This window comes from Streptomyces megasporus, assembly GCF_000718985.1.
GTDB classification, from domain to species: domain Bacteria; phylum Actinomycetota; class Actinomycetes; order Streptomycetales; family Streptomycetaceae; genus Streptomyces; species Streptomyces megasporus.
Genome location: NZ_JODL01000001.1, coordinates 1 through 115,343, shown reverse-complemented (window position 1 = coordinate 115,343; position 115,343 = coordinate 1). Strand labels below are relative to the sequence as shown.

86 protein-coding genes, 1 pseudogene and 1 riboswitch (1 of these 88 running past the window's edge) are annotated in these 115,343 nt (G+C 71.9%); of the genes and pseudogenes, 52 read left to right on the top strand and 35 right to left on the bottom strand.

Annotation, left to right across the window (positions count from 1 at the left end; translation table 11 throughout):
- The 3 genes from glgX to IF47_RS0100435 form a co-directional block, all read left to right on the top strand.
- On the top strand, positions 1-51 hold the end of the coding sequence (glgX, locus tag IF47_RS0100445) for a glycogen debranching protein GlgX (protein ID WP_031505781.1). The gene continues 2,211 nt to the left of window position 1, outside the view; only the last 51 of its 2,262 coding nucleotides appear in the window; its start codon lies beyond the left edge, outside the window; the stop codon is at positions 49-51.
- 84 nt (positions 52-135) lie between these two features.
- Positions 136-363, top strand: coding sequence for an EF-hand domain-containing protein (locus IF47_RS0100440; protein WP_031505780.1), 228 nt, complete (start codon positions 136-138; stop codon positions 361-363).
- 195 nt (positions 364-558) lie between these two features.
- Entirely contained in the window at positions 559-1,650 is a 1,092-nt protein-coding gene (locus IF47_RS0100435) for a hypothetical protein (RefSeq protein ID WP_051716719.1), read from the top strand.
- Positions 1,651-1,668: 18 nt separating this feature from the next.
- Here the strand turns inward: IF47_RS0100435 and IF47_RS0100430 are convergent, their stop codons facing one another.
- Positions 1,669-2,433 (bottom strand): vWA domain-containing protein, encoded by a 765-nt coding sequence (locus tag IF47_RS0100430; protein ID WP_051716716.1) that lies wholly within the window; start codon positions 2,431-2,433, stop codon positions 1,669-1,671.
- A gap of 179 nt (positions 2,434-2,612) precedes the next feature.
- Here IF47_RS0100430 and IF47_RS0100425 point away from each other — a divergent pair, with 179 nt between their 5' ends.
- Complete coding sequence (locus IF47_RS0100425) at positions 2,613-2,930, top strand: DUF2795 domain-containing protein (RefSeq protein WP_031505774.1); 318 nt, start codon at positions 2,613-2,615, stop codon at positions 2,928-2,930.
- A gap of 283 nt (positions 2,931-3,213) precedes the next feature.
- A complete protein-coding gene (locus IF47_RS0100420) occupies positions 3,214-3,891 on the top strand; it encodes a GntR family transcriptional regulator (RefSeq protein ID WP_031505773.1) in 678 nt (225 codons plus the stop codon).
- An 89-nt stretch (positions 3,892-3,980) separates the two neighbouring features.
- On the opposite strand, the gene IF47_RS0100415 is transcribed toward IF47_RS0100420, so the two are convergent.
- The 7 genes from IF47_RS0100415 to lat all read right to left on the bottom strand — a co-directional run bounded on the left by IF47_RS0100415 (position 3,981) and on the right by lat (position 23,146).
- The gene (locus IF47_RS0100415) at positions 3,981-5,306 is read right to left on the bottom strand and encodes an ATP-grasp domain-containing protein (RefSeq protein WP_051716714.1); all 1,326 of its coding nucleotides are present in this window, start codon (positions 5,304-5,306) and stop codon (positions 3,981-3,983) included.
- A gap of 307 nt (positions 5,307-5,613) precedes the next feature.
- Positions 5,614-6,282, bottom strand: a complete 669-nt coding sequence (locus IF47_RS0100410; RefSeq protein WP_031505771.1) for a M15 family metallopeptidase — start codon at positions 6,280-6,282, stop codon at positions 5,614-5,616.
- Positions 6,269-6,727 carry a hypothetical protein gene (locus IF47_RS0100405; protein ID WP_157839900.1) on the bottom strand — a complete coding sequence of 153 codons (459 nt, stop codon included), beginning with the start codon at positions 6,725-6,727 and terminating at the stop codon, positions 6,269-6,271. The genes IF47_RS0100410 and IF47_RS0100405 overlap by 14 nt, the downstream gene beginning before the upstream one ends.
- A gap of 11 nt (positions 6,728-6,738) precedes the next feature.
- Positions 6,739-9,177, bottom strand: a complete 2,439-nt coding sequence (locus IF47_RS0100400; protein ID WP_031505767.1) for a glycoside hydrolase domain-containing protein — start codon at positions 9,175-9,177, stop codon at positions 6,739-6,741.
- A gap of 232 nt (positions 9,178-9,409) precedes the next feature.
- Positions 9,410-10,399: a 2OG-Fe(II) oxygenase family protein gene (locus IF47_RS0100395; RefSeq protein ID WP_031505766.1), complete on the bottom strand. Its 990-nt coding sequence runs from the start codon at positions 10,397-10,399 to the stop codon at positions 9,410-9,412.
- A 43-nt stretch (positions 10,400-10,442) separates the two neighbouring features.
- Entirely contained in the window at positions 10,443-21,659 is an 11,217-nt protein-coding gene (locus IF47_RS0100390) for a non-ribosomal peptide synthetase (protein ID WP_031505765.1), read from the bottom strand.
- 119 nt (positions 21,660-21,778) lie between these two features.
- Positions 21,779-23,146, bottom strand: a complete 1,368-nt coding sequence (gene lat / locus IF47_RS0100385; protein WP_031505764.1) for an L-lysine 6-transaminase — start codon at positions 23,144-23,146, stop codon at positions 21,779-21,781.
- A gap of 276 nt (positions 23,147-23,422) precedes the next feature.
- Here lat and IF47_RS0100380 point away from each other — a divergent pair, with 276 nt between their 5' ends.
- From IF47_RS0100380 to IF47_RS29065, 4 genes are all read left to right on the top strand, one after another.
- Entirely contained in the window at positions 23,423-24,655 is a 1,233-nt protein-coding gene (locus IF47_RS0100380; RefSeq protein ID WP_031505763.1) for an aminotransferase class V-fold PLP-dependent enzyme, read from the top strand.
- The gene (locus IF47_RS0100375) at positions 24,655-25,590 is read left to right on the top strand and encodes a 2OG-Fe(II) oxygenase family protein (RefSeq protein ID WP_031505762.1); all 936 of its coding nucleotides are present in this window, start codon (positions 24,655-24,657) and stop codon (positions 25,588-25,590) included. The genes IF47_RS0100380 and IF47_RS0100375 overlap by 1 nt, the downstream gene beginning before the upstream one ends.
- A gap of 21 nt (positions 25,591-25,611) precedes the next feature.
- A complete protein-coding gene (gene amaB / locus IF47_RS0100370; protein ID WP_031505761.1) occupies positions 25,612-27,150 on the top strand; it encodes an L-piperidine-6-carboxylate dehydrogenase in 1,539 nt (512 codons plus the stop codon).
- Positions 27,151-27,415: 265 nt separating this feature from the next.
- Positions 27,416-29,308, top strand: coding sequence for a serine hydrolase (locus tag IF47_RS29065; protein ID WP_078591453.1), 1,893 nt, complete (start codon positions 27,416-27,418; stop codon positions 29,306-29,308).
- 24 nt (positions 29,309-29,332) lie between these two features.
- Here the strand turns inward: IF47_RS29065 and bla are convergent, their stop codons facing one another.
- The 10 genes from bla to IF47_RS0100315 form a co-directional block, all read right to left on the bottom strand.
- Positions 29,333-30,271 (bottom strand): class A beta-lactamase, encoded by a 939-nt coding sequence (bla, locus tag IF47_RS0100360; RefSeq protein ID WP_031505759.1) that lies wholly within the window; start codon positions 30,269-30,271, stop codon positions 29,333-29,335.
- 196 nt (positions 30,272-30,467) lie between these two features.
- The gene (locus IF47_RS0100355; RefSeq protein WP_051716710.1) at positions 30,468-31,904 is read right to left on the bottom strand and encodes an MFS transporter; all 1,437 of its coding nucleotides are present in this window, start codon (positions 31,902-31,904) and stop codon (positions 30,468-30,470) included.
- 9 nt (positions 31,905-31,913) lie between these two features.
- Positions 31,914-33,035: a homoserine O-acetyltransferase MetX gene (gene metX, locus IF47_RS0100350; RefSeq protein ID WP_031505757.1), complete on the bottom strand. Its 1,122-nt coding sequence runs from the start codon at positions 33,033-33,035 to the stop codon at positions 31,914-31,916.
- Positions 33,036-33,093: 58 nt separating this feature from the next.
- The gene (locus tag IF47_RS0100345; protein ID WP_051716708.1) at positions 33,094-34,698 is read right to left on the bottom strand and encodes a long-chain-fatty-acid--CoA ligase; all 1,605 of its coding nucleotides are present in this window, start codon (positions 34,696-34,698) and stop codon (positions 33,094-33,096) included.
- Positions 34,695-35,438, bottom strand: a complete 744-nt coding sequence (locus tag IF47_RS0100340) for an O-methyltransferase (protein ID WP_037731664.1) — start codon at positions 35,436-35,438, stop codon at positions 34,695-34,697. Before IF47_RS0100340 ends, IF47_RS0100345 begins: the two co-directional genes overlap by 4 nt.
- A 59-nt stretch (positions 35,439-35,497) precedes the next feature.
- Positions 35,498-36,457 (bottom strand): 2OG-Fe(II) oxygenase family protein, encoded by a 960-nt coding sequence (locus tag IF47_RS0100335; RefSeq protein WP_031505754.1) that lies wholly within the window; start codon positions 36,455-36,457, stop codon positions 35,498-35,500.
- A 21-nt stretch (positions 36,458-36,478) separates the two neighbouring features.
- The gene (locus tag IF47_RS0100330; RefSeq protein WP_031505753.1) at positions 36,479-37,351 is read right to left on the bottom strand and encodes a CmcJ/NvfI family oxidoreductase; all 873 of its coding nucleotides are present in this window, start codon (positions 37,349-37,351) and stop codon (positions 36,479-36,481) included.
- Positions 37,352-37,360: 9 nt separating this feature from the next.
- On the bottom strand, positions 37,361-38,074 hold the full coding sequence (locus IF47_RS0100325; protein WP_031505752.1) for a CmcI family methyltransferase: 714 nt from the start codon (positions 38,072-38,074) through the stop codon (positions 37,361-37,363).
- A gap of 241 nt (positions 38,075-38,315) precedes the next feature.
- Complete coding sequence (locus IF47_RS0100320) at positions 38,316-39,104, bottom strand: AfsR/SARP family transcriptional regulator (protein WP_031505751.1); 789 nt, start codon at positions 39,102-39,104, stop codon at positions 38,316-38,318.
- A 212-nt stretch (positions 39,105-39,316) separates the two neighbouring features.
- Positions 39,317-40,966: a penicillin-binding transpeptidase domain-containing protein gene (locus tag IF47_RS0100315; protein ID WP_031505750.1), complete on the bottom strand. Its 1,650-nt coding sequence runs from the start codon at positions 40,964-40,966 to the stop codon at positions 39,317-39,319.
- Between the two features lie 535 nt (positions 40,967-41,501).
- On the opposite strand from IF47_RS0100315, the pseudogene IF47_RS27340 reads away from it, so the two are divergent.
- A pseudogene (locus IF47_RS27340) lies at positions 41,502-43,153 on the top strand (penicillin-binding transpeptidase domain-containing protein); the annotation flags it as partial.
- Between the two features lie 426 nt (positions 43,154-43,579).
- Here IF47_RS27340 and IF47_RS0100305 read toward each other — a convergent pair.
- The 4 genes from IF47_RS0100305 to gcvT all read right to left on the bottom strand — a co-directional run bounded on the left by IF47_RS0100305 (position 43,580) and on the right by gcvT (position 48,068).
- The gene (locus tag IF47_RS0100305) at positions 43,580-44,962 is read right to left on the bottom strand and encodes an L-serine ammonia-lyase (protein ID WP_031505749.1); all 1,383 of its coding nucleotides are present in this window, start codon (positions 44,960-44,962) and stop codon (positions 43,580-43,582) included.
- A gap of 149 nt (positions 44,963-45,111) precedes the next feature.
- Positions 45,112-46,380 (bottom strand): serine hydroxymethyltransferase, encoded by a 1,269-nt coding sequence (gene glyA, locus IF47_RS0100300; protein WP_031505748.1) that lies wholly within the window; start codon positions 46,378-46,380, stop codon positions 45,112-45,114.
- A 70-nt stretch (positions 46,381-46,450) separates the two neighbouring features.
- Positions 46,451-46,828 (bottom strand): glycine cleavage system protein GcvH, encoded by a 378-nt coding sequence (gene gcvH, locus IF47_RS0100295; protein WP_031505747.1) that lies wholly within the window; start codon positions 46,826-46,828, stop codon positions 46,451-46,453.
- A 112-nt stretch (positions 46,829-46,940) separates the two neighbouring features.
- Positions 46,941-48,068 carry a glycine cleavage system aminomethyltransferase GcvT gene (gene gcvT / locus IF47_RS0100290; RefSeq protein ID WP_031505745.1) on the bottom strand — a complete coding sequence of 376 codons (1,128 nt, stop codon included), beginning with the start codon at positions 48,066-48,068 and terminating at the stop codon, positions 46,941-46,943.
- 176 nt (positions 48,069-48,244) lie between these two features.
- Positions 48,245-48,354: riboswitch (glycine riboswitch) on the bottom strand.
- A gap of 289 nt (positions 48,355-48,643) precedes the next feature.
- On the opposite strand from gcvT, the gene IF47_RS0100285 reads away from it, so the two are divergent.
- The 12 genes from IF47_RS0100285 to IF47_RS0100220 all read left to right on the top strand — a co-directional run bounded on the left by IF47_RS0100285 (position 48,644) and on the right by IF47_RS0100220 (position 61,006).
- On the top strand, positions 48,644-49,357 hold the full coding sequence (locus IF47_RS0100285; protein ID WP_078591451.1) for an AAA family ATPase: 714 nt from the start codon (positions 48,644-48,646) through the stop codon (positions 49,355-49,357).
- Between the two features lie 47 nt (positions 49,358-49,404).
- On the top strand, positions 49,405-50,175 hold the full coding sequence (locus tag IF47_RS0100280) for an enhanced serine sensitivity protein SseB (protein ID WP_031505741.1): 771 nt from the start codon (positions 49,405-49,407) through the stop codon (positions 50,173-50,175).
- A 245-nt stretch (positions 50,176-50,420) separates the two neighbouring features.
- On the top strand, positions 50,421-51,191 hold the full coding sequence (locus IF47_RS0100270; RefSeq protein ID WP_031505739.1) for an enhanced serine sensitivity protein SseB C-terminal domain-containing protein: 771 nt from the start codon (positions 50,421-50,423) through the stop codon (positions 51,189-51,191).
- A 214-nt stretch (positions 51,192-51,405) separates the two neighbouring features.
- Complete coding sequence (locus tag IF47_RS0100265; RefSeq protein ID WP_031505738.1) at positions 51,406-53,070, top strand: ABC transporter substrate-binding protein; 1,665 nt, start codon at positions 51,406-51,408, stop codon at positions 53,068-53,070.
- A gap of 84 nt (positions 53,071-53,154) precedes the next feature.
- Positions 53,155-54,159, top strand: coding sequence for an ABC transporter permease (locus IF47_RS0100260; protein ID WP_031505737.1), 1,005 nt, complete (start codon positions 53,155-53,157; stop codon positions 54,157-54,159).
- Entirely contained in the window at positions 54,159-55,112 is a 954-nt protein-coding gene (locus tag IF47_RS0100255) for an ABC transporter permease (protein WP_031505736.1), read from the top strand. The genes IF47_RS0100260 and IF47_RS0100255 overlap by 1 nt, the downstream gene beginning before the upstream one ends.
- 4 nt (positions 55,113-55,116) lie before the next feature.
- Positions 55,117-56,184: an ABC transporter ATP-binding protein gene (locus IF47_RS0100250; RefSeq protein WP_078591449.1), complete on the top strand. Its 1,068-nt coding sequence runs from the start codon at positions 55,117-55,119 to the stop codon at positions 56,182-56,184.
- Positions 56,181-57,257 carry an ABC transporter ATP-binding protein gene (locus IF47_RS0100240; protein WP_031505732.1) on the top strand — a complete coding sequence of 359 codons (1,077 nt, stop codon included), beginning with the start codon at positions 56,181-56,183 and terminating at the stop codon, positions 57,255-57,257. Before IF47_RS0100250 ends, IF47_RS0100240 begins: the two co-directional genes overlap by 4 nt.
- A gap of 97 nt (positions 57,258-57,354) precedes the next feature.
- Positions 57,355-58,020: a trimeric intracellular cation channel family protein gene (locus IF47_RS0100235; protein ID WP_425423538.1), complete on the top strand. Its 666-nt coding sequence runs from the start codon at positions 57,355-57,357 to the stop codon at positions 58,018-58,020.
- A gap of 56 nt (positions 58,021-58,076) precedes the next feature.
- The gene (locus IF47_RS0100230) at positions 58,077-58,910 is read left to right on the top strand and encodes a thioesterase family protein (RefSeq protein WP_031505729.1); all 834 of its coding nucleotides are present in this window, start codon (positions 58,077-58,079) and stop codon (positions 58,908-58,910) included.
- A gap of 318 nt (positions 58,911-59,228) precedes the next feature.
- Positions 59,229-59,705, top strand: a complete 477-nt coding sequence (locus tag IF47_RS0100225) for a Dps family protein (RefSeq protein WP_031505727.1) — start codon at positions 59,229-59,231, stop codon at positions 59,703-59,705.
- Between the two features lie 131 nt (positions 59,706-59,836).
- Complete coding sequence (locus tag IF47_RS0100220) at positions 59,837-61,006, top strand: cysteine desulfurase family protein (RefSeq protein WP_031505725.1); 1,170 nt, start codon at positions 59,837-59,839, stop codon at positions 61,004-61,006.
- Positions 61,007-61,059: 53 nt separating this feature from the next.
- On the opposite strand, the gene IF47_RS0100215 is transcribed toward IF47_RS0100220, so the two are convergent.
- On the bottom strand, positions 61,060-61,755 hold the full coding sequence (locus IF47_RS0100215) for an N-acetylmuramoyl-L-alanine amidase (RefSeq protein WP_037731706.1): 696 nt from the start codon (positions 61,753-61,755) through the stop codon (positions 61,060-61,062).
- A 72-nt stretch (positions 61,756-61,827) separates the two neighbouring features.
- Here IF47_RS0100215 and mnmA point away from each other — a divergent pair, with 72 nt between their 5' ends.
- A complete protein-coding gene (gene mnmA, locus IF47_RS0100210) occupies positions 61,828-62,982 on the top strand; it encodes a tRNA 2-thiouridine(34) synthase MnmA (RefSeq protein WP_031505723.1) in 1,155 nt (384 codons plus the stop codon).
- 158 nt (positions 62,983-63,140) lie between these two features.
- On the opposite strand, the gene IF47_RS0100205 is transcribed toward mnmA, so the two are convergent.
- Positions 63,141-63,740: a TetR/AcrR family transcriptional regulator gene (locus tag IF47_RS0100205; protein ID WP_031505721.1), complete on the bottom strand. Its 600-nt coding sequence runs from the start codon at positions 63,738-63,740 to the stop codon at positions 63,141-63,143.
- 115 nt (positions 63,741-63,855) lie between these two features.
- Between IF47_RS0100205 and IF47_RS0100200 the strand changes: the two genes are divergently transcribed.
- On the top strand, positions 63,856-64,677 hold the full coding sequence (locus tag IF47_RS0100200; protein ID WP_031505719.1) for an SDR family NAD(P)-dependent oxidoreductase: 822 nt from the start codon (positions 63,856-63,858) through the stop codon (positions 64,675-64,677).
- Positions 64,678-64,857: 180 nt separating this feature from the next.
- Here the strand turns inward: IF47_RS0100200 and IF47_RS0100195 are convergent, their stop codons facing one another.
- From IF47_RS0100195 to IF47_RS0100185, 3 genes are all read right to left on the bottom strand, one after another.
- The gene (locus tag IF47_RS0100195) at positions 64,858-65,802 is read right to left on the bottom strand and encodes an NADP-dependent oxidoreductase (RefSeq protein WP_031505718.1); all 945 of its coding nucleotides are present in this window, start codon (positions 65,800-65,802) and stop codon (positions 64,858-64,860) included.
- A gap of 146 nt (positions 65,803-65,948) precedes the next feature.
- Positions 65,949-66,146 (bottom strand): DUF397 domain-containing protein, encoded by a 198-nt coding sequence (locus IF47_RS0100190; RefSeq protein WP_031505717.1) that lies wholly within the window; start codon positions 66,144-66,146, stop codon positions 65,949-65,951.
- Between the two features lie 12 nt (positions 66,147-66,158).
- The gene (locus IF47_RS0100185; protein WP_031505716.1) at positions 66,159-67,010 is read right to left on the bottom strand and encodes a helix-turn-helix domain-containing protein; all 852 of its coding nucleotides are present in this window, start codon (positions 67,008-67,010) and stop codon (positions 66,159-66,161) included.
- A gap of 274 nt (positions 67,011-67,284) precedes the next feature.
- Here IF47_RS0100185 and IF47_RS0100180 point away from each other — a divergent pair, with 274 nt between their 5' ends.
- Positions 67,285-67,764: an ATP-binding protein gene (locus IF47_RS0100180; RefSeq protein ID WP_245640941.1), complete on the top strand. Its 480-nt coding sequence runs from the start codon at positions 67,285-67,287 to the stop codon at positions 67,762-67,764.
- A 12-nt stretch (positions 67,765-67,776) separates the two neighbouring features.
- Here the strand turns inward: IF47_RS0100180 and IF47_RS0100175 are convergent, their stop codons facing one another.
- A complete protein-coding gene (locus tag IF47_RS0100175; RefSeq protein ID WP_425423537.1) occupies positions 67,777-68,889 on the bottom strand; it encodes a polyprenyl synthetase family protein in 1,113 nt (370 codons plus the stop codon).
- 14 nt (positions 68,890-68,903) lie between these two features.
- Positions 68,904-69,959, bottom strand: a complete 1,056-nt coding sequence (locus IF47_RS0100170; protein WP_031505711.1) for a tetratricopeptide repeat protein — start codon at positions 69,957-69,959, stop codon at positions 68,904-68,906.
- A 334-nt stretch (positions 69,960-70,293) separates the two neighbouring features.
- Here IF47_RS0100170 and IF47_RS0100165 point away from each other — a divergent pair, with 334 nt between their 5' ends.
- Complete coding sequence (locus IF47_RS0100165; protein ID WP_051716704.1) at positions 70,294-71,139, top strand: class I SAM-dependent methyltransferase; 846 nt, start codon at positions 70,294-70,296, stop codon at positions 71,137-71,139.
- A 97-nt stretch (positions 71,140-71,236) separates the two neighbouring features.
- On the opposite strand, the gene IF47_RS0100160 is transcribed toward IF47_RS0100165, so the two are convergent.
- A complete protein-coding gene (locus tag IF47_RS0100160) occupies positions 71,237-73,102 on the bottom strand; it encodes an NAD-binding protein (protein ID WP_051716791.1) in 1,866 nt (621 codons plus the stop codon).
- Between the two features lie 163 nt (positions 73,103-73,265).
- On the opposite strand from IF47_RS0100160, the gene IF47_RS0100155 reads away from it, so the two are divergent.
- From IF47_RS0100155 to IF47_RS0100110, 10 genes are all read left to right on the top strand, one after another.
- The gene (locus IF47_RS0100155) at positions 73,266-73,955 is read left to right on the top strand and encodes an SDR family oxidoreductase (RefSeq protein WP_031505707.1); all 690 of its coding nucleotides are present in this window, start codon (positions 73,266-73,268) and stop codon (positions 73,953-73,955) included.
- Positions 73,952-74,977, top strand: a complete 1,026-nt coding sequence (locus tag IF47_RS0100150) for a methionine synthase (protein ID WP_031505705.1) — start codon at positions 73,952-73,954, stop codon at positions 74,975-74,977. Before IF47_RS0100155 ends, IF47_RS0100150 begins: the two co-directional genes overlap by 4 nt.
- Before the next feature lie 21 nt (positions 74,978-74,998).
- A complete protein-coding gene (ligA, locus tag IF47_RS0100145; RefSeq protein ID WP_031505704.1) occupies positions 74,999-77,185 on the top strand; it encodes an NAD-dependent DNA ligase LigA in 2,187 nt (728 codons plus the stop codon).
- Positions 77,186-77,414: 229 nt separating this feature from the next.
- Positions 77,415-79,598, top strand: coding sequence for a putative bifunctional diguanylate cyclase/phosphodiesterase (locus IF47_RS0100140; RefSeq protein ID WP_078591446.1), 2,184 nt, complete (start codon positions 77,415-77,417; stop codon positions 79,596-79,598).
- Between the two features lie 208 nt (positions 79,599-79,806).
- Positions 79,807-80,103, top strand: coding sequence for an Asp-tRNA(Asn)/Glu-tRNA(Gln) amidotransferase subunit GatC (gatC, locus tag IF47_RS0100135; protein ID WP_031505700.1), 297 nt, complete (start codon positions 79,807-79,809; stop codon positions 80,101-80,103).
- A gap of 5 nt (positions 80,104-80,108) precedes the next feature.
- Entirely contained in the window at positions 80,109-81,611 is a 1,503-nt protein-coding gene (gatA, locus tag IF47_RS0100130) for an Asp-tRNA(Asn)/Glu-tRNA(Gln) amidotransferase subunit GatA (RefSeq protein WP_031505699.1), read from the top strand.
- On the top strand, positions 81,608-81,850 hold the full coding sequence (locus IF47_RS0100125; RefSeq protein WP_031505698.1) for a hypothetical protein: 243 nt from the start codon (positions 81,608-81,610) through the stop codon (positions 81,848-81,850). The genes gatA and IF47_RS0100125 overlap by 4 nt, the downstream gene beginning before the upstream one ends.
- A 28-nt stretch (positions 81,851-81,878) precedes the next feature.
- Positions 81,879-83,387 (top strand): Asp-tRNA(Asn)/Glu-tRNA(Gln) amidotransferase subunit GatB, encoded by a 1,509-nt coding sequence (gatB, locus tag IF47_RS0100120; protein ID WP_031505697.1) that lies wholly within the window; start codon positions 81,879-81,881, stop codon positions 83,385-83,387.
- A 265-nt stretch (positions 83,388-83,652) separates the two neighbouring features.
- Positions 83,653-83,859 (top strand): hypothetical protein, encoded by a 207-nt coding sequence (locus IF47_RS27335; RefSeq protein ID WP_037731657.1) that lies wholly within the window; start codon positions 83,653-83,655, stop codon positions 83,857-83,859.
- A gap of 68 nt (positions 83,860-83,927) precedes the next feature.
- Positions 83,928-86,966 (top strand): helix-turn-helix transcriptional regulator, encoded by a 3,039-nt coding sequence (locus IF47_RS0100110; RefSeq protein ID WP_031505696.1) that lies wholly within the window; start codon positions 83,928-83,930, stop codon positions 86,964-86,966.
- A 115-nt stretch (positions 86,967-87,081) separates the two neighbouring features.
- Here IF47_RS0100110 and IF47_RS0100105 read toward each other — a convergent pair whose 3' ends face one another.
- From IF47_RS0100105 to IF47_RS0100095, 3 genes are all read right to left on the bottom strand, one after another.
- The gene (locus IF47_RS0100105) at positions 87,082-87,300 is read right to left on the bottom strand and encodes a DUF6191 domain-containing protein (protein ID WP_031505694.1); all 219 of its coding nucleotides are present in this window, start codon (positions 87,298-87,300) and stop codon (positions 87,082-87,084) included.
- A complete protein-coding gene (locus IF47_RS0100100; protein ID WP_031505692.1) occupies positions 87,300-88,484 on the bottom strand; it encodes a PQQ-dependent sugar dehydrogenase in 1,185 nt (394 codons plus the stop codon). The genes IF47_RS0100105 and IF47_RS0100100 overlap by 1 nt, the downstream gene beginning before the upstream one ends.
- 102 nt (positions 88,485-88,586) lie before the next feature.
- A complete protein-coding gene (locus IF47_RS0100095; protein WP_031505691.1) occupies positions 88,587-89,582 on the bottom strand; it encodes an aldo/keto reductase in 996 nt (331 codons plus the stop codon).
- 95 nt (positions 89,583-89,677) lie between these two features.
- Between IF47_RS0100095 and IF47_RS0100090 the strand changes: the two genes are divergently transcribed.
- The 6 genes from IF47_RS0100090 (at position 89,678) to serA (ending at position 99,500) form a co-directional block, all read left to right on the top strand.
- Positions 89,678-90,688 (top strand): 2-hydroxyacid dehydrogenase, encoded by a 1,011-nt coding sequence (locus IF47_RS0100090; RefSeq protein WP_051716701.1) that lies wholly within the window; start codon positions 89,678-89,680, stop codon positions 90,686-90,688.
- A 339-nt stretch (positions 90,689-91,027) separates the two neighbouring features.
- Positions 91,028-93,865, top strand: coding sequence for a putative bifunctional diguanylate cyclase/phosphodiesterase (locus IF47_RS0100085; RefSeq protein ID WP_051716700.1), 2,838 nt, complete (start codon positions 91,028-91,030; stop codon positions 93,863-93,865).
- A gap of 230 nt (positions 93,866-94,095) precedes the next feature.
- Complete coding sequence (locus IF47_RS0100080) at positions 94,096-95,952, top strand: acetolactate synthase large subunit (protein WP_031505687.1); 1,857 nt, start codon at positions 94,096-94,098, stop codon at positions 95,950-95,952.
- Between the two features lie 48 nt (positions 95,953-96,000).
- Positions 96,001-96,525, top strand: a complete 525-nt coding sequence (ilvN, locus tag IF47_RS0100075; protein WP_031505686.1) for an acetolactate synthase small subunit — start codon at positions 96,001-96,003, stop codon at positions 96,523-96,525.
- A 113-nt stretch (positions 96,526-96,638) separates the two neighbouring features.
- On the top strand, positions 96,639-97,637 hold the full coding sequence (gene ilvC, locus IF47_RS0100070; protein WP_031505684.1) for a ketol-acid reductoisomerase: 999 nt from the start codon (positions 96,639-96,641) through the stop codon (positions 97,635-97,637).
- 273 nt (positions 97,638-97,910) lie between these two features.
- On the top strand, positions 97,911-99,500 hold the full coding sequence (gene serA / locus IF47_RS0100065; RefSeq protein WP_031505683.1) for a phosphoglycerate dehydrogenase: 1,590 nt from the start codon (positions 97,911-97,913) through the stop codon (positions 99,498-99,500).
- A 100-nt stretch (positions 99,501-99,600) separates the two neighbouring features.
- Here serA and IF47_RS0100060 read toward each other — a convergent pair whose 3' ends face one another.
- The gene (locus IF47_RS0100060) at positions 99,601-100,896 is read right to left on the bottom strand and encodes a PucR family transcriptional regulator (RefSeq protein WP_031505680.1); all 1,296 of its coding nucleotides are present in this window, start codon (positions 100,894-100,896) and stop codon (positions 99,601-99,603) included.
- Positions 100,897-101,089: 193 nt separating this feature from the next.
- On the opposite strand from IF47_RS0100060, the gene IF47_RS0100055 reads away from it, so the two are divergent.
- The 8 genes from IF47_RS0100055 (at position 101,090) to IF47_RS0100020 (ending at position 110,918) form a co-directional block, all read left to right on the top strand.
- Positions 101,090-102,016 carry a proline dehydrogenase family protein gene (locus IF47_RS0100055; protein ID WP_031505679.1) on the top strand — a complete coding sequence of 309 codons (927 nt, stop codon included), beginning with the start codon at positions 101,090-101,092 and terminating at the stop codon, positions 102,014-102,016.
- Between the two features lie 179 nt (positions 102,017-102,195).
- Positions 102,196-103,827: an L-glutamate gamma-semialdehyde dehydrogenase gene (gene pruA / locus IF47_RS0100050; RefSeq protein WP_031505677.1), complete on the top strand. Its 1,632-nt coding sequence runs from the start codon at positions 102,196-102,198 to the stop codon at positions 103,825-103,827.
- A gap of 403 nt (positions 103,828-104,230) precedes the next feature.
- Positions 104,231-104,362 (top strand): hypothetical protein, encoded by a 132-nt coding sequence (locus IF47_RS31865; RefSeq protein ID WP_106982459.1) that lies wholly within the window; start codon positions 104,231-104,233, stop codon positions 104,360-104,362.
- Between the two features lie 85 nt (positions 104,363-104,447).
- Positions 104,448-105,485: a 3-isopropylmalate dehydrogenase gene (locus IF47_RS0100040; RefSeq protein WP_031505676.1), complete on the top strand. Its 1,038-nt coding sequence runs from the start codon at positions 104,448-104,450 to the stop codon at positions 105,483-105,485.
- 227 nt (positions 105,486-105,712) lie between these two features.
- Complete coding sequence (locus tag IF47_RS0100035; RefSeq protein ID WP_031505674.1) at positions 105,713-106,816, top strand: branched-chain amino acid aminotransferase; 1,104 nt, start codon at positions 105,713-105,715, stop codon at positions 106,814-106,816.
- Positions 106,817-107,255: 439 nt separating this feature from the next.
- Entirely contained in the window at positions 107,256-108,887 is a 1,632-nt protein-coding gene (gene cimA, locus IF47_RS0100030) for a citramalate synthase (RefSeq protein ID WP_031505673.1), read from the top strand.
- Between the two features lie 211 nt (positions 108,888-109,098).
- The gene (locus IF47_RS0100025) at positions 109,099-110,682 is read left to right on the top strand and encodes an acyl-CoA carboxylase subunit beta (RefSeq protein ID WP_031505672.1); all 1,584 of its coding nucleotides are present in this window, start codon (positions 109,099-109,101) and stop codon (positions 110,680-110,682) included.
- A gap of 29 nt (positions 110,683-110,711) precedes the next feature.
- Positions 110,712-110,918, top strand: a complete 207-nt coding sequence (locus tag IF47_RS0100020; protein ID WP_031505670.1) for an acyl-CoA carboxylase subunit epsilon — start codon at positions 110,712-110,714, stop codon at positions 110,916-110,918.
- A gap of 94 nt (positions 110,919-111,012) precedes the next feature.
- Here IF47_RS0100020 and IF47_RS0100015 read toward each other — a convergent pair whose 3' ends face one another.
- Positions 111,013-111,207 (bottom strand): hypothetical protein, encoded by a 195-nt coding sequence (locus tag IF47_RS0100015; RefSeq protein WP_031505668.1) that lies wholly within the window; start codon positions 111,205-111,207, stop codon positions 111,013-111,015.
- A 560-nt stretch (positions 111,208-111,767) separates the two neighbouring features.
- Between IF47_RS0100015 and IF47_RS0100010 the strand changes: the two genes are divergently transcribed.
- Together IF47_RS0100010 and IF47_RS0100005 are read left to right on the top strand one after the other, a co-directional pair.
- Positions 111,768-115,214 carry a sensor histidine kinase gene (locus IF47_RS0100010; RefSeq protein ID WP_031505667.1) on the top strand — a complete coding sequence of 1,149 codons (3,447 nt, stop codon included), beginning with the start codon at positions 111,768-111,770 and terminating at the stop codon, positions 115,212-115,214.
- A partial coding sequence (locus IF47_RS0100005) for a roadblock/LC7 domain-containing protein (protein ID WP_031511535.1) occupies positions 115,215-115,343 on the top strand: 129 nt, incomplete at its 3' end.

Sequence of the window (115,343 nt, the reverse complement as noted above, 5' to 3'; positions counted from 1 at the left end):
GGGGTCGAGATCCCCGCGCGCTCGGCACGGGTATGGCGTGTGTTGGCCTGAGTGGCGGTTGTTCCCCGTGTGAGGCGTGTGACGGGCGGTTAGTGTGTGCGCGTCACGACCGCACAACGGGAGGAACGTTTCTCGATGGCCGACATCGAAGCTGCGCGCAAGGTTTTCGACCGGTTCGACCTGAACAAGGACGGGCTGATCACCGCGGCCGAGTTCCATCAGGTGATGGCCGAGCTGGGCGACCACAACGTCACCGTGGGCCTGGCCCAGACGCTGATAGACCAGCACGACGGCAACGGTGACGGCCTGCTCTCCTTCGAGGAGTTCTGGGCGGCGCGCCAGAAGGCCGCCACGCTGGCGTAAGGCCGGGTGGGCCACACGGCGGGGCGGCCGTCACCGGTGACACCGGCGTAAGGCCGCCCCGTCTCTTCGCCCGAGACACCCGATCGACCCGACGCGAGCCGCCCGCCGACGACCGGCGCGGCGGCTCTCGGGTCCGCCGTGCGTCCGGCCCCCCGGTACGGGAGTCGGACGCACGGCCCGAACCGGAGGTTCGCGATGCGCGCCGTGCGCATGACCCCCCACCGCAGTACGACCCGACTCCCCCTCAAGACCCTGCCGGCCGTGGCACTGCTGTGTCTCGCGCCGGTCCTGACCCCCACACCTTCCGCCCATGCCGACACAGCTCCCGCCGATACCGTCCCCGCCGCCCCCGCCGACACCGTCCGGTCCTGGCAGGCGGACCTGACCCGTGTGGACGAGGACGACGCCGGTGTCCACCACGCCGACGAGGCACTGCGGCTGACCGGCGACGCTCCCCACGACGGCTCGGCCGGAACCGGCGGCGGCCACGGCATCCAGATCCTCGCGCCGCACACGCTCGACCGGCCCGTCAACCGTGTCCGGGCCGTGCTCGCCGCGGACGTGCCCGAGGGCGCCGACGTCACCGTCGAGGTCCGGGGCCGTCGTGGCACGGGGCCGTGGACCGAGTGGCGCGAGGCGGGCGCCGACGAGTCCGACGCCGCCCTCCTGCCGCGGGCCGTCGACGTCGTCCAGGTCCGGCTGACCCTGCGGGACGCCACCGGGAGGCTGGCGGTGCGCGGTCTGGAACTGCACGCCGACACCGACCCGGACGCCCCGCAGGAGACCGAGGCCGCGGCGCCGTACACCGCCCGGGTCTTCGCCACCCGCGAGGGCCTGGTCGGCCACACCACCGCCAACGGGCACGTCATCCGGCCGAACGACCGCTTCGTGGCCCTGCCCTCCAGGCGGGGACTGTCGAGCAAGGGCGGCAGGGAGTACTCCGTGCGGGTCTGCGGCCCGGTCCGCTGCGAGACGGCCCCCGTGTGGGACGTGGGCCCCTGGAACATCCGCGACGACTACTGGAACCCCTCCTCGGTCCGCGAGACCTTCCGCGACCTGCCGCGGGGCAGGCCCCAAGCGCAGGCGGCCTACCAGGACGGGCACAACGGCGGACGGGACGGCTTCGGCCGCCGCGTCCTCAACCCGGCCGGCATCGACCTCGCCGACGGCACCTTCCACAACGTCGGGCTGAGGGACAACGGTTGGGTGACCGTCACCTTCCTGTGGACCACGCGCTCCGCCGAGGCCTCCGAGGACTTTGCCGCGGAGGACGCCGGCGCCCGCTGAAACACCCCGCTGCCCGGGTCAGCGCACGATGCCGCCGGCCCGGGCGGCCCGCAGCCACTCGGGGAACTCACCGGTCAACCGGTCGTACAGCTCCGCGTCGGGCACGGCGCGCGGGGCGGGGCCGGCGGGGAAGAACCCGGCGTTGTCCACCACCCGCCTGCCCGGCACGGGCAGCTCGTCCAGCTTCCGCAGAAAGCGGAACTCGTCGTTCCCGAACCCGACGAACTGCCAGAACAGCGGCAGCCTCGACGCCTCGCACAGCACGCGCTCGGCGGCGGCCTTCGATGTCGGGGCGCCGTCGGTCTGGAAGATCACCAGGGCGGGATCGGTCGAGCCGCTCGCCCGGTGGTGGTCGATCACCGCCTCCATGGCGAGGTGGTAGTTGGTGCGCCCCATGTGCCCCAGGGAGTCGTGGAGCGCCTCGACGCGTCCGGAGTAGTCGTCCAGCGCCACCTCGGCCACGCCGTCCACGTCGGTGCTGAAGAAGACCAGCGGCACCCGCCCGTCGTCGTCCAGGTGCGCCGCCAGCCCCAGCACCTGCTCGGCCAGGTGCTGGACCGTACCGTCCCGGTAGAACGGCCGCATCGACCCCGACCGGTCCAGGACCAGGTAGACCGCGGCGCGCTGCCCCGACAGGCGGTGCTTCTCCAGGCTGACCGCCGCCTGCTTGTAGAGGCTCACCAGGCCCGGAGCGGTGGCCTCCACCTTCCGGAGGGAGATGGCGGGACCGGAGGCGGAGCCCTCCGCCTCGGAACGCGGTCGCTTGACGTGGTCGATGGCCATGACGAGACCCCCCGGACGTTCGACGGTGCGGACGCCGAGGTTAGCCCAGGGCGGACACGGGACGGCCGGACGCGGCGAAGCCGTTCCCCTTTGCCCACGCCTGCCGCGAATCATTGATTTTCTCCCCTGTCGCGCCGTTCGGCGGTTTCCTCGCATGGGCGCAGGGGCACCCGCCCGCCATGGCTCACACGGATGTACGAGAGATTCTCGGTTCTCTGAAGGACGTCGACTTCCCGGCCGACAAGGACGAGCTGCTGAGGGCCGCACGCGCCAAAGGCGCCTCGGACGAGGCCATGAGGGCGCTGCGCGGCATCCCGCCCGAGCGGTACGACAACCGCGAGGAAGTGGCCCGGTCGGTCCGGGTCGACCCCGACTCCGACCTCGACCACAGCGCCTCCCAACGGGCCGAGCAGGCGCGGAAGGGCGGCAAGCCCGGACTCTCGCAGCACCTGCGGGACGCCTCCAAGCCCCCGGTGGAGGACGAGCTGGACCGTTGACCGTCCGCGAGCCGGCCGGTGAGGTCCGGGAGGGCGACGACGCCGACCTCGGCCCCGTCACGAGGCCACACCCCGCCGCCCACCTCCTCCGTGAGACAGGGAGGGGCGAGAGACAGTCCCCGACGGTTCGGCCAGGTGCCGCGGGGACGAGCGCGGAGGCGACCGACCGCGGCGGCGCCTCCGCGCGCCCGCGGGGGCGCCGCCGGAGGGGAGCCCTCCGGCGGCGCCCGGAGCGTTCCACGGGACGCCGTACGCTGGGGCCAGCAAGGCACGAGAGGTCCCCATGAGCGACTCCAGACCCCGCGGATCGGTCTCCGCGCACGAACCCCTGCGCGACCAGGTGGCCGCGGCCCTCCGCGCCGCTGTGATGGCGGGAGACCTGAGGCCCGGCGCGGTCTACTCCGCCCCCGCCCTCGCCGCCGAGTACGGCGTCTCGGCCACCCCGGTCCGCGAGGCCATGCTGGACCTGGCCCGCGAGGGACTGGTCGAGACCGTCCGGAACAAGGGTTTCCGGATCACCGAGGCGACCGAGCGCGACCTGGACGACTTCACCGAGGTCCGCGCCCTGATAGAGGTCCCGACCGTCGGCCGGGTGACCCGCGAGGCCGACCCCGCGCGACTGGAGGCCCTGCGGCCGATCGTCGCCGAGACCATGTCCGCCGCCCGCGCCGGCGACCTCGCCGCCTTCCTGGAGGCGGACCACCGCTTCCACCTCGGCCTGCTCTCCCTGGCGGACAACCCACGTCTGGTCGACACGGTGGCCGACCTGCGCAGACGCTCCCGCCTCCACGGTCTCGGCGGTTTCGGCGGGACGCGGGTGCTGATGGAGTCCGCGCGGGAGCACGGTGAACTGCTCGACCTGATGCTCGCGGGCGACGCGTCCGCGGCGGAGGGGTGCGCGCGCCGCCACCTCGCCCGCGTCCGCTCCCTGTGGGCGGCCCGCCGCCGCGCGGCGACGTGAGGGCCGTGGCGGCGGACGCCTCCGACCGCCGGGCCCCGGCCCGGGGTGACGCCGGGCGTTCTGCGGTCCCGCCGGGTGCGGCGTTCGGCTCACGGCCGCGGCGGTCTGCGCGTACCGGGGGGAGCGGTGCGGGCCAAGGCGCCCTCCGCCGCCCGCGGCCTCTCCCCCCAGGTGTCGATGTGGATCAGCGAGGCGGCGTACCGGGCCTTCCGCAGCGCCCGGTCCGCGGTGTCGGCGTGTGCGCGGACGAAGCCGACGGGGGCGAAACCGTCCGGGTGGGCGGCCACGGTGTCGCCGGGTTCGGCGTGCAGGTGCACTTCGGCGCCGTGCGCCCGGGCTTCGAGGAGACCGCCGATGCCGACGAGCCGGCCGGGCGCGTCGGGGAAGAGGGCGACCGCGGCACTGGCCGGGCAGCGGCCGTCACCGGGCATCCCGGGTTCCGGCACGAGTCCGAGCGCGAGGAGCCCGGCGTCCAGGTACGGATCGGTGCCGCAGACGTCCGCGATCATCGCGGAGATCGCGGGCGTCGGGAGGCAGGGGACGATCCCCGTGATCTTCGGCCCGTCCCCGGTGATCGCCACCTCGGTGTGGGCGGGACCCTGCCGGTGGCCGATCCTCCTCAGCGCGCGGTCCACGCACCGCTTGACTTCCTCCCACAGTCCGGTCCGGAGGCCGAGGGGGAAGGAGAGCGCCTCCTCCGGCGAGGCGCCCCCGCGACGGTGCTTCGAGGTGGCTCCGGAGAAGTGCGTCTCACCGGCGACGGTGAGGGATTCGACGCCGATCCCGGTGCCCCGTACCCACTCCTCGACCAGGACGGGCCCGGGGTGCGGCCGCCCGGGCAGGGACCACCGGACGCCGGACAGCTCCCGCCATGCGGCCACGGCCTCCGCGCCGGTGCCGCACGTACGGGCACCGTGGGGGGCGGCCCCGGACGGCGGCCGGACCACCAGGGGCAGGCCGACGTACCGGATCGCTTCGTCCAGCTCCTCCGCGGAGGACACCAGGCGCCACTTCACGTTCGCCGGGTCGTCCCCCAGGGCACGGCGCAGGAGATGCCTGCGGTTGGCCGTCCGCACCGCTTCCAGCCCCTGGGAGGGAAGACCGAGATGCTCGGCCGCGCGGGCGGTGGCCTCGGTGAGGTCGACGCGGAACGACGTCACACCGTGCACCGCCGGCCTCCCCTCCGAGTCGGTGACGGCATCGACGATCGCCCGCCAGTCGTGGGTGTCGACGTGCAGGACCCTGTCGGCCCGGGGCAGGGGACGTCCGCCGGTGTGCCGGTCCCCGGCCTGGACGAGCAGCCAGATCTCGCAGCCGAACTCGCGGGCGGCGTGCACGCCTTCGCGGAACGCCGCGTGGGGCATCGATCCGACGATGGCGAGGCGTCCTCCGGCGAACCGGCCGTACACGGTCATGAGCGCACCTCACCGGCGGCCTCGTCGGCCGGCGTGCCGCCGGTGGGCGCGTCCGGGGTCCGCCCGCGGCGACCGCGGCCCCGGCAGGAGCTGGTGGGCAGACAGGACATGTGGAGCCGGTCCCCCTGTGTGAGCTGAGAGGCTGAGGTGTCCACCCTGCCGCCGGAGCCTCTCGGCGCTCTCTCCGCGCGGTATCGGACGGCGGGAACCGGGCGGCCCGCGCCGCACGGGGAGGGGAGGCGGCCCCAGTTTCCGGGGCCGGGGCATCGTCCCGGCCGGCGGGTCCCGCGTCCCCTTCGCGCGCCTCCTACGCGGCGGTGCGCCGTTCGAAGGCGCGCGCCTCGTCGAGGCGCTTGGGAAGGAACGCGTCCGTCGCGCCGGCTCCCTCGTTCCCGGGGCCATCGTTCCAGCCGCGGATCTTCCGGGCCACTCCCTTCAGGCGGGGGTGGCCCGGCGTGACCGCGATCTCGAAGTGGGACTCCTTCGGCGTCCCGAAGTCGCCGCCCCATGCGACGACCCCGTCCAGCTCGGCCAGGATGTCGCGCACCACGACGAGTTCGTTCGGGTACAGGTTCCCCTTCGAGCCGGCCGGGTAGGCGAGGGGACGGATCGCCACCGCCGTCCCGGACAGGTGGTTCGACTCGTAGGGCTGAGCGATCTCGCGGGCCGCGGTCCAGCCGTGGACGTCGCCGTCCCGGAGGGAGTCGATCTCGTAGTGGAAGCGGCGCGCGACGTGCAGCAGCACGACCGCGGCGTCTCCGCCGGCGAGCGAGACCCTCTGGTCGCTTCCCTCGATGACGAAGGACTCCGCCTCCCTCAGGACGGGCCAGCCGTTCTCGGTCGAGGACTTGTTCCACGAGCGGGTTCCGTCCGCGGCGTGGACCTCGCCTGTGGCGGTGAGACCGAGAGCGAGGGCGCCGACGGTGCCGGTGGCGGATCCGACGAAGCGGCGGCGTGTCATGTCAGCCGGGGTCATGGCCGGTTTCCTTTCGTGCCTTGGTTGCCAGAGATGCGATGCCGAACCCTGCCAGCACGGCGGCGCAGACCACCGTGATGACGGCGCAGGCCACGATGGTCGGGTTGACCCATGCGGGGACCAGGTCGAAGTGCTCGTTGCACTTGTTGTGGAGGGGGAAGAGCCGCCGGAACTCGTGCCGGTGCTCCTCCCAGTAGGCGTCGTCGTAGGGCTCGTGGTGGGTGTACCGGCAGGTGTCGCTGATGCTGAGACCGCCGGAGAAGGCTCCTCTCAACCAGGCCGCGACTGCGACGAAGGAGGAGACCGAACCGGCCCGCAGCCACCACAGGGGGCGCTGCCAGGACCGGTCGGTCAATCCTCTGACGAGGCGGCGGACACTGACGATGCTCCATACCAGCCACAGGACCAGGACGGCCACGGCGGTCAGGAGTGCTGCTTCTTTCATGAAAGGCCGTGCTACCGTCCTGCCGCGCGTGAACGTGCTTCCTTGAGGAACTTCTCGTGGTTGGCCCGGTACTGGGAGATCTGGCGGCTTTCCATTCCCATGCGGGCCAGGAGCGCGTCGACGAAGCCCTGCTCGAAGTTCCGGAGCTTCTCGGACCCGCCGGGTATGAGCTGGTAGTCGGACGGCAGGACGGCTCCCTTGAAGGTGATCAGTTGAGCGCGGGCTGCGCCGAGCTTGGCGTCGCTCGCGGTGAGGGCGTCATGGGCGGAGTTCCTGCAGTTCGTCGCGTTGCTCCATCGTTCCGTGAAGTAGGTGTTGAAGCGGCGCAGACCTCCGCCGCCCTGGTAGTGGTCCCTGACCGCCTCGGCGATGCTCTTCTCGTCCTGGGTGACGGCGCGGGCCAGGAGGTATCCGTCGGCGTCCTCGATCAGATCGTTGAAGCCGAACGAGGAGGCGACTCCGGGAACCCCCAGCTTGGCGTGGCAGAAGGCGAGGGGATCGGCGTACTCCTGCTCGGAGTTGCGCCAGTCGCTCCAGAACGTCATCAGGTCGCCGGCCCATCCGCCGACATCGCCGCCGTTGGCCTTCCCCATGTCGGACGGCTGGTCGATGAGCAGGTGGGCGTTGGCGGTGGCCATCATGTGCTCGGTGCCCAGGTCGTATCCGGTGAAGGGATCCTGGAAACTTGGCATGATGGACACGCCCTTGGACTCGACGTATTCGACGAAGCCGGTGTCGAAGCCGCCGATGAGGTACCACCAGCCGAGCTTGTTCGCCAGGTTCTTGTCGCCGTACTCGCGGTGGCGAATGTACTCCATGACGAGCCGGCTGCGCCGCTGGCCGGTGGCTCCGTAGTCGCCCGCGAGCTTGTACAGGTTCTCGATGTAGGCGATGAAGGAGTCGGCCGGACCGGACCTGTCGTTGACGGAGGAGACGCCCCGGTCCCTGCCGGAGACGACGTCGCGGTCCAGGTCGAAGGTGTCGGACCCGTCGGTGACCTTGAATTCCTTGATCTGGTTGAAGGACCAGTTGCGGGGGATCGGGAAGCCGAGGTTTCCGGAGAACCCCCAGGACATGCCGGAGACGAAGGAGTGACGGGCGAACGTCCTGTTGGTGACGTTGATGCACACGTTGCGGGAGCCGTAGACGCCGTGGTTGTACTTCTTCCCCTGGCCGGCCAGGGCGGCCTGGACGCCGTGGAAGTAGGTGATGATGCCGTAGGGGTGGCCGTCGATGGCCTCCTGGGTGGCGTCGTAGTCGACGGCGAAGTAGATCGTGGTGCCGGCGTTGAATCCGTACTCGTCGGCGAGCTTGTGGGCGTTCAGACCGTGCTGGTAGCCCTGGCTGTAGGAGAAGTCGCTGAGTTGGCGGGCGTTGTCCTGGTAGATCGGGAAGACCCTCAGCCCGTTGGAGAAGATCGTGTCCAGCTCGCCGGGCTTGATCTCCTTGTCCAGGGTGGAGCCGGGCGGGTCGTAGATGTAGCGGCCGACGATCTCGTATTTGTTGGACTTCAGCCACCTGGCGCGGGACGGGGTGATCTCGTAGCGGGTGTCGGACCCGGTGGCGTCCCGGTCCGGGTTGCCCATCGAGACCAGGAGCTGGGACCAGGTGTCGAAGTCGCCCCGGCCGGTCTCCCCGAGCTTGTTGAACCTCTGGAAGAGCCGCACCCACTCGGCGAGCTTGTCGTCGAAGGTCGACCGCCAGGTGGTGTGGACCTCGTCCAGGTCGTCGTCGTAGGTGGGGGAGTTGAAGACGCACGCGGCGGAGAAGATCTGGACGAGGACGCCGGAGTCCCCCTGGGCGACGGGATTGGCCTTCAGCCCGGCCTGGGTGCCGGGGCCGTAGTTGCCGTTGGGGGCCGAGATGCCCAGCTCGTACTGGAGGGCGATCATCAGCGACTTCTGGACGTCCCGGGAGTAGATGCCGTCGCAGGGGCCGATGCTGTAGGCGTCCCGCGTCCAGTAACGGCCGTTGAGCCACCGTTGGATGCTGCGGACTCCCTCGCTTCCGCCCGCGACGACGACGTAGGCGTCCATGTTGAGGATGGCCTTGGCGATCTTGGCGTTGACGACGCCCTCACCGCCGATCCCCATGTTCTGGCGGAGGTCCTCGACGGCCGCGCGGGTGACGCCGGTGAACCAGCCCTCGCTCCCGGGTTCGACGGCCCAGTAGCCCTTGCACCACAGGCCGAACTGGAGGATGGCCACGATGTTGCGGTTCCTGTCCCAACCGAAGCCGATGTCGCCGAGCGCCGCGAACTTCGAATACGTGGTGGGGCCGAAGCTGGCGACGACCGGACTGATGCCCAGCTCGTGCTGGAGCGCCATGGTGAGGGAGTTCATGGTGGCCCAGCCCGTGCGGCCGTCTTCGCGACAGCGCTCGTATCCGGGCACGCTGCCGTAGTTGGAGTTCACCCATTTCTGAGCTCTGAGGACCTGCTCGTCCGCCACGTCCACGCCTTCCGCTTGTTGTGACACGGAACGGCGCCGGAATCGGGGGCCTTCCGGCGCCGCGGCGGCCAGCGTATGAATCGGAACTCTCGACTCCGTCCCGGTCCGGGGCGGAGCGCGGGCCCCGGACCGGGACGGTCGCCCTCCCCGGGGTTCCGGGCCCGGCGCCGTCCCGCGAACGTGTGACGCCCCCGTACCGGACGGGGGCGTCGCACACGGAGCGGGACGGCGATCAGGTCTGGCCGTTCTTGGCGATCAGGGCGTGGAAGCCGTGGTGGAGGTAGTCACCGTAGGTGATGGGCGGGTTGAGTTCCTTGTCACCCTGGTTCTCGGGGGCGAAGGGGGTCAGGACGTGGTTGTGGCCCGCGTGGAGGAAGAAGGGCAGGGAGAGGCGTTCCGCGTTGACGAACTTGACGCGGTGGTTGGGGGCCGGGAAGTAGTCGTTGGTGAGGTAGGCCATGGCGGTGCCGCAGTTCACCAGGAAGTTCTCACCGGACGTGGGGAGGTCCTGCCAGCCGTTGACCGTTTCGACCTGGAGGTTCTGGACCTCGGTCTGGAACAGGACGGTGATCAGGGAGACGTCCAGATGGTCCTCGAAGCTCAGCTTCGTGCCGTCCGGACCCGTCTTCACCGGCGGGTAGTCCTCCAGATAGGGGTAGCGGATCAGGGAGACGGCGGAGAGGGTGTCGGCCTCCGTGAGCTCCGGGTCGAAGAAGGTCTCCGGTTTGCCCAGTGCCAGGGCGAAGCCCCGCATCAGGGTGCGGGAGAACCGGAAGATGTCCCAGTAGTACCGCTCGCAGAAGGGGCGGAAGCGGGGGTGCCGCTTCTCGTCCGGCCAGATGTTCACCTCGTGCAGCGGGGTGCCCGAGGCGATCATGGGATGGGAGGGCGTGAAGGACGGGTTCAGGTAGCACCAGGACTCCACGGCCTTCTTGCCCTTGACGGCCATGTAATAGCCGTTGCGCACGCGCGGGTTGTTCTTGTTGTACGCGTTGATCGCCAGCTCGTACTTCTCCTGGTCGGTCATGTTCCGGTGGAACTCGTTGACCACGTCCTGGAGCAACCGGACGTCGATACCGTGGCCGGTGGCGTAGAAGAAGCCGGACCCCCGGCACGCCTTGTTGATCTCCTGCGCGACGCGCAGCTTTCTGCTCGCGTCGTCACCGAACAGGGGTGAGACGTCGATCGTCGGAACCTCCGACGAGGGCATCAGGATGGGCATGCGACCCTCCGGGAATTCTTCCGTGGAATCTGCGGACTCGGTTTCATCGGGCGTCGCCGTGCGATGACGCCGAGATGCGCTCGCACATCGCGGTGACCACGCCGTCGTTCCGTACCCACGAGTGGTGGGTCTCGCCGTGCAGCACGCGGACCTCTATCGCCTCCACGGGCAGGAGCGTGTCCAGGCTGTTGTACTGCGAGCGCTGGTAGAAGGCGAACAGGCGGCGCTGGCGGTCGTCGCGGACGATGTCGTTCGGCTCCCCCGCCTTGAACAGCACCAGGTTCTCGACGGCCGTGCCGAGGTGCTTCAGGTCCGTCCGGTTCGGCGCGTAGTGGTAGTTGATCGGGTCCAGGATGTCCCGCACATCGGGGAGCCCGATGGCCGCCGACGCCTCCCGCACGTTGAAGTAGGAGTCGACGAGGTACAGGTCCCGCACCCGCTTGCCGGCCCTCTGGAGCCGGAGCGCTATCTCCAGGGACAGGACTCCGCCGAAGCTCCAGCCCAGGAAGCTGAACGGGCCCGACGGATGCAGTTCCTCGATGTACGGCAGGTAGTACTCGGCCAGCGCCTCGAACGACTCCATCGGGGAGTGCAGGTGCACGTTGTTGAACAGCACCAGTCGGTGGCCGGGGAGATTCCGCGCGATGTTGCCCAGGTAGCTCTCCGCTCCGCCCTCCCCCGGGGGGAAGACGAAGAGGGTGGGCTGCTCCCTTTCCTCGTTCACGAGGATGTAGGGGGTGAAGTCGGGCTCCCGGGACGGCTGCCGGCGGACCTCCGCGCCGGAGTGCGACGCCCTCGCCGTGTGGGCCGCCAACTCCTCCAGCCAGGACTTCAGCTCCGTGGCGAACCGCCGGGTGACGTCGGCGTCCAGACGGCTGTCGACCGTCGTGACCAGGCGGCCTCCGGTGCAGAGCATCGTCACGTCCAGGGCGAACTGGTCGGCGCCGCGGTTGCGGTCCGAGATGTTGCTGCCCGCCATGGCCGGGTCGAGCCGCCAGCCCTCCGAGCCCTCGTCCCCGGCGGAGAACGCGCCCAGGTAGTTGAAGCTCACCGGGGCGAGCGGGGCCCGCTCGCCGCCGTACCGGCCGTGGAGGGCGCCGTAGCCGATGCCGTGGTGCGGCACCCGCCGGCAGTTCTCCCTGGTGCCGAGGATGCTGCGCCCGAGGTCCTGCGGGTCCGCGGGCAGAGCAAGGGGGTACATCGTGGTGAACCAGCCGACCGTGTCCCGCACGTCCGGAGCGCCGTCGAAGCGTTCGCGGCCGTGTCCCTCGACCGTGACGTGGTTCGTGGGCCGGCCCGTGACCGAGCGCAGCGCCAGGCCCGTGGCCGTCAGCAACAGCTCGTTCATGGTCGTGTCGTACGTCCAGTGGCCGTCGGTGAGGAGGGCGCGGGTGTCGGACGCGCTCAGCGTGAACTCCTCGCGGCGGTTCGGCGCGTCGCCCGTCCGGGCCGAGAGGACGGGGGGCGGGGGCGCCGCCAGGTCCCGCCTGACCTCGTCCCAGAGCCGGCGCTCGTCCTCGTCGGGTGCGTAGCGGCGCAGCGCCCGGGCCCACTGCCGGTAACTGCTCGTCTTCTCGTCCAGCTCGCCGCCGTGGTACAGGATCTCCAGGTCCTGGGCGATGACGTGCCAGCTAACGGTGTCGACGATCAGGTGGTGCAGGGCGAACCACACCCTGGCCGTGCCGTCGGGGAAGCCGTGGAGGTACGCCGCGCAGGCCGTCGGACCGCTCTCCAGGTCGAACTCGCTCTGCCAGCCCGCCAGCCGGCGGTCGACCTCCTCCGGCGGCATGCCGGTCACGTCGAGCTCGTGCAGGACTACCTCGGGACAGGTCTCGGCGTACCTCTGGACCACCTCGCCGCCGTCCGCGCCCGTGTACCGCAGGCGGAACGCGTCGTGGTGGTCGACCAGCCGCGCCACGGCCTCGCGCAGCCGCGCGACGTCCAGCGGCGGGGTCCTGACGGCGAAGTTCTGGTTCCACCAGCCGCGGTCCGCGAGGGGTTTCGCGAAGAACCACTCCTGGATGGGGAGCAGCGGGCTCTCGCCGGTCAGCGGACCCCGCTCGGGCGCCTCCACGGCCTCCCGGTCCTCCGGGTCCGTGCCGCGGACGGTGTCCGGGCGCGTCAGAACGCTGCCGGCGAACTGCCGGACGGTCGGGAAGTCGAAGACGTCCTTCACGCTGATTCTGCGCCGGAACTCCCGCTGCACCTGGCTCGCCAGGTGCAGGGCGCTGATGCTGTCGCCGCCCGAGCGGAAGAAGTCGTCGTCGATGCCGACCGTGCCGCCGGGGAGCTGCGCGGCCCACAACTGGCACAGCCGGGCCTCGACGCGGCTGCGCGGGGCCGCGTAGGCCGCCCGGCGCGCGGAGAAGGCGACCGCCGGCAGCGCTCTGGTGTCGAGCTTGCCGTTGACCGTCATGGGCAGCGGGCCGTCGAGCCGCACCAGCAGGGACGGCACCATGCCCGGCATGAGCTTGGCCCGCAGGGTGGCGTACACGGCGTCCTCGTCGACGGCCGCGCCGCTGTCCGGCACGTAGTAGCCGATCAGGCGCCGGCCGTCCGGGGACCGGTCGTCGTCGGCGACGACGACGGCGCACTCGCGGACGCCCGGGCAGCCGGCCAGGACCGCTTCGATCTCGCCGGGCTCGATCCGCAGGCCGCGGATCTTGACCTGGGCGTCGTTGCGCCCGATGTACCGGAGTTCGCCGTCGCGGGTGCGCCGGACGAGGTCGCCGGTGCGGTAGAGGACGGGGTGGACGCCGTCGCGGATCTCCTCCTCGGTGCGGAACGGGTTCGGCAGGAACCGCTCCCCGGTGAGTTCGGGCCGGTTCAGGTAGCCGTCCGTGACGCATGCGCCGGAGATGCACAGCTCGCCCACCGCGCCGGGCGGGAGCGGCTTCAGCGACTCGCTCAGCACGTACAGCCGGGTGTTGCCGAGAGGCTGCCCGAGGGTGTTCCGGTAGGGCTCGCCGGGCGCGAAGTGCCGGACGGTGTTGTAGACGGCGGTCTCGGTGGTGCCGTAGGCGTTGACGATCGGCCCGGCGTACTCGCTGCGGATCTTGTCGAAGTGGTGCTCGTGGAACGCCTCCCCGGCGACGAGCACGGTCTTCAGACCGGTCAGCCGGGAGAGGTCCAGTTGCCGGATCTGGGTCGGCGTGCCGCTGAGGTACGTCAGGCCCGCGCGGTTCGCGTAGTCGGCGAAGCCGTCGTCGTGGGCGGGCGAGGGCGGCGGGACGATCAGGGTGTGGCCGCCGAGGACGGACAGGGCGAGCTGCTCGACAGAGAAGTCGAACACGTGGTTGGAGAGGAGCAGGACGCCCTCGCGCGCGGTGCCGGGCGCACCGAAGTAGCGTCCGCTCACCTGCTCGCGGAAGCTGTCCACCGCGCGGTGCGGGACGAGGACGGCCTTGGGCCGGCCGGTCGTGCCCGAGGTGTAGATGGCGTATGCCAGGTCGGCGGGCGTGGTGTCGGTGACCGGGTTCTCGGTGGACCGGTAGCCCATCGGCAGTCGGTCCGCCTCGACCACGGGCAGTCCGGGCGCGTCCGCCGCGGCCACCAGGCCGCGGAGCCGCTCCGCGTGGCCGTGTCCGGCCACGACGAGCCGCGCCCGGGTGTCGCGGAGCACGAACGCGATCCGGTCGTCCGGGTGGCTCGGGTCGATGGGGACGTAGGCGGCGCCGGCCTTCCACACCGCGAGGATCGCGACGACCACCAGCTCGCTCTTGTCGAGGACCAGGCCGACGAGGTCGTTCGGGCGTAGCTGGACGATGGACCGCAGGTAGTGCGCAAGCTGGTTCGCCCGCTCGTTCAGCTCCCGGTACGTCAGGCTGCTGTCGCCGTCCACCACGGCGGTCGCGTCGGGCCAGGCGGCGGCCACCTCCTCGAACACCGCGTGCAGGGTCCGGGCGGGAGCGGCGGCCCGCGGGGCCGGGCCGGCGGCCGTGTCCGGCACCGCCGCCCGGACCGCCCGGGATTCGTCGACGGCCGTGACGTCCGACAGCCGGGCTCCGCCGCCGGCGGCGGAGAGGCGGGCGAACTCCCGCAGGATGTGCCGGAACGTGGCGATGAAGCCCTCGGCGCTCTCGTCGTCGAAGAGGGAGGCGGCGAAGGTCAGGTTGCCCGCCAGGCCACCGGACGTCTCCGTGAGCGTGGCCGACAGGTCGAACTTGGTGGCCGTCCAGCCCCCGGCGTCCGGGCGGTGCTCGGTCAGCGCCGGCCCGTCGGCGGCCGGGGCGCCGGCCCCCCGGCCGGCGGTGCTCTGGAGGGTGAAGTTGACCTGGAGGACGGGGTGGCGGCTCGGGTCCTTCTCCGGGTCCAGCTCCTTGACGAGCTGCTCGAACGGCAGCTCGCCGTGCACCTGCGCCGCGACGACGCTCTCGCCGACCGAGCGGACGTACTCCGCCAGGGACGCGCCGGGGTCGATCCGGACGCGCAGCGCCAGCAGGTTGGCGAAGAAGCCGACCGTGCGGTCGAACTCGGGGCGACCGCGGTTGGCGGACGGGGTGCCGACGACGAAGTCGTGCCGGCCGGTGTACACGTTCAGCATGAGGCACCAGGCACCGAGCAGCACGCTGTAGAGGCTCACCCGGGCGGACCCGGCCAGGGCCCTGAGCGCGTCCGTGGTCCGCTCGTCGACGGTGAACTCGATCTCCCGGCCGCGGTAGTCGAACCGCGGCGGACGCGGGCGGTCCAGCGGCAGCCTGATCGTCTCGTACCCGGCCAGCGCCTTCGCCCAGAACTCGGTCAGCTCCGCCAGCCGTCGGCCGGACAGGTACCGGCGCTGCCACACGGAGAAGTCCGCGTACGTGCCGCGGACCGTTCCCAGCTCCGCCTCCGGCACACCCCGGAGCAGCGCCGCCAGCTCCTCGCGGAAGACGTTCCACGACCAGCCGTCGAAGCAGGTGTGGTGGAGGACGAGGCTCAGGTACCTGCCGTCCCGGTCCGTGGCGAGCTCGTACAGGTGCGCCCGGAGGGGCAGTTCGGAGGAGAGCCGGAACACGTGGTCGGCGTGCTCGACGAGCCGCTTGTCCAGCTCGGCGGTACCGCCCACGGTGTGCACGGGCACGTCGAACCGGGCCAGCGCCTCGTCCTCGGGCAGCGTGTACTGGCGCCGCACGCCGTCCTGGTCGGTACGGAGCAGGGTGCGCAGCGCGGCGTGGCGGCGCAGCAGACTGCGCAGGGCCTCGGCGACGTCCTCCGCCGTCCCGGCGACGGCCACGGGGACGCGGAGGGCGAAGGGGATGTTGTAGGCGGAGGTGCCGCCCTCGAACTCGTCGATGAACAGCAGGCGTTCCTGCGTCAGCGACACCGGGGGCTCCCCGGCTCCGGCGGCGGTCCGCAGGGCCTGCTCGCCCGGGTGCTCGGCGTGCTCGCCGGCGCCTCCGGCCGTCTCGCGGATGTGGCGGGCCTGCGCCCCGAGCGTGGTGCGCTGGAGGACGGCCGCGACACCGAGGCCGCGGCCGAAGGCGGTGGTGATGGCCTGGGCGAGCATCATCGCGCGGATGCTGTCGCCGCCCAGCGCGAAGAAGTCGTCGTGCACGCCGATGCGGTCCGGGGCCACGCCGAGCACCGTGGACCAGATGCCGCAGAGCTTGACCTCGACATCGTTCGAGGGAGGGACGTACGGGGTGCCGCCGTCGGACCCGAAGTCCGTCTCGGGAAGCCGCCGCGTGTCCAGCTTGCCGCTGGGGGTCACCGGGATGTCGGTGATCCGCAGGATGCGGACGGGCACGATGGCCTCGGGCAGCTTCCTGCGCATCCACCGCTTCAGGTCCTGCTCGTCCAGCTCGGTGTCGCCGATGTAGAAGCCGACGAGGTACTTCTGCGCGGCGGCGTGGCCCGTGGCGCGGTGCTCGCGGGCGATCACCAGGGAGCGGGTGACACCGGGGTGCGACGAGAGCACGGCCTCGACCTCGCCGAGCTCGACGCGCTGGCCGCGGATCTTGACCTGGAGGTCGGTGCGGCCCAGGCACTCCAGCTCGCCGTTGGGCAGCCAGCGCACCAGGTCGCCCGTCTTGTAGAGGCGGGCGTTGCGGCCCTCCGCCCGCTCCTCGGGGGTCTGGAACGGGTTGTCCACGAACCGGTCGGCGGTCAGCTCGTCGCGGTTGAGGTAGCCGCGGGCGACGCCGACGCCGCCGATGTACAGCTCGCCCATGCCGCCCACCGGGACGCGCTTCATCCGCTTGTTCAGCACGTAGCAGGTGGTGTTGGCGACCGGATGGCCGATGCTCTTGGTGGCGCGGCGCTCGCCCGCCGCGTACAGCCGCTTGTGGCTGGTGATGGAGATCTCCGTCGGACCGTACCCGTTGATGATGGTGCCCGGGAACGTCCCGCGGATCTTGTCGAAGACCGGTTCGGTGAAGTCCTCGCCGATGGCGTCGATGCGGGTCAGGGACGTCGTCGTCGAGTAGTCGTAGAGCGACAGCACCGACGGCGTGCCGGAGAGGTACGTGACCTGCTCGTCGTTGATGTACCGGTACAGGCGCTCGACGTCCGTGCGCATGGTGTCGTCGAGCACGACCAGCTTCTGCCCGTTGAGCAGCGCGTCGGTCATCTGCTCGACGAAGTGGTCGAAGACGTAGTTGGAGAACGACAGGAGCGCCTCGTCGCCGCGGCTCTTGTCCAGCCTGAACAGCCCGGCCAGGGACTGCTGGAGGTTGACGACGCCCCGGTGCTCCACGAGGACGGCCTTGGGGTTGCCGGTGGTGCCCGAGGTGTAGATGGCGTAGGCGAGGTCGGTGCTGGTGACCGGGGTGACGGGGCTGTCGGCGGGCAGTCCGTCCAGCGGCAGCCGCTCGATGTCCAGGACGGAGAGGTCCGAGCCGGCCGTCAGGCCGCGGATCCGCTCGCCGTGGACCTCGTTGGTCACCACCAGGCGGGCCCCGGTGTCCTGGAGCATGAACGCGATCCGGTCGTCCGGGTAGCCCGGGTCGATGGGGACGTAGGCGGCGCCGGCCTTCCACACCGCGAGGATCGCGACGATCATCAGCTCGCTCTTGTCGACGACGAGGCCGACGAGGTCGTTCGGGCGCAGGGGGGCGACGGACCGCAGGTGGTGCGCCAGCCGGTTCGCCCGCTCGTTCAGCTCCCGGTACGTCAGCCGCCGGTCGCGGTAGACCACCGCGGTCTCGTCGGGCCAGGCGGCGGCCGCCTCCTCGAACACGCCGTGCAGGGTCTTGTCGGAGGGGAACGCGGCCTCCGTGCGGTTCCATTCGGCGAACCGGTCGACCATGGCGGGCGACACGAGTTCCAGAGCGTGCACGGGCTGCTCGACGTCCTCCGCCACCTGGGAGAACAGGATGTGCGTCACGTCGAGGAGGGTGTCGATCGTCTCGTCCTCGAACAGCTCGCCCGCGTACCACAGGGTGACCGTCAGCCCGTCGTCCTCCTCCCGGGCCACGACGGCCAGGGGGTAGTCGACCTTGTCGGCGTCGTACGCCTTCTCGAAGCGGAGGAGCACGTCGTGCTCCTCGGCCTCCTCCAGGAGCCGCGGGTAGTTCTCCAGGACCAGCAGCGTGTCGAACAGCCGGCGCTTCATCCCGCCGGTCTCCAGCCGGCCCAGCTCGACCGTGCTGGTGTCGTTCATCGTGTTCACGGCGGACTGGATGGCGGCGACGGCCTCGCCGACGCTCCTGTCGGCCTGGTCCTCGTGGTCCACGACCAGCGGCAGGGTGTTGATGTACAGGCCCACCGAGTTCTCGATGCCGTCGACGTGGAGGCTGCGCCCGGACACGATGGTGCCGACGACGGTGGTGGTGCCGCCGCCGATGGCGTGCAGCACCTTGTGCCACACGAACTGGAGCACCGAGTGCAGGGTGACGGAGTGCTCGGCGCACACCGCCTTCAGCGTGTCCGTCAGTCCGGCGCCGAGCCGCAGCGTCCGGGTGCGGTGCTCCCGGACGTGGTCGTAGCCGCTCAGGTCGACCTGGTAGCGGATGTCCTCCTTCAGGAGCCCGCCGAAGTCGCCGCGCTCGTCGATCCGCTCGATCTGCCGCAGCCAGTGGTCGACGTGGTCGTCGCGGTGCGCCTCCCAGTGGCGCTGAGCCGCCACGTACGCGTGGTCCACGGCCGGCTCGACCGGCTCGCCCCTGAGCAGGCGCAGGTACACGCGGTGCACGTCGTCGTGGAGGACCGGCAGGCTCCAGCCGTCCAGGATCAGGTGGTGGCAACTGAAGAGCAGCGAGTACAGGTCGTCGCGGTGCCTGATCAGGTAGACGCGGAACATCCGGCCCTCGGCCGGGTCGTACGGCTCGGTCCGGTCCCGCTCCTGGAGTTCCTTGACGCGGGCCTCCCGCGCGGCCTCGTCGGCCAGGTCGCCGAGGTCGACGTACCGCCAGTCCAGGTGCTTGTCGTCGGGCTCGACGATCTGGAGCGGCTCCTCGGCCCACTCGAAGCGGACCCGCAGCGCCGGGTACTTCCGCTGGGCGTACTCCCAGGCCCGCTTCATCAGGTCGGGGCGGATCGCGCAGCGGTAGCGGTGCACGGACTGCATGACGTAGGCGTCGTCGCCGTTCCTGCGCTTCAGAGCGTGGTACAGCAGGCCCTGCTGGAGGCCGTTGGCCCGCAGCCGGACGGGCTCGCCGCCGACCGCGGGCAGCGCGTCGGCCGCGTCCCGGGCGTCGGCCGCGCCGGGCGCGGGCAGCGGCCCGCCGGCCCGCTGCCGGGCCAGGTGGCCGGCCAGCTCGCCGAGCGTCCTGAGGCGGAAGACGTCGTCGACGCCGACGGAGACGCCCAGGCGCTGCCGTACGCGGGCGATGAGCAGGATGCAGGAGATGCTCTGGCCGCCGAGCCGGAAGAAGTCGTCGCCGTCGCCGATCCGGGCGGCCGGCAGCCCCAGGACCTCGCTCCAGATCTCCCGCAGCTCGTCGCGCACACCGGCGGTCGCGCCGTCCGCCGGGGCGGTGCCGGCGGCGGGCGCGGGCGCGCCGGGGCGGACGAGGTCCACCTCGGGCAGGGCACGCCAGTCGACCTTGCCGTTGATGTTCACCGGGATGGTGTCGAGGCGGACCATACGGGCCGGGACCATGATGCGGATCAGCCGCTCCTCCAGGAACGCCAGCAGTTCCTCCTCGGTGACCTCCGCCCCGGGCTCGGTGGTGTAGTAGCCGACGAGGTGGCGGTCGGCGGGGCCGCCCGCTCCCTCGCGGGCCACGACCGTGCACTTGCGCACACCGGGGAACTCGGTGGCCTTCGCCTCGATCTCGCCCGGCTCCACGCGGACGCCGTTCAGCTTTAGCTGGAAGTCGCTCCGGCCCAGGAACTCCACCTCACCGGAGGGCAGGACACGGGCCAGGTCGCCGGTCCGGTAGATGCGGGCGTTCTGCCCGCGCACGGCGTCCTCCTCGGACCGGTACGGGTTCGGCATGAACCGCTCGGCGGTCAGGTCGTCGCGGTTGAGGTAACCGGGGGCGACCCCGCAGCCGCCGATGTACAGCTCGCCGATGGCGCCGATCGGCAGTTGCTTCAGGTTCTGGCTCAGCACGTACCACTTCACGTTCCGCAGGGGCCGGCCGATGCTGCGGTCCCTGCGCTCCGTCACCCCCGGGGGGAACTCCTTGACGGCGGTGACGAAGGCCGCCTCGGTGAAGGCGTACTCGTTGACGACGAGCCCGGAGAACCGCTCCCGGAGCCGGCGCAGCCCCGCCGCCGTCAGCTCCTCGCCGACCAGCAGCAGCTTCTTCAGGCGGGAGCAGCGGCGCAGGTCGAAGTGCTGGAGCACCGATCCGGTGGCGTTGAGGTACGTCACGCCGTGCCGTTCGAGGTACGCGGGGAACCGGTCCGGGTCCAGACGGATGTCGTCGGGGACGACCACCAGCGTCTGGGAGTTGACGAGTGCGATCAGGGTCTGCCGGAGGTGCGGTTCGAAGACGTACGAGGCGAAGAGCGCGACCCTCTCCTCGCCGGGGCGGCGCATGTCGTAGCGCTCGGACAGGTCCGTGATGCTGTTCACGACGCTGTCGTGGTACTTGGGAACGCCCTTCGGCACGCCCGTGGTGCCGGACGTGTAGGTGACGTAGGCGAGATCCTTGCTGCTCAGCGACAGCCGCGGGGCCGCGGCCCCGGCGCCGTCCGGTGCGGCGAGCACGGTCTCGACCTCGATGATGCGCACGTCGGAGTGCTCGGGGCCGAGTATCTCCCGCAGCCGCGCCGCGTGGTGCCGGTTGGTGACGATCCCGGCGAGGCCGGTGTCGCGGACGGTGAAGCGGACCCGCTCGGCCGGGTAGGAGGGATCGATCGGCACGTAGGCCGCGCCGGCCTTCCAGATGCCGAGGGTGGTCACGACGCCGAGGTCGCTCTTGTCGAGGTACATCCCGACGAGTTCCTGGCGCCGCACCCCCAGGTCGGGGCCGAGCAGCCGGTGGGCGAGCCGGTTGGCCCGCTCGTCGACCTCCCGGTAGGTCAGGCTGGTGTCACCGAAGACGACGGCCTCGCGGTCCGGGGACCGCCGTACGGCTTCCTCGAACAGCTCCTCGAGCCGCTTGTCCTCCGGAAAGTCGCCGTCGGTGGCGTTCCACTTGTGCAGTTGCCCCCGCTGCTCCTCGGACACCAGCTCGATGTCGGCGACCAGCCGCTCGGGGTGGCCGGCGAACTGGCCGAGCACCTCGCGCACGACATCGAGGACACCGGCGATCGTGCGGTCCTCGAACAGGTCCCCCGCGTACGCCAGGGTCCACTGGAGGCAGCCGTCCGCCGCGGCGTCCCGGACCACGGCCAGCAGCGGGGAGTGGGGCAGGGCCGGCAGGTCCGTCTCGCGGTCGGTGAGGACGAGCAGGGCGTCGAACAGGCCGCGCCCCAGGATCTCGTCGGGCCGCACGTACGCGTCCGCGCGGCGCAGGGCCTCGTCGAGCTCGCGCACCGCCGCGCGGCAGGTGAGCCGGGCCTGCTCGGCGTGGTCGACGATCACGGGCAGGACGGACGCCCGGTCCGCGGCCGCGTCCGGGCCGGTGGCGTCGACGAGCGCTGCGACCGTCCGGTCCCCGTGACCGTAGGCGCGCATGACGGTGTTGAGCGTGGCGAGCGCGAGGGCCCCGACCGACGTCCCACCGCCGTCGCGCAGCGCGTTCCGCAACGCGGTGTAGTCCGGCCCGCTGATGAGCAGGTCCTGGCGCCTCGTCGCCCGTGTGCCGGGGTCGTCGTCCCGTACCGCGATCCTGTTGCGCCACTCGTCCTTGAGGAGCATCTCCAGATCGCAGCGCTCGCTCGATACTCCTTGGATGCGAGCAGACCAGTCCGCAGCAGTCGTCGGGTACCGTGCTGACTTCATGCCTAGGCTCTCCGTCGTTCAGGTGTGTGCGCCGCATGGCGGGGCCGGGCCGCCGCGTGGCCGCGAGGTCAGGGACTTCTCGTGCTGTTCGCCTGCGGTTCGGGCTGTCGTGCCGCGCCTCAGCGGCCGGCCGGCCGGAGGCCGCGCTCCAGCGCGTCGAGCGCCCGGTCGATCTCGCCCTCGGTGATCGTCAGCGGCGGGCGGAACCGGAGGCTGCGGTCGCCGCACGGGAGGGCGATGACGTGGTGCTCCTCGTACATCCGCCGCAGGACGCCGTCGCGGTACGGGCCGTCCGGCAGGTCGACGGCGCACATCAGACCGCGGCCGCGGGGGTTGCTCACGAGGGTCGGGTACTCGTCGGCCAGGGACTGGAGGCCGTCGCACAGGTACTTGCCGCGCTGGACGACGGCGTCGAGGAGCTGGGTGCGCTCCATCGTCTCCAGGATGCGGGTGGCGCGGACCATGTCGGCGAGGTTGCCGCCCCAGGTCGAGCTGATCCGGGACGAGACGGTGAACACGTTGTCCGGCACCTCGTCGATGCGGCCGCCGCCCATCACGCCGCACACCTGGGTCTTCTTGCCGAACGCCACGAGGTCCGGCCGGAGGTCGAGCTGCTGGTACGCCCACGGGGTGCCGGTGATGCCGCAGCCGCTCTGCACCTCGTCGAGCACGAACAGGGCGTCGTACTCGTGGCAGAGGCGCTGCATCGCCTGGAGGAAGTCGGCACTCAGGTGGTTGTCGCCGCCCTCGCCCTGGATCGGTTCGGCGATGAAGCAGGCGATCATCCCGCCGGCGGCGCGGAAGGCCGCTTCGGCGGCCTCCAGGGCCCGCCGTTCGGCCTCCTGGTTGGCACGGGCGTGCTCGGCGAGCGGGTGGCGCAGGGCCGGCGAGGGGATGCGGGGCCAGCGGAACTTGGGGAAGCGGGCCGTCTTGGACGGCTCGGTGTTGGTCAGCGACATGGTGTAGCCGCTGCGGCCGTGGAACGACCGCTCCAGGTGCAGCGCCGTGAGGCCGTCGACGGCGTCCTCGTCGAGACCGAGCTTCTGCGCCTTCCAGTCGAAGGCCGCCTTGAGGGCGTTCTCGACGGCCAGTGCTCCGCCGTCCACGAAGAACAGGTGGGGCAGCAGCGGATCGCCGAGCACACGGGCGAACGTCTTGACGAACCGGGCGTAGGGAATCGTGTAGACATCGGGGTTCGAGGGCTTGTTCACGGCCGCCGCGGTGAGTTCCCGCAGGAACTCCGGATCGTCGGTGATACAGGAGGGATTGATACCGAGCGGCGCCGAGGCGAAGAAGGAGAAGAGGTCGAGGTATTCGTTTCCGGTGATGGCGTCGACAAGCCGGGATCCGCTGCTGGCCGACAGATCCAGAACGATGCCGTAGCCGTCCACCAGGACGTGGTGCTCCAGGACGCGGTGCACGTCCCGGGCGGTCAGACGTGCCGTCTCCGAAGGGCCGCTGTCAGGGCGACGCACTTGCTCGTCCATGCGTGAAAACTCCTGTTAGAGCAGGATGAATTGTCAGGGAGTTCAACTGCCGGCGCGCTGTGGCGATGGACTGGAAATTAGCGGATTCCGATATTAACCTGCACCCCTCTTGGTCCCCTCTTTCGGCTCTCTCGAAATTCTCTTCGCCTTCTCGGGGATCCGGCGGAAAACACTCTGTTCGGGATCCGGTGCAACTGATACGGTGTTTCCCGTCGACCGAATTCCGGTGGGCCGCGGACCTCCTTTTCTTTTCTGAATTCCGTGGGAGATCACGACATGGCCGTTGCCGACTGGGACGATGCCCGCGGCCGTATGCTCCTCGACCCGACCGTCGTCAACCTCAACACCGGCTCCGGCGGACAGTTGCCCCGTGCCACGTTCGCCCGCGTCGGCGACCTCCGCGCCCATCTCGCCCGCGCGCCGATGGACTTCCTGCTGCACGAGGTGCCCCCGCTGCTGTGGAAGGCGAGGGAGCGCCTGGCCGGCTTCCTGGGCGGGGACCCGCACCGCCTGGTCCTCACCACCAATGTGACGGAGGCCGTCAACCTGGTGGCGTCCTCGCTGCACCTGACCGCACCGGGCGAGATCCTGCTGTCGGACCACGAGTACACGCCGATGCGCTGGTGCTGGGAGCGGATGGCGCGGCGCCAGGGCCTGGAGCCGCGGACGTTCCGGCTGCCGCCCCGGCCCGTCGGTCCCGGGGAGATCGTGGAGGCCGCCGTCGCGGCGATGGGCCCGAGGACCCGGCTGCTGTGCTTCAGCCATGTCACGGCCGCGACCGGGATGGTGCTGCCCGCCGCCGAGCTGTGCCGGGAGGCCCGGCGGCGCGGAATCGTCACGGTCGTCGACGGAGCCCACGCGCCGGCGCTCATCGACCTGGACCTGGCGTCCGTTCCGTGCGACTTCTACGCGGGAAGCGGCCACAAGTGGCTGCTCGCGCCCACCGGCGTGGGATTCCTGCACATCGGCGAGGGGCGGCAGGACAGCCTCGAACCACTCCAGGTGAGCTGGGCCTACCACCCGGCGGCGGGGAGCGGGGCGCCGGACGAACGAGACCGGTTCGGCAGCACCCCGCGGCTGCGCAGGCTGGAGTGCGAGGGGACGCGGGACCTGTGCCCCTGGCTCGTACTGCCGGAGGCGATCGACTTCCTGGCCGGGTTCGGGCACCACCGGATCGCCGCCCGCCGACGCGAACTCGCCGACCGGGTGCGTCACCGCCTCACCGGACTGCGGGGACTGGAACCGGCCACTCCCGAGGCGCCCGGCCTGTCCGCCGGGATGGTCGCGTTCCGCCTGCCCCCGGGACGGGACGCGAACGAGGTGCGCCGGGGGCTGCGGGAGCGCCACCGCATCGAGACGTCGGCGGTCGAGGGGCCGGACGGCCCGCTGCTGCGGATCTCGGTGAACTTCTACAACACCGAGGCCGAAATCGACCGGTTGGCGGACGCGCTGGAGGAGCTGATGGGGCAGCGGGCCCCGTCCGATCACGAGAGGAACAGTGAGTGCTGATGGACACGACGGTTCCGACGTTCAGCCTGGCGGAGCTCCGGGAGGGCCGCCACCGGGAGGAGTTCCGCGCCTGCCTGGAGGAGAAGGGCGTCTTCTACCTCACGGACAGCGGCCTGTCGGAGGGCGACCACAAGTCCGCCAAGGACGTCGCCGTGGACTTCTTCGAACACGGCACCGAGGAGCAGAAGCGGGCCGTGACCTCCAAGGACCCCGCCATGCGCCGTGGATTCACGGGCCTGGAGTCGGAGAGCACAGCGAAGATCACCAACTCCGGTGCGTACACCGACTACTCGATGTGCTACTCGATGGGGACCTCGGACAACGTGTTCCCCACGGCCGACTTCGAACGGATCTGGACGCACTACTTCGACAGCATGTACGCCACCTCCCAGGAGGTGGCGCGGCAGGTCCTGAAGGCCACGGGAACCGAGCCGGAGGGCGGCACCGAGGCGTTCGTCCACTGCGAACCGCTGCTGCGGTTCCGCTACTTCCCCGAGGTGCCCGAGCACCGCAGCGCCGAAGAGGAGCCCCTCCGGATGGCGCCGCACTACGATCTGTCGACGGTGACGCTGATCCAGCAGACCCCGTGCCCGAACGGCTTCGTGAGCCTCCAGTGCGAGGTCGGCGGCACCTTCGTCGACCTGCCGGCCAGGACGGACGCGGCGCTGGTGTTCTGCGGGGCCGTTGCGACCCTGGTGACCGGCGGCCGCGTGAAGGCCCCGCGGCACCACGTCGCGGCGCCGCGCCGGGACCAGATCGCGGGCAGCAGCCGCACGTCGAGCGTCTTCTTCCTGCGGCCCAACGCCGACTTCACGTTCTCCGTCCCACTGGCGCGGCAGTGCGGATTCGACATCAGCCTGGACGGCGAGACCGCGACGTTCCGGGACTGGATCGGAGGCAACTACGTCAACCTCCGCACCCAGAAGGTCTCCTAGGCACGGAAGAGGGCAACCCACGTGGTTACAGCAGCAGTCAGCAGTACCGACGACGTACGCGCCAGGGCGGAGGCGGCCCTGGCGGGCTGCGGGGTCGAACTCGCCGCGTTCAAGGGCGACACCCTCACCGCGCGTACACCGATCACCGGGGCCGGACTGTTCGGCCTGCGCGCCGACACCCCCGCCGATGCGGACCGGGCGGTCGAGGCCGCGCACACGGCGTTCCTCACCTGGCGGACGACCCCGGCGCCAGTGCGCGGCGCGCTCGTCAAGCGGCTCGGCGAGCTGCTGGCCGAGCACCGGGAGCAGTTGGCCGACCTGGTCACCGTCGAGGCCGGCAAGATCCGCTCCGAGGCGCTCGGCGAAGTCCAGGAGATGGTCGACATCTGCGACTTCGCGGTGGGCCTGTCCCGGCAGCTCTACGGCCGCACCATGCCCTCCGAACGCCCGGGCCACCGGCTGATGGAGACCTGGCACCCGCTGGGCGTGGTCGGTGTGATCACCGCCTTCAACTTTCCGGTCGCGGTGTGGGCGTGGAACACCGCGGTGGCCCTGGTGTGCGGCGACACCGTGGTGTGGAAGCCGTCCGAGCTGACGCCGCTGACCGCGCTGGCCTGCACCGCCCTCCTCGACCGCGCCGCCGCGGAGACCGGCGCCCCGGCCCACCTCAACCAGGTCCTCCTCGGTGCGGCGGAGGCCGGCGAGCGGCTGGTCGACTCCCCGCGCGTGCCGCTGGTCAGCGCGACCGGATCGACCCGGATGGGCCGGACGGTGGGACCCCGGGTGGCCGCCCGGTTCGGCCGCGCCCTGCTGGAGCTCGGAGGGAACAACGCCGCCGTGGTCACCCCGTCGGCGGACCTCGACCTCACCGTCAACGCCGCCGTGTTCGCCGCCGCGGGCACGGCGGGCCAGCGGTGCACCACGCTCCGCCGGCTGATCGTGCACGAGGACGTCGCCGACACCGTCGTCGAACGGCTCGTCCGGGCGTACGGCCGACTGCCGATCGGCGACCCGTTCCGGGACACCACCTTGGTGGGACCGCTCGTGAACCAGGCGTCCCACACCAGGATGCAGGCCGCCCTGGACCGGGCCGCCGCGGACGGCGGAACCCTCGTCGCCGGCGGCGAGCGGCAACTCGCCGAGGCGGCCCCGGACGCGTACTACGTCCGGCCGGCCATCGTCCGGATGCCGGCCCAGACCGATGTGGTGCGCGAGGAGACCTTCGCACCCCTCCTGTACGTCCTGACCTACCGGGACCTCGACGAGGCGATCCGGCTGCACAACGACGTACCGCAGGGACTGTCGTCCGGGATCTTCACCAACGACCAGCGGGAGGCCGAGCGGTTCCTGGCCGCCGACGGCGCGGACTGCGGCATCGTCAACGTCAACATCGGCACGTCGGGCGCGGAGATCGGAGGTGCGTTCGGCGGTGAGAAGGAGACGGGCGGCGGACGCGAGTCCGGTTCCGACGCATGGCGGGCCTACATGCGCCGCGCGACGAACACGGTGAACTACTCCGGGCGGGTGACGCTCGCCCAAGGCGTGAACTTCTCCCGGTAGCCCGGACTCCGGCACACCGCCCCGGTCGGCACCACCGACCGGGGCGGTGCCGGTTCCCCGGCTGTTTCCAGCCGTCCGCCCACGGTTGCCGCCGCGGTTCCCGAACAGTGATCGGATACGCTGGCCGCGCCGCCGCGTGGCGATCACCGACGGGCCCTCGGAAGGCCGCGGATCGCCCGGCGAGAACCACCAGCCCTTGCGCCAGGACGCGTGACGTGCCTGCCCGGCAGGACACGTGTGCCGTGGGCGCACGAAGGAGAAAGCGATGGCGGACCGAACACTCGACACCGGCACCCTCGACCGGGACGACGCGCCGGTGGAGCCCCTGGACACAGAGCGTGCCCCGGGCCCAGCCGTGACCGAGGAGCGCACGGGGAAGCCGGACCCGGAGCCGAAGAAGTCGGCGGACGAGCCGGAGAAGTCGGCGGAGAAGCCGGAGAAGCCGGAGGCCGCCGGCGAGCCGTCGGGAGAGGCGGACGAGGGGGATGCGGACGCCGCTGTGGAGGAAGCCCCGGCTCCGGCGGCCGAGGACACCGCCGGGAAGACCGAGGACGCCGCCGATGAGCCGCCGGAGAAGGCCGAGGCCGCCGCCGGCGAGGCCGGTGGCACGGCGCCGGACGGGAGTGCCGCGGCGGCTGCCGGGGACGAGCCCGGAGAGGCCGCCGAGGCCGCCGAGACCGCGAAGCCCGCCGAGGCGGAGCCCTCCGAGAACACCCGGACGGTCGCGTTACGGGTTCCGGAGGGCGCGGCCGCAGCCGCTGAGACGGTGGCGATCGAGGTCGCCGACATGCCGCGCGCCGAGCCGCCCGCCATCCCGGCCACCGCGCAGGACGTGCGCGACGCGCAGCCCGCCGCCTCCCCGCTCGACCTGCTCGCGCACCTCACGAACACCCCGCCGCCACCGCGCACCCCGGCCCGCACGTTCCTCCGCAGGGCCAGGATATGGACGCTTCTCGTGGCGCTCCTCGTGCCGGCCGTCCTCGCCGCCCAACTGCTCCGTCCGCTGCCCGGGCCGACCCTCGTCCTCGACCCGGGTGCGTCGTCCTTCACCGTCGGCGGCGGCACGTTCACCATGCCGTGGCCCGAGAAGGGACAGGCCGCGGTCAAGGTCGTGGGTTCGGGCACCATAGGGACGTTCGGGGAGCAGAAACCCGTTCCGACGGCGAGCGTCGCCAAGATCATGACGGCCTACGTGATCCTGCGCGAGCACCCGATCGGGAGGGACGAGCCGGGCCCGCGGGTCACGGTCGACGCCCGGGCCGTGGGGGAGGGCAAGGCCGTGCACGAGTCGCGCATCGAGGGACTGCGGGTCGGCCAGACGTTCAGCCTCCAGGACATGCTGAAGATGCTGATGATCCCGTCGGGCAACAACGTGGCCCGGCTGCTGGCCCGGTGGAACACGGGGACCCGGGACGAGACCGAGTTCGTCCGGAAGATGAACGAGGCGGCCAGGTCGCTCGGCATGAAGAACACCACGTACACCGACCCCAGCGGCCTGGACAAGGGGACCGTCAGCACAGCCGTCGACCAGCTCAAGCTGGCCGAGGCGGTCATGAGGTTCGACACCTTCCGCGCGATCGTCGCCATGCCCAACGCCGACATCCCCGGGGTCGGGCGCATCATCAACAACAACGACCGGCTGATCCTGGCCGGGCTGAGCATCAGGGGCATCAAGACCGGTTCCAACACCCCCGCGGGCGGCACGCTGTCCTGGGCGGCGTACAAGACCGTGGACGGCGAGGAGCGGCTGATCCTGGGCACGATGCTGGACCAGCACGTCACGGGACCGGATCCCAACGGTTCGAACAGTCTCCTGCTGGTGCAGGACAACAGCAAGAAGGTCGTCAAGGCGGTCCGGGAGGCGCTCACCTCGGCGACGGCGGTGCGGAAGGGCCAGGTCGTCGGACACGTCGACGACGGTCTGGGCGGCCGCGTACCGCTGGTCGCCACGCGGGATTTGAAGGTGGTCGGGGTGCCGGGGCAGAAGCTGGCGCTCTCGTTCCGGGACGGGGGCAGGACCGTTGCCGCCGGGGCGAAGGCCGGGACCGTGGTCGGTGAGCTGGTGCTGGGCGGCGCGAAGGAGCGGCGCGTGCCGGTGGCGCTGCGGTCGGAGCTGCGGGAGCCGTCCTTCCGGGAGAGGCTGACCCGGATCGGGTGAGGCGGCGGGAGCGGCCGGCCCCGGTCAGGTCAGCGCGGCGGCGATGTGCTCGGCGGCTTCGGCGATCAGGGCCTCGCTGGGGCGGTCCTCCTGTTCGGAGCGCTCGGACATGATGGCCATCACGAGGGGGGCGGAGCGCGGCGGCCACACGACGGCGATGTCGTTGGCCCGGCCGTAGTTGCCGGTTCCGGTCTTGTCGGCGACCCGCCAGCCCTTGGGGAGCCCGGCCCGGATGCGGTTGCCGCCGGTGGTGTTGCGGACGAGGAGGTCGGTGAGGAGGGCGCGCTTGTCGGCGGCGAGCGCGTCACCCAGGACGACCGTGCGGTAATCGGCGGCGATCGCCCGGGGCGAGGTGGTGTCGCGCGGGTCTCCGGGGCGGGCCTGGTGCAGCTCGGGCTCGTAGCGGTCGAGGCGGCTGACGGTGTCGCCGAGCTTCCGCAGGTAGGCGGTCAGCCGCTCCGGGCCGCCGAGGTCGCGCAGCAGCAGGTTGGCGGCCGTGCCGTCGCTGTGGCGGATGGCGGCGTCGCACAGTTGGCCCACCGTCATGCCCTTGGCGACGTTCTGCCTGGTGATGGGGGAGATGGACTTGATGTCGTCCCAGGTGTAGGTGACGTGCTCGTCCAGGTGGCTGAGCGGATTGCGGTGGAGGACGGCGGCGACGGCGAGGGTCTTGAACGTGGAGCAGAACGCGAAGCGTTCGTCTGCCCGGTGGGCGATCGCCTTCCCCGTACCGGTGGCCAGGGCGTACACGCCGAGCCGGGCATCGTGCTTGCGCTCGAGCGCGCGGAGCGGAGCGGCGTCCAGCAGGGTCGCGGAGGCGGAGGGAGAGGCGGAGGGCCGTGCCGACGCGTGGGATCCCAGGGTGACCGAGCGGTCCTGCGTACCGCCGCAGCCGGTCAGGGGCAGTAGGGCCGCCGCGGTGAGGAAGGCGCGGCGGGGCAGGCCGGACTGCTTGAGGGACATGCGGGTGTACCTGCTTTCGGAAAAGCCGAGTCGGCCCTGCCGTGGCCGGTGCGTGGACGGGGTCGCCCCCGTTTTACGCGCTCCGGCCGGCGGAGTCCAACTCGGGCCGTCCTTTCGTGTGACGAGTCGCGCAACCACGCGGGAACCGTTCACACGATGGGATGGCCAGGGAAGACATGTCCGGGGAGGCGGGACCTCAGTTCCGGGAGGACACGCGCCGGGCATCGCCGTCCGGCGCGCCGGCGGGCCGGGTGGCGTCCCGTACGCGGGTCAGCAGGAACAGCCCGGCCAGGGTCGCGGCGGAGGTCAGGACCAGGTACAGCAGGCCGTGTCGGTAGCCGTCGGCGATCCGGGCGGGGGCGAGCGCCGTGTTCCGCCCGGCGCCGTGGAACACGATGCCGATGACGGAGAGCCCGACGGCGCCGGCGACCTGCTGGGTCGTGGCCAGGAGACCGCTGGCGGCACCCGCCCGCGCGGAATCCACCTTGTCGAGGACGAGACCCAGCAGCGGAGCCATCACGACCCCGGTGCAGACCCCGTTGACGGCGAGCAGCGCCGCCAGCGCGGGGATGTTCACGGCCGCGGCCCCGTCGGGCAGCAGCAGGAACTGGCCCGCGTAGCCGGCGATCTGGACCCCCATCGCGGCTTTCAGCGGGCGGGTGCCCCAGCGGTTCGTCAGGTACGCGGAGGACATGCTGGCCACGCAGAAGCCGAGGGCCAGCGGGCTGGACACCAGGCCCGCCTGAAGGGGGGTGAGGCCCTGCCCGTTCTGGAGGAGGAGGGCCAGCACGTACAGGAACGACGACAGGGAGGCGTAGAAGGAGGCGACGGTCAGCAGCCCGGTGCGCAGGGCGCGCACGCGCAGCAGACCGGGCGGCAGGAGCGGGTCGCGTCCCAGGGACTCGGTGCGGCGTTCCCAGAGCCAGAAGCCCGGCAGCGCCGCGGCGGCGCCCGCGAGCATGAGGAGGGTCCACCCCGGCCAGCCGGCCGAGCGGCCGACCGTCAGGGGTAGCACCAGGAGCACCATGGCGCCGGCGAACAGCACGACTCCGGTGCGGTCGAAGCTCAGGCGGCCGGCCCGCCGACCCGTCGCCGGCAGCAGCAGCGGGGCGAGGACCAGCGTGACCGCTCCCACGGGCAGGTTGACGAGGAAGGCCCAGCGCCAGGAGAGGCCCAGCCAGTCCAGGCTGATCAGCAGTCCGCCGAGGAGTTGGCCGAGGGCCATGGCACTGCCCGTGGCAAGGCCGTAGACGCGCATGACGCGGGGGCGTTCCGCCGGCGGGTAGTGGATCCGGATGAGGGCGAGCACCTGCGGGAACAGCACCACGGACGCGCCGCCCTGGAGGGCCCGGCCGCAGATCAGCCACCAGACGTCGGGAGCGAAGCCGCACATCGCGGACGTCGCCGTGAAGAGGGCGAGGCCCACCACGAACGTCCTCTCGCGGCCCCAGTGGTCGCCCAGCCGCCCGCCGAGCACCAGCAGGGACGCGTAGACGATGGCGTACACGGCCACGACGAGCTCGGTCTCGCCGCTGCTCGCGTGCAGGTCCTCGGTGATGGACGGGACGGCGACGTTGACGATGAAGAAGTCCAGGGTGGGCATGAAGGCGCCCACGAGCAGTACGGCGAGCACCGGTCCCCCCTATGCGAGAGCCAGGCGCAGGTGCGGCTCGATCAGTTCGGGCGCGAGGATGAAGCCGTAGTGCCCGAGGTCGGTGTCCACGATGTCCACCCGGGCGCCGCGGATGCCGGCCGCCAGCTCCCGCTGGGTTTCGGGAGGGTACGCGCGGTCGGTGGAGAATCCGAGGACGCGGGTGGGGCAGGTGATCCGGGCGAGCGCCTCGCCGATGCCGCCCCTGCCCCGGGCGACCGTGGCGTTGAGGGCGGTCTCCGAGAGCACGAGGTACGCGTTGGCGTCGAAGCGCTCCCACACCTTGTCGCCCTGTGCGAGGACGTACTCGCGGAACTTGGCGTGGCAGACGCCCGGATCGTGGTACCAGGCCTGCCCGCCGAACCGCTCCTGCCAGTAGCGCTCCGTGCCGTAGCGCATGTGGGCGAAGCTGCGGGCGAGGGAGACGCCGGTGCGGGGCCCGCACCCCTCGGGGAGGTGGTAGAAATCGCCCCCGTGGAAGTGCGGGTCCCGCCGGATCAGCTCCAGTTCGACGTGCGTGTGGCCGGCCTGCTCGACCCGGGTGGCCGCCGCCACGGCGATCAGGAGGAGCCGGCCCACCCGGTGGGGGCGGGAGACGGCCCACTCCAGGGCGCGGGCGCCGCCGATGGACATGCCGATGACGGTGTGCCAGCGCTCGATGCCCAGCGCGTCGGCGAGCGCGGCCTCGGCCTCGACCTGGTCCACCACGTCGAGCGCGGGGAACCGGGACGCCCAGGGTCTGCCACGGGCGTCGAGACTCGCGGGGCCGGTGCTCCCGTCGCAGCCGCCGAGGTTGTTGGCGACCACGACGTGGAAGCGGTCCGTGTCGACGGCCCTGCCCGGTCCGATGAGGGAGTTCCACCAGCCCTCGGCACGGTGGCCGGGACCGGCCGGTCCCGCCGCGTGGCTGGTCATGCTCAGCGGCGGGAGGATCAGGACCGCATTGCTCCGGTCCGCGTCGAGGGCGCCCCAGCTCTCGTACGACATGGTCACCGGTCCGAGGGTCTGTCCGGAGACCAGTCGCAGGGGTGCGTCGGCCGGGTGGGTCTCGACGAAGCGTCGGCCTCCCGGAGCGTCGCCGGGTTGCCACGCTCCGGTGTTGTTCAGTCGCATGCCCGCGTTCCCTCCGTGGCCGGGTCCGGGTCGGCCGGCCCGGTCGTCGGTCTGGCTGTCAGTGGCCGGCGTAACGGCTGCGCAGCACCTTCTTGTCGAACTTGTTCGTGGCCGTCCTGGGGATCTCGGACACGAACACGTAGCGGTCCGGCAGCCACCACTTGGGCAGCCGGCCGTTCAGGAAGGCCCGCAGCGCCTCCGGGGCGACCCCGGCGCCGGGGCGGGCCACCACGACCGCCAACGGCCGCTCCTGCCACCGGGCGTCCGGCATGGCGACGACGGCCGCCTCCAGGACGTCGGGGTGGTCCATGAGCGCGGACTCGACCGTGATCGAGCTGATCCACTCGCCGCCCGACTTGATCAGGTCCTTGCTGCGGTCGGTGATGCGCACGTAGCCGTCCGGATCGATGGACGCGATGTCGCCGCTGCGCAGCCAGCCGTCGTGGAACTTCCTGGTGTTGGTGTCGTCGCCGGGGTTCTCGTAGCGCGTCGCCCCCCAGAACGACCGGACCTCCAACTCGCCCTGGGTCACCCCGTCGTGCGGCAGGACCTCGTCCCGCTCGCCCACCAGCCGCAGCTCGACGCCGGGCACGGCCAGGCCCTGCGTGTCGTGCAGTTCGAGCTGCTTCTCGGGCGGCAGGGACTCCTGACTGCCGCGGACGGTGGTCAGGGCGACCAGCGCCATGTTCTCCGTCATGCCGAGCCCCTGCTGCATGGTCACGCCGCGGTCGGCGTACCGGCGCACCAGGCCGTACGGGATGGCCGAGCCGCCGCAGACGATCCGCTCCAGGGAGGCGAACACCTCTTCGGGAGGATCCAGTTCGTCCAGGGCGAGCCAGAAGGTGGGCACCCCGGCCGAGAAGGTGACCCGCTCCCGCCGCAGGGTCGCCGCGATGGCCTCCGGCTTCAGGTGCGGCCCGGTGAACACCAGACCCGCGCCGGCCATGGCGGCGGCGTAGGGCAGGCCCCAGGCCGCGGCGTGGAACAGCGGGGTCAGCGGGAGGATCACGTCCCGCTCGCGGATCGCGAAGGCATCGGCCGCGCACACCGCGAGGGAGTGCAGGACGATCGAGCGGTGCGAGTGCGCGACGCCCTTCGGGTTGCCCGTGGTGCCGCCCGTGTAGCACAGGCACGCGGTACGGTTCTCCGCGACGTCGCGCGGCTCGTCGGGCTCGGCCGAGGCCAGCAGCTCCTCGTAGTGGTGCGCGCCGGCGAACGCGGGGTGCACCTCACCGCCGTCGGGCATCACCACGAACTCGCGCACGCTCCGGAGGCGGGGCAGCAGCCGTGCCAGTCGCCCGGTGAGGGAGGCGTCGACCACCATCACGCGGGCGTTGGCGTGGGCCACGACCCAGGCGATCTGCTCGTCGGAGAACCGGACGTTGACCGGTACGAGGACGTGGCTGGCCATCGGGACGCCGAAGAACCACTCCAGGTGCCGGGTGCTGTTCCAGGCGAACGTCGCGACCGCGCCGCCCGGTTCGATACCCAACCGGGCCAGGGCGTTGGTCAGCCGCAGGGCACGCTGCCGCAGGACCGCCCAGGGCGTGCCGACGGGTCGCCCGGCGGGATCCGCCTCGCGGATCTCCTTGCCGGGGGCCACACTGGCCGCGCGCCGCAGCAGGGTCGCCACGGAGAGCCCTATTCCACCCTGCGCGGTCACGACGCAAGCTGGACGAGGGTCATGCCGTCGTGGACGGTGAGCAGCGCCGTGCGCACGCGGGGGTCCTCCGCCATGTGCCGGTTGAACTTGACCACGTCGTGCGCCCAGTTGGCGAACAGGCGCTCCACCCACTCCTCGCCGGTCCTCGCCTCCGCGGCGGGCGGCAGGTCACGCGGGTCGAGGACCTCACCGCCCCACATGGTGTTGTCGACCACCAGGAGACCGCGGGGGCGGAGGAGGTCGCGGGCGAGGATGCTCTCGAAGTACTTGATGTAGTTGGGTTTGTCGGCGTCCAGGAAGATGAGGTCGAAGTCGCCGTCGACGCGCTGGAGGCCGGAGAGCGCGTCGTCCAGCACGGGCTTGACCTTGTGGCCGTGCGGGCTGCGGGAGAAGGCCCGGGTGGCGATCTCCTGGGCCCGCTTGTCGGTGACGTAGCTGTCGATGGTGACGATCTCACCGTCCTCCGGCAGGGCCGCGGCCATGGCGAGGGTGCCGTGTCCGGTGAAGGTGCCCACCTCCAGCACGCGGTTCATGCCGGCGGCGGATATCAGCATCTGCAGGAAGGTCGCCTGTACGGGGGAGGTGGCGATGTCCGCCCACTCGGGGGCGAGCCGGACGGTCTCCTCCTCCAGCTCCCGCAGCTCGGCCGAGACCGGGGAGGACGAGCGCTCCGCGTATTCCCGCACGCCTTCCCGGAAGATGGAAGGCTTCTCGAAGACGGCGTCGGACCTGTATTCCATGGACTCTTCCCTCGCGTGTGAACGGACTTCCGGGACGGGATGGGACGGGCCGGCAGTGGTTACGGGTTGGGAGTGGCGTGCATCGTGACGTAGTTGGTCCCGATCCAGTCCCCGAAGGTCGCGGTCTCGCCGTCGAGGGTGTCGACGTCGAGGCCGTAGCCGCGGGCCTTGGGGACCGAGAAGGCGAAGTCGGGGGAGGGACGCAGGAAGAAGACGCTCGACGTGCGGTCGCTGCCCTTGCGCCGGCCGGCCCGCGGGGACCTGACGTGGTGCCGGGGAGCGGGGACGGCGCCCTGGGTGACGAGGGGTGCGATGGCGCCGCACAGCACGACCACGGCGTCCTGGACGTGCGGCAGGTCCACCAGTTCGCCGCCGATCTCGGCCTGGAGGCTGACGAACCCGTTGGCGCAGGGGGTCTGGTGGATCAGGGTGACGATGGACAGGTCGTAGTGCGGCGCCATGCGCCGCGGCTCGTACTCGGCGGCGCGGTGTTCGGGGACCTCGGGGAAGTAGCGCAACCGCAGGACGGGATCGCAGTCCAGCAGCGTGTCGATGTCCCTGCCGTCCGAGCCGTCGTACGTACCGGTCGCCTCCAGGACGACCCGGGCGGTCTCCCGGGCGGCGGTGTAGAGGCCGTCGAAGTAGGCCGTCCAGATCTCCTCGAAGCGCCGCGAGGGGAAGAGGTTGCCGGAGATCCCCATCGAGAACGACATCGAGTAGTCCGTGTAGGTGCCCGTCCTGGTCACCTGGGCCGTGCTCTCGGCCTCCAGGGCGGAGTAGCCGCGGCGCATGGTCGGGATCTTCGTCGTCACGGCCTCCTTCTCCTCCGGAGTGCCGTGCCGGAAGAAGTCCATCGCCGTGTCGGTGGCGAGCCTGTGGTCCTGCTCCCGCACTCCGCAGTCGGTGAGGTAGAAGACACCCGTCTCCGTCACGCACCTGCGGAACTCTTCCCGGTCGGTGCCCTTCTTCAGCTCGGTGAGGCTGAAGAGGGGGACTCGGGGCCCCATCGTGTCCGCCATGGCGGCCCACTCCTTCCCTGATCAGTCGTAGAAAAGTACGGCGCGCATTTCCAGTGAGGTTCGTAGATGCCCGGTGTCGGGTCCCTTCTCGTCGTGGAACGCCGTGTGCGGGCAGAGGCCGGCCACGTCGGCCAGCCCGGGGCGTTCCACGCCGTCCGCGGCAAGCGCCAGCCCGCGGCTCGCGCTGTCGTAGCACTTGAAGAGGAGGACCTCGTCGGGTGAGAGCGACCGCCAGTAGTGCCAGCGGTGGCGGGGGTTGTGCTTCACGGAGTAGCTCTCGCGGTCCTTGAGCCACTCCGGGAACTCCAGCCGGGTCGCCACGAGGTCGGCGGAGAGGTCCAGCGACCGGTAGTCGCACAGGGCGAGGTGGTAGTTGCGGACGGGTTCGAGCAGGGGCCGCCAGATGTTGACGATCTGGAACCTGTCGAAGCGACGGCCCTCCCCGCCGTGCAGGGCGGCGCGGGCGCGGGCGCTGTTCGGACTCTGGTCGACGTGGACGCGCAGGTGCGGCGCCTGGTGGGGGGTCGCGCCGGAGGGGGCGGCGTCCTGGCGCCTCAGGGTGGCGTCGAAGAACTCCACCGTGCCGGCCCCGGTGACGGACGTCAGCAGCTCCGCGATCTCCCGCCGGTAGCGTTCGAGGGCCGGCGCGGAGTTCTCCGCCAGGGCGCGGTGGTCGTCCCGCACGGGGGCCTCGGCCTTCTCGAACCCCATGGTGTCGAGGGTGGGCCGCACGGTGCTGTCGCGCAGGTCCGTGACGGTCGCCTCGTACGGGACCATGCGGAAGTTGAGGATCACCTCGGGCGGCCGGGACAGGGCGTCGATGCACCAGTCGTCGTCCGGGGAGTCCGGCGTCAGCGGTGCGGCGTAGTGCAGGACGGTCGATACGGCGGACACGGCGGCGGCCTAGCCCTTCACGGCCGAGCGGCGGAAGACACCGCGGTCCAGTTGCGGGCCGGCGTTGGCGTACACCATGTCCATGGTCAGCACGTCGCGGAAGGACGCCAGGTACTCCTCCAGCAGGGTCGGGCTGTACCGGTGCCAGTAGGGGATCATGTCCTCGATGATGAAGTAGTCGCCCTCGTGGAGCAGGTGGTCGACGGCCCACCGCATGACGTTGAACGTGTCGCTGTGCGCGTCGTCGATGAACACCAGCGGGTGGGCGGCGTCGCCGAGGAGTTTCTCCAGCGTTCCGAGATCGGTGCAGTCGGCTTCGTGGAGAGCGATGTTCGACAACTCGGAGGGCGGGATCTGGCAGCGGGACAGGTCCTTGTCGATCCCGATGACCTGGCAGTCGATGCCCATGAGCCGGGTCAGGTCGCGGAACCAGACCAGGGAACCGCCGCTGTACACACCCAGTTCGATGACGGTGCGGGGACGGAATTCCCACAGCAGGTCGTGCAGGGCGGCCTGCGCCTCCGGGTCCTTGAGCAGACGCAGCCCTCTCCACTGATAGCGGGAGAAATCGGAGTAGCCCAGATCGCGCGGCGCTTCCGCCCACCGGTCGAGTGGCCAGTCCCGCGGGCGGTCCTTCAGTACGGGGGGACGGTAGACCGGATCCTCGCCCAGCCCCCGGAAAGCGTTCAGGTCCAGGAATTTCTCGCGAGAGTAGTCGTTCAATGCGCTCTCCCATGAGTTTGCGCCGCATTTCGACACCGCAATGCTAGCCCGCACTGCTCTTGGCCCCCTCTTGCGACTCTCTCGGAGGTCTCTCCGTAAAAACCCGGTAAGTCCTGGAGAAGGTCGCCGGTAATTAATCCGGGAAAGGGAAAGGGCCGGAGCATGCACAGGGGCAATGCTCCGGCCCGGGCCGGCGCGCTGTCGGCCGCTCTTCTCGTCCTGGTTCTCCCGCCCCGGTTCTCTATGCCGGGGTTCTCACGCCGAGTAACTTTTCGTCCTGGTGCAGGATCGCCTGCATCACCTTCATCATCCGCGCCCCCGGGTCGATCCCGATGTGCTCGCGCAGGATCCGCTTCGCCCGGTGGAAGACCTGGATCGCGTCGACCTGCCGGCCCTCCGCGTAATAGGCCTTCATGAGGCTGACGTAGAGGTCCTCGCGGAAGGGGTCGTCGTCGACCAGTTCCGACAGCCGGGAGATGGCCTCGTCGTAGCGCCCGAGGTCGATGTCGATCCGGGCGCGCAGCTCGACCGCGGCCGTCCGTTCCGCTTCCAGGGACTCGGCCTTGAGCCGCAGCCGGCTGGAGGTGATGTCGACGAAGGCGGGTCCCCTCCACAGGGCCAGCGCGCTGTCGAGCCGGTCGGACGCCCCCCCGTGCTCCCCACAGGCGTGCAGGTCACGGGCTTCGCGGACGGTCTCCCGGAACACGAACAGGTCGATGGACCGGGGCGGTACCCGCAGCTCGTAGCCCCGGTCGTGCGAGCCGAGGGTCTCCCGGGGGAGGCCTGCCTCCACCAGGGCCTTCCGGATCATCCAGGCCGAGGTCTGCAACTGCCCCGACACGGTCAGGGGCGGCTCGCCGTCCCAGGAGTCCTCGCTGAGCACCTCCTTGGAGATGACCTGCCCGGGCCGCAGGGCCAGCGAGGCCAGGAAACGCCGCTGGCGCTGCCCCGGCACGGGTATCGGCGCACCGTCTCGTGCAAGGGTCACGGGACCGAGAAGCCGGATCGTCACGCCGTTCCAGATGCTCATGTCGATACCCTCTCGTGAAGGAGCACGCCCGCTTCCCGGAGGGCGGACGTGCGCGGGTGCCTTCCTTGGTGACAGCTCTTCGGAAGGAGATCGGATGAACCAGCGGTGCGGTGCTGCCGACGGGGGCGGGGGGTGGAGGCGCCGTTCCCCCCGTACCGCTTCCCGGGCGCGGGAAGTCGGCGAGCCGGCCTGGAGTCAAGGGCGCGCGGGCCTCATCCCGTCAGGCTCCTGAGGAACTTCGCGGCGATCGGACCGGCGTCGGAACCGCCCGAGCCGCCGTCCTCCAGCAGCACCGACCAGGCGAGGTTCCGGTCGCCCTGGTAGCCGATCATCCAGGCGTGCGTGCGGGGAGGGGTCTCGGTGCCGAACTCGGCGGTGCCCGTCTTGGCGTGCGGTTCACCGGGGATGCCCCTGAGGGCTTCGCCCGCGCCCTCGGTGACGGTCGCGCGCATCATGCTCCGCAGTGCTTCGACGGTGCCGGCGTCCAGCCGGGCGGTGGCCTCGTGCCGCTCCTTCACGGCCTCGGGCACCAGGACGGGCTGCTTGAACGCGCCCTCCTTCACCGTGGCCGCGATCGACGCCATGACCAGCGGGGACATCTGCACCCGGGCCTGCCCGATGGTGGAGGCGGCCTTGTGGTTGTCATTGTCCGGGACGGGGACGCTGCCGTCGTACGTCACGGTGCCCACATCCCAGGTGCCGCCGACTCCGAACGCCGCCGCGGTGTCGCGGAGGGCCGTGTCCGACAGCCGGTCGCGGGAGTTGACGAAGAAGGTGTTGCACGAGTGCGCGAAGCTGTCCCGGAACGTCGAGCCGGCGGGCAGGACGAACTGGTCCTGGTTCTCGAAGCGCTGGCCGTTGACGTAGGCGAACTTGGGGCAGTCCGCCCGGTCCGAGGGACCCATGCCCTGTTCGAGCAGGGCCGCGGCGGTCACCACCTTGAAGGTCGAACCGGGCGGGTAGCGGCCCTCCAGAGCACGGTTCATGCCCGCCGGCCTGTTGGCGACGGCCAGGATGTTGCCGGTCGAGGGGTCGACGGCGACGATCGCGGCGTTCTTCTCCACCCCGTCCAAGGCGTCGGCCGCGGCCTGTTGGACCTCCGGGTCGATGGTCGTCCGCACCGGTTCGCCCTTCGCGGCCGTGCCGGTGAGCTGCTTGACGACCCGGCCCGACTGGCGGTCCACGACCACGACCGACTTCGCCGCGCCCGTGCCGCCCGTGAGCTGCCGGTCGTAACGGGCCTGGAGGCCGGACACGCCCTTGCCCGTCGCGGCGTCGACGACCCCGACGAGGGAGGCCGCCTGGAGCTCCCTGCCCCTGGCGTCGAGGATGGCGGCCCTCTCCCGTGACTTCAGGGCGAGAGTCTGTCCCGGAACCATCTGCGGATGCACCATCTGGGTGCGGAACTCGACCTTCCACCGGTCGTCGTCCCCGCGTAAGCTCGCCCTTGACTCCCAGGTGTACTTTCCCGCTCCCGGCAGGTCCATCCGCACCGTGAACGGAACCTCTACTTCCCCTTCCGCTTTCCTGTCGCCGCCGCCGGTCGTGATCTCGGTCTTCGACGGTTTTAAGTTCGTCATGACGGACGTGATCAGCGACTCGGCATTATCGGGTGTATCGGTCAATTGACCGGCCAGCCGGGCATCGCCCGCCTCCCATGCGTCGAGAAACTTCCGCAGCTCCTTCGTCGCGTTCACCACCTGAGGGTCGTCCGCTTCCCCGTCGGTGGCCAGGGTGGAGTACCCCCAGTAAGCGATCCCGGCGGTTATGGCCAGTGCGGCGATCGTCGAGAAGGTCATCCGGCCGCGGCGGCGGCGTCGATGGGGTGGCGCGTAATCACCATGGCTGCGGGAATGCGTCATGCGGCACAGGCTAGGTACAAATTCGTTTCTGCTGAATGGTATGTGTCGCCTTCTGGACACGCCCGAGACGAAAGGAAAGGGGTGTCGGGGGAGGGAGATTAATCCGTCGCAGTCACCCCCAAAGGTCATCAAAGCGGGTAGGGAGGAGGCTACGTCTGCCCAATATGTGAGAAGACGGACCAACATGCGGGACCGGGTTCCATGCGGCGACGGCCCGTCGAGATCTTCGCACGAGACGAGTCTGTCCGGATCCATCCGATGAGGCCGAGGACCGACGGTTGGGCGCGAGTTCCACGGCGGGGCCCGGGCCGCCGAACCGGCCGGTGACCTCCACAGGGACCTCGCCCGCGGTTCCGCCCGTTCACCGCGGCCGCCCGGTTCGTCACCGCGGGCCGGGCGGCAGTCCGGCCCGCGCGGAGTGATCAGGAGTGACCGAATACCGGCTTCGCCGGGCCCGATCCGCCGCCCTAGGCTCGGTCCGCGTGTCGAACATTCCGGAAAGGCGCTGTTCCCCACGGGTCCGGCACCGGCTGGCAAGGAGGTGTCCGAGAAGATCCGCCTCTGCGACGCGGAGACGCCGCAGCCGTGCTGGAACGGCTCGCCCTACCAGCCCATCCCGATCACCGACGAGGCCACCACCCCGTCACCGACGAGGAGATCGAGGAGACCAAGGACGGCGACTCGCCGCTGCTCAGCTCCGACCAGATCGGCCGCTCCGGCCTGGAGCGCAGCTACGACCGGTACCTGCGTGGCAGGGCCGGCCTCACCCGCTACGCGGTCGACAACCTCGGCCGGGTCGTCGGCCGGATGGAGAGCGAACCGCCCCGCCCCGGTTCCCACCTCGTCACGTCCATCGACGCCCGCGTCCAGGCCGTCGCCGAGAAAGAGCTGAGCGAGGCGATGAAGGCCGCTCGCAAGGAGTGGGACCGCAACACCCGCCGGAACTACGAGGCGGACGCGGGCGCGGTCGTGGTGCTGGAGGCCAGGACGGGGCGGGTCGTCGCCATGGCGTCCAACCCGGCGTACGACCCGAACGCGTGGGTCGGCGGCATCTCCGCCGAGGACTACGCCGAGCTCACCGGGAAGAAGTCCAACCACCCGCTCCTGAACCGGGCGATCCAGGGCCTGTCGGCCCCCGGCTCCATCTTCAAGGTCGTGTCGACGACGGCCGCAGTCAACGCGGGCCACTCGTTCGAGGGGCCGTACGACTGCTCGAGCTCGTACACGATCGGCGGCCGCACCTTCACGAACTTCGAATCGGAGGACCACGGCCCGATCTCGCTGGGCCGTGCGTTGGAGGTGTCCTGCGACACGGTCTACTACCGGCTCGCCCACGAGGAGTGGAAGAAGGACGGCGGGCTCCGCCCGCACGACGAGGCGCGGGACTGGTTCCACAGGACGGCCCACGACTTCGGCCTGGGCCGGCCGACCGGCATCGACCTGCCCGACGAGGCCGCCGGCCGCGTCCCCGACCGGAAGTGGAAGCAGCGGTACTGGGAGGCCAACAAGGACGCCTGGTGCGAGTACGGCAGGAAGGACGGGAGCTACGCCGAGAGGGTCGCCCACGAGAACTGCCGCGAGGGCAACCTGCTGCGCGCCGGTGACGCCGTCAACTACTCCATCGGCCAGGGCGACACCCTGGTCACCCCCCTCCAGATGGCCGTGGTCTACGCGGCGATCGCCAACGGCGGCACCCTCCACACCCCCACGGTCGGCAAGGCGATCGTCAGCCCCGACGGCAGGAAGGTGCGGGAGATCAGGCCGAAGGCGCACGGCAGGCTCCCCATGACGGAGGCCACCCGCGAGGCCGTCGACGAGGCCCTCGCAGGCGTCGTCACGCGCGGCTCGGCCGACTGGCGCTTCCGCGGCTGGCCTCAGGAGAGGATTCCGCTGCACGCCAAGACCAGCACGGCCGAGGTCCACGGCAAGCAGACGACGTCGTGGTTCGCCGCGTACACCGAGGACTACGCGGTGGTGATGACGATCTCCCAGGGCGGCACGGGCTCCGGAGCATCGGCCCCTGCAGTCCGCAACATCTACAGCGCCCTGTACGGCGTCTCTCCCGACGGCACGATCGACCCTCGCAAGGCCCTGCTGCCCACCCCGCACAAGGCCCTCCCCACCATCGGCCCCGACGGCTCGATCACCGCCCCGCCCACGGCCGCGACGCCGGGGAGGAAGGACTGACCACCACCTGTCGCACCACCCGTCGCACCGGCGCGGACCCGCTTCCCGGTGACGGCCCCCGCACCCGACCTGGCCGGAGCGGTGAAGAACAGCAGCGACCGGAGCGCTCGTGCCCCTGGGCGGGGCCCTGCCGCCGAACAGCCGGAACGCCGGTGACCGGCCCTGCCGCTCGGGCAGGCACGAGGGGCAGGGGGGACAGGGCCTCGCCGGCCCTTCGGGGAAGCCGGTCCGGGTCCCGCCCGCACCGTCCGGCGCGGTCTGCCGGGCGGTGTGGGTGTGCGGGCGGGCGAGACGCACGTCACCCGAGAACCCGGAGTCGGACAGGCGCTCGCGGCGGCTCCCGGCCGGGACCTCTCCGGGGACTTCCCACCGGGGAGGACCCGGCGGCGGCGAAGGGCGGGAACCCGAGGGCCGGAGCGGCCCCTCTCAGCACTCGATGACGTTGACCGCGAGCCCGCCGCGGGCGGTCTCCTTGTACTTGGCCTTCATGTCCGCGCCCGTCTCCTTCATCGTCTTGATGGCCTTGTCCAGCGAGACGTGGTGACGGCCGTCGCCGCGCAGGGCCATCCGGGCGGCGGTGATCGCCTTGACCGCCGCCATGCCGTTCCGCTCGATGCAGGGGATCTGGACCAGGCCGCCCACGGGATCGCAGGTCAGGCCCAGGTTGTGCTCGATGCCGATCTCGGCGGCGTTCTCCACCTGTTCCGGGGAACCGCCCAGGATCTCGGCCAGCCCCCCGGCGGCCATGGAACAGGCCGAGCCCACCTCGCCCTGGCAGCCGACCTCGGCGCCGGAGATGGAGGCGTTCTCCTTGAACAGCAGGCCGACGGCGCCGGCGGCCAGCAGGAACCGCACCACCGTGTCGTCGTCGGTGCCGGGGACGAACTCCATCGCGTAGTGCAGCACGGCCGGGATGATGCCCGCCGCGCCGTTGGTGGGCGCGGTGACGACCCGGCCGCCGGCGGCGTTCTCCTCGTTGACCGCCATCGCGTAGAGCGTCACCCACTCCATGGCGTGCGCGGCGGCGTCGCCCTCGGCGCGCAGCCGGCGGGCCGAGGCGGCGGCGCGCCGGCGGACCTTCAGCCCACCGGGCAGCACGCCCTCCCGCGACATGCCGCGGGCCACGCACGCGCGCATCACCCCCCAGATCTCCAGCAGGCCCGCCCGGATCTCCTCCTCCGTGCGCCAGGCCTTCTCGTTCTCCAGCATCAGCGCCGAGACCGACAGGCCCGTCTCGCGGGCGGTCCGCAGCAGCTCGTCACCGGTGCGGAAGGGGTACTTCAGCGCCGTGTCGTCGAGTTTGACGCGGTCCTCGCCGACGGCGTCCTCGTCCACCACGAAGCCACCGCCGACCGAGTAGTACGTCTTCTCCAGCAGCGGGGCGCCGGCGGCGTCGTACGCGGCCAGCGTCATGCCGTTGGCGTGGTACGGCAGCGAACGGCGGCGGTGCAGCACCAGGTCCGCGTCCATGTCGAAGGCGATCTCGCGACCGCCGCCCGGATCGTCCGCGGGCAGCCGCAGCCGGCCCGACCGGCGGACGCGCTCGACCTCCTCGTCCGCCGTCTCGACGTCCACCGTGCGGGGCGAGTGGCCCTGAAGCCCCAGCACCACCGCCTTGGGGGTGCCGTGGCCGTGGCCGGTGGCGCCCAGGGAGCCGTACAGCTCGGCCCGGAGCGAGTCGGTGCGGTCCAGCACGCCCTCCTTCGCCAGGCGGCGCGCGAACATCCTGGCCGCCCGCATGGGCCCCACGGTGTGGGAGCTGGACGGACCGATGCCGATGGAGAACAGGTCGAAGACGGAAATGGCCACGACGGCGGACTCCTTTGTCTGCTCGTGGGTGTGCTCGTCGGGTGGACGAGTGCGTGGCCCGCGGGTGGGCGGGTGTGGTTCGGCCGGGTGCGCCGCCGGTCGGGCGGCGCACCCGGCGGGGCCGGGCCCCGGTCCTGCGGACCCCGGTCCTACAGGCCCGGGTACAGCGGGTGCTTCTCGGCCAGGGCCGTCACACGGACGGTCAGCGCCTCGGCCTTGCCCTCGTCGAACGACGGCTTGAGGGCCTCGGCGATCACGTCCGCGACCTCGCGGAAGTCGTCGGCGGTGAAGCCGCGCGTGGCCAGTGCGGGGGTGCCGATCCGCAGGCCCGAGGTGACCATGGGCGGACGCGGATCGTTCGGGATGGCGTTGCGGTTGACGGTGATGCCGATCGCGTGGAGACGGTCCTCGGCCTGCCGTCCGTCCAGCTCGCTCTCGCGCAGGTCGACCAGGACCAGGTGGACGTCGGTGCCGCCGGAGAGGACGGCCACGCCCGCCTCGGCGGCGTCCGGCCGCGTCAGCCGCTCGGCGAGGAGCCTCGCGCCCTCCAGCGTGCGGCGCTGACGGTCCTTGAACTCCTCCGTCGCCGCGATCTTGAACGCCACCGCCTTCGCCGCGATGACGTGCTCCAGCGGCCCGCCCTGCTGGCCGGGGAAGACCGCGGAGTTGATCTTCTTGGCGTGCTCCTGCTTCGACAGGATCACCCCGCCGCGCGGACCGCCCAGCGTCTTGTGGGTCGTGGTGGTGACCACGTCCGCGTACGGCACCGGGTTCGGGTGGAGCCCGGCGGCCACCAGACCGGCGAAGTGCGCCATGTCCACCATCAGCAGCGCGCCCACCTCGTCGGCGATCCGGCGGAAGGCCGCGAAGTCCAACTGCCGCGGGTACGCCGACCAGCCGGCGATGATCATCCGCGGACGGTGCTCCTTCGCCAGCCGCTCGACCTCCGCCATGTCGACCAGACCGGTGGAGGAGTCGACGTGGTAGGCGACCACGTCGTAGAGCTTGCCGGAGAAGTTGATCCGCATGCCGTGGGTCAGGTGGCCGCCGTGGGCGAGGTCCAGACCCATGATCGTGTCGCCCGGGTCGAGCAGGGCGAACATCGCCGCGGCGTTGGCCTGCGCCCCCGAGTGCGGCTGGACGTTCGCCGCCTCGGCGCCGAAGAGGGCCTTCACCCGCTCGCGGGCCAGGTCCTCGGTCACGTCGACGTTCTCGCAGCCGCCGTAGTAGCGGCGCCCGGGGTAGCCCTCGGCGTACTTGTTGGTGAGGACCGAACCCTGGGCCTGGAGGACGGCGACCGGAGCGAAGTTCTCCGACGCGATCATCTCCAGGGTGGACTGCTGGCGTCGCAGCTCGGCGTCGACGGCGGCGGCGACGTCGGGATCGACCTCGTGCAGGGAACTGTTCAGAAGCGACATCGGATCTTTCCGATCGTGGTGTGCTGGACGGCGGACGACGGGACGGGCCCGAGACCGTCCCGACCGAGGGTCACTCGTTGGTGAAGGCGGTGTACTCGTCGGCGGAGAGCAGGTCCTCCGGCTCCTCCGACAGCCTCACCTTGAACAGCCAACCGCCCTCGTAAGGGGCGGAGTTCACCAGCGCCGGATCGTCCACCACGTCCTGGTTGACCTCGGTGACCTCACCGGAGACGGGCGCGTACAGGTCGCTGACCGACTTGGTCGACTCCAGCTCGCCGCAGGGTTCGCCCGCGGTCACCGTGGCGCCGACCTCGGGGAGCTGGACGTAGACGACGTCGCCGAGCGCGTTGGCCGCGTGCTCGGTGATGCCGATCGTGGCGACACCGTCCTCGACGGCCGACAGCCACTCGTGCTCCTTGCTGTAGCGCAGTTGCTGGGGGTTGCTCATGGCGTGATTCTCCTGATCGGAAGCGGATGGTGAGAAACGGGTCTTGCCAGGTGGGACGGGACGGACGGGCCCGGGGCGGACGGCCGCGCCGGGCCCCGCTCCGCCGTGTCCGTCAGCGCTCGCGCCGGTAGAAGGGCAGCGCGACGACCTCGTACGGCTCATGCGTACCGCGGATGTCCACACGCACACCTTCCGTGCCGGGCGCGGCGTGGGAGGCGTCCACGTAGGCCATCGCGATCGGCTTGCCGAGCGTGGGGGAGGGGGCCCCGGATGTGACCTCGCCGATCACCGAGCCGTCGGCGGCGACCACGGCGTACCCGGCGCGCGGCACCCGGCGCCCTTCGGCGACCAGGCCGACCAGCTTCCGCGGCGGGTTCTCCTCCGCCCGGCGGGCCGCGGCCTCCAGGGCGGCGCGACCGACGAAGTCGCCGGCCTTGTCGAACTTCACCACGCGGCCCAGCCCGGCCTCGAAGGGGGTGAGGTCGCGGGACAGCTCGTGCCCGTACAGCGGCATGCCCGCCTCCAGCCGCAGCGTGTCGCGGCAGGCCAGCCCGCACGGCACCAGGCCCGCGTCCGCGCCGGCCTCGGTCAGCGCCTCCCACAGCGTCCTCGCGTCGCCGGGGGCGACGAACAGCTCGAAGCCGTCCTCGCCGGTGTAGCCGGTGCGGGCGATCAACGCGTCCACGCCCGCGACCGTGCCGGGCAGCCCGGCGTAGTACTTCAGTCCGTCCAGGTCGGCGTCGGTGAGCTTCGCCAGGACGGCGGAGGACTCGGGGCCCTGGACGGCCAGCAGCGCGTACGCCTCGCGGTCGTCCCGCACGGTCGCGTCGAAACCGTCGCGGCGCTCGACGAGGGAGTCCAGGACCACCTGGGCGTTGGCGGCGTTGGCGACGACCAGGTACTCCTCGACGCCCAGCCGGTAGACGATCAGGTCGTCGAGGATGCCGCCGGACTCGTCGCAGAGCATGGTGTAGCGGGCCCGGCCCACGGGGACGGCGGACAGGTGCCCGATCAGGGCGCGGTCCAGCAGCTCGCCCGCCTGCGGGCCGGTGACGGTGACCTCGCCCATGTGGCTCAGGTCGAACAGTCCGGCGCGGGTGCGCACGGCGTTGTGCTCGTCGCGCTCGCTGCCGTAGCGCAGCGGCATCTCCCAGCCGGCGAAGTCCGTCATGGTCGCGCCGAGGGCGCGGTGGACGGCGTCGAGGGGAACGTGTCGGGGGGGTCGGGGGGAATCGCTCATGGCTGTTGCTCCCGGCGAGGTGGCGTGGACAGGTCCGGTGAACGGTGGGAGGAGGACATCCTCCCCATCTGTCATCGGAACCTGAGAGGTTCGCCACGAGCCCGAGCGGACCACGGCTTGCACCTTGGGTGGGACGCTTCCCCCCTGGGAGGGACACGCCCGCTTTTCAGATGTGCCTCGTCCGCGCGGTATCGGGGCCTGAGAGATTCAAGGGAGGACTTGCTCCTTCGGCGCCCCGTCACCCGCCGTGACCGGCGGCTGCCGGGAACTCTCCCGCACGGACTCGAACGGCCGGTATGCAGTTGGCGCGTTCATCATCGCACGTCCGGCGCACCGGGGGGAGGCGGGCCGCGCGACGCCGGGAACCGCGCCGGCGGGAGGACGGTTGGGGTAAGGGACGAGGAGAACGACGAAGACGGGACAAAGGTGGAGCGAGCGCGGGAGAAGGACGCGAGGACGGGGGAGGGAGGTGTCGAGGGTTCCCGACGGCCGGCCGCCTTGTCCGTCGTCACCCTTCTTGACACGCTCGGGGGGAAGCCGCGAGGCACGCGGCCGACAGCGGGGAGGGCGCACCGGTGAGCAGCCTGAAGAGTGCCTGCGCGGCACAGAGCGGGACGGTGCCCCGTCGGGCGCCCACGTCCGCGCGGGTCGGCGGGCACGACCTGCGCGGAACGACGACGACCCGGGTCCTGCGCTTCCCCGCGGGCGACCGGGTGGTGGTCTCCGGCCTGCCGGGCAGCGGCAAGTCCACCCTGATCCGGCGTGTGGTGGCCGCCGACGAGACGGTGGTCCGGATCGACTCCCAGGACATGCGGGAGCGCTGGGAGCGGCGCCTGCCCGCCTGGCTGCCCTACGGCGTCTACCGTCCCCTGGTCCGCGTCGCGCACTACCTGTCGCTGCGCCGGGCCCTGGCCTCGGGCGCGGGCGTGGTGGTGCACGACTGCGGCACCCAGAGCTGGGTGCGCCGCTGGCTGGCGAGGGACGCCCGAAGGCGCGGACGCCGGCTGCACCTGGTGCTGCTGGACGTGCCGCCGGAGGTGGCGCTGTCCGGCCAGGCGGAGCGGGGTCGGGGGGTCTCCGCGTACGCGTTCGCCCGACACCGGCGGGCGGTGGGACGCCTGGTGGCGGACGTGGAGGCGGGGCGGCTGCCCGCCGGCTGCGTCTCCGCGGCGCTGCTGGACCGCCCGGCGGCGGGGGCGCTGCGCGGTGTCGTCTTCGAGGGCTTCGAGGTCTCCCAGGTCTCCGAGGTCTCCGAGACCTTCGAGGTCTCCGAGCGGCGCTCGGGCTGAGGGCACGGGCGGGACGCGGCTCACTGGAGTGCGGATAGGGTTCCGACATGACCATGCCGCAGCAGTACGGGCCGGGACACGGTGGCGGTTGGCCCGGGAACGAGCTGGAGGAGACCCTCGCCGCGTCGGTCGGCGCCCCCGGAGCGGGCGCCCGGCTGCTGGAGGTGCTCGGACGCAGCAGCCTGTGGGTCCCGCTGCCCGAGGGCGGCGGCCCGGACAGCCCCAACCTGGACCTGCCGACCATCCAGCTCGACGGAGCGCCGTACGTCCCCGTCTTCAGCTCCGAGCAGCAGTTCCTGCAGTGCGCCGGCTCGCACCTGCCCTTCGCGATCGCGCCCGCCCGCGAGTTCGCCCGGGGGCTGCCGCCGCAGGTCGGCATCGTGATCAACCCCGAGGGCACCGTCGGCGCCCCCATCCCACCGCCGGCCGTGGCCGAACTGTGCCGCGAGGGCGGCGCCGCGGGGGTGCCGGGCGTGGCGGCCGGGGCGCGCGTGAGGCTCTTCGAGCCCGACTGGCAGGAGGAGCCGGTGGACTTCCTGGCCGCGGCCGCCGGGGAGTTCGCGGTACTGCCGCAGGTGCGCACCGCACGCCGTGGCCTGGCCAGCGTCGAGGGCGACCCGCCCGCGCTGTTCGTCGGCGTGGAGCTGGACCTGCTGGACCCGGAGGCCCGCACGGCCGCGCACGACGCCCTGGGCCGTGCGCTGGGCCGGGAACCGGTGCGGTGGCCGGTGCAGATGGTGCTGTTGGACGCCGCCCAGGACCCGGTCGTGGACTGGATGCGGGAGTGCGTACGCCCCTTCTACACGCGCGACCGGTAGGCGCCGGCGGCGCGCTCGGCTTCCTCCCGCCGCGCCTCCCGCCGCACCTCGCGGGCGCGACCGCACACGGCCGCGCCCGGCCCGTCCGGCCCCACCCGTCCGCCGTGAGTATGCGCACGGACGGGTGGATGAGTACTCCGGGGCCTGTCCGGCACGGACCGTAAGCTGGTTGGATGTCCGGTCGGGGCGCATGTGCGGCCCGGTGCACAGGTACGGAGCACGGAGTGCGAGAAGGGGCGGCCCACGTGAGCGCGGGTGGAAGCGTCGATCAGCTGCTGCACCAGGTGGCGCCCGGGCGGTACGACACCTACGAAGCGCTGTTGAACGCCCTCGCCGAGGGCCGGGTGTGGATGCTGCTCTGGCACGGTCAGGCCGGCTCCCCCGACGCCCAGTACGGGAACATGGAGGTCGCCGGGCACGGCTACGCGCCCTGTGTGACCTCGGAGCGGGAACTGGCGGCCTCCGGCTGGACGAGGGCGCACGAGGTGGTCGGCGGACGCGAGGTGGCCGCCGCCCTCTTCCCCGACCGCTGGGGGCTGTGGCTCAATCCGCACGCCCCGGGCGGCGGCGTCGGCATCCCCTGGCTCGACCTGCGGCGGATCGTCGGCGGGCTGGATCGGCTGCCCGCCGGGCCGCTGCGCATCGGCGAGCCGACCGTGGAGGTCCCGCACTTCTACGCCCAGCTCGTCCAGAACGCCCACCGCACGCCCGCCGTGCGCACCCTGCGCCGCGCCTGGGTGCAGCCCGCGCTGGGCGCCCCGTACCTGGTGATCGGGCTGGACCTGTACGACCACGGCCCGCAGGCCGTGGAGTCGGTGCGGTCGATGATGGAACGGTCGGTGGTCTCGGTGCCCGAGGGGCTGGCGGTCTCCACGGTCGCGATGTCGGACGAGTACGACCCGGTCGCCATGTGGCTGCGGGCCAACGCCCGTCCGTTCTTCGACCGCGACGCCCACGGGGGCGCGGCCCCCGTGGCCGCCCCCGGTCACGGTTACGGTTATCCACGGTCCTACTGACGGCGGCCGGCGCCGGTGACGACCCGTCATTTCCGGCCGGCGCGCGGTCTGGTGTTTCACCCGTGTTGCTCCGCAATGACCTGCGGTGTTGCTGTTTCGGCCGCATGGTCTCAGGTCTGTATCGCCGACATGCGGACAGTTCACACCGCTGGGTGGACGCAGTACTGTTCGGGCGACCATCAGTCTGAACCGTCACCGACCCCTGAGGTGGAACATGCGAATAACCAGTTCCAGGGTCGTCCAGACGATCGCGGCCGCCCTCGCGGTTGGTGTGATCGCCACTGGATGTGCCAGTGAACGAGGCAAGGACGAGGGAGGGGGAGGGGACACCTTCGTCTTCGGCGCCGCGGGCGACCCCGCCTCCCTGGACCCGGCACTGGCGAGCGACGGTGAGACGTTCCGGGTCACCCGCCAGGCGTTCGAGGCCCTGATCGAGCACGAGCCGGGCGGCTCCGAGCTGGTCGGCGGCCTCGCCAAGTCGTGGGAGAGCGACGAGACGGGCACCAAGTGGACCTTCGAGCTCCAGGAGGGCGTGAAGTTCCACGACGGCGAGAAGCTGACCGCCGAGGCGGTGTGCAAGAACTACGACCACTGGTTCAACTGGACCGGTACGTACCAGAACAGCGCGGTCTCCTACTACTGGCAGACCATCATGGGCGGCTTCGCCGAGAACGAGAGCAAGGACGCCCCCAAGGCCAACTACAAGGGCTGCACCGCCGAGGACGAGCTGACCGCCGTCATCGAGGTGCACGAACCCTCCGCCAACCTGCCGGGCGGCTTCTCCCTCCAGGCGCTCGCCATCCACTCGCCGAAGGCCATCGACGCCTACAAGAAGCAGGAGGCGACCGGCGAGGACGACGCCATCACCTACCCGAAGTACAGCCAGGAGGCCGGCACGGTCGCCGGCACCGGCCCCTTCCGGATCGTCGACTGGGACAAGGGCAACAAGGAAGTCACCCTCGAGCGCTTCGACGACTACTGGGGTGAGAAGGCGAAGGTGAAGAAGCTGGTCTTCCGCACCATCGCCGAGGAGTCCGCGCGCCGCCAGGCGCTCCAGGCGGGCAACATCCACGGCTACGACCTGGTGGCCCCCGCGGACGTGGCGACCCTGGAGAAGGAGGGCTTCCAGGTCCCGGTCCGCGACGTGTTCAACATCTTCTACCTGGGCTTCTCGCAGGAGGCCAACAAGGCCCTGCAGAAGAAGGAGGTCCGCCAGGCGATCTCCCACGCGATCGACCGGGAGAACATCGTCAAGACCCAGTTGCCCGAGGGCGGCAAGGTGGCCACCCAGTTCGTGCCGGACACCGTGGACGGCTACTCGGAGAAGGTCACCACCTACCCGTTCGACACGGACAAGGCCAAGGACCTGCTGAAGAAGGCCGGCGAGGAGAAGCTCGCGGTCGACTTCTGCTACCCGACCGAGGTGACGCGCCCCTACATGCCCGCCCCGGCGGACATGTTCGAGCTGATGAAGTCCGATCTGGAGAAGGCCGGCATCAAGGTCGACCCCAAGCCGATGAAGTGGGCCCCGACCTACCTGGACGCCACCGAGAACGGCACCTGCGACCTGCACCTGCTGGGCTGGACCGGTGACTTCAACGACGCCTACAACTTCATCGGCACCTGGTTCGCCGGCTACGACAAGCAGTGGGGCTTCCGCGACGACAAGGTCTTCGACGCGATGAAGGCCGCCGAGAGCGAGCCGGACGCCACCAAGCGGGTCGAGCTGTACCAGAAGGCCAACGAGGTCGTCATGGACTACGTCCCGGGTGTCCCGATCTCCTCGTCCCCGCCGTCCATCGCGTTCGCCAAGGACGTCAACCCGCCGAAGGTCTCGCCGCTGACGCAGGAGAACTTCGCCGAGGTCTCCTTCAAGTAAACGCATGATCGCGCAGGTCCGCCCGGCCACCGAAGCCCTGTGGCCGGGCGGACCTGACTGTGAGGAAGAAAGGGGCATCGCGGGGTGTTGCGTCTCGTCGCGCGAAGACTGCTGCAACTCATACCCACCCTGCTGGGCCTGTCGGTTCTGCTGTTCATCTGGCTGAACCGACTGCCCGGCGGACCCGCGGCGGCCATGCTCGGAGAGCGTGCCACCGCGGCGGACAAGGCCCGTATCGAGGCCGCCCTCGGACTGGACCAGCCGGTGTGGGTCCAGTACGGCCGCTTCCTGAAGCGGCTCTCCGAGCTGAACCTGGGCGTCTCCACCCAGACCGGACAGCCGGTGTGGGACGAGTTCACCCGGGCGTTCCCCGCCACGGTGGAGTTGGCCTTCGTGGCCATGCTCATCGCCATCGCCGTCGGCGTGCCGCTGGGCTACTTCGCCGCTCGCCGGCGCGGAAGCTGGCTGGACGTGACCGCGGTGTCCGGATCCCTGGTGGGCATCTGCATCCCGGTCTTCTTCCTGGCGTTCATCCTCAAGGCGATCTTCGCCGTCCAGCTCGGCTGGTTCCCCAGCTTCGGCCGGCAGACCACCGGCCTCGACGCCACCGAGGTGACCGGCTTCTACGTCCTGGACGGCATCCTCACCGGTGAGTTCGACGCCGCCTGGGACGCGTTCATGCACCTGGTGCTGCCCGCGCTGGCGCTGTCGTCCATCCCGCTGGCGATCATCACCCGCATGACCCGGGCCAGCGTGCTGGAGGTGCTCGGCGAGGACTACGTGCGCACCGCCGAGTCCAAGGGGCTGAGCCGGTCGACGGTGCGCGGTCGCCACGTGCTGCGCAACGCGCTGCTCCCGGTGGTGACCGCCATCGGCCTGCTCACCGGCGGACTGCTGTCGGGGGCGGTGCTCACCGAGTCGGTCTTCGCCTTCGGCGGCATCGGGTCGTTCATCAAGACCGCCATCGACGAGCGCGACTACCCGGTCCTGGTGGGCTTCATCATGTTCATCGCCGCGGCGTACGTCGTCATCAACCTGCTGGTCGACCTCGCCTACAGCATCATCGATCCGAGAGTGCGGGTGCACTGATGAGCACCAAGACCGACAAGATCGACCGGCTCGCGGAACTCACCGCCGCCGCCGAGACCTCCGCGGGCGCCGGCCTGTGGGTCGAGGCGTGGCGCCGACTGCGGGCCAGCAAGATGGCCGTCATCGGAGCGGTCGTCATCGGCGTGTTCGTGGTGGTGGCGATCGTGGGGCCGTGGGTGGCCCCGTACGACCCCACCGCACAGCTCTGGCGCGGCGAGGTGTTCCCCAACCAGAACGTCTTCGTCGGACCCCGCGGCGAGAACTGGCTGGGCCTGGACCACCTGGGGCGCGACGAGTTCTCCCGCATGTTGGTGGGGGCTCGGCAGACGCTGCTGGTCGGCGTCGTCGCCACCCTGCTGGGCTTCACCGTGGGCGCCCTGATCGGCGGTGTCTCCGGCGCCGCCCTGGTGCTGGGCGGCAAGGTCGGGCAGCGGATCGACACCGTCGTGATGCGCGTCATCGACATCATGCTGGCGCTGCCCTCGCTGCTGCTGGCCGTCTCCGTCGCGGCGGTTCTGGGCCAGTCCCTGACCACCGTGATGATCGCGGTGGGCGTGGTGCAGATCCCCGTCTTCGCCCGACTGCTGCGCGGCGCGATGCTCGCGCAGGGCGGCGCGGACTACGTGCTGGCGGCCCAGGCGCTGGGCGTGCGCAAGCGGCGCATCGCGCTCGGACACGTGCTGCCCAACTCGCTGAGCCCGGTGATCGTCCAGGGCACCCTGAGTCTGGCCACCGCCATCATCGAGGCCGCGGCGCTGTCCTACCTCGGCCTGGGCAACCCGGACGCCGCCGTCCCGGAGTGGGGGGTCATGCTCGCCCAGGCACAGCGCTTCTTCGACAGCGCGCCGATGCTCGCGGTCTACCCCGCGCTGGGCATCATCATCACCGCCCTCGGCTTCACCCTGCTGGGCGAGGCGATGCGAGAAGCCCTCGACCCGAAACTGCGGAGTTGATCACATGGCCCTGCTATCCGTGGACGAACTGACCGTCACCTTCACCGGTCGCGGCCGGCGCGACGTGAAGGCCGTGTCGGGGGTGTCCTTCGACGTCGACCAGGGGCAAGTGGTCGGTCTGGTCGGCGAGTCGGGCTGTGGCAAATCCGTCACCTCGCTGGCCCTGATGGGGCTGCTGCCGAGGAGGGGCGTGACGGTCGGGGGTCGGGCCGAGTTCGACGGCACCGACCTGCTGACCCTGAGCCCGGGGAGGATGCGCGACCTGCGCGGCTCCCAACTGGCGATGATCTTCCAGGACCCGCTGTCCTCGCTGAACCCGGTGGTGCCCATCGGCGTCCAGGTCACCGAGATCCTGGCCCGGCACCGGGGATTGAAGGGCGAGGCCGCCCGCAAGGAGGCCGCCGCCCTGCTGGACCGGGTGGGCATCCCCGACCCCACGCGGCGGCTGAAGGAGTACCCGCACCAGCTCTCCGGCGGCATGCGACAGCGCGCGCTCATCGCGATGGCGGTGGCCTGCGCGCCACGCCTGCTCATCGCCGACGAGCCGACCACCGCCCTGGACGTGACGATCCAGGCGCAGATCCTGGAGCTGCTCAAGGAACTGGTCGACCAGCAGGGCACCGCCCTGCTGATGATCACCCACGACCTGGGGGTGGTCGCCGGGCTGTGCGACCAGGTCAACGTGCTGTACGCGGGCAGGGTGGTGGAGTCCGCCGAGCGCAGGGAGCTGTTCGCGGCCCCCACCCACCCCTACGCCCACGGGCTGTTGGGCTCCATCCCCCGTCTCGACGCGCCGCGCGGCGAGCCGTTGAAGCCGATCCGGGGCTCCATCAACGACACGATCGCCTGGACGGACGGCTGCGCCTTCGCGCCCCGGTGCGACCGGTACACCCTGGAGTGTCTCCAGGGCACGCCCGCGCTGGGCGAGCCGCGCACGCCGGGCCACCAGGTGCGGTGTGTGAACCCGGTGTTCTCCCGGGGAGTGGACGAACTGCGCGAGACGGCGCTGGAGAGCGACGCGGTCGAGACGGCCGGGACGGCCGCCGCGGCCGACAAGGAGGCCGGAGCATGAGCCTGCTCGAACTGAACGGTGTGAAGGTCCACTTCCCGGTCAAGAAGGGCGTTCTCTTCGACCGCACGGTCGGTCACGTGTACGCCGTCGACGGGGTGTCGCTCTCCGTCGAGGCGGGCCAGACCTACGGCCTGGTGGGGGAGTCCGGCTGCGGCAAGACCACGCTCGGCCGGGCGATCCTGCGGCTGGTGGACATCACCGACGGCGAGGTCGTCTTCGACGGCACCGACCTGGCCAAGCTGCCGGGCGAGGAGATGCGCCGCTTCCGCCGCCGGCTCCAGATGGTCTTCCAGGATCCGCTGGGCAGCCTCAACCCCCGGCAGAACATCGAGTCGATCCTCTCCGAGGGCATGGCGGCGCACGGCATCGGCGCCGACCAGGAGGAGCGCCGCGAGCGAATCCGGGAGATCCTGGCGAGGGTCGGGCTGCCGGCCAACGCGCTCTCCCGCTACCCGCACGAGTTCTCCGGCGGGCAGCGGCAGCGCATCGGGATCGCCCGCGCGCTGGTCCTCGAACCGGACGTGATCATCTGCGACGAGCCGGTCTCCGCGCTGGACGTCTCCATCCAGGCCCAGGTGATCAACCTGCTGGAGGAGCTCCAGGAGGCCATGGGCCTGACCTACGTGGTCATCGCCCACGACCTGGCCGTGGTGCGGCACATCTCCGACGTCGTCGGGGTGATGTACCTGGGTTCGCTGGTGGAGGAGGCGCCCAGCGACACGCTGTACGCCGAGCCCCGGCACCCGTACACCAGGGCGCTGATGTCGGCCGTGCCGGTGCCCGACCCGGAGGTGGAGGACAACCGCGAGCGCATCCTGCTCACCGGCGACCTGCCCTCCCCGGCGAACCCGCCGGCCGGCTGCCGCTTCCACACCCGCTGCCCGTGGAAGCAGGACACCCTCTGCGCCACCGACCGCCCCGAACTGCGGGACCTGGGCGGCGGTCACCGGGTGGCCTGCCACTGGGCGGAGAAGATCGCCGACGGCACGATCCGGCCGTCGGCGAACGCGGCCACGGTGGTCCCGCCCCCCGCCGCCGAGCGGGAGGAGAAGGAGACCGCCGCGGCCTCCTGAACCGCGCCCACCGGTCTCCGGCACGCGCCGCCCGCCCCGACCCGTTCCGTCGGGGCGGGCGGCGCGCTCCGCCTCGCTCTCCTGCTACAACCGGGGGGTGAACGTGTTCAACCCTTCCGTCCAGCACTGGCTCGACCTGGCCGGGATCCTCGCCTTCGCGATCTCCGGAGCGCTGCTCGCCGTCCGCAAGAACCTCGACGTCTTCGGCATCGTGGTGCTCGCCGAGGTGACCGGGCTGGGCGGCGGGGTGATCCGGGACGTGCTGATCGGGGACGTGCCCCCGGCGGCCCTCACCGACCTCGGCTACCTGTTGACCCCGTTGGTCGCCACGGTGTTGGTCTTCTTCCTCCACCCGCAGGTGGAGCGGATCAACCGCGCGGTGATGGTCTTCGACGCGGCGGGTCTGGGTCTGTTCTGCGTCACCGGCACGGTCAAGGCGCACGCGTACGGGCTCGACCTGCTGCCCTCGATCGTGATGGGCCTGGTCACGGCCGCGGGCGGCGGAGTCCTGCGGGACGTGCTGGCCAACGAGGTGCCCTCCCTGTTGCGCTGGGACCGCGAGATCTACGCCGTCCCGGCCATCGTCGGGGCGACGACGGTGGCGCTGCTGATCCACACCGGACGGCTCAACGCGGTGACCGGCGCCCTGGCGGCCGGCCTCGCCTTCGCGCTGCGGCTGCTGGCGCTGCGCTACAACTGGCGGGCGCCGCGGGCCTGGCGCCGCCGCAGCGGAACGGCCGACCACGGCGGGGCAGGGGCGTGAGGGTCCGCACCCCCTGGCTACCGGCCGGTAACAAATTGGCTGTAGGGTGCACTCCCATGACCGAGGCAACCATCGGTACCAGCGCGTTCGACCGCGACACGGCCATCACCCCGCGCGGGGACGGCGTCTACGACGCCCACCTCTCCGCCGACTGGACCATCGGGCACGCCGTCAACGGCGGCTACCTCCTCGCCCTGGTCGGCCGCGCCCTCGGCGACGCCCTGCCGCACCCCGACCCCTTCACCATCACCGCGCACTACCTCACCGCGTCCCGGCCCGGCCCGGCGACGGTGCGCACCTCCACCGTCCGCACCGGACGCACCCTCTCCACCGGCACCGCCTCCCTCGTCCAGGCCGACGAAGAGGGTCGCGAGGTCGAGCGCATCCGCGTCCTGGCGAGCTACGGGGACCTGACCGCGCTGCCCGACGACGTCCGCACCAGCGCCGAACCGCCGAGCATCCCGCCGTACGAGCGCTGCCTCGGGGCGCGGGACGGGATGGACCCGTCGGCGATCCCGCCCATGACCCACCAGGTGGACCTGCGCATGGACCCGGCCACCGTCGGCTGGGCGGTGGGCGCGCCCAGCGGGCGGGGCGAGGTGCGCGCCTGGTTCGGCCTCGCCGACGGACGTGACCCCGACCCGTTCTCCCTGCTGATGACCGTGGACGCCCTGCCGCCCACCGCCTTCGACCTGGGGCTGTCGGGCTGGGTGCCCACCGTGGAGCTCACCGCCCACGTCCGCCGGCGCCCGGCTCCCGGCCCGCTGCGGGTGTCGATCACCACCCGCAACCTGGCCGGTGGATTCCTGGAGGAGGACGCCGAGGTCTGGGACAGCGAGGACCGGCTCGTCGCCCAGTCCCGTCAGCTCGCCCGCGCTCTGTCGGCCTGATCCGGACCGATCGCCCGACCGACGCCCGACCGAGACCCGATCCGACGCCCGACCGACACCGCGCACCGCCGAAGGCCGCCCTCCGGAGCCATCCGGAGGGCGGCCTTCGGCCTGTCTGCGGGCCGTGGCCCGCGTAGGCCGTCGCATGCGCCGACCGGGAGCGGGCATCCGTCCGATGGGCGTGCGGCGTTCCGCCGACCCGGTGGGCGCGTGGGGCGGATGGATGAGAGTGACGGGGCTCCCGGTGGGTAACCGAGAGAAGGACGAAAACTAATCAAATATGACAGACGTCGCGAGAGAAGCGAAGGTGGTCAACGGATGTACGCCGTGAAGAGCACACTGCCCGACGAGGCCCTCAAGGTCGTCGGCGAGGCGCTCCAAGGCGCGCTGGTCGACCTGATCGACCTCTCCTTGGTCGCCAAGCAGATCCACTGGACCGTGATCGGGCCCCGTTTCCGCTCGATCCACCTCCAGCTCGACGAGGTCGTGGACACCGCGCGCAGCTACTCCGACACCGTCGCCGAGCGCGCCGCGGCCCTGGGCCTGGCCCCCGACGGCCGTGCCTCCAGCGTCGCCGCCGGCACCGGCATCACCGGCGTGGACAGCGGCTGGCACAAGGACGACAAGGCCGTCGAGGTCATGGTCGGCGCCCTGGCCGCCGTGGTGAACCGGATGCGCGAGCGCATGGTCGCCACCGAGGAGCCGGACCCGGTGACCCAGGACATCTTCATCGAGCTCATCGCCGAGCTGGAGAAGCACCACTGGATGTTCCAGGCGGAGCACAAGGTCGCCTGAGAACGCACGACCACCGCTCGACCGCGTGCTGGCGAGACGCGCGGCCGAGCGGCCCCAGGAGCGAGGACCGGCCGCACCCGGCCGGTCCTCGCTCCCGCGTTCCCCGGGGCGGCTCGTAGAATCGGGGAACCATGGCCTACCTCGACCACGCCGCCACCACCCCCATGCTCCCGGAGGCGGTGCAGGCGATGACCGCCCAGCTCGGTCTCACCGGCAACGCCTCCTCCCTCCACGCGGCGGGGCGGCGGGCCCGGCGCACCGTGGAGGAGGCCCGCGAGACGCTCGCCGCCGCACTGGGGGCACGGCCGAGCGAGGTCGTCCTCACCTCCGGCGGCACCGAGGCCGACAACCTCGCCGTCAAGGGCCTGTACTGGGCGCGACGCGCCGGCGATCCGGCCCGCAGGCGCGTCCTGGCCAGCCCCGTCGAACACCACGCGGTGCTCGACGCCGTCCACTGGCTCGCCGACCACGAGGACGCCCACGTCGAGTGGCTCCCGGTCGACTCCCTGGGACGGGTCCACCCCGACGCGCTGCGCGAGGCCATCGGACGGAACCCCGACGACGTGGCGTTGGCCACCGTGATGTGGGCGAACAACGAGATCGGCACCCTCCAGCCCGTCGCCGAACTCGCCGCCGTGGCACGGGAGGCCGGCGTCCCCCTGCACGCGGACGCCGTCCAGGCCGTCGGCCAGGTACCCGTGGACTTCGCGGCCTCCGGACTGGCCGCGATGAGCGTCAGCGGCCACAAGATCGGCGGCCCCTACGGCATCGGGGCGCTGCTGCTGGGCCGCGAGTGGGCGCCCACCCCGCTGCTGCACGGCGGCGGCCAGGAGCGCGACGTCCGCTCCGGCACCCTCGACGTCCCCGCCGTCGCCGCCTTCGCGGTCGCCGCGCGGATCGCCGTCGAGCGCCGCGAGGAGTTCGCCCGGGAGATCGGCGCGCTGCGCGACGCGCTGATCGAGGCCGTGCGCGAGGCGGTGCCCGACGTTGTCCTCGGCGGCGACCCCGACCCGGACGGGCGGCTGCCCGCCAACGCGCACTTCGCCTTCCCCGGCTGCGAGGGCGACTCCCTGCTGCTCCTCCTCGACGCCCAGGGCATCGAGTGCTCCACGGGCTCGGCCTGCACCGCCGGAGTCGCCCAGCCCAGCCACGTGGTGCTGGCCACGGGCACCGAACCGGACCTGGCCCGCGGCACCCTGCGCTTCTCCTTCGGCCACACCTCCACCAAGGCCGACGTGGACGCGGTGGCCGCCGCCATCGGCCCGGCCGTGGAGCGGGCCCGCAGCGCCGGACTGAGCTGAACCGGCCGAACCGGCCCGGAGCGGTGCGAGCGGCACGGCCCCGGGCCGTGCCGTCACGCGGTGCGGACGGGGACGTCCCGGACCATCCGCAGGTAGCGGTCCCAGTCCCAGTGCGGGCCGGGGTCGGTGTGGTCGGCGCCGGGCACCTCGACGTGGCCGACGATGTGCTTCCGGTCCCTGGGCAGGCCGTACCGGTCGCATATCCCGGCGGTCAGCTCGGCCGACGCGCGATAGGTGGCGTCGGTGATGGTCTCGGCGCGGTCCACGAAGCCCTCGTGCTCGATGCCGATGCTGCGCTCGTTGTACGCGCGGTTGCCCGCGTGGTACGCCACGTCCAACTCCCGCACCATCTGCGCCACGTGCCCGTCGGAGGTCCGCACCACGTAGTGGGTGGCGGCACCGTGGGAGGGGTCCTGGAAGACCTTCAGGGCCACGTCGTAGCCGCCCTGGATGACGTGGATCACCACCCGGTCGATGGTGTAGTCGTAGGGCCGGTCGGCGCGCCGCCAGTTCGCGTCGGACGCCGGTATCCACTCCGCGCCCGGATGGTCCACCTCGCCCTCCTTCCGCGGCCGGTCCACCCCCGGCACCCGCCACCACGTCCGGGACAGCTCGTCGCGGGCCGCGTAGCCGACGGCGCCCAGCCCCACCGCCGCACCGCCGATCAACAGGGCGCGACGACCGACCGGCCGCTCCGTCCGGGCCTTCCGCGCCGCCGCTCGCCCACCCCGGGCCTCTGAATCGCTCACGGCCCGCACAACGCTCGGGAACACCCGTACGGTTCCACCGGGCCGCGCACGGCCCCGTACCCTGGGAACGCTATGACTGACACGCCGCACGCGCCGAACCCCGCGCCCCGCCTCCGCGTCCTCGCCGCCATGTCCGGTGGGGTCGACTCCGCCGTCGCCGCCGCCCGTGCGGTGGAAGCGGGCCACGACGTCACCGGCGTCCACCTCGCCCTGTCGGCGAACCCGCAGTCCTTCCGCACCGGAGCCCGCGGCTGCTGCACGATCGAGGACTCCCGCGACGCCCGCCGCGCCGCCGACGTCATCGGCATCCCCTTCTACGTGTGGGACCTCGCCGACCGCTTCCGCCAAGACGTGGTGGAGGACTTCATCGCCGAGTACGAGGCGGGCCGCACGCCCAACCCGTGCCTGCGCTGCAACGAGAAGATCAAGTTCGCGGCGCTGCTGGACAAGGCCCTGGCGCTGGGCTTCGACGCGGTGTGCACCGGCCACTACGCCACCGTCGTGGTCCGGGAGGACGGCACCCGCGAGCTGCACCGCGCCGCGGACCTGGCCAAGGACCAGAGCTACGTCCTGGGCGTGCTCGACGACAAGCAGCTCGCCCACGCCATGTTCCCCCTCGGCGACACCCCCACCACCAAGGAGGAGATCCGCGCCGAGGCCGAGCGCCGCGGGCTGGCCGTGGCCCGCAAGCCCGACAGCCACGACATCTGCTTCATCGCCGACGGCGACACCCAGGGCTTCCTGGCCAGGCACCTGGGCACTGCCGAGGGCGACATCGTCGACGAGGACGGCAACAGGCTCGGCACCCACTCCGGCGCGTACGGCTTCACCGTCGGGCAGCGCAAGGGGCTGCGCATCGGCCACCCGGCCCCCGACGGCAAGCCGCGCTACGTCCTGGACATCTCCCCGGTGGACAACACCGTCACCGTCGGCCCGGCCTCCTCCCTGGACGTGGTCGCCCTGACCGCCATCCGCCCCCGCTGGTGCGGCGCCCCGCCCACCGGCCCCGGCGCCTACACCGCCCAGCTCCGCGCCCACGGCGGCGAGACGCCGGTGACGGCGGAGCCGGTGGACGGCTCGGACGGCCCCGAGCTGCGGGTGACCTTCACCGAGCCGGTCCGCGGCGTCGCCCCGGGGCAGGCGATCGTCCTCTACGACGGCACCCGCGTCGTCGGCTCGGCCACCATCGCCACCACCGAGCGTCGGGGCAAGGTTGCCGTCAGTTGAATCCGACGTTCCTGTAGCGCTGTCCCGAGCGGGGTCTTGGGCTGTCCGGCGCGGGTGACCCGTACAGACAAGCCCGAGGCGGTCGCCGGAGAACCGTCTCGCGAGGAGGACGGCCGAGCCGACCGGGCCGAGCTCCGCGGGTGTGGACGCACTCCCGTTCAGGGGCCGAAAGCCCTGAGAGTCGCGTCGACAAGTGAGTCGGCGTATGCGGCGGTCAGTGGACCGCTGCGGTGCAGCCACCGCTGGAAGAGGGGGGCGTAGAGCACTTCGAGGACCAGGTCGAGGTCGGCGTCGGCGTCGAGTTGGCCGGCCTTCTGAGCGCTGCGCAAGCGCGCTTTCTTCACCTCGTCCAGCGGCCGGGCCAGCTTCTCGCGGTACTCGGCCGCCAGCGCTGCATCGTTGGCGATCTCGGTGTTGAGGGCCCGGATCAGCCTGTCGAAGGACGGGTCGGCGAACTCCTCCACCGTGGCACGCATGACGAGCTTGAGGTCGGCCTCCAGGTCGCCCGTGTCCGGCAGCGCGACCGACTGCCCGTCCGCATCCTCACTCAGTGCCAGCAGGGCGGCGAAGACGACCGCGCTCTTCGACGGCCACCGCCGATAGATCGTCTGCTTGCCGACGCCGGCACGGGCGGCGATGGCCTCGATCGTGACCTTCTCGTACGCCTCCTCCGCGACCAGGGCGCGGGTGGCCGCGAGGATCGCCTGCCGGGACCGTTCTCTGCGCCGGGAGTGGTCCGGACCCTTCGTGTTCGACATGCGCCCAGCCTACCCCTGAACAAAACGAGACGGTCCGTATTGCAAGGCTTCGAGTGATGCCCTAGAGTCGCAACGAACCGAGACGAGCCGTTTTCTTTACTGAGAGTGAGATGTCATGACGAACGCAAGAGTCTGGCTCATCACCGGCGCATCCCGCGGCCTGGGCAGGGCTTTCGCCGAGGCCGCCTTGGCGGGCGGCGATCGAGTGGTGGCCGCCGCCCGCGACGTCGAGCCCCTGGAGGAGCTGACCGAGAAGTATCCCGGCCGCCTGGTCCCGCTTCCGTTGGACGTCGCCGACCGTCAGGGCGTGTTCGACGGGGTGGAGCGGGCGGCAGCCGCGTTCGGCAGGCTGGACGTCGTCGTCAACAACGCCGGTGTGATGCTTTACGGCATGGTGGAGGAAGCCACGGAGGAGCAGATCCGGGCGCACATGGATGTGAACTTCTTCGGCGCCGTGTGGGTGGCTCAGGCGGTCCTTCCGCACCTGCGCGCCCAAGGCGGGGGACGGCTCCTCCAGATCACCTCGATGGGCAGCGGCGGCGGCATGGCCACCGTCGGCTTCTACGGCGCGGGCAAGGCCGCGCTGGACTCGGTCAGCGAGGCGCTGGCGATGGAGGTCGAAGGGTTCGGCATCAAGGTCACCGTCGTGCAGATGGGCGGCTACGACACCGGCCTGTTCACCACCGGCACCACGACCACCGAACCCCTGGAGTGGTATCAGCCCCTGCGCACCGAGATGGAGGCGATGTGGGGCGACGCCGTCGCCCCGGAGCCGGTCACCGCCGCTCCGGTCATCATGGAGCTGGCCGCACTGCCGGACCCGCCCCGACGGCTGATCGTCGGCAGCCGGTCCTTCGATCACGTCTTGGAGATGGGCCGGGCCCAAGCGGATCTGTACCGGTCCTGGGAGCACCTCAGCCGGATCGCCCCGGGCTGACAAGGTCCCGCGGACCGCGTCGACGCCCTTGCGGCCACGGCCGGACCATGATCCGGGTCAGTGGTTGCCGCCGATGTCCGTTCGGACACTCCCGAGGGCCGCCCTGACTCGTCACCGTGCCGGGGCTCCCGACGGTGGGGCGACGGCCCATCGCCCTGACCGTCGGGCCGGGGTGGCGAATCAGACCATGGTGACGACGATCTTGCCCATCGCGCCCGCGGTGAAGGCCTCGAACGCCTCGACGGCCCGGTCCAGGGGATAGGTGGCGGTCACCGGGACCCGGATCGTGCCCGAGGCCACGTCGGCGGCCAGCCGGTCCAGCGTCGCCCTGTTCGGCCGCGCCACCACCGCGTGCGCGGTGACGGACTGGTCCCCGACGTTGTCCGGACCCAGGCCGAGCGTGGAGGCGATCCGTCCGCCCGCGCGCAGCAGACTGGCCAGCAGCAGGCCGTCGCCGGCCAGGTGCAACGCCGTGTCCACGCCCTTCGGGGCGGCCTCGCGGACCTGCCAGGCCACGTCGTCGGTGTAGTCGATCAGACGCAGCTCCGCGTCCGCGTCCGTCAGGGAGGTGATGAACTCGCTCTCGGCGCCCGGCCGGGCGGTCGCGATCAGCTTCGCGCCGCGCGCCGCCGCGTACTGCACGGCGAACGTCCCGACGCCGCCCGACGCCCCCGAGATCAGCAGCGTCTCACCCGGTCGCACGGCCACGGCGGTCACGCAGTCCCAGGCGGCGGTACCGGCCAGACCCAGCGCCGCCGCGTCCGCCGCGGCCAGACCGGCCGGGACGTGGGTGACGCCGTAGTCGGCGGACACGGTCCCGTACTCGGCGAGCGAGCCGGCGCCCTCGAACGGCTTCGTCACCACCCCGAAGACCGCGTCCCCGACCTGGAAGCCCCGCACGCCCGCGCCCAGGGCGTCGACGGTGCCGACGAAGTCCTTGCCGAGCACCAGGGGGAAGCGGTGCTTCTCCACCTCCAGGAACGTGCCCGCGGCGGTCTCGGCGTCGAGACCGTTGAGGGAGGCGGCGGCCACCCGCACCAGCAGTTCGCCCGCCTCGGGACGGGGCGTCTCGACCTCGGTCACGGCCGGGGTGGAGGGGACGGAGTCCAGTGTCAGGGCACGCATGGAGACCACCATAAGTGGATTTATGGCGTTTCGCCCGATTCCTTGGTGCTGGAGTGGTACGGGAGCGGGGGCGTTCTCACGGTGGGCCGTCCGCCGTGTGGGTCATCCCGAGTTCGGCGGTCGCCGTCACCGGTCGTGCCGGGGCACTACTCCGCGAGACGGTCGAAGGCTCCATCCTTCACCCCTCGCAGGAGAGCGCGGAAGGCGGCGCGGTCGGCGGTGAGGGCGCGGGCGGGGTCGGTGCTCTCGCGTATGGCTATGCCGTCGCCGTCGGCGGCCACCTCCACGCAGTTGTTGCCGCCCGCTTCGGAGAAGGACGACTTGGTCCACACGAGTTCGGGCATGGCCGGCACCTCTCACAGGTCTCTGACGATCGCGTTGATGAAGTCCCTCGACGCCTCGGGAGCCAGCGCGACTTTCTCGATCAGGTCCAAGCGGGTTCGGAAGTTGGCCAGTTGCGTTGGCGAGTCGATGAACACCGCGCCGGTGGGCGAGTCCATGTGCACGGTATCAAGGCGCGGGTTCGGTGCCTCCGCGTAGAGAACGGAGTCCCCGGCCATCGGAAACCCGCCGGCCTCGAACGGGATCACCAGGAAAGTGACGTTGTCGCGGTCGCTCTCCTCCAGCAGGCGGTTGAGCTGTGCTCGGGTGGCCTTCCTGCCGCCGAACCGCATCCTCAGCGCGGCCTCGTGGATGACGCCCACGTAGGGGACCGCCCTGTCGCCGGTGACCACGGCCTGTCGCGCGAGGCGATGCGCCACGCGCAGCTCCACTTCGAGACGCGGCAGCGGCGGAACGAAGAGTTCGAAGATCGCCCTCGCGTGGTCCTCGGTCTGGAACAGGCCCGGGAGGTGAGCGGTCTGGACCGTGCGCAATCGCACCGCGTAGTGCTCGATCTCGGACACGTCGAGGAAGTCCGGCGGGATCTTGCCCCGGTACTCCTCCCACCAGTGCACCCTCCGACCTCCGGTCATCCCGGCCAGGGTGTCCACGAGTGCCTGGTCGGCGCACTCGTAGATGCTCGCCAGGCGGCGCAGACGCTCCTCGCTGATTCCGAAACGTCCGGCTTCGATGTTGGAGATCATCGTCCGGCTCGTCCCCAGCAGGCCGGCCGCGGTCTCCGCGGACATGCCGGTTTCCTCGCGCAGCCGCCTCAACTCGGCGCCGAACCGGCGTTGGAGGACCGTCGGGGTCTGTCGTGGTGCCATGTGCTCTCTCCTCGTCCGCGCACAGTCTGCCGACGGTCGGTGCGGCGGTCCACAAGATCACCGACGGTTAACTCGTTCTGATTACTTCGGTAGCACGGGTTATGAAAATGCCTCTACGGTGAGGCACCACACCACCGCGCCGTACCGCCCAGCGCGCAGCGGAAGCGCACCGTTCGTCCTGTCCGGGAGGGCGAAACGGCAGGCCACCGCCCCGTGCCCCCACCGTGACGCGATCGCACGGCGCGATCGACACCCATCTCGCCGGAGGAACCGCGTGAGCACGCCTCTTCTGTCGCCGATCCCGTTCGACCACCCTTGGGAGTACGAACTGCGCTTCCCCCGCGACCCGCGCGGTCCCGGGGTCGCCAGAACCACCCTGCGCGCCGTGCTGACCGCTCACGGACTCCACGAACTCGCCTACCGCGCCGAGTTGTTGACCTCCGAGTTGGCCACCAACTCCGTCCGGTACGCCGAGCACGCCCCCGCCGTACGGCTCCAGTGGCTCTACCCCGTCCTCCGCGTCAGCGTGTGGGACGCCGATCCGAAGATCCCCTCGCCCGTCTCGCCTCCACCGCCGCCCGACCGGGAGCGCGGACGCGGGCTGCTGATCCTCGACGTGCTCGCCGACCGGTGGGGCGGCTGCCCGGACGCCGGCGACCTCGCGGAGAAGGGCGCACCGGGCGGCAAGACCGTCTGGTTCGAACTGGCCTGGGGCGAGCCACCGCCCTCACCCGTGTCCGTGACCGTCGCGTGAGAGGGCGCGGGCTCACATCCGGCGGTGCGGCAGGAAGTCCAGCAGCGTCCGCAGGTCGCCCAGCGGTCGCGGGGCCAGCGGCACCGACTCCAGGCAGGCGTGCGCCTCGGCGAGCCGGTGGCGTGCCTCGGCCCGCGCGGCCGAGCGGCCACCCGCCTCCTCGATCAGCGTGGCCGCCGTGCGGACGCCCTCGGGATCGAGGGCGTCCTCGGCCTCCAGGAGTTCGGCGAGCCGCCGGGCGGCCGGGCTGTCCGCGCTCAGGGCGGCCAGCACCGGCAGCGTCTTCTTACGGCGGCGCAGGTCGCCGTGCGCGGGCTTTCCCGTGACGCGGGGGTCGCCCCAGACGCCCAGGACGTCGTCCACGATCTGGAAGGCGACGCCCAAGTGCCGGCCCGCCCGGTCCAGTGCCGCGACGGTCTCCTCGGGCGCCCCGGCGAGCAGGGCGCCCAGCGCGCCGGCGCAGCCCAGCAGGGCTCCCGTCTTGTGCTCGGCCATCGCCCGGTACTCGTCGGGCCGCACCGCCTCGGGGCCCCGCCAGGGGCGCGACTCGAACAGCAGGTCGTCGGCCTGACCTCGCACCAGATCGGTCAGGGAAGCCGCCAGCAGCCGGACGGCCGCCGGAGCGTGGACGCCCTCCGCGCCGGCCAGCGTCTCCACCGCGAGGGCGAACAGCGCGTCGCCCGCCAGCACCGCCGGGCCCGTCCCGTACGCCTTCCACACCGTGGGGCGGCGCCGCCGGGTCGCGTCGCCGTCCATGATGTCGTCGTGGAGGAGGGAGAAGGTGTGCACCAACTCCACCGCGACCGCGCCCGCCGCACCCGCCTCGCCGGGGGCGCCGACGGCCTCGGCACCGAGCACGGCCAGCGCCTGCCGCAGTCCCTTGCCCGTCGCGCCGGAGGCGGGCGCGCCGCCCACCTCGCACCAGCCCAGGGCGTACGCGGCCATCTCGGCGGGCCACGGGTGCAGCCGCTCGACGGCCTTCTCCAGCACGGGCCGCACCAGAAGCCGGCAGCGTTCCAGGACGTCCGGGGCCGTGGGCTGGACCGTGGGCGTGCCGCCGGCCGTCGAGTCCGCCGAGTGCGCCGAGTCCGCCGTGACCGGCCCCGTCGGGCCCGTCGAGGTCACCGAAGCCGCCGCCGTCACCGCCCGGACTCCGATCCCGCGGTCCGGTGCTCTATGCCCAGCTCCTCGTACGCGGCCGACACCATGCGCCGGGAGTGCCGCAGCCCGATCCGCTCCAGGTCGCGGGCGAGGGCGGCCAGGTCGGCGGCGGTCTCCGCGCGGTCGCGGCCCAGTCGGGCCAGGGACTTGACCAGCCCCAGCCGGGCGAGCGCCTCGCCCCTGGGCTCGTCCATCTCCCGGAACTCCGCGAGGGCCCGCTCGTACGTCGCGTGGGCCTCGTCCCAACGGGCGGCGCGGTACAGGACGTTGCCCCGCATCTTGCGGTTGTAGGCGAGCGCGCCGACCAGATGCATCTCCCGGCAGGTCGCCTCGGCCTCGCTCAGCAGCTCCAGGGCGCGGTCGGTGTCCCCGTCGCGGGCGGAGACGATGTCGGCCAGGCCGCGCAGGGCCCAGGCGTGGCCCCGCCGGTCGTCGGCCCGCGCGGCTATCTCGGCCGCCTCGGCGAACATCGCGTACGCCGAGTCGTACGAGCCGTTGTTGCGGTGCATCTGCGCGATGCCCTCCAGTGCCCACACCGTGTGCCGCGCCTCGCCCCGCTCGCGCGCCTCGGCCAGGAGCTGTTCGTGCAGCGCGCCCACGGCCTCGTAGTCGCCCTGGATGCGTCCGGTCTCCGCCAGGCCCGCGAGCGAGTACCCGCGTGCCACGACGTCCCCGCCCCGCTCGCCGAGTTCGGCCGCGAGGGCGAGCAGCCGCCGGGAGAGGGCCAGAGCGCCGCGCTGGCGGGCCAGGGTGCCGCCGCTCCACAGGGCCCACGCCATGGCGGCGATGTCCCCGGCCGTGCGGGCGGCGCGGTAGCTCGCCTTCCAGGCGCGGTCGGCCTCGGCCACGTTCCCCAGCCTGCGGTGCGCCTCGGCGACCGCCAGCCCGGAGCGGGCCACCTCGGCGGCGGCTCCGTCCCGTTCCGCCGCCCTCAGCCGTTCGGTGCCCGCCGCCAGCACGTCGACCAGGGACGCGTTCACCGACAGTGTGGTCAGGGCGCCCTGGTACTCGGGGGCGAATGCCTTGCCGTACATGCTGCCTTTCCTTCCGCCGCCGGACGGGTGGGACGAGCGGGAGTCGCCTTTCGCGTCCCCGTCCGGACGGCACGTGTGCCGTGCGCGTATACGCCACGTGTATACGCGGAGTGTATAGCTGGGTGGGCGGGCCCGCCGAACCCCTGGAGGACGTGGGCCGGTCCGTTGATCATTCCCGCGGGGGACAGGACGTGTGCCGCGCGGAACAGGTTGCTCCCGCCTCGGAGACCCGCGGTGCGGGAACGCACTCGTTCGGAGCAGTGGGGAAGTGCGACGGGGCCGTCCCGCCCATACTGGCGCCACGGCTCGCCATCCGAGCCACACGGAGGTGCCCATGCGAACCGCGACCCCCTCCCGACTCACCCGGAACCGCGCCGCCCTCGCCCACAAGGCGCGCTACGCGCTCCACCACCCCGAGCGAATCCCCGCCCACCTGCGCCGGGCCGCCCGGGACGCCTGGCTGTGGGCGAGGCACCGCGACCACATCGCGTACTACCGGGCCGTGATGGCCTCCGACGCCGCCCGCAGCCCCGAGGCGGCGGTCGGCGGGAAGGCGTCCCCCGAGCGCTGGGAGGCGATCGGGCGGATGCAGTTCGACTACCTCGTCGGGCACGGTCTGCGGCCGGAGGACCGGATGCTGGAGATCGGCTGCGGCAACCTGCGGGCGGGTCGGCTGTTCATCGACCACCTGGAGCCGGGCCACTACTACGGAATCGACATATCGCCCCACATCCTCGTCGAGGCCCAGCGGACCCTGGTGCGCCACGGCCTCCAGGACAAACTGCCCCACCTGGCGATCGCCGACGACCTGACCTTAGACTTCCTGCCCGACGGACACTTCACCGTCGTCCACGCCCACAGCGTCTTCTCCCACTCGCCGCTGCACGTCATCGACCAGTGCCTGGAGAACGTGGGACGGATCCTCGCGCCCGGCGGCTTCTTCGACTTCACCTTCGACCGCACCGAGGGCCGCGAACACCACGTGCTGCGCGAGGACTTCTACTACCGCACCGAGACGCTGACCGACCTCGCGGCCAGCCACGGACTCGAAGCGCGCTTCATGGACGACTGGGAACGGCTCCCGCACGGCCAGTCCAAGATCCGCGTCACCCACCCGGTGCCGGCGCCGGCCTCGGACCCCGCACCGGGAGGAGGCGCGAGCGCGGGCGTGCCGGGCTGAGGCACGCCGGGAAGCCGTCCGCGCTCCGGGTGCTCCGGGTGCTCCGGGTGCTCCGGGTGCTCCGGGTGACGGAGCCGGTGACGCGGACGGGCCCGGTTCACCGCGCGGGCGCCGGCGCCGGAGCGCCGGTGTCCGCGCCCTGGGGGTCGCCGCCCGCCAGCAGGGTGCCCAGGCCCTCGCGGGTGGCGGCGACCACCACGCGGTCGCCGGCCGTCATCAGGTAGCCGTCGTGCAGCCGCCAGGCCAGATCGCCGGTGAGGGTGTACGTCCGGGAGTCGGACGGGAAGGCGGTCAGGTCGGCGCGGCGCCGGTCGGGCGGCGCGGTGTCCAGGGCCACGATCCGCCAGGCGCCGCGCCGGGACGCCTCGCCGACGGTGTGGCCCTCCAGCAGCCGGTTGCCCTCCACCGACACCACGGCGAAGACCAGCACCCGACGGCCGACCGGTATGGCGCCCAGCACCTGACGTCCCATCATGGCGCCGGCGAAGGCCGGGGCGGCCAGCGCCGACACGCTGCGGCTGTGGGTCTGCGCGGCGGGGTAGGTGTCGCGCAGGGTGCGGTAGACGGTGGCGGCGAACTCGTCGTCGAACAGGCGCATCACCACCCGCAGGCCGGGGTTGACCTGGCGGGCGTAGAGGGTGGCCTCCAGGTTGGTGCCGCTGTCGCTGGTGAGGGCCAGCAGCGCCCGGCTGCGGGCGATCCCGGCCTCCTCCAGCACACCGCCCTCGGTGACGTCCGCGATCAGGGTCGGCACCCGCCGCGCGCGGGCCACGGCGATGCCGCGGGCCTCGGGGTCGCGCTCGATGCACACCACCGGAATGCCCATCTCCAACAGTCGGTCCAGCACGCGGGTGCCGACCTTGCCCAGCCCCAGCAGGACGACGTGCCGCTCGATGCGGCGCGGCGGGGGCGGCAGGGTGGCCGCCTGGCGGAAGGTGCCGTAGCTCTCCAGCACCACGGCGAACAGCAGCGGCAGCAGCGCCGTCCCGGCGATGGCGCCCGTCAGTTGCAGGAGCTGCTCCCCGGTGGACTCCCCGACGGCCGGATCGTTGATCGACAGGACGTTGAGCAGCGTGACGTAGGCGGCGTGCAGGGGGAGTTCGCGGGTGACGTACCAGTTGGCCGCGGCCAGCAGCACCACCACGGCGGTGAACGCGATCAAGGAGACGCGCAGCCGCCGGGAGAAGAAGGTGCCCACCGGCAGCCGGGGGACGCGGGTGGGGACGCCCGGCCCGCCGGGGCGGTGGGTGATCGCCTCCAGCACGACCGCGCCGCGCTCGGGCGGCAGGTCCTCCAGTTCCAGGGGATCGGGGAGCAGGATCGGGCCGTCGTGGTCCTCGGGATCGGTGTAGACGTCGCCCTCGTCGGAGTCCGGGGCGTCGGGCAGCAGCGCGAGGGTGCACAGCGGATCGCGCCGGTCGGCGGTGCCGATGGTGCGCTCCTTGGCCCGCAGCAGCAGCCCGTCCGCCTGGATGATCTTCTCGCTGCCGACCACCGCCGCCGCCACCAGGGAGGGCGCGGCGGTGTCGGCGTCGGACAGGACGGTGGTGGAGGCGTCCACGGCCGGCTGGTCCATGCCGGGGACGCGGGCGGCGATCGTCCGGTCGAGGAGGTCCTCCAGGTAACTGCCCAGGGTGCGGTTGAACATCCGGATGACCAACCGCAGTTCGGGGTTGATGCGGCGGGCGCGCAGCGCGGTGTGGATGTTGATCTGGTCGTCGCCGGAGGTCAGCGCCAGGGCGGTGGCGTGCTCGATGCCGGCCGCGCGCAGGGCGTCGTCGTCCGGCACCTGGGCCTCCACCGCCCGCACGTCCAGCCGCGGATCGCCGACCAGCGCGGCGATCTGCGGTCCCTGGTCGCCGCCGCGCAGCGAGGGCAGCACCACGGTGACCCGCTGCCGGTAGACGGAGGCGAGCTCCCGCACCAGCCGCTGGGCCAGGGAGTTGTCGCCGCAGACGACCATGTGGCCGGCCCGCGCGGACGTGGTGGGCACGGTGGGCACCGGGCGACGGTCGGGGAAAGGAGAGCGGGGGCGTGGCGGGGTGGAGTCGGCCATGAGCCGCATTGGACCACGACGAGCGGCGCCGTGCCCGACGCACGGGACGACGGGTGGGACGATGGAGTTCATGGGAACGCATGTGATCACCGGGGCGGGCTCCGGCATCGGGGCCGTGCTCGCCGAGCGGCTGAGCGAACGCGGCGACGAGTTGTGGCTGCTGGCGCGGAACGCGAGACGCGCGAGGGAACTGGCCGAACGCTTTCCCGGCGCCCGCACCCTCGTCGGGGACCTGGCCGAGCCCGAGCGCCTGTCGTGGGCGCTGTCCCACCAGGAACCGCCGCGGGAGGTGGACTCCCTGCTGCACGTCGCCGGGGTGGTGGACCTCGGCCCGATCGGGGAGCTGACGCCGAAGATCTGGAACGCCACCCTGGCGGCCAACCTGGTCGGCCCGGCCGAGCTGACCCGGCTGCTGCTGCCGCAGCTCCGCCTGGCGCGCGGCCACGTGGTCTTCGTCAACTCCGGCGCCGGCCTGAACGCGAACGCCGACTGGGGCGCGTACGCCGCCAGCAAGCACGGGCTGAAGGCGCTCGCCGACTCGCTCCGCGCCGAGGAGAAGGCGAACGGGGTGCGCGTCACCTCCGTCTACCCCGGCCGCACCGCCACGCCGATGCAGGCCAAGGTGCACCGGCAGGAGGGCAGGGAGTACGACCCGGAGCGCTGGATTCCGCCCGAGGCGGTGGCCGACACGATCCTGACGGCCCTCGACCTCCCCACGAGCGCCGAGATCACCGATCTGAGGGTGAGGCCGGCGGCGTGAGCGAGCACGTGTGGGGGCGGGCCGCCGCCACCGGGATCGGGTCGATGCCCGGCACGGACGTCCGGGAGGCGGTGCGGGTCGTCACCGGCGTCCTCGGGGAGTTCCCGTACCTTCCGGAGCTGCCCGCGCGCGGCCCCGGCGCGGACATGATCGGACGGACGGCCGGACTGCTGGTGGAGCTGTACGCCCGCCTGGAGCCCAGCGGTTGGCGGGTCGGCGACGCCCCGGGGCGCGACACGCGGCGCGCCCGCTCCTGGCTGGGCGAGGACCTGGACGCCCTGGAGGAGTTCACCCAGGGGTACACCGGGGCGCTGAAGGTCTCCGTCGTGGGGCCGTGGACGATGGCGGCCTCGCTGGAGCGCCGCGGCGGCGAGGCGATGCTCGGCGACGCCGGCGCCTGCCGCTACCTGGCCGAGTCCCTGGCCGAGGGGGTGCGCGAGCACCTGGCCGAGGTGCGGCGCCGGGTGCCGGGCGCGACGGTGGTCCTCCAGCTCGACGAGCCGTCGCTGACCGCGGTGCTGACCGGGCGGGTGCCCACCGCCAGCGGGTACCGCACCCACCGGGCGGTGGACCGGGCCGTCGTGGAACAGGCCCTGCGGCAGGTGATCGAGGCGGCCGGGGAGGCGACCGGGGGCGCTCCCGTGGTGGTGCACTCCTGCGCGCCCGGCGTGCCCTTCGCGCTGCTGCGGCGGGCGGGCGCCGGCGCGATCTCCTTCGACGTCTCCCTGATCACGGAACGTGACGACGAGGCGATCGGCGAGGCGGTCGAGGGCGGCACGGCACTGTTCGCGGGCGTCGTGCCCGCCACGGGGACGTCCTCGGGGGCGTTGTCGGACCCTGCCGGTAGCGTCATGCCCGTCAGGACGCTGCGGCGCAGACTGGGGCTGTCGCCGGAGCTGCTCGCGCGGTCGGTGGTGGTCACCCCGGCCTGCGGGCTGGCGGGCGCCTCCCCCGCGTACGCGCGGGCCGCGCTCGAGCACTGCGTCCGGGCCGCACGGTCGCTCGAAGACGACCCCGAGTAACGGGAGGCTGGTTTCGTGGAGATGAAAAGCCCGGACAGTACGGTGCGCGAGAGGCACGCGCGGCTGGCTCAGGAGATCGAGGAGCACCGTTTCCGGTACTACGTGACCACGCCCGTCGTCAGCGACGCCGAGTTCGACGCCCTGATGCGCGAGCTGCAGGCGCTGGAGGCCGAGTATCCGGAGCTGGCCACGCCCGACTCGCCGAGTCAGAAGGTGGCGGGCGAGTACGAGACGGAGTTCACCTCCGTCGAGCACCGCGAGCGGATGCTGTCGCTGGACAACGTCTTCGACGAGGCGGAGCTGGACGGCTGGGCCGACCGGATCGCGCGCGAGCTGGGCGACGTCCCCCACCACTTCCTGTGCGAGCTGAAGGTGGACGGGCTCGCGGTCAACCTGACGTACGAGCGCGGCAGGCTGACCCGCGCCGCGACGCGGGGCGACGGGCGCACCGGTGAGGACATCACGCCCAACATCCGCACCGTCGCGGACGTCCCCGAGCGGCTGCGCGGCGAGCGGATCCCGGAGCTGGTGGAGATCCGCGGCGAGGTGTTCATCCCCATGGAGCGCTTCGAGGAGCTGAACGCGCGGCTGGTCGAGGGGGGCAAGCCGGCGTTCGCCAACCCGCGCAACGCGGCGGCCGGTTCGCTGCGCCAGAAGGACCCCAGGGTCACCGCCGAGCGCCCGCTGCACATGGTGGTGCACGGCATCGGCGCTCGGGAGGGCTTCGACATCGACCGGCTGTCGCACGCGTACGAGCTGCTGCGCGAGTGGGGGCTGCCGACCTCCCCGCACGCCAGGGTGGTCGGTTCCATGGCGGAGGTGCGGGAGTTCATCGCGCACTACGGCGAGCGCCGCCACTCGGTGGAGCACGAGATCGACGGGGTCGTCGTCAAGCTGGACGAGATCCCCCTCCAGGGGCGGCTGGGCTCCACCTCCCGGGCGCCGCGCTGGGCGGTGGCCTGGAAGTACCCGCCGGAGGAGGTCAACACCAGGCTGCTGGACATCAAGGTGAGCATCGGCCGCACCGGACGGGCCACGCCGTTCGCCGTGGTGGAGCCGGTGACGGTGGCGGGCTCCGAGGTGGAGTTCGCCACCCTCCACAACCAGGACGTGGTGAAGGCCAAGGGCGTGCTGATCGGGGACACCGTCGCGCTGCGCAAGGCGGGCGACGTCATCCCCGAGATCCTGGGCCCGGTGGCCGACCTGCGGGACGGCAGCGAGCGGGAGTTCGTGATGCCCGCCGACTGCCCCGAGTGCGGCACCCCGCTCAAGCCCGCGAAGGAGGGCGACGTCGATCTGCGCTGCCCCAACTCCCGTTCCTGCCCGGGCCAGTTGCGTGAGCGTCTCTTCTACCTCGCGGGCCGCAAGTGCCTGGACATCGAGCACTTCGGGTATGTGGTGGCCACCGCGCTCACCCAGCCGTTGGAGCCGGCCGAGCCGCCGCTGAGGGACGAGGGCGACCTGTTCGGGCTGACCCTCGAACAACTGCTGCCCATCAAGACGTACGTCCTGGACCCGGACAGCGGTCTGCCCAAGCGGGACCCGAAGACGGGCGAGGAGAAGGTCGTCACCCTCTTCGCCAACCGCGAGGGCAAGCCGAAGAAGAACACCCTGGCCATGCTGGAGAACATCGAGGCGGCCAAGCAGCGACCGCTGGCCCGGGTCATCACCGGCCTGTCGATCCGTCACGTCGGCCCGGTGGCGGCCGAGGCGCTGGCCCGGGAGTTCCGCTCGCTGGACCGGATCGCCGCGGCCTCCGAGGAGGAGTTGGCGGCCACCGAGGGGGTCGGCCCGACCATCGCCGCCTCGCTCAAGGCGTGGTTCGCCGAGGAGTGGCACCGCGAGATCGTCGAGAAGTGGCGGGCCGCCGGGGTCCGGATGGAGGAGGAGGGCGGCGACGAGGGTGGGCCGCGCCCGCTGGAGGGCGTCACCGTCGTCGTCACCGGAACCCTCCGCTCGTACACGCGGGATGGCGCGAAAGAGGCCCTCCAGAGCCGAGGCGCGAAAGTGACCGGTTCTGTATCGAAGAAGACCGGATTCGTTGTGGCGGGTGACAGTCCTGGATCGAAGTACGACAAGGCCTTGCAGTTGAAGGTGCCCATCCTGGACGACGACGGGTTCGCGGTCCTCCTCGAGCAGGGGCCCGACGCCGCACGGGGCGTGGCCGTCCCGGCCGCGGAAGCCTCCGAGGAGCAGACGGCGGAGTAGAACGGCGGATTCCCTTCACACCGTCAAGATCCCCACACGACAGTGGCGTTGGGAGTGGCGTTGGGAGTGATGTCACCGAACCGCGCGGCGCTTATCAGACGGATGCGAGCGACCGGTCGGCATTCGGGCAACCCCGATCGATCACTGCCCCTGACGGCCGTCCGCGCCCTACTGTTGATGGGGTGCGCCTGCCGTGGCGTGGGCACCGACGGCTGTGAGAGGGACGCGCATGCAGCGAAAACCCCGGGACCGGGGACAGCAGTGGCTCCGCCACGGTCATCCGCAGGCCCCGCCGGGCGACGGCTCCGACGCCGTGCCCCGGCTGCAGCGCGTCCTCTCCCTGGAGGTGCCCTGGCTGGCCCGCGCCGTGGTCGTGGCGGCCGGCGCCGCCCTGGTCATCGGGCTCTGGCGGGCGGCCTCCAGGGGGCACGCGCTCTTCCCCAACGGCGTGGAGGGTTGGTCCTTCGCCCTCCTCACCGGCCTCATCGTCGGGCACCTGGTGGCGCTCGGACGCGACCGCTGGTGGGGTGGCACCGGCTCCGGCGCCGCCCTCACCATGGCCATCCTGCTGCTGTACGGCTGGACGTCCGCCGTCCTGGTCAGCCTCGCCGTCGTGGTGCTGGTCGGCGCGGCCCGGCGGCACAGTTGGCGCCAGGCCCTGCGGAACGGGGCGGTGGACATCCTCGGCATCGGCTTCTCCGCCCTCTGCCTCGCCCTCTTCGGCACCCGTCCCACGGTGGAGCACCCCTGGACGCCGGCCGACTGGAGCCCGAGCGCGCTCCCCGAGATCCTCCTCGCGGCCTTCGTCTACCTGCTGGTCACCCGGGGCCTGCAGTGGTACGTCACGGCCTCGCGGCAGGACGGGCTGCCCACCGTCGCCCGCACCGCCCTGGTGCGGCAGGGGCTGGTCGCGGTCGCCCTCCTCGGCATCTCCCCGCTGATCGTCGTGGTCGCCGTCCACATGCCGCTGCTGCTGCCGCTGTTCTCCGTGCCGCTGGTCGCGCTCGACTCCGCCCTGTGGATCGCCCGCGCCCGCGCCGAGGAACAGCTCCGCGACCCGCTCACCGGCCTCGCCAACCGCCAGTGGCTCCTGGAGCGCACCTGGTCCGCCCTGGACGAGGCCGACCGGCTGGGCGCCCGCTCGGCCCTCGTCCTGATCGACCTCGACCGGTTCCGCTCGGTCAACGACACGCTCGGCCACCTGGCGGGCGACCGGCTGCTGCTCCAGATCGCCGACCGGCTGCGGACGGCCCTGCCCCACGGCGCCGAGGTGGCCCGGCTCGGCGGCGACGAGTTCGCCGTCCTGCTGCCGCTGGCCGACTCGCCCACCAGCGCCCAGCGCGTCGCCCGCGCGCTCGTCTCCGCGCTCGGCTCGCCGCTCGATCTGGACGGGCTGACCCTGGAGTTGGAGGCCAGCGCGGGGGTCGCGGTCTTCCCCGACCACGCCGGCGAGGCCGAGGGCCTGCTGCGCCGCGCCGACGTCGCGATGTACCAGGCCAAGCGCGACCGCAGCGGCGTCGAGGTCTACGAGGCCACCCGCGACGGCAACACGCCCGACCGACTGGGCCTCCTGGGCGACCTGCGCCGGGCCCTGGACGCGGGCGAGGTGGAGCTCCACTACCAGCCCAAGGTCGCCTTCGACGGTTCCGTCTCCGGTCTGGAGGCCCTGGTCCGCTGGGTGCACCCGGAGCGGGGCAGGGTTTCCCCGGACGAGTTCATCGCCATCGCCGAGACCTCCGGCCTGATGCCCCGCCTGACCGACTACGTGCTGGAGACGGCCCTCGCCCAGGTCGCCCACTGGCGCTCCCAGGGCCTGACCGTGCCGGTCGCCGTCAACGTCTCGCCCCGCGACGTCCACAGCCCCGGCTTCGCCGGCTCCGTCGCCGCCCGGCTGGCCCGGCACGGCGTCCCCGCCGCGGCGCTGCAACTGGAGATCACCGAGCACGTCCTGCTGGAGGACCCGCAGCAGGCCGCGGACACCCTGGCCGCGCTCACAGGCCACGGCGTGCGGATGTCCCTGGACGACTTCGGCACCGGCTACTCCTCGCTGGTGCACCTGCGACGGCTGCCGGTGAGCGAGCTGAAGATCGACCGCTCCTTCGTGGCCCGGCTGGCGGTGGACGCCGAGGACGCCGAGATCGTGCGCTGCACGGTCGACCTCGCGCACTCCCTGGGCCTGCTCGTCGTCGCCGAGGGCGTGGAGGACGACGAGACCTGGGAGCGCCTGCGCGACCTGGGCTGCGACGCGGTGCAGGGCTGGCTGGTCTCCGCCGCGATGCCCCCCGCGGAGGCCACCTCCTGGCTGCGGGCGCGCGACGGCGTCCCGCCGGCGGCGGAGAAGACGACGCCCGCGCTGCCGCGCCGCTGCGGCGAGGACGGCGCCCGCCGCTCCCACGGACAGCCCGCGCGGTAGGCCCGCCGGCCCCACGAGGAGACCCCGGGATGAGGTCCGGGGAGGAGATCCGGGGAGGACCGGGGAGGAAGGCGCCGCGCCGGCCCCTCGCGGCCCGGTGCGGCGGCGCTGTGCGCCCACGGCTCCGAGCGCCATAGGATTGGGGCGGACCGCAGAAAGAGTCCGTCAAGCCCCGAAAGATCCACCACTCACCCCGAGGAATCGCTGCATGCCTGGCATCACGCGCGAGGAGGTCGCCCACCTCGCCCGGCTGGCGCGTCTGGAGCTGAAGGACGAAGAGCTCGACCACTTCGCCGGACAGCTCGACGACATCATCGGCGCGGTCGCCCGCGTCTCCGATGTCGCCGACGAGGACGTACCGCCGACCTCCCACCCGCTGCCGCTGACCAACGTCATGCGTCCGGACGAGGTCCGTCCGTCGCTGACCCCCGAGCAGGCGCTCTCCGGCGCCCCGGCCCAGGAGCAGCAGCGTTTCAAGGTGCCGCAGATCCTGGGGGAGGAGTGACCGACGTGACCAACACCAGTGACCTGACCAGGCTCACCGCCGCCGAGATCGCCGAGCGGATCGCCTCCGGCGAGACCAGCGCCGTGGAGGTGACCGAGGCCCACCTCGCCCGGATCGAGGCCGTGGACGAGAAGGTGCACGCCTTCCTCCACGTGGACCGCGAGGGTGCGCTGGCCCGCGCCCGCGCCGTGGACGCCAAGCGCTCGCGCGGCGAGAAGCTCGGCCCGCTGGCCGGCGTCCCGCTGGCGCTCAAGGACATCTTCACCACCGAGGGCGTCCCCACCACGGTCGGCTCCAGGATCCTGGAGGGCTGGATCCCGCCCTACGACGCCACGGTCACCAGGCGGCTCAAGGCCGCCGACGTGGTGGTGCTGGGCAAGACCAACATGGACGAGTTCGCCATGGGCTCCTCCACCGAGAACAGCGCCTTCGGCCCGACCGGCAACCCGTGGGACCTCACCCGCGTCCCCGGCGGCTCCGGCGGCGGCTCCTCGGCGGCCCTGGCCTCGTACCAGGCCCCGCTGGCCATCGGCACGGACACCGGCGGCTCCATCCGCCAGCCCGCCGCCGTCACCGGCACCGTCGGCGTCAAGCCGACCTACGGCGCCGTCTCCCGCTACGGCATGGTCGCCTTCTCCTCCTCCCTGGACCAGGGCGGCCCCTGCGCCCGCACGGTGCTGGACGCGGCCCTGCTGCACGAGGTGATCGCCGGACACGACCCGATGGACTCCACCTCCATCGACGCCCCCGTCCCGCCGGTGGTCGAGGCCGCCCGGAACGGGAACGTCGAGGGCATGCGCGTCGGCGTGGTCAAGGAGTTCTCCGGCGAGGGCTACCAGGCCGGGGTCGTGCAGCGCTTCAACGAGTCGGTGGAGCTGCTGCGCGAACTGGGCGCCGAGGTCGTCGAGATCTCCTGCCCGTCCTTCGACAAGGCGCTCGCGGCGTACTACCTGATCGCCCCCTCCGAGTGCTCCTCGAACCTGGCCCGCTTCGACGCCATGCGCTACGGCCTGCGGGTCGGCGACGACGGCGGCCACTCCGCCGAGGAGGTCACCTCCCTCACCCGCGAGGCCGGCTTCGGCCCCGAGGTCAAGCGCCGGATCATGCTGGGCACCTACGCGCTGTCCTCCGGCTACTACGACGCCTACTACGGCTCCGCCCAGAAGGTGCGCACGCTCATCAAGCGCGACTTCGAGGCCGCCTTCGGACAGGTGGACGTGCTGGTCTCCCCGACCACCCCCACCACCGCCTTCCCCATCGGCGAGCGGGCCGACGACCCGATGGCCATGTACCTGGCGGACCTGTGCACCATCCCGACCAACCTGGCGGGCAACGCGGCCATGTCGCTGCCGTGCGGCCTGGCGCCCGAGGACGGGCTGCCGGTGGGCCTGCAGATCATCGCCCCCGCCATGGCCGACGACCGGCTGTACCGTGTCGGAGCCGCGGTCGAGGCCGCCTTCCGGGCACGGTGGGGGCACCCGATCCTGGAGGAGGCACCCGCGCTGTGAGCACCCTGAAGAAGGCCAAGGGGTTCAAGAAGAGCAAGCCCGGCCTGTACCTGTCCATCGGCACCTCGCTCTTCGGCATCTTCGGAGTCGTCAAGCAGATCCAGCTCGCCCGGCGGGAGAGCGACAAGCTGCAACTCCTGGACGCCGTCGTCTCCGGGGCCGCGGTCCTCACCAACGCCGCCGTCCTCGTCCGCGAGCTGCGCCGCCTGGACATCGACGACGTCCTCGCCGACGACTGACCGCAGCGCCTGAAAGGTTTGGCTTTCCGTGACTGTCACTGAACTGGTGTCGTACGAGGACGCGCTGGCCTCCTACGACCCCGTCATGGGCCTGGAGGTCCATGTCGAGCTGGGCACCAGGACCAAGATGTTCTGCGGCTGCTCCACAGCGCTGGGCGCCGAGCCCAACACGCAGACCTGCCCCGTCTGCCTCGGCCTGCCGGGCTCCCTGCCGGTGGTCAACGCCACCGCGGTGGAGTCCACCATCCGGATCGGCCTCGCGCTGAACTGCGAGATCGCCGAGTGGTGTCGGTTCGCCCGGAAGAACTACTTCTATCCGGACATGCCGAAGAACTTCCAGATCTCCCAGTACGACGAGCCGATCGCCTTCAACGGTTACCTGGACGTCCAGTTGGAGGACGGCGAGGTCTTCCGCGTGGAGATCGAGCGCGCCCACATGGAGGAGGACACCGGCAAGTCCACGCACATCGGCGGCGCCACGGGCCGCATCCACGGAGCCTCGCACTCGCTGCTGGACTACAACCGGGCCGGCATCCCCCTGGTCGAGATCGTCACCAAGCCCATCGTCGGCGCCGGGGAGCGCGCGCCCGAGGTGGCCCGGGCGTACGTCGCCGAGCTGCGCGAACTCATCCGCGCCCTCGGGGTCTCCGAGGCCCGGATGGAGATGGGTCAGATGCGCTGCGACGTCAACCTGTCGCTGCGGCCGCACGGCACCGAGACGTTCGGCACCCGATCGGAGACCAAGAACGTCAACTCGCTGCGCAGCGTCGAGCGGGCCACCCGCTTCGAGATCCAGCGCCACGCCGCCGTACTGGACGCGGGCGGGAAGATCGTCCAGGAGACCCGCCACTTCCACGAGGACACCGGCAGCACCACCTCCGGCCGCGTCAAGGAGGAGGCGGAGGACTACCGCTACTTCCCCGAGCCGGACCTGGTGCCCGTCGCGCCCTCGCGGGAGTGGGTGGAGAAGCTCCGGGCCGAGCTGCCCGAACTGCCGCGGGTGCGCCGCAACCGGCTGCGCGAGCAGTGGGGCATCTCCCAGCACGAGATGCAGTCCGTCCTCAACGCGGGCGCCATCGACCTGATCGTCGCCACCATCGACGCGGGCGCCCCGGCCGACCAGGCCCGCAAGTGGTGGATGGGCGAGCTGGCCCGCCGGGCGAACGAGCAGGGCACCGAACTGTCCGCCCTGCCCATCACCCCGGCCCAGGTCGCCCGGGTGTGCGCCCTGGTCGCCGAGGGTTCCCTCAACGACAAGCTGGCCCGCCAGACCATCGAGGGCGTCCTCGCGGGCGAGGGCGAGCCGGACGAGGTCGTGGAGAAGCGCGGTCTGAAGGTCGTCTCGGACACCGGCGCGCTGAGCAAGGCCGTGGACGAGGCGATCGCCGCCAACGAGGCGATCGCCGAGAAGATCCGCGGCGGCAAGGTGCAGGCGGCCGGCGCGCTCGTCGGCGCCGTGATGAAGGCCACCCGCGGCCAGGCGGACGCCGCCCGCGTGCGCGAGCTCATCCTGGAGAAGCTGGGCGTCCAGGGCTGACGCCCCGACCTCCCGCGCGGCCCCCGCATCCGATGGGTGCGGGGGCCGCGCCGTGCCCGGGATCGGTAAGCCCCCCGCCCGGGATCGCCCGGCCGGGGGCTTACCGACCCCGGGCGGGAGCGGGCCCCCGAGCCTCGCTTCCTAAGGCATCCGGCCGCCCGAACATGGGGCATGCTCCCGATGTGACCGCCCCACCTGGGAGACGAAGGTGGAGACGTCCGCCGCCGGCGGACGAGAAACCAAGCGTCGGAACCGGGGGGCCGGAATGTTCGACTATCAGCTACACGGGATGCGCGCCGCCGAACTGCGCAGCGAGGCCGAGCGGGAACGCCTCGCCCGGAAGGCCGCCGTCGCCCGCCGCCGGCGGGGCGGGGAAGAACAGGGCGGGGGGAGCGGAGGGCGGAGGGACACCGCGGGGCCGCGGAACGGGAAGAGCGACGGGAAGTCCGGCCGGTGGGTCCGGACCGCCTGACCGATGTGATCCGGACGGCACGACGGGCACCGGTGGAATCCGGTGCCGCGCCGTCCGACTCCTGTGCGATGCTCGGCGCCGTGGACAGTGCCAGAGTCAGCCCGGTGTTCGTCGGTCGCGGGGACGAACTGACCGTTCTCCTCGACGCGCTCGCGCGTGCCGCCCAGGGCGAACCGCAGGCGGTCGTGGTGGCGGGGGAGGCCGGGGTCGGCAAGACACGGCTGCTGGAGGAGTTCCTGAACGCCGCCCGCGCGGACGGCGCGGTCGCGGCCGTCGGCGGATGCGTCGAGATCGGCGCCGACGGCCTGCCGTTCGCGCCGATCTCCACCCTGCTGCGCTCCCTCCACCGTCAACTCGGCCGGGAGTTGACGGCCGCCGCCGCGGGCCAGGAGGGCGAGTTGGCCCGTCTCCTGCCCGAACTGGGGGAGACCACCCGCGAGTGGCACGAGGAGGACGGTCGGGCCCGACTGTTCGAACTCACCGCCCGACTGCTGGAGTCGCTCTCGAAGGAACGCACCCTCGTCCTCGCCGTCGAGGATCTGCACTGGGCCGACCGCTCCACGAGGGAACTGCTGGCGTACCTGTTCCGCTCCCTCGACCGCGCCCGGCTGGTCCTCGTCGCCGGCTACCGCTCCGACGACATCCACCGCCGCCACCCGCTGCGCCCCTTCCTCGCAGAGCTGGACCGGCTGCGGACCGTCCGCCGGATCGAGTTGCCCAGGCTCAGCCGGGAGGAGGTGCGGGCGCAGATCGCCGGCATCCAGGGGGTGGAGAACCCCGAACCCGAGTTGGCGGAGCAGGTCTTCGAACGTTCCGAGGGCAACCCCTTCTTCGTGGAGGAGCTGACGGTCGGCGGCACCGCCTGCGGCATCAGCGACTCGCTGCGCGACCTGCTGCTGGTGCGGGTCGAGGCGCTGCCGGAGACCTCCCAACAGGTGGTCCGGATCGCCGCCGAGGGCGGTTCCGCGGTGGAGCACGCCCTGCTCGCCGCGGTGGCGCGGCTGCCCGAGGACGAGCTGATCGAGGCGCTGCGGGCCGCGGTGGGCGCCAACATCCTCGCCCCCACCCAGGACGGCGACGGCTACCGCTTCCGACACGCGCTGGTGCGCGAGGCCGTCTCGGAGGACCTGCTGCCCGGCGAACGCGTCGGCCTCAACCGCCGCTACGCCCAGGCGCTGGAGGCGGACCCCGCCCTCGTCCGCACCGACGAGCGCGCCGCCCGACTGGCCAGCCACTGGTACGCGGCGCGCGACGTGCCCAGGGCGCTGCCCGCCGTCCTGGACGCGGCCGCCGTCGCCCGACGGCGCTACGCCTACGCCGAACAGCTCCGGCTGCTGGACCGGGCGCTGGAGCTGTGGGAGGACGCCGACGCGGCCACTCGCCGCGCCCTGCCACCCACCGAGCACGCCGAGATGTACCCGGCCTGCGACTGCGAGGACGAGGCGCTGCGCCACCTCGACCTGTTGGCCGCGGCGGTGACCGCCGCCCAGCTCTCGGGGGAGCGCAAACGGGCGCTGGCCGTCGTCAGACGGGCCCTGCGGATGCTGGACGAGAAGCGGGAACCGCTGCGGGCGGCCTGGTTCTGGACCCAGCGCTCCAAGCTCGCGCAGAGCACCGGCCAGGGTGACGGCTGGGAGGAGCTGGCCCGGGCCCGGGACCTGGTGCGCGGGCTGCCGCCCTCCCCGGTGCACGCCGAGGTGATGGCCTTCGCCGCCGCCTGGGAGTCCGTCCACGACGCCGGACCGGAGGCCTTCACCACCGCGCAGCGCGCGGTGGAACTGGCCTCCCTGGTGGGCGCCGGGAGCATCGAACTGCACGCCCGACTCACCCTGGGCGGCCTGCGGGTCTTCTCGGGCGACGTGGACGCCGGGCTCGCCGAGATGGCCGAGGTCGCCCGGTGCGTGGTGGAGCGGGGAGAGGTGGGCGTCATGGGACGCTGCCACGTCAACCTCTCGTCCGCGTTGGAGGGGGTGGGCCGCTCCGAGGAGGCCGTGGAGGTGGCCGAGGAGGGGCTGCGGGTCGCCCACCGCTTCGGACTCCAGGACACCAGGGCGTGGCTCCAGAGCAACATGGCCGAGTCACTGGTCGCCCTGGGACGCTGGGAGGAGGCCGACGCCGCGCTGGCCGCCACGCGCAAACTGGCGAGCGGCGCCAGGCCGCGCGGTTCGGCCGCGCTCAAGAGCGCCCACCTCGCCCTCCGCCGGGGCCGTGTCGACCTGGCCGCCCGGGAGCTGGCCGAGGCGTGGAAGCACCACGGCACGCACGACCCGCAGCCGCAGTACACGATCCCGCTCGCCCGTCTGGAACTGGAGATCGAGGCGGCGCGCGGCCGACCGCTCCACGCCCGACGCGTGCTGGAGGAGGCGCTGGACCGCGGCTTCCCGCTCTCCACCGAACGGTACGCCTGGCCGCTGCTGTCCTCCGCGCTGGCGGTCGAGGCGGACACGCGCGGACTGCCCGCCGCGGAGCCGGACAGGGAACGCGTCCTGGAGCGGATGTGCCGGGCGGCCAAGGAGTTGCCGCGGCTGATACCGGTGTGGGCGGCCTACGGGCTGATGGTGGACGCCGAGCTGCTGCGGGCCCGGGGGCGGAACGACCCCGACCGCTGGGCCGAGGCGGTGGCCGCCTTCGAGCGGGTGCCGCGGCCCTTCCGGCTGGCCGGGGCGCGGTACCGGTGGGCGGAGGCCCTGCTGGACGCGGGCGGGAGCCGCGAGGAGGCCGCCGACCTGCTGGCGCGGGCGCACGCCACGGCCGTGAGCCTGGGCGCCGTGCCGCTGCGCGAGGGCGTCGAGAGGCTGGCCGGACGGGCCCGCGTCGCCCTCGGCCCCCGGCGCTCCGGGGACACCACGCCGCCCTCGCCGCCGGACGACCCGGTGGAGGCGTTCGGCCTCACCCCCCGCGAGCGCGACGTGCTGCGGCTGGTCGCGGCGGGCCGCAGCAACCGCCAGATCGCCGAGGCGCTGTTCATCTCCCCCAAGACGGCCAGCGTGCACGTCTCCAACATCCTGGCGAAGCTGGCCGTCTCGGGTCGCGGCGAGGCGGCGGCGATGGCCCACCGGCTGCGGCTGGTGGAACCGGCGGACGTCGGTCGCGCGGCGGCCGGCTGATCGGGCGCCGGGAGGAAGGAGGGCCGTCCCCGCTCGACGCCCCACCGGGTCGGGACCGGACGAGAGTCGGGGCAGAGCCGATTCAGGGCCGGCTCAGGGCTGGCTCAGGGCCGGTTCAGGCCGCCGCCCCGGAGGTCGGCTCCCGGTCCGGGACGGACTCCTCCTGCGGCGCCGGACGCGGGGGCCTGATCAGGACATGCCCCGAGGCGAGGTCGATCGGGCCGCGGCCCGGATCGTGGCTGCCCTCCTCCACCCGTGTGTGCTCCAGCCGCCTGCGCTCGTCCTCGGCGTGGCGGCGTCCGGGGGCGAACAACTCCTCGATCAGGTTGAACATCAGCGGACCTCCAGTTTCAGGATGCGGTCGTCGTCCTCGCCGGGCGTACCGCGCGAGTCCGTCTCGCTGGTCACCAGCCACAGCCCGTCGCCGCCGGCGGAGACGACCGTCCGCAACCGCCCGTACTCACCCTCCAGGAACGCCTGGGGTTCCGCCACCTTTTTCACGCCGTCCAGGGGCACGCGCCACAGCCTCTCCCCGCGCAGGCCCGCCATCCACACCGAGCCGTTCGTCACGGCGATGCCGCTCGGGGAGGCGTCGGCGGGCTTCCACTGGGCCACGGGATCGACGAAGCCCTCCTCGCCGGCCTCGCCCTCCACCTCGGGCCAGCCGTAGTTGGCGCCGGGCCGGATCAAGTTGAGCTCGTCCCAGGTGTTCTGGCCGAACTCGGCCGCCCAGAGCCGTTTCTCGGCGTCCCAGGCCAGCCCCTGGACGTTGCGGTGGCCCCAGGAGTAGACGACCGAGTCCGCCTCGGGATTGCCGTGACCCGGAGGCTCGCCGTCCGGCGTCATGCGCAGGATCTTGCCGCCGAGGGACTCCCTGTCCTGGGAGAGGCTCTCGTCGCCGGAGTCGCCCGTCCCCACGTAGAGCATCCGGTCCGGGCCGAAGGCGATCCGGCCGCCGTTGTGGATCATCCCCTTGGGGATGCCCCGGAAGATCGTGCTGGGCGCGCCGAGTTGGCTGCCCTCCTCCTTGTCCTCCTCGTAGAGCATGCGCACGATCCGGTTGTCGGAGGCGCTGGTGAAGTAGGCGTAGACGTGGCGGTCCTCGGCGAAGTCGGGCGAGACGGCGATGCCCAGCAGACCGCCCTCGCCGCCCGGCTCGACCCCGGGCACCGAGCCCAGCTCGGTCGTCTTCCCGCTGTCGGCGTCGACCCGCAGGATCGTGCCCTCGTCCCGCGAGGAGACCAGCAGGTCGCCGTCCGGCAGGGGGGCCAGTCCCCAGGGGGACTTCAGTCCCGTCACGACGGTGTCCACGACCTCCACCGACCCCTTGGCGGGGGCGGGCGAGGCACCGCCGGAGGGCGAGGGGTTCTCGGAGGGGGAGGCGGACCGGTCGGCCGTGGCGCTGGTCCGGTCCGTGGGCTCCCCGTCGCCGTCGGAGGAACAGCCCGCGGCGAACAGGGCGAGCCCGGCGAGGGAGGCGACGGCCGTTCGCAGGGGCAGGGAAGGGCTTCGCACCATCGGGGCGCCTTTCGACAGCTCGCGGTCAGTGGTGTCGTCCGGGACGCCCGCCGGCGCCCCACACCCGACCGTACGTCGGGAGAGCGCCGAGGGTTCCCGTCCTCAGTCCCACGATCCCAGAGCGGGGGGCAGGGCGGCGATCTCCGCGAGATCCCCCTCGGTGAGCCGCAACCGGGCCGCCGCCGCGTTCTCCACCGCCCAGCGCTCCTTCTTCGTGCCCGGCACCGGCACCACGTGCCGTCCCTGCGCCAGCAGCCAGGCCAGTGCCACCTGCGCCGGGGTGGCGCCGCCGTGCCGTGCGGCGACGCGCCGCAAGCCGACGACGATGGGCTGGTTCGCGGCCATCATCTCGGCCGTGAAGCGGGGGTGCCGAGCCCGCAGGTCGTCGGGCTCGAAGCCCACCCCGGGCGTCAGTGTGCCGGTCAGGAAGCCGTTGCCCAGCGGCATCGCGGCGAGGAAACCGACGCCGCGCGCCTCGCACCACGGCAGCAGCGACGTCAGGGCCTCGGGGGACCACACCGACAGCTCCGCCTCCACGCAGCTCACCGGGAACACCTGCTGAACGCGCTCCAGTTGCCGGATCGTCTCCGCGTACAGGGGCTCGGCGGCCGTCCGCCGTTGCGCCCTCGCGCCCACGGCGCACAGCCCCAACGCGCGCACCTTGCCCGCGGCGACCAGCTCGGCCATCGCCCCCCAGGTCTCCTCGATCGGCACCTCGGGGTCCACGCGGTGGAGCTGGTAGAGGTCGATCACGTCGGTCTGCAGCCGCCGCAGCGAGGCGTCGCAGGCCCGTCTCACATAGGAGGGACGGCCGTTGGCGACGATGTGCTGATCGCCGACCAGCAGCCCGCACTTGGTCGAGACGAACGCCTCCGAGCGCCGCCGGCCGAGCACCCGGCCGAGCAGCAACTCGTTGGTGAACGGTCCGTACATGTCGGCGGTGTCGAGCAGCGTCACCCCGTGGTCGAGCGCGGCGTGCACCGTGCGCAGCGAGGACTCGCCGTCCTGCTCGGACGTGGTGTAGGCCCAGCTCATCGGCATGCAGCCGAGCCCGATCGCGCCCACCTCCAGCGCCGCACCGATAGTCCTGCGCTCCACCTGGACGTGCTCCCTCCTCACCCCCCGCCGGGCGCGTCCCAACCTAACTGTTGCCTTCCGGCGCGCCTCGGACAGCCTCCGGATAGCCTCTGACCATGGCTTCAGCGGACGTCTGGCTCCCCTTCCCGCCCGATGAGATGGGAGCTCTGCCCGAATCGTTCGACTACGTCCACTGGGACGGCGAGGGGGAGTTCCCGGCGGACCCCGAGAACTGCGTCTTCTACGTCGTTCCCTACATGAAGGGTCAGTCCGTCGCCGTACGACCCCTGGCGCGCATGACGAACGTGCGGGTGGTGCAGACGCTCACCGCGGGCGTCGACCACATGGAGCCCGCCCTACCACAACTGCCCCGGGGCGCCCTGCTGTGCAACGCCCGCGGCGTCCACGAGGCGAGCACCGCCGAACTCGCGCTCACCCTGGCCCTCGCCTCGCTGCGCGACATCCCCGGCTTCGTCCGCGCCCAGGACGCGGGGGAGTGGCGGCAGGGCTTCCGCCCGGCCCTCGCCGACCGGACCGTCCTGATCGTCGGTCACGGAGCCATAGGGAGCGCCATCGAGGAGCGGCTCGTCCCCTTCGAGCCGGAGGCCGTCCACCGCGTGGCGCGCACCGCCCGCACCGCGCCGCGCGGCCCGGTGCACACCCTCGCCGACCTGCCCCGACTGCTGCCCGAGGCGGACGTGGTGTTCCTGGTCACGCCTCTCACCGACGCCACCCGCGGCCTGGTGGACGCGGACTTCCTGGCCCGCATGAAGGACGGCGCGCTGTTGGTCAACGTCGCCCGCGGGGCCGTCGTCGACACCGACGCGCTCCTGGCCGAGTTGGAGTCGGGACGGTTGCGGGCCGCGCTCGACGTCACCGACCCCGAGCCCCTGCCGTCCGGGCATCCGCTGTGGCGGGCGCCGGGAGTGTTGATCACCCCGCACGTCGGAGGGCCCAGTTCCGCGTTCGCTCCGAGGGCCCGGCGGCTGCTCCGCGACCAACTGCGGCGCTTCGCCGCCGGGGAACCGCCGGGGAACGTCGTCGCCGTGGCGGGGGAGGAGGACCGCGCGGGCGGCGGGACGGGCGGTGGTGCAGGGGGCGGTACGGGGGGCGGGCGGAGCATCTGACTGCCCCCTACACGCTCCGAATACGGGTAACTGCGCATTGTACCGGCAATTCTCCCGTCCGTCACGCTGCGTAGGCTCGCTATGTCCCTGAGTGACCGGCCTGGTGTATCGTCCGATCCGGGGGTGTACCAGACCACGAGGGGGGACGGGCGACATGCACGGCCACCGGACGAACCACCGGTCACGCGACCGGTGGTGGACAGGACGCCGGCCCGTGAGGGCCGGGACGCAGGCGGGCGGCCCGCCGTGCCCGGGGGTGGCGCTGTGAACGCCCGCGGGACGGGCTTTCCCCGTCCGGCGTACCGTCACGGCGGCGCCGGGAGGGACGATCGGGGCGGGATGCTGCCCCGGCTGACCCTGGCCGCCGTGTGCGGCGCGTACGCGCTGGGCGCGGCGTTGGGCTGGGGATCGCCGGCGGTCGCGCTGTTCATGGGCGACTTCGGGCTGAGCATCGCGGCGTTCGTCGCCGCGGGCTCCTGCTTCCACTACGCCCGCACCCACCCCGACAACCCGTTCCGTCCCGCGTGGGTGCTCTTCGCCCTCTCTTCGACGATGGCCGGGCTCGGCAACGGGGTGTGGGGCTGGTACGAGGTGGTGTTGGGGCGTCCCGTGCCCAGCCCCTCGATCGCCGACTTCTGCTTCCTGCTCTTCGCGCCCCCGGCCATCGTCGGGCTGCTGGTGCTCGCCAAACGCCCCGTCAGTCGGGCGGGGTGGATCTGTCTGGGCCTCGACGCCTGGCTGATCGGCGGCTCGCTGCTCACCCTCTCCTGGAGCCTGGCGCTCGACCACCCCTCGTACTGGCAGGGCGAGTCCGTCGCCCTGGTGGCCCTCTCCCTGGCCTACCCCCTGATGGACATCGTGCTGATCAGCATGGTCCTCGCCCTGCACTTCCGCCGTTCCGCCGCCCACCGATCCGCCGTCAACACCGTCATCGGCGCCCTCGTCCTCACCGTGCTCTGCGACGCTCTGTTCAGCTCCCCCCTGCTGCGGGAGAACTACTCCTCCGGCCAGATGCTCGACGCGGGTTGGTTCGCCGGCTCGCTGCTGCTCGCGTACGCCCCCTGGGTGGCCAACCGGGACGGAACGGAACGGCAACGCGCCCCCGGCCGGCCCACGCCGGCGAACGGCGCCATGACCGGATCGCTGGCCGCCCTCACGCCCTACCTGGCCGCCGCCGTGTGCACCCTGGGCATCCTCTACAACGTCCGCGACGGCGGGGCCATCGACCGAGTGGTGCTGCTGACCGGCTGCACCGTCGTCCTGGCCCTGGTGGTGCGGCAGGGCATCATGCTGCTGGACAACATCCACCTCACCCACGAACTGGCCCAGAAGGAGAACCACTTCCGGTCCCTGGTGCAGGGGTCCAGCGACGTCATCATGATCGCCTCCCCGGCCGGGATGCTGCGGTACGTCTCCCCGGCCGCCGCGGGCGTCTACGGTCGGGAACCGGACAAACTGGTCGGCTCCGAACTCGCCTCCCTCATCCACCCCGAGGACCTCGGCCGGGTTCTCCACGAGGTGCGCCGCTTCCTCGCCACCCCGCCCGAGGAGGAGCCCTCCACCCGGATCGAGTGCCGCATCCGACACGCCTCGGGCCGCTGGCTCAACGTCGAGTCCACCGTCAACCGCCACCAGGGCGGCCTGATCTTCAACAGCCGCGACGTGACCGAACGGGTGCGCCTCCAGGCGCAGCTCCAGCACAGCGCCTCACACGACCCGCTGACCGACCTGCCCAACCGCGCGCTGTTCACCGAGCGCGTGCGCCAGGCACTCGGCGGCCGGCGCCGAGGCGACGCCGAGGCGGGCCACACGGCGGTGCTCTACATCGACCTCGACGGCTTCAAGGCGGTGAACGACACCATCGGCCACCAGGCGGGCGACGAACTGCTGGTCCACGCGGCCCGTCGGTTGAAGGAGGCCGTACGGGCCGGCGACACCGCGGCCCGGCTCGGCGGGGACGAGTTCGCCGCGCTCATCCTGGGCGACGGCCGGTGCGACCGCGCCGAGCGCGAGTACCGCGTCCTGGAGATCGCCGAGCGGCTGCGCACGGCCCTCTCCCGGCCCTACCGCGTCGAGGGCGGCGAGGTACGGGTCGCCGCGTCCATCGGCGTGGCCTTCGCCGAACCCGGCGTGACCCCGGCGGTCCTGTTGCGCCACGCGGACCTGGCGATGTACCGGGCGAAGCAGGCCGGCAAGAACCGGGTCGAGCTGTACGCGCCGCAGCCACAGGTCGAGGCCGTCCGCCGCGCCGAGTTGACCACCGATCGACTGCGCGGCGCCCTGGCCGAGAGCGAGTTCGCCCTGCTCCACCAGCCCGTGGTCGAACTCTCCAGCGGCCGGATCACCTCGGTCGTCGCCCAGGCCCGCAGGCGCTCCGCCCGGGGCGTCCTGTTCCCGCCCGCCGAGGCCCCGGGCGGGACGGGCACGGCCGAGGGCGGGGTCGCCGAGGCGGGTGACTGGCTGCTGCGCCGGGCCGTCGAACAGGCCGCCGAGCGCCACCGCGCGGGCTTCCGAGTGCCCGTGACCGTACGGGTCGACGCGCGTCGCCTCACCGACCGTTCCATGACTCCGGCCACCGTCGAGACGATGCTGGCCCGGCACGGCCTGCCGCCCGAGGCGCTCCTCGTCGAACTCTCCGGCCCCCTGTCCGACACCGGTCCGCACGTCTCCCTGAACGAACTGGAGCTGTGGGTCACCGCGTTGCGGCGCCTGGGCGTCGGCGTCGCCCTGGACGGCTTCGGCGCCGGCCACGGCGCCCTCGCCGCCCTGCGCCGGCTCCCCGTGGACGTGCTGCGACTGGACCGCTCCCTGGTCGAGGGCGTGGTGGAATCCGCCCGAGTGCGCAAAATCACTTCCGGGCTGCTGAGGATCGCCGAGGACCTCGGCACGGCCTCCGTCGCGGAAGGGGTGGATCTCCCCGAACAGGCCGCCGCCCTGCGCTCCATGGGCTGCACCCACGCCCAAGGAGCGGCCTTCTCCAAGCCGCTGGACGAGCACAAACTACGCCGTGTCCTGAGTCGCGGCGGCTATCCGGTCGTCGGGGGAGAGCAGCACGGTCCGAGCGCCGGTCGGTCGGTGGTGGTCGCGGGTTCGCTTCCCGTACGGAAGGGCGGAGGGGCGGGCTCCGTACGTCCTCCGTTCCGCTCAAATAGTGAGACGTCCGTCCCACCGGCTTGACACCTCATATGTCGCGGGAGGATTGTCGGTGCCATGCGCACCCGAATTCTCGTAATCGGCCGGCGCGTCGACTGACCCAGGGCACGACCGCCCTGTGGACGACAGCGACGCGCTCCCCTCGCTTGCCTGACGGCACGAGGGGTTTTTTGTTGCACGAGCACCCGAGCGCGACCCACACCACAGCCACCCACAACGAGCGTCAAACCCTCACTCTCCGAGAAGAGATTGCGATGACCGAGCAGGCCACCGGGGTCCCCCGCCCGCAGCCGCGGGCCCGTACCGGCGGAGCGCAGCCCCAGCCCGTCACCGTCGAGCACGTCACTGGGGCCCAGTCCCTCATCCGTTCTCTCGAGGAAGTCGGCGTCGACACCGTGTTCGGCATTCCGGGCGGCGCCATCCTGCCCGCGTACGACCCGATGATGGACTCCTCCAGGGTGCGCCACGTCCTGGTCCGTCACGAGCAGGGCGCGGGCCACGCCGCCACCGGTTACGCCCAGGCCACCGGCAAGGTCGGTGTCTGCATGGCCACTTCCGGCCCCGGGGCCACCAACCTCGTCACCCCCATCGCGGACGCCAACATGGACTCCGTCCCGCTGGTCGCGATCACCGGCCAGGTGGCCTCCGCCGCGATCGGCACCGACGCCTTCCAGGAAGCCGACATCTGCGGCATCACGATGCCGATCACCAAGCACAACTACCTGGTGACCGACCCGGCCGACATCCCCCGAGTGATCGCCGAGGCGTTCCACATCGCCTCCACCGGCCGCCCCGGCCCGGTCCTGGTGGACATCTCCAAGGACGCCCTCCAGGCCCGGACGACCTTCTCCTGGCCCCCGACGGCCGACCTGCCCGGCTACCGCCCGGTGACCAAGCCGCACACCAAGCAGATCCGTGAGGCCGCCAGACTGATCGCCGAGTCCAGGCGCCCGGTGCTGTACGTGGGCGGCGGCGTCCTCAAGGCCGGGGCCACCGCCGAGCTGAAGACGCTCGCCGAGCTGACCGGCGCCCCCGTCACCACCACCCTGATGGCGCTCGGCGCCTTCCCCGACAGCCACCCGCAGCACCTGGGCATGCCCGGCATGCACGGTACCGTCGCCGCCGTCACCGCCCTGCAGAAGGCCGACCTGATCGTCGCGCTCGGCGCCCGCTTCGACGACCGCGTCACCGGGAAGCTGGACTCCTTCGCCCCCCACGCGAAGGTCGTGCACGCCGACATCGACCCGGCCGAGATCGGCAAGAACCGCACCGCCGACGTGCCGATCGTCGGGGACGCCCGCGAGGTCATCGCGGACCTGATCGTGGCCGTCCGAGGCGAGCACGAGGCGGGTCGCGTCGGCGACTACACCGAGTGGTGGGGGCTGCTGAACCGCTGGCGCGAGACCTACCCGCTGGGTTACGACCTGCCCGAGGACGGCTCCCTCTCCCCGCAGCAGGTCATCGAGCGCATCGGCGCGCTGGCCCCCGAGAACACGATCTTCACCGCCGGCGTCGGCCAGCACCAGATGTGGGCCGCCCACTTCATCGACTACGAGAAGCCGGCCACCTGGCTCAACTCCGGCGGCCTGGGCACGATGGGCTACGCCGTGCCGGCCGCGCTCGGCGCCAAGGCCGGCGTCCCGGACCACACCGTCTGGGCGATCGACGGCGACGGCTGCTTCCAGATGACCAACCAGGAGCTGGTCACCGCCGCGCTCAACGGCATCCCGATCAAGGTCGCGATCATCAACAACGGCGCGCTCGGAATGGTCCGCCAGTGGCAGACCCTCTTCTACAACCAGCGCTACTCCAACACCGTGCTGCACAGCGGTCCGGGCACGGAGACCGACCCGGAGGCCAAGGGCACCCGCGTCCCCGACTTCGTGAAGCTGGCGGAGGCGATGGGCTGCGTCGGCATCCGCTGCGAGGACCCCGCCCAGCTCGACGCGGTGATCGAGAAGGCCAACTCGATCAACGACCGTCCCGTCGTCGTCGACTTCATCGTCCACGAGGACGCGATGGTCTGGCCGATGGTCGCGGCCGGCACCTCCAACGACGAGGTCATGGCGGCGCGCGGTGTCCGTCCCGACTTCGGCGACGGCGACGACTGACGACCGACGGACGACCGAGGAAACACTGAGGAACGGAACACCACGCCGATGTCCAAGCACACGCTCTCCGTCCTGGTGGAGAACACCCCCGGCATCCTCGCCAGGATCGCCGCGCTCTTCTCCCGCCGCGGGTTCAACATCGACTCCCTCGCCGTCGGTGTCACCGAGCACCCCGAGATCTCCCGCATCACGATCGTGGTGAGCGTGGAGGACCTCCCGCTGGAGCAGGTGACCAAGCAGCTCAACAAGCTCGTCAACGTGCTGAAGATCGTCGAGCTGGAGCCGTCGTCCTCCGTCCGGCGTGAACTCGTTCTGGTGAAGGTTCGCGCCGACAACGAGACGCGCTCGCAGATCATCGAGATCGTCCAGCTCTTCCGCGCCAAGACCGTCGACGTCTCCCCGGAGGCCGTCACCATCGAGGCGACCGGCAGCAGCGACAAGCTGGAGGCCATGCTCAAGATGCTGGAGCCCTACGGGATCAAGGAACTGGTCCAGTCGGGCACGATCGCGATCGGCCGCGGTGCCCGCTCGATCACCGACCGTTCGCTGCGCGCCCTGGACCGGACCGCATAGCGAGATCGCCGTCCGTTCCCGGACGGACCGGCATACGGTGGGCCCTGGTGGGGCCCACCGCCCCCTCCCGTACGGCAAGATCCCCGTACAGCAAGAACAAGGAGAGATCCGAAGTGGCCGAGCTGTTCTACGACGACGACGCCGACCTGTCCATCATCCAGGGCCGCAAGGTCGCGGTCCTGGGTTACGGCAGCCAGGGCCACGCCCACGCCCTGTCGCTGCGCGACTCGGGCGTCGACGTCCGGGTCGGCCTCCCCGAGGGCTCCAAGTCCCGGGCCAAGGCCGAGGAGCAGGGGCTGCGCGTGGTCACCCCGGCCGAGGCCTCCGCCGAGGCCGACGTGATCATGGTCCTGGTGCCGGACCCGATCCAGGCCAAGGTCTACGAGGAGTCCATCGCCCCCAACCTCAAGGACGGCGACGCCCTCTTCTTCGGCCACGGCTTCAACATCCGGTTCGGCTTCATCAAGCCCCCGGCCGGCGTGGACGTCTGCATGGTGGCCCCCAAGGGCCCGGGCCACCTGGTCCGCCGCCAGTTCGAGGAGGGCCGCGGCGTGCCGTGCATCGCGGCCGTCGAGCAGGACGCCACGGGCGACGCCTTCCGGCTCGCCCTGTCCTACGCCAAGGGCATCGGCGGCACCCGGGCCGGCGTCATCAAGACCACCTTCACCGAGGAGACCGAGACCGACCTGTTCGGCGAGCAGGCCGTGCTGTGCGGCGGCACCGCGGCGCTGGTCAAGGCGGGCTTCGAGACCCTGGTCGAGGCCGGTTACCAGCCGGAGATCGCGTACTTCGAGTGCCTCCACGAGCTGAAGCTGATCGTGGACCTGATGTACGAGGGCGGCCTGGAGAAGATGCGCTGGTCGATCTCCGAGACCGCCGAGTGGGGCGACTACGTCACCGGCCCGCGGATCATCACCGAGAACACCAAGGCCGAGATGAAGAAGGTCCTCGCCGAGATCCAGGACGGCACCTTCGCCAAGAACTGGATGGCCGAGTACAGCGCCGGTCTGCCCAAGTACAACGAGTACAAGAAGGCCGACTCCGACCATCTGCTGGAGACCACCGGTCGTGAGCTGCGCAAGCTCATGAGCTGGGTCAACGACGAGGACTGAGCAGGAGATCCCGCCGACTCCCGCCGACCCCGTCCGCGGGTGGGATGGACGGCCCGCCGGCAAGGCGAAGCGGCGGTCCCGGCGCTTTCCGCACCGGGGCCGCCGCTTCGCCGATAGACTGACAGCACAAGCGCGTCACAGGCTCACAGCGTCGTGCGTCTCCACGCGGCTGCCCACCTCCACCGCCCTCGGCCGTCGGGACGCGGCCGTGCCCTCCCCGTGCTCCGCGAACGCGGGAGGGGACCCCAGGACCAGTGAGGACTGAAGACCGAAGTGAGCAAACCCGTAGTACTCATCGCCGAAGAACTCTCGCCGGCCACGGTCGACGCACTTGGCCCGGACTTCGAGATCCGGCACTGTGACGGAGCCGACCGCGCCGAGCTGATCCCCGCCATCGCCGACGTCGACGCGATCCTGGTGCGCAGCGCCACCAAGGTCGACGCCGAGGCCATCGCCGCCGCCAAGCGGTTGAAGGTCATCGCCCGCGCCGGTGTCGGTCTGGACAACGTCGACGTCTCCGCCGCCACCAAGGCCGGCGTGATGGTCGTCAACGCGCCGACGTCCAACATCGTCACCGCCGCCGAGCTGGCCTGCGGCCTGCTGATCTCCACCGCCCGCAACATCCCGCAGGCCAACGCGGCGCTGAAGAACGGCGAGTGGAAGCGGAGCAAGTACACCGGCGTCGAGCTGGCGGAGAAGACCCTCGGCGTCGTGGGCCTCGGCCGCATCGGCGTCCTGGTGGCCCAGCGCATGTCCGCCTTCGGCATGAGGATCGTCGCCTACGACCCGTACGTGCAGCCCGCGCGGGCCGCGCAGATGGGCGTCAAGCTGCTCTCCCTGGACGAGCTGTTGGAGGTGTCGGACTTCATCACCGTCCACCTCCCCAAGACCCCCGAGACGGTGGGCCTGATCGGCGACGAGGCGCTGCACAAGGTCAAGCCGACCGTGCGGATCGTCAACGCCGCGCGCGGCGGCATCGTCGACGAGGAGGCGCTGCTGTCGGCCCTGAAGGAGGGCCGGGTCGCGGGCGCGGGCCTGGACGTGTTCTCCACCGAACCGTGCACGGACTCCCCGCTGTTCGCCTTCGACAACGTCGTGGCCACTCCGCACCTGGGCGCCTCCACCGGAGAGGCCCAGGAGAAGGCGGGCGTGGCGGTCGCCAGGTCCGTGCGGTTGGCGCTCGCCGGTGAGCTGGTCCCGGACGCGGTCAACGTCCAGGGCGGCGTGATCGCCGAGGAGGTGCGGCCCGGACTGCCGCTGGCCGAGCGGCTGGGGCGGATCTTCACCGCGCTGGCGGGCGAGGTCGCCGTCCGGCTGGACGTCGAGGTCTACGGCGAGATCACCCAGCACGACGTCAAGGTGCTGGAGCTCTCCGCGCTCAAGGGCGTCTTCGAGGACGTGGTGGACGAGACGGTCAGCTACGTCAACGCGCCGCTCTTCGCCCAGGAGCGCGGTGTGGAGGTCCGTCTGACCACCAGCTCGGAGTCTCCCGAACACCGCAACGTGGTCACCGTGCGCGGCACCCTCGCGGACGGCGAGGAGGTGTCGGTCTCCGGCACCCTGTCCGGCCCGAAGTACCTCCAGAAGATCGTCGCCGTCGGCGAGTACGACGTCGACCTGGCGCTCGCCGAGCACATGGCCTTCCTGCGCTACACCGACCGCCCCGGCGTGGTCGGCACGGTCGGCCGCATCCTCGGCGAGGCCGGCATCAACATCGCCGGCATGCAGGTCTCGCGCGCCGAGGAGGGCGGTGAGGCGCTGGTCGCCCTCACTGTGGACGACACCATCCCGGCCGCGGTGCTCAACGAGATCGCGAGCGAGATCGGCGCCACCTCGGCCCGCAACGTCAACCTGGCCGACTGATCCCCCGGCACTCCGGTGAGTGATCGGACGGCGGCTTCGGCGCGGGCATCCGCGCCGGGGCCGCCGTCCGCCGTTTCCGCCAGGTCCTCCCCGGCCCGGCCTACTCCCACAGCAGCCGCGCGGTCTTGAGCGCCATGTGGAGCAGCAGTCGGTCCTCGCCGTCGTCCAGGTCGAGGCCGGTGAGCTGCTCCACCCGTGACAGCCGGTAGTAGAGGGTCTGCCGGTGGATGCCGAGCGCGGCCGCCGTGCGGCCCGCCTGCCCCGCGCGGTCGAGGAACACCTCGGCGGTACGGGCCAGTTCCCGGCGGCCGGGTTCCAGCAACGCCCGCACCGACGCGTCCGGCAGCCCGGCGTCGGGGGAACCGCCGGGATGACCGGGGTGACCGACGGGGGAGTCGCCGAGAGAAGCCGTCAGCGCGGTCAGCATCCGGTACGGCCCGATCCGGTCCCACCGCGCCACCGGCCCGAACCTCCGCTCCGCCCGCGCGGCCCGAGCCGCGGACAGCGCCTGCCGCCAGGCCCCGGGCACCCCCGGCAGGCCCTCACAGGGCGCGCCGATCCCCGCCACCGCGCCGACGCCGGGCTCCCGTCCGCCTCTCCCGCCGTCGGCGTGGGGCGACCGCAGCAGCCGTTCGGCGGCGGCGCGGGCCGGGTCGAGACCGCCGGGCGAGAGCAGCCGGACGAGGACGGCCAGCGCCCCCTCCGCCTTCGCCGGGGGCGCCCCCGCCCTCGGCACGGGGACTCCCGCCCCGGGCACCACACAGGCGGCGACGGCGCCCGAGAGGCCCGGGGAGCCGGCGGTCTCCCCGCCCTCCCCGCCCCAGGGCGCCACGGCCACCACCGTCAGCGGCCCGGTCGCGACGGTGCCCAGCTCCCCGGCCAGCTCGGCCTGTGCCGCCCGCCGCCCGGGAGCCGCGGTGATCAGGGTGTACAGCAGCTCGCCCCGGCGGGCGCCCGCCCTGGCCTCGGCGGCCAGGAGGGCGCCGATGCGGTCGGCGACGGCCCGTACGTCCCTCAGCCGGGGATCGGTCAACTCCAGGGCCCCGTCGTCCAGCAGCCAGATGTAGCCGAGGAGCGCCCCACCGTGCCGCACCGGCACACAGATCCGCCCCCGGAGCACCCCGGCCGACGGGTCCGGGGGAATCCGTACGGGCTCCACCGCGCGGGTGATGCCGAAGCTCTCGAACCAGGCCCGCACCCGCGCGGTCGAGCGACGCCGGAGGATCGAGCGGGTGCGGACCGGGTCCATCAGGAAGACGGACTCCTCCCCGCCGTCGTCGCCGTCGTCCTCGTGGGCGCCGAAGGCGATCAGCCCGAAGTCGCGGTTCTCCAACGTCGCGGGGGTGCCGAGGAGGGCGGTGACCTCGTCGACCAGCGCCTGGTAGTCCTCGCGCACCACGTGCCTCGCCTTCCTCGTCCCCGCGTCCGCGGCGCCCCGCCGACCCCCTCATTGTCATACAGATGTCTGAGATCCGGGCCACGGAAGCGTGACAGCTGTCGATGGCGGCCCCACGGAGCGATCCTTAGGTTCGACGGTGGCGTTCCTCAGCGTTCGCCCACCGTCGAAGAACCATTCGTGGAGGTGCCCCGTGCTGGGTTCCGTGCTCCTCGCGGCCTCGCGCAGCGACAGCATCCGCCGCGTCGTGTCGGCCGCACCGGTCACCCGCCCCGTGGTGGACCGCTACATCGCCGGAGAGCGCCTCGACCAGGCCATGACGACGATCCGCTCCCTGACCGACCAGGGGCTGGAGGTCACCGTCGACCACCTGGGCGAGGACGTCACCGACCGCACCGAGGCCCTGCGCGCCCGCGACGCGTACCTGGCGCTGACCGAGGCCCTGGGGGCCGAGGGACTGGGGAAGCACGCCGAGATGTCGGTGAAGCTCTCCGCCTTCGGGCAGGCGCTGCCGGGCGGGGACGACATCGCGTACGCCAACGTCCTCCCGGTCGTCGAGGCCGCCGCGGAGGCGGGCACGACCGTCACCCTGGACATGGAGGACCACACCACGATCGACTCCACCCTGGCGATCCTGGCGAAGCTGCGCGAGCACTTCCCCGCCACGGGCGCCGTCCTGCAGTCGTGCCTGTACCGCACCGAGGACGACTGCCGCGCCCTGGCCGGCGAGGGCTCCCGGGTGCGTCTGGTGAAGGGCGCCTACAAGGAGCCGGCGAGCGTCGCCCTCCAGGACAAGCGCGAGGTGGACCTGGCGTACGTCCGCTGTCTGCGGATCCTGATGGCGGGGAAGGGTTACCCCATGGTCGCCTCGCACGACCCGCGGATGGTGGCCGTCGCCCGGGAGCTGGCCCGCCGCTTCGACCGCAAGCCGGACGAGTACGAGTTCCAGATGCTGTACGGCATCCGCGGGGCCGAGCAGCGGCGGCTGGCCGCCGAGGGCCACCGGATGCGCGTGTACGTCCCGTACGGAACCGACTGGTACGGGTACTTCATGCGGCGGCTCGCCGAACGCCCCGCCAACCTGCTGTTCTTCCTGCGCTCGCTGACCACCCGGAACTGAACGATGACGGTCGCGAGGGGCATCGGCCGAGGGACACGGGGACACCTCCCGCGGAGAGCGGGGGAAGGCTCCCCCTCGGGAAGACCCGACCCGCCCCCGCCGACCGCCCGGAACCGAGGGTCGGCGACCCCGATCGGCCGTACCCACGACACGAACGACCTTCGAAGGAGACGCGGCTCATGGACGCTGTGACCCAGGTCCCCACGCCGGTGAACGAACCGGTGCACACCTACGCGCCCGGAACGCCGGAGCGTGCCCGCCTCGAGGCCAGGCTCAAGGAACTGGCCGGGAACCCCGCCGACCTGCCGATGACCATCGGGGGCAAGAAGCGGATGGGCGGCGGCGAGCGTTTCGACGTCGTACAGCCCCACAACCACAAGGCGGTGCTCGGCACCGCCGCCCACGCCACCCGGCAGGACGCGCAGGACGCCATCGACGCCGCGCTCGCCGCCGCCCCCGCGTGGCGCGCGATGTCCTTCGACGACCGTGCCGCGATCTTCCTGCGCGCCGCCGAACTGCTCGCCGGCCCGTGGCGCGAGACGGTGGCCGCCGCCACCATGCTCGGCCAGTCCAAGACCGCGCAGCAGGCGGAGATCGACTCCCCCTGCGAGCTGGTGGACTTCTGGCGGTTCAACGTCCACTACGCCCGCGAGATCCTGGCCGAGCAGCCGGTCGCCAACTCCCCCGGGGTGTGGAACCGGCTGGACCACCGCCCGCTGGAGGGCTTCGTCTACGCGATCACGCCCTTCAACTTCACCGCCATCGCGGGCAACCTCCCCACCGCCCCGGCCATGATGGGCAACGTGGTCCTCTGGAAGCCGTCCCCGACCCAGACGCTGGCGGCCGTGACGGTGATGAGGCTGCTGGAGGAGGCCGGCCTGCCGGCGGGTGTGATCAACCTGCTGACCGGTGACGGCAAGGAGGTCTCCGAGGTGGCGCTGGCCCACCCCGACCTCGCGGGCATCCACTTCACCGGCTCGACCAGGACCTTCCAGTACCTGTGGAAGACGGTCGGCGAGAACATCGAGAACTACAGGACGTATCCGCGCCTGGTCGGCGAGACGGGCGGCAAGGACTTCGTCGTCGCCCACCCGTCGGCCGACCCCGCGGTGCTGAAGACCGCGCTGACCCGCGGCGCCTTCGAGTACCAGGGCCAGAAGTGCTCGGCCGCCTCGCGCGCCTACGTCCCGCGCTCCATCTGGGAGAACGGCTTCCGGGAGGAGTTCGTCGCCGAGGTCGAGGGCCTGACCATGGGCGACGTCACCGACCTGTCGAACTTCATGGGCGCCGTCATCGACGAGCGCGCCTTCGCCAAGAACAAGGCGGCCATCGAGCGGGCGAAGTCCGACCCGGCCTGCGAGATCGTCGCCGGCGGCACCTGTGACGACAGCGTCGGCTACTTCGTCCGCCCGACCGTGGTGACCTGCACCGACCCGAGCAGCGAGGTCTTCTGGCAGGAGTACTTCGGGCCGCTCCTGGCCGTGCACGTCTACGACGACGGCGAGTACGAGACGGTGCTGGAGCAGATGGAGTCGGTCGCCCCGTACGGGCTGACCGGCAGCATCATCGCCCAGGACCGCGCCGCCGCGGCCCACGCCTGCGAGGCGCTGCGCTTCGCCGCGGGTAACTTCTACATCAACGACAAGCCCACCGGCGCCGTCGTCGGCCAGCAGCCCTTCGGCGGTGGCCGCGCCTCGGGCACCAACGACAAGGCGGGCTCGAAGCAGAACCTGATGCGCTGGACGTCCACCCGCGCCATCAAGGAGACGCTGGTCCCGCCGACCGACTACCGCTACCCGCACATGGGCTGACACCCCCCCGTCGGCCCGTGCCCGCCGCCCCCGTCCGGCCCCCGCGGACGGGGGCGGCGCCGTGTCCGCCGTCAGGAGTCGCGGCGCGGTCCGGTGATCGACTCGCCGATCACGAACACCGTCTCCTCCGAACGGATGGAGTGTTCCGGGTCACAGCGGCAAAAGCCCAGGTCGGGGCCCCCGCCGTCTCAGATAGTAGGAAGGCCAACTATTAGGCGGGACATCACAGCTTTCAGCCCTTACTTTGGTGGGAGCCGAACGTCTCGCTCCATCAGCGAATGGCGGATGAGGCGCGGTGCCCGTCGCAGGCGACCCCTGCCGCACCGGACGCCCCCGCCGCTTACGGCGCACCGGGATCCCCTCTTTCCACCCTTCCGGTTCCGTTCCCCCAGGGAGTTCGACCATGGACGAGACCGCACGCCGCCGTGTCCGCCACACCGCCCGCAACCACGACGACGACGCCCGCAGGAACGCCGCCGCCGCCCTCCAGCGAGCGCTGGACCGACGCGACAACGGCGGCGCCACCGGGCACTGACGCCCCCGAGGTCCCGGGCGGTGACACGGGTCCGCATCGTGGACAGAGCGTGTCATCTCCTGGGACGAGCGGTAAGGTCCTCTCCATGTCTCGCAGCATCAACCTCGCAGTGATCCCCGGTGACGGCATCGGACGGGAGGTCGTGGCCCAGGGCCTGAAGGTCCTGTCCGCCGTCCTGCCGAAGGACGTGAAGCTGCAGACACAGGAGTACGACCTCGGCGCGCAGCGCTGGCACGCCACGGGGGAGACCCTGCCGGACGCGGAGTTGGAGCGGCTCAAGGGCCACGACGCGATCCTGCTCGGCGCGATCGGCGCCCCCTCCGTCCCCTCGGGCGTGCTGGAGCGCGGGCTGCTGCTCAAGCTGCGCTTCGCCTTCGACCACTACGTCAACCTGCGGCCGTCGAAGCTCTTCCCCAACACGGCGACCCCGCTGGCGGGCCGTCCGGAGATCGACTTCGTCGTCGTCCGCGAGGGCACCGAGGGCCCGTACACCGGGAACGGCGGCTCCCTGCGCACCGGCACCCCGGCCGAGGTGGCCACCGAGGTCAGCGTGAACACCGCCTACGGCGTCGAGCGCGTGGTGCGCTACGCGTACGAGCAGGCCAAGGCCCGCCCGCGCAAGAGGCTCACGCTGGTCCACAAGAACAACGTCCTGGTGCACGCCGGTCACCTGTGGAAGAACATCTTCGACCGGGTCGGCGAGGAGTACCCCGAGGTCACCACCGACTACCTTCACGTGGACGCCGCGACGATCTTCTTCGTCACCCAGCCCGAGCGTTTCGACGTGATCGTCACCGACAACCTCTTCGGCGACATCCTGACCGACCTGGCCGCCGCGGTCACCGGCGGCATCGGACTGGCCGCCTCCGGGAACATCAACCCCACCGGCGCCTTCCCGTCGATGTTCGAGCCGGTCCACGGTTCCGCGCCCGACATCGCCGGCACCGGCAAGGCCGACCCCACCGCCACGGTCCTCTCCGTCGCCCTGATGCTGCGCCACCTCGGCTTCGAGCCCGAGGCCGCGCGGATCGAGGACGCGGTCTCCGCCGATCTCGCGGAGCGCTCCGAGCCCCGCAGCACCGACGAGATCGGCGACGCGCTCGCGGTACGAGTAGCCGACTAGCGAGCCCGCCGCACCGATCCGGCCGGGCACGCAGGCGCCCGGCCGCTGTGCTATTCGGCGGTTGGGTGCGACCATCTACCCCAGGACCGCCCACCCGTGCCCGCCGTACGGTCCATCGCCCGATCATCGGACGCGAGTCTCCGTATGCGGAGAAGCTCGGACGTCCTAGCACCGTCGGAACGACGGGAGCGCGGTCCGCCACGACACACAGTGAAGGACGCGCTCACATGACGACGCCCCGTATCGACTTCGATCTCAAGCCCTCCGCGCACCCGCTGTCCGACGCGGAGCGCGAGGCGATCCTCGCCGCCCCCGGCTTCGGCCGGCACTTCACCGACCACATGGTCACCATCCGGTGGACCGAGGGCCGGGGTTGGCACGACGCGCGGTTGCAGCCCTACGCGCCGCTCCAGATGGATCCGGCGAACATGACGCTGCACTACGCCCAGACGATCTTCGAGGGCCTCAAGGCGTACCGCCGGGTCGACGGTTCGGTCGCCGTCTTCCGCCCGGAGGCCAACGCCGAGCGCTTCCAGCGGTCGGCACGCCGACTGGCCATGCCCGAGCTGCCGGTGGAGACCTTCGTCGAGGCGTGCGACCTGCTGGTGAAGCAGGACAAGGCGTGGGTGCCCGAACAGCCCGAGCAGTCGCTCTACCTGCGGCCCTTCATGTTCGCCTCGGAGGTCGGCCTCGGGGTCAGGCCCGCGAACGAGTACCTGTTCATGGTGATCGCCTCGCCCGCCGGCGCGTACTTCCCCCAGGGCGTCAAGCCGGTCTCGGTGTGGATCTCGCGGGAGTACGTGCGGGCCGCCCCCGGGGGCACCGGCGAGGCGAAGACGGGCGGCAACTACGCGGCCTCCCTCCTCCCCCAGGCCGAGGCGGCCGAGCACGGCTGCGAGCAGGTGGCCTACCTGGACGCCGGAGAGCGCCGCTGGGTCGAGGAGATGGGCGGCATGAACCTGTACTTCGTCATGGGCTCGGGCGCCGACGCCACCGTCGTCACCCCCAAGCTGACCGGCACCCTGCTGCCGGGCATCACCCGGGACTCGCTGCTGACCATCGCCGCGGACCTGGGGTACCGCACCGAGGAGCGGCTCATCTCCGTCGAGGAGTGGCGCGAGGGCAGCATCGACGGAACGATCACCGAGGTGTTCGCCTGCGGCACCGCGGCCGTCATCACCCCGGTCGGCACGGTGAAGTCGACCGCCGGGCAGTGGACCGTCGGCGACGGCGAGCCGGGCGAGATCACGATGAGGCTGCGCGAGAAGCTGCTCGCCATCCAGACCGGCCGCGCGGAGGACCGGTACGGCTGGATGCACGAGTTGGCCTGACCCGACGCCCGCCGACGCCGTCGGCGCACCGTCCGCGCGTTCCGGTCCGGTGCGACCGGCGGCTTGGTCCGCCGGTCGCACCGCCCGGGGAGCGACGGCCCGGGGAGCGACCGGACGGGAAGCGGCGGGGTGGGCCGGGCCGCCTCCCACATCGTGAGACCGTCCTCCCCTCGCGGGGACGCTCGTGCCACACTGCGTCCGTGCCTTCGTTCGCCATGATTATCGGCAGCAGGCGCGCCGGTCCGCAGTGACCGCCTCCGCACACACCCGGTGCGGTGGCGAACACCGTGTCCCAGACCCGCGCGCAGACCTCTCGCACCCGCGAGGGGTTTTTTCGTTTTCCGGCCCCAACCGGGCAGGACGAGGGCGTGAGGGATGATGGGGACAAGTGGGGCCAAGCCTTCCGGACCTTCACCCATCCGACAGGAGCCAGACCAGCATGACCGACGCCGCGGACTACCGGCAGCCGGGGGACGCGTCCCACGTCAGTGACGCGTTCCACGTCTTCGACACCACTCTCCGTGACGGGGCCCAGCGGGAGGGGATCAACCTCTCCGTCACGGACAAGCTGACCATCGCCCGCCACCTGGACGACTACGGTGTCGGCTTCATCGAAGGCGGCTGGCCGGGTGCCAATCCACGGGACACCGAGTTCTTCCAGCGGGCCCGCGCGGAGATCGACTTCCGGAACGCCCGGCTCGTCGCCTTCGGCGCCACCCGCAAGGCGGGCGTGGCCGCGGCCGACGACCCCCAGGTGCGGGCGCTGATCGACTCCGAGGCCCCGGTGGTGACCATCGTCGCCAAGGCGCACGACCGCCATGTGGAGCTGGCGCTGCGCACCACGCTGGAGGAGAACCTGGCGATGGTCCGCGACACCGTGGAACACCTGCGGGCGGCGGGCCGCCGCGTCTTCGTCGACTGCGAGCACTTCTTCGACGGCTACCTGGCCAACCCCGAGTACGCCAAGCGGGTCGTGCGCACCGCCCACGAGGCGGGCGCCGACGTGGTGGTGCTGTGCGACACCAACGGCGGCATGCTCCCGGCGCAGGTCCAGGCCGTGGTGCGGACCGTGCTCGACGACACCGGCGCCCGCCTGGGCGTCCACGCCCAGGACGACACCGGCTGCGCCGTCGCCAACACCCTCGCCGCGGTGGACGCGGGCGCCACGCACGTGCAGTGCACGGCCAACGGCTACGGCGAGCGCGTGGGCAACGCCAACCTCTTCTCCGTCGTCGCCGCGCTGGAGCTGAAGTACGGCATGCGGGTCCTGCCCGAGGGCGCGTTGCGCGAGACGACCCGGATCTCCCACGCCATCGCCGAGGTCGTCAACCTCACGCCCTCCACCCACCAGCCGTACGTCGGCGTCTCGGCCTTCGCCCACAAGGCCGGACTGCACGCCTCGGCGATCAAGGTGGACCCGGACCTCTACCAGCACATCGACCCCGAGCTGGTCGGCAACCGCCTGAGGATGCTCGTCTCCGACATGGCCGGCCGGGCCTCCGTCGAACTCAAGGGCAAGGAGCTGGGGGTCGACCTCGGCGACGACCGGGAGCTGGTCGGGCGGATCGTGGAGAGGGTCAAGGAGCACGAGCTCAAGGGCTACAGCTACGAGGCCGCCGACGCCTCCTTCGAGCTGTTGCTGCGGGAGGAGGCGGAGGGCCGTCCGCTGCGCTTCTTCACCACCGAGTCCTGGCGCACCATCGTGGAGACCCGTCCCGACGGCTCCCACGCCAACGAGGCGACCGTGAAGCTGTGGGCCAAGGGGGAGCGCATCGTCTCCACGGCCGAGGGTAACGGTCCCGTCAACGCCCTGGACCGGGCGCTGCGGCTGGCGCTGGAGCGCATCTACCCCCAGCTCGCCCAGATGGGGCTGGTGGACTACAAGGTCCGTATCCTGGCGGGCACGCAGGGGACGGAGTCCACCACTCGGGTGCTGGTCTCCACCGGCGACGGCGCCGGCGAGTGGTCCACCGTCGGGGTCGCCGACAACGTCATCGCCGCTTCCTGGCAGGCGCTCGTCGACGCCTACGCGTACGGGCTGCTGCGCGCGGGCGTCGAGCCCCAGGGCTGACCGCCCGTCACGGGACGGTTGTCGCACGTCCATGGCGACCACCGCCGCGCACTGTGGGAATCCCACAGTGCGCGGCGGAAAAACCAGGAGCCTCTCGCGGGTGTACGCCCTTTCGGGTGCACGGTTCTGTCCAGCGTGACCATGAATCGCGGGCGGAGACTGTACGAATCCAACGACGGTCTACGGTGGGGTTGTTTCGTAGGGTTCATACATGACCGATCTGTCCCAGGCGCCGTCCGCGGCGAGCGACACCCGTGGCCGTGTGGCGGAGTTGCAGGCCATTCGCGAGCAGGTGAGGCGCGGCCCGAGCGAGAAGGCGACCGAGGCGCAGCACGCCAAGGGCAAACTGACGGCCCGTGAACGGATCGAGCTGCTGTTGGATCCGGGCTCGTTCCACGAGGTGGGGCCGCTGCGACGGCACCGCGCCACCGGCTTCGGCCTGGAGGCCAAGCGGCCGTACACCGACGGGGTGATCACCGGCTGGGGCACCGTGGACGGCCGCACGGTGTTCGTCTACGCCCACGACTTCCGGATCTTCGGCGGAGCGCTGGGCGAGGCCCACGCGGCCAAGATCCACAAGATCATGGACATGGCCATCGCGGCCGGCGCGCCGCTGGTCTCCCTCAACGACGGCGCCGGCGCCCGCATCCAGGAGGGTGTGGTGGCGCTCGCCGGCTACGGCGGCATCTTCCAGCGCAACACCAAGGCGTCCGGCGTCATCCCGCAGATCTCGGTGATGCTCGGCCCGTGCGCCGGCGGCGCGGCCTACTCCCCGGCCCTGACCGACTTCGTGTTCATGGTCCGCGAGACCTCGCAGATGTTCATCACCGGCCCCGACGTGGTCCAGGCGGTCACCGGCGAGCAGATCACCCAGAACGGGCTGGGCGGCGCGGACGTCCACGCCACCACCTCCGGGGTGGCGCACTTCGCCTACGACGACGAGACCGCCTGCCTGGAGGAGGTCCGCTACCTGCTGTCGATGCTCCCGCAGAACAACCGGGAGAACCCGCCGCGGGTGGAGTGCGCCGACCCGGTCGACCGGCGGTGCGAGACGCTGGTGGACCTGGTGCCGGCCGACGGCAACCGGCCCTACGACATGCGCGCGGTGATCGAGGAGATCGTCGACGACGGCGAGGTGCTGGAGGTCCACGAGCGCTGGGCCAACAACATCATCTGCGCGCTGGCCCGCATCGACGGGCAGGTGGTGGGGATCGTGGCCAACCAGCCCAACGTGCTGGCCGGGGTGTTGGACATCCACGCCAGCGAGAAGGCCGCCCGGTTCGTGCAGATGTGCGACGCGTTCAACATCCCGATCGTCACGCTGTTGGACGTGCCCGGGTTCCTGCCGGGCGTGGACCAGGAGCACGGCGGCATCATCCGACACGGCGCGAAGCTGCTGTACGCGTACTGCAACGCCACCGTGCCGCGGATCTCGCTGATCCTGCGGAAGGCCTACGGCGGGGCGTACATCGTGATGGACTCCCAGTCCATCGGGGCCGACGTCACCTACGCGTGGCCGACCAACGAGATCGCGGTGATGGGCGCGGAGGGCGCCGCCAACGTCATCTTCCGCCGGCAGATCGCCGCCGCCGACGACCCCGAGGCGACGCGGGAGAAGCTGGTCAAGGAGTACAAGGCCGAGCTGATGCACCCCTACTACGCGGCCGAGCGCGGTCTGGTGGACGACGTCATCGACCCGGCCGACACCCGCGCCACCCTCGCCCACGCCCTGGCGATGTTGCGCACCAAGCACGCGGACCTGCCCGCCCGCAAGCACGGCAACCCGCCGCAGTGACATTCAGTGATCCAGTGAGGGAGAGTCCCATGCACAACCCCGCCACCGACGTGGTCCGGGTCGAGAAGGGGCGGGCCAGCGAGGAGGAACTCGCCGCGGTCACCGCCCTGCTGATGGCCCGTGCCGCCGCCCACACCCGTTCCGCGGCGCCCCTGCGTCCCCGCCGCACCCCCGCCCCCTGGCGCCGCCCGGAGCGCGTCCCCACCTACCGCGCCCCGCACAGTTGGCAGCACTGACCCCGCCGGGAAACCCGGTGACGGAACGCTTCGGCCCCGCACACTGCACAGTGTGCGGGGCCGAAGCGTTCCGTCACCGCGGACGCGGACACGGTCAGCCGACGGGGGAGTCCATCAGGACGGTCCGTCGGGGATTGGCGGTCTGGGACGGCAGGGCGGTGGCCCCCGTCGTCTCCTCGGCGGCGCGTTCGGCCGAGGGAACCGCGACCAGTTCGCCGGCGTCCTCGAGGTGGGCCAGGGTGGTGCGCCGGGGGTTGGCGACACTGCTCGTGGTCATCGTCGTCTTCACCAAGTCCGCCTCGCTTGCCTTCTCGTCGTTCACGTCCGTTTGCCAAGCTGAGCGTAAGGGGCCCTCTTCCCCTACAGGCGTGACCCGAATAACGATCCGCCTGTGATTTTACTCACGAATCGTAGGGCAAAAGCCGCATAAAGGGCCGCTTTATCTGGGGCGACAAACGGACATACATGCTGTAAATCTGATATTCGGCTCTCCGATGGTGCTACCGGGCAGCGGATGTTGTTCGGGGATGCCCCAGGGGGCTAGCTGCCAAAAGTCCACAATGCCCGTTATCTGGATGCACCCTCCGCGACCTTGTGTCTGCGCAGCGTCACCCATGTCACGGCCTTGTCCACTGCCCTTGTTGGAGTTCCGGCACTGTGCTGGAATTCCACGGACCGCCGCAGACGAGCCGGCGCGCAAGGGGGCGCACAGCAACAACAGCGCCGCGCGGCGGCGACTCGGGGGGCGCCGGTCACTCACGACCGTCAGGGGGGTCCTCGCGGGCCTTTCCGACTCGATACCGTTCCACCGTTCGCGGGGGGACGCCTGGTCCAGAGGTTGCGACGCTAGTGCAGGGACGTTTCAAGAGGGATGGCAGCGCTGTGGGGGACCCGGAGCTGCGCGGTGCGACCGACCGCGGCTCCTCGCCCCAGCGTGCCCAGGAGAGCGGTGGCAGGGAGCAGGCCCTCGACGCCGACGCGGGCAAGCGTGCGAACGCGCAGCCGGACGGCGGACCGGACGGCGGTTCGAAACCCAAGGAGCCCAGCGCGACGGGCTCGCGCCTGGCCCTCCGCAACTGGCGCATCAGCACCCGTCTGGTCTCGCTGCTGGCCCTTCCCGTCGTGGCGGCCACCACACTGGGCGTGCTGCGCATCAACGACTCACTGGCCGAGGTCGACCAGCTCGACAACATGAAGCTCCTCACGGAGATGACCGAGCACGCCACCGAGTTGGCGGCGGCCCTCCAGGAGGAGCGGGACCGATCGGCCGGTCCGCTGACCGGCACCGGGAACCCCAAGGACGACACGGTCGTCGGACCTCGTGAGAAGACCGACCGGGTCAAATCGGCGTTCTTCGACGCCACCAGCGGAATCGAGGGCGCCGACGACACGGCGCTCTCCGGCGTCCGGGCGACGATCACCGACATCTCCCGACAGCTCAACACGCTGAAGAACATCCGGGACCGGGCGTACGACAGCCCGCAGAACGTCTCCCAGACGGTCAACGACTACAACCAGTTGATCGAGTCGCTGCTGAGCCTGTCGCAGGACATGGCACAGGCCACCAGCAACCCGGAGATGATCCAGAGCACCCGCGCGCTGGCCGCGTTCTCCTCCGCCAAGGAGTACGCGTCCATGCAGCGTGCGATCATCAGCGCCGGTCTGGCCCGCAAGGACGGCCCCAAACTCTCGGACAGCGACCACCTCTACGTCAGGACCGCCTGGGAGAGCGAGCGCGCCGCCCGCAAGCGCTTCGCCGACATCTACGGGACCAACCGCGCGGCCGAGCTCACCAAGCCGCTGGACGAGGGCATCGTCAACATCACCTCGGCCGACCAGTACGCCGAGCGCGTGGTGAAGGACCCCGAGGGCATCTCACGGGAGGACCGCTCCTACCTGGACTGGTTCGATCAGGACCGGGTCAAGATCGAGCAAATGGGCAGGATCGAGGCATCCCTGCTCACGGAGATGGACGACCAGGCCCGCCGGCTGCGCTCCGAGGCCCAGCAGGACGCCTTCCTCAACGGTGTCCTCGTGCTGCTCGTGCTCGGCATCTCGCTGGTCGGCGCGTTCGTCGTGGCCCGCTCCATGGTCCGTTCGCTGCGCAGGCTGCAGGACACCGCGCAGGACGTGGCCCGCCGCCGACTGCCCGAGTTGGTCAAGCAGCTCTCCGAGGCCGACCCGCAGGACGTCGACACCTCCGTGGAGTCCGTCGGTGTCCACAGTCGCGACGAGATCGGCCGGGTGGCCGCGGCGTTCGACGACGTCCACCGCGAGGCGGTCCGCCTCGCCGCCGAGCAGGCGCTGCTGCGGGGGAACGTCAACGCGATGTTCACCAACCTCTCGCGCCGCAGCCAGGGCCTGATCCAGCGCCAGCTCTCGCTGATCTCTGAGCTGGAGTCCCGCGAGGCCGACCCCGACCAGCTCTCCTCGCTGTTCAAGCTGGACCACCTGGCGACCCGCATGCGCCGCAACGGCGAGAACCTCCTGGTCCTCGCCGGCGAGGAGCCCGGCCGCCGCTGGACGCGCCCGGTGCCGCTGGTGGACGTGCTGCGCGCCGCCGCCTCCGAGGTGGAGCAGTACGAGCGCATCGAGCTGAGCGCCGTTCCCACCACCCAGGTCGCGGGCCGGGTCGTCAACGACCTGGTGCACCTGCTGGCCGAGCTGTTGGAGAACGCCACCTCGTTCTCCTCGCCGCAGACCAAGGTCAAGGTCACCGGCCACGCGCTGCCCGACGGCCGCGTGCTGATCGAGATCCACGACACCGGCATCGGCCTGTCGCCGGAGGACCTGGCGGCGATCAACGAGCGGCTCGCCAACCCGCCGACGGTGGACGTCTCGGTCTCCCGCCGCATGGGCCTGTTCGTGGTCGGTCGGCTCTCCCTGCGGCACGGCATCCGCATCCAACTGCGGCCCTCCGACTCCGGTGGCACGACCGCGCTGGTCATGCTCCCGGTCGACGTCACCCAGCGCTCCGGCCAGCAGCAGAAGAAGCCCGGCGGCGAGGTCGGCCAGGGCCCCGGCCCGTCCGCCACGCTCCGACGCGAGCCCCAGGGCGGCGGAGCCCCGGCCGGTGCCGGCCGGCTCGGCGCCCTGCCCACCCGCGGCCAGGTCCAGGGCGGCTCCTCGCGTGCCGCGCTGCCGGGCGGCGCCCCCCAGGGCGGCGCGCCCGCGGGCGGCGGTTTCGGCGGCCCCGCCCGACCCGGCCCCGGCACCGGACAGCCCACGCGGCCGGGCGTCGGCACCTCCATGGGAACCGGCGCGACGAACGCGAACGGCTTCGGCGCCGGCGCGCGCCCCGAGACCCGGACCGGCGGCCCCGCGCAGCGCGACGGCGTCTCCGCGGGCGAACTGCCGGCCGGACCCGGCGAGCGGCGCCCGAGCTGGGCCGACGACGCCGGCGACCGGACGCCCGGTCCGCGCGCGGTGCCCGACGCGCCGCGTGGGCACGAAGAGGTCGACTCCACCGCGGAGTTCCCCAGCGTCGGCGCGTACCAGCAGCCCTCCGGACCCGGTGACACCGCCCGGTTCCCGGCCGTCGGCCAGGGCGGTCCTCGCACCCCGCAGGAGACCGGACAGTTCCCGCGTCCGGCGGAGACGGGTGAGTTCCCGCGTCCGGTGGAGACGGGTGAGTTCCCGCGCCCGCAGGGCCCGCAGGAGACCGGGCAGTTCCCGCGCCCGCAGGGTCCGCGGGACGCCGGTGGGCACGCCCCCCAGCAGGGACTCCCCGCCGGCCGCGACAACACCGGTTTCGAGCTGCCCGGCAGCTCCTCCGCCGTCAGCGCGGACGAGCGCACCCCGATCTTCGAGTCGGTCGAGTCGAGCTGGTTCAGCGCCAGGCACACCGACCAGCGTGTTCCGTCCGCGTCCTCGGACGACTCCCCGTCCGCGAGGGCGTCCCGGCCGGAGGCCGGGAGGCATGCGGCCTCCGCCGCGCGGTCCGACAGGTCCGCCGGCTCGGCGTCCCCGCCGACGTCGCAGGGCCGATCCGGAGACGCCTGGGCGGAGACTCCGAACGACGAGCGTTGGCGCCGGGCCGAACAGCTCCGCCAGCCCGCCGCGGGCGGGGTCACCACGTCCGGACTGCCTCGCCGCGTCCCCAAGGCCAATCTGGTCGCGGGTACCGCGCAGCAGCGGCCGTCCGCGCCGACCGGGCCGCAGGTCTCGCGCGCCCCCGACGACGTCCGTGGCCGGTTGACCAATCTTCGCCGGGGCATCCAGCAGGGCCGGCAGGCCGGCGGTGGCCGGCCCGGCGGCAGCCACGGCACAGGCCCCACCTACCAGCAGGAGCGTTAGTTGAGTCCGATGAGCCAGGCGGCGCAGAATCTGAACTGGTTGATCACCAACTTCGTGGAGAACACCCCGGGGGTGTCGCACACGGTGGTGGTCTCCGCCGACGGCCTCCTTCTGGCCATGTCCGAGGGG

What these genes read in the sequence shown, in the direction of transcription:
- IF47_RS0100375 (WP_031505762.1), top strand. Translation starts at nt 24,655, where the DNA reads ATGGACACGACGGTTCCGACGTTCAGCCTGGCGGAGCTCCGGGAGGGC.
- pruA (WP_031505677.1), top strand. Translation starts at nt 102,196, where the DNA reads ATGGACGCTGTGACCCAGGTCCCCACGCCGGTGAACGAACCGGTGCAC.
- IF47_RS0100395 (WP_031505766.1), bottom strand. Translation starts at nt 10,399, where the DNA reads ATGCCCATCCTGATGCCCTCGTCGGAGGTTCCGACGATCGACGTCTCA.
- IF47_RS0100230 (WP_031505729.1), top strand. Translation starts at nt 58,077, where the DNA reads ATGACCGAGGCAACCATCGGTACCAGCGCGTTCGACCGCGACACGGCC.
- IF47_RS0100250 (WP_078591449.1), top strand. Translation starts at nt 55,117, where the DNA reads ATGGCCCTGCTATCCGTGGACGAACTGACCGTCACCTTCACCGGTCGC.
- glyA (WP_031505748.1), bottom strand. Translation starts at nt 46,380, where the DNA reads ATGTCGCTTCTGAACAGTTCCCTGCACGAGGTCGATCCCGACGTCGCC.
- IF47_RS0100090 (WP_051716701.1), top strand. Translation starts at nt 89,678, where the DNA reads ATGGCTTCAGCGGACGTCTGGCTCCCCTTCCCGCCCGATGAGATGGGA.
- gatC (WP_031505700.1), top strand. Translation starts at nt 79,807, where the DNA reads ATGCCTGGCATCACGCGCGAGGAGGTCGCCCACCTCGCCCGGCTGGCG.
- IF47_RS0100165 (WP_051716704.1), top strand. Translation starts at nt 70,294, where the DNA reads ATGCGAACCGCGACCCCCTCCCGACTCACCCGGAACCGCGCCGCCCTC.
- IF47_RS0100335 (WP_031505754.1), bottom strand. Translation starts at nt 36,457, where the DNA reads ATGGCGGACACGATGGGGCCCCGAGTCCCCCTCTTCAGCCTCACCGAG.
- ligA (WP_031505704.1), top strand. Translation starts at nt 74,999, where the DNA reads ATGAAAAGCCCGGACAGTACGGTGCGCGAGAGGCACGCGCGGCTGGCT.
- IF47_RS0100315 (WP_031505750.1), bottom strand. Translation starts at nt 40,966, where the DNA reads ATGACGCATTCCCGCAGCCATGGTGATTACGCGCCACCCCATCGACGC.
- IF47_RS0100140 (WP_078591446.1), top strand. Translation starts at nt 77,415, where the DNA reads ATGCAGCGAAAACCCCGGGACCGGGGACAGCAGTGGCTCCGCCACGGT.
- IF47_RS0100220 (WP_031505725.1), top strand. Translation starts at nt 59,837, where the DNA reads ATGGCCTACCTCGACCACGCCGCCACCACCCCCATGCTCCCGGAGGCG.
- IF47_RS27335 (WP_037731657.1), top strand. Translation starts at nt 83,653, where the DNA reads ATGTTCGACTATCAGCTACACGGGATGCGCGCCGCCGAACTGCGCAGC.
- cimA (WP_031505673.1), top strand. Translation starts at nt 107,256, where the DNA reads ATGACCGACGCCGCGGACTACCGGCAGCCGGGGGACGCGTCCCACGTC.
- IF47_RS0100340 (WP_037731664.1), bottom strand. Translation starts at nt 35,438, where the DNA reads ATGGAATACAGGTCCGACGCCGTCTTCGAGAAGCCTTCCATCTTCCGG.
- IF47_RS0100440 (WP_031505780.1), top strand. Translation starts at nt 136, where the DNA reads ATGGCCGACATCGAAGCTGCGCGCAAGGTTTTCGACCGGTTCGACCTG.
- IF47_RS0100020 (WP_031505670.1), top strand. Translation starts at nt 110,712, where the DNA reads ATGCACAACCCCGCCACCGACGTGGTCCGGGTCGAGAAGGGGCGGGCC.
- IF47_RS0100110 (WP_031505696.1), top strand. Translation starts at nt 83,928, where the DNA reads ATGCTCGGCGCCGTGGACAGTGCCAGAGTCAGCCCGGTGTTCGTCGGT.
- IF47_RS0100225 (WP_031505727.1), top strand. Translation starts at nt 59,229, where the DNA reads ATGTACGCCGTGAAGAGCACACTGCCCGACGAGGCCCTCAAGGTCGTC.
- IF47_RS0100380 (WP_031505763.1), top strand. Translation starts at nt 23,423, where the DNA reads ATGGCCGTTGCCGACTGGGACGATGCCCGCGGCCGTATGCTCCTCGAC.
- IF47_RS0100190 (WP_031505717.1), bottom strand. Translation starts at nt 66,146, where the DNA reads ATGCCCGAACTCGTGTGGACCAAGTCGTCCTTCTCCGAAGCGGGCGGC.
- IF47_RS0100320 (WP_031505751.1), bottom strand. Translation starts at nt 39,104, where the DNA reads ATGAGCATCTGGAACGGCGTGACGATCCGGCTTCTCGGTCCCGTGACC.
- IF47_RS0100105 (WP_031505694.1), bottom strand. Translation starts at nt 87,300, where the DNA reads ATGTTCAACCTGATCGAGGAGTTGTTCGCCCCCGGACGCCGCCACGCC.
- IF47_RS0100415 (WP_051716714.1), bottom strand. Translation starts at nt 5,306, where the DNA reads ATGACCGTGTACGGCCGGTTCGCCGGAGGACGCCTCGCCATCGTCGGA.
- bla (WP_031505759.1), bottom strand. Translation starts at nt 30,271, where the DNA reads ATGTCCCTCAAGCAGTCCGGCCTGCCCCGCCGCGCCTTCCTCACCGCG.
- IF47_RS0100160 (WP_051716791.1), bottom strand. Translation starts at nt 73,102, where the DNA reads ATGGTCGTCTGCGGCGACAACTCCCTGGCCCAGCGGCTGGTGCGGGAG.
- IF47_RS0100100 (WP_031505692.1), bottom strand. Translation starts at nt 88,484, where the DNA reads ATGGTGCGAAGCCCTTCCCTGCCCCTGCGAACGGCCGTCGCCTCCCTC.
- IF47_RS0100155 (WP_031505707.1), top strand. Translation starts at nt 73,266, where the DNA reads ATGGGAACGCATGTGATCACCGGGGCGGGCTCCGGCATCGGGGCCGTG.
- metX (WP_031505757.1), bottom strand. Translation starts at nt 33,035, where the DNA reads ATGCGACTGAACAACACCGGAGCGTGGCAACCCGGCGACGCTCCGGGA.
- IF47_RS0100200 (WP_031505719.1), top strand. Translation starts at nt 63,856, where the DNA reads ATGACGAACGCAAGAGTCTGGCTCATCACCGGCGCATCCCGCGGCCTG.
- IF47_RS0100025 (WP_031505672.1), top strand. Translation starts at nt 109,099, where the DNA reads ATGACCGATCTGTCCCAGGCGCCGTCCGCGGCGAGCGACACCCGTGGC.
- IF47_RS29065 (WP_078591453.1), top strand. Translation starts at nt 27,416, where the DNA reads ATGGCGGACCGAACACTCGACACCGGCACCCTCGACCGGGACGACGCG.
- mnmA (WP_031505723.1), top strand. Translation starts at nt 61,828, where the DNA reads ATGACTGACACGCCGCACGCGCCGAACCCCGCGCCCCGCCTCCGCGTC.
- IF47_RS0100420 (WP_031505773.1), top strand. Translation starts at nt 3,214, where the DNA reads ATGAGCGACTCCAGACCCCGCGGATCGGTCTCCGCGCACGAACCCCTG.
- IF47_RS0100205 (WP_031505721.1), bottom strand. Translation starts at nt 63,740, where the DNA reads ATGTCGAACACGAAGGGTCCGGACCACTCCCGGCGCAGAGAACGGTCC.
- IF47_RS0100195 (WP_031505718.1), bottom strand. Translation starts at nt 65,802, where the DNA reads ATGCGTGCCCTGACACTGGACTCCGTCCCCTCCACCCCGGCCGTGACC.
- IF47_RS0100085 (WP_051716700.1), top strand. Translation starts at nt 91,028, where the DNA reads ATGCTGCCCCGGCTGACCCTGGCCGCCGTGTGCGGCGCGTACGCGCTG.
- IF47_RS0100280 (WP_031505741.1), top strand. Translation starts at nt 49,405, where the DNA reads ATGACCATGCCGCAGCAGTACGGGCCGGGACACGGTGGCGGTTGGCCC.
- gcvH (WP_031505747.1), bottom strand. Translation starts at nt 46,828, where the DNA reads ATGAGCAACCCCCAGCAACTGCGCTACAGCAAGGAGCACGAGTGGCTG.
- IF47_RS0100430 (WP_051716716.1), bottom strand. Translation starts at nt 2,433, where the DNA reads ATGGCCATCGACCACGTCAAGCGACCGCGTTCCGAGGCGGAGGGCTCC.
- IF47_RS0100240 (WP_031505732.1), top strand. Translation starts at nt 56,181, where the DNA reads ATGAGCCTGCTCGAACTGAACGGTGTGAAGGTCCACTTCCCGGTCAAG.
- IF47_RS0100080 (WP_031505687.1), top strand. Translation starts at nt 94,096, where the DNA reads ATGACCGAGCAGGCCACCGGGGTCCCCCGCCCGCAGCCGCGGGCCCGT.
- IF47_RS0100185 (WP_031505716.1), bottom strand. Translation starts at nt 67,010, where the DNA reads ATGGCACCACGACAGACCCCGACGGTCCTCCAACGCCGGTTCGGCGCC.
- IF47_RS0100435 (WP_051716719.1), top strand. Translation starts at nt 559, where the DNA reads ATGCGCGCCGTGCGCATGACCCCCCACCGCAGTACGACCCGACTCCCC.
- IF47_RS0100170 (WP_031505711.1), bottom strand. Translation starts at nt 69,959, where the DNA reads ATGTACGGCAAGGCATTCGCCCCCGAGTACCAGGGCGCCCTGACCACA.
- ilvN (WP_031505686.1), top strand. Translation starts at nt 96,001, where the DNA reads ATGTCCAAGCACACGCTCTCCGTCCTGGTGGAGAACACCCCCGGCATC.
- IF47_RS0100265 (WP_031505738.1), top strand. Translation starts at nt 51,406, where the DNA reads ATGCGAATAACCAGTTCCAGGGTCGTCCAGACGATCGCGGCCGCCCTC.
- lat (WP_031505764.1), bottom strand. Translation starts at nt 23,146, where the DNA reads ATGGACGAGCAAGTGCGTCGCCCTGACAGCGGCCCTTCGGAGACGGCA.
- IF47_RS0100410 (WP_031505771.1), bottom strand. Translation starts at nt 6,282, where the DNA reads ATGACCCCGGCTGACATGACACGCCGCCGCTTCGTCGGATCCGCCACC.
- IF47_RS0100255 (WP_031505736.1), top strand. Translation starts at nt 54,159, where the DNA reads ATGAGCACCAAGACCGACAAGATCGACCGGCTCGCGGAACTCACCGCC.
- IF47_RS31865 (WP_106982459.1), top strand. Translation starts at nt 104,231, where the DNA reads ATGGACGAGACCGCACGCCGCCGTGTCCGCCACACCGCCCGCAACCAC.
- IF47_RS0100040 (WP_031505676.1), top strand. Translation starts at nt 104,448, where the DNA reads ATGTCTCGCAGCATCAACCTCGCAGTGATCCCCGGTGACGGCATCGGA.
- IF47_RS0100390 (WP_031505765.1), bottom strand. Translation starts at nt 21,659, where the DNA reads ATGAAGTCAGCACGGTACCCGACGACTGCTGCGGACTGGTCTGCTCGC.
- IF47_RS0100425 (WP_031505774.1), top strand. Translation starts at nt 2,613, where the DNA reads ATGGCTCACACGGATGTACGAGAGATTCTCGGTTCTCTGAAGGACGTC.
- gcvT (WP_031505745.1), bottom strand. Translation starts at nt 48,068, where the DNA reads ATGAGCGATTCCCCCCGACCCCCCCGACACGTTCCCCTCGACGCCGTC.
- IF47_RS0100035 (WP_031505674.1), top strand. Translation starts at nt 105,713, where the DNA reads ATGACGACGCCCCGTATCGACTTCGATCTCAAGCCCTCCGCGCACCCG.
- IF47_RS0100405 (WP_157839900.1), bottom strand. Translation starts at nt 6,727, where the DNA reads ATGAAAGAAGCAGCACTCCTGACCGCCGTGGCCGTCCTGGTCCTGTGG.